The organism is Nocardia sp. NPDC059180 (assembly GCF_042754945.1).
In the GTDB taxonomy this organism is placed as follows: Bacteria; Actinomycetota; Actinomycetes; order Mycobacteriales; family Mycobacteriaceae; genus Nocardia.
Window position 1 is genome coordinate 85,213 of the sequence record NZ_JBHZBU010000012.1, and the last position, 113,059, is coordinate 198,271.

Genomic DNA, 113,059 nt, shown 5'->3' on the forward strand with positions numbered 1-113,059 from the left:
CTCACCCGCCCCCCGCAGCGGCTCCCCGTCCTGCACAGCTAGCATCTGCCCGATGGGCTGCGTTCACTGCGGGCGTGAGGTACCACGCTGGCGGGGTCGCCGCCGATCCGGCGGCGACCACGGGCGTGAATCAGCGAACGGTGTGCACGATGAGAACGTCGGAACGCGACTTGCGTGCGACATCCGAGGGCACCGAACCGAGCAGCCGTCCGGTCAAGGTGTTGAGGCCCCGGTTACCGACGACGAGCAGATCGGCCTGGGTCTCCTTGACCAGATCGAGCAGCGATTCGACGGGCTCGCCCACGATGGCGCGCTCGACGATCTCCTTGGCGCCCGCGGCGGTGGCCCGATCACGGGCGGTGCGCAGGATCTCGTTGGTCGGCGCGGAACCGCGCACCTGGTAGGCCTCATCCTTGAGCACATCGGCCGCCGCGGCGACGTCGCGGTCATCGGTCGGGTAGTAGGCGCAGGCCAAGACCAGGGTCGAGCCTGCGGCCCCGGCCAGTGCGGCGGCCTTGTCGACGGCGACATACGACGAGTCCGAGCCATCGGTACCGACGACAATGGTCCGGTAGGCGGTCATCTCTCCTCCAACTGTGCGGGTCGGACGCCTGCGTCAGGGTTTCGTCCCGGCGTGTCGGGGCTTCGGCGCGGCGACTGGGTCGACCATAGCGGCAATACGCCCGGAATTATCAGAATTCGCAACACATCACATTCGGAGTGTTCGCAGCGGCGGCGGTCGCCCGGCCTGGGCGAATACCGCACACCATGACCTACCAGGGCGGACCCAAACCGGCGGGCTCCAGTCTGTGATCTACCACAACATCGGTGAACGGTGTTGCCGCCCTGGGACATTCATCACAAATATCGGCGGCGGAACCACTTCCGGCCCGTCCGCGATGGCGAACGGGCCGGAGGGCGCAGGGTACGACGGGCTCAGGGCCACTGCCGGTAGTCGGCCCAGAAAATACCCAGAATCGCTCCGATGATGTCCATGCGTTCCCTTTCACTACGGATGCGGAGGGCAATATTAGCGCGTGCACCGGTCACATACTGAAAAGCGGCCCGGTGATGGTCAATCCCAGTTCCTCGGTGCGGGCGAAGAACGCGAACAGCATGAGCGAGGCGCCCGCCAGTGACAGATCCTTGTTGAACTGGACCATCTCGGTCTGCTTGGCCTGCGGGTCGTTCTCGGTCCAGAACTGGTGCATCAGAAAGGCTGTGGGCGCCAGCATGAGGAACAGCAGCAGCGCGCCGAGGTCGGCCCACACTCCGAGCAGCACGCTCACCCCACCGAGCACCATCAGCACCGCCGAGGCGAGGACACCCGCTTTGGGCGAGGGCACGCCCCGGCTCTGCGCGTAGGCGGTCATCGCTTCGGTCTGCGTGAAGTGACCGAAGGCCGAACCGAAGAAAAGCACGACGAACAACACCCGGCCGATCAACACCACGACATCCATATCCAGCTCCTCATTCGCCGGTGGGTAGATAGTGCGGTATTCAACCACTCCGCAGAGCCACCCTCCGGCGAAAACGAACTATCGGAACTGTTCCGGTATCCGCTCGGCGCCGGGGAGCAGTTTTGCGGTGACCTCGTTGCGTGAGCGTATCGACTGTTTGGCGTATTCCAGGGGTGCCATTCCGATTTCCGCGGTGAATTCCCGGGTGAAATGTGCTTGATCGTAATAACCGAGTTCGGCCGACAGCGCGGCGAGATCGTCGATGCGGCCGTGGGCGAGTAGATCCGCCGCATCCTGTAACCGGTAGCGGCGCAGTACCCATTTCGGGCCCGCACCGACATAGCGGCGGAACAGCCGTTGCAGCGTACGGGTCGTTACCGCGAACCGTTCGGTGACCTGGTCGACGCGGGTGAGCGCCTGATCGGTGGCCATGGCGTCGATGATGCTCCGGACCAGGGCATAGTTCGGATCGGGATCCATTGTCACGCGGGCAAAATACGATTCGACGATGTCGCGGCGGCCGGCATCCGAGGATTCGGCCAGCACCGCGTCGGTCAGCCGGTCGGCATCGGGCAGCACTTCGGCCAGTGCGACAGCGCGGTCGCGGAATTCGCCGACGTCGAGCCCGGTGTAGGCGCCGAACCCGCCCGCGCGGAACCGGATCCCGAATGTGTGTCCGACGCCGGATAATTCGCGGACGAACTTGGTGGTGCAGACACCGTTGACGAAGCCGCCGGTCTTGGCCTCGCTGTGTTCGAAGGTGACGTTGACGCACGGAAACGGCAGCACCTCGGCCACATACGGCGGCCGGCCCCGCAGATCCCAGCGCACCGACCAGTACCAGTCGATGACATGGGCCACCGCGGGACCGGCAGGCAGCCGGTGCAGCGTCCGATGCCTGGCCTGCTCGTCCGGATGCAGGATCCCTTTCCGGCCGGTGAGTGCGGGCACTGCGGGATCGCGGTCACCGCGGTGGGGCATGGTGTCGCTTTCTTACAAGATCGCCGCGGTCGCGACGACGAGGATTGCCGATATGAACAGCACCGTGAACCCGATTCCCGATGGCTACCACTCCATCACCTGTTTCCTGGCCGTCGGCGACGGCAACAAGGCGATCGATTTCTACACCGCCGTCTTCGGCGCCGAGGTGATCACTCGCAACGACCTGCCCGACGGGCAGCCCGCGCACGCGGAGCTGAAGATCGGCGATTCCACGCTGCAGTTGGGTATGCCGATCCCGGCCAACGGCGTGCTCGCCCCGAACGGCGACTGGGTGCACACCTCCATCGTGCACTACTGCCCCGACGTCGACGCCGTCATCTCCCGGGCGATCGAGCACGGCGCCCGCAGCGCCGAAGAACCACAGACCTTCGTCACCGGTGACCGCTTCGGCGTGGTCATCGATCCGTTCGGGCACCGCTGGGCGGTGATGACCAAGGTCGAGGACGTCTCCCGCGAGGAGGCCGAGCGCCGGGTCAACGACTGGATGGCCACCCAGGGCTAGCTGGAACGGACGAGCGTTGCTGCCCCGGCAATCACCGCATGGTGATCGCCGGGCCGGTGAGCGTCGACCTCGGGGGCGTCCTCTCGCCAGTGACGCCTCGATCGCAATTCCGGGCTCAGCTCAGCCCGGCCGCGTCCATTCCGCGCAGTTCCTTCTTCAAGTCCGCGATCTCGTCGCGCAGGCGACCCGCCAGCTCGAATTGCAGTTCGCGGGCGGCGTTCATCATCTGGTCGGTCAGCTCCTTCACCAGATCGGCCAGTTCGGCGCGCGGCATGGACTTGACGTCACGGCCCTCGATGACGCCGGCGCTCACCGCCCGGCCCGGTTCGCCCTGGGCGCGGCGGCCGCGGCTGACATTGCGACCGGAACCACCGACGGCCACTTCGTCGTCGGCCTCCTGGTACACCTGGTCGAGGATGTCGGCGATCTTCTTGCGCAGCGGCTGCGGATCAATGCCCATTTCCTCGTTGTAGGCGACCTGTTTGGCGCGGCGGCGTTCGGTCTCCTCGATAGCGTGGCGCATCGAGTCGGTGACCTTGTCCGCGTACATGTGCACCTCGCCGGACACGTTGCGGGCCGCGCGGCCGATGGTCTGGATCAGGCTGGTGCTGCTGCGCAGGAAGCCCTCTTTGTCCGCGTCGAGGATGGCGACCAGCGACACCTCGGGCAGGTCGAGGCCCTCACGCAGCAGGTTGATGCCGACCAGCACGTCGTACTCGCCGAGGCGCAATTGCCGCAGCAACTCCACCCGGCGCAGCGTGTCGATCTCCGAATGCAGATACCGCACCCGCACACCGAGCCCGAGCAGATAGTCGGTGAGGTCCTCGGCCATCTTCTTGGTGAGCGTGGTGACCAGCACCCGTTCGTCGCGGTCGGTGCGCTGACCGATCTCGTGCACCAGATCATCGATCTGCCCCTTGGTGGGTTTGACGACCACCTGCGGATCCACCAGACCGGTCGGACGGATGACCTGCTCGACCACCTCACCGCCGACCTGGCCCAACTCGTAATTGCCGGGGGTGGCCGACAGGTACACCGTCTGCCCGATCCGCTCGGCGAACTCCTCCCAGGTGAGCGGCCGATTGTCGATGGCCGACGGTAGCCGGAAGCCGAATTCGACGAGGTTGCGCTTGCGCGACATATCGCCTTCGTACATGCCACCGATCTGCGGCACCGTCACATGCGACTCATCGATGACGAGCAGAAAATCCTCGGGGAAGTAGTCGAGCAGCGTCGCGGGGGCGGAGCCGGCCGGGCGTCCATCGATATGGCGCGAATAGTTCTCGATTCCGGAGCAGAACCCGACCTGACGGATCATTTCCAGGTCGTATTGGGTGCGCATGCGCAGTCGCTGCGCCTCGAGCAGTTTGCCCTGGCGTTCGAATTCGGCCAGGCGGACTTCGAGCTCGGCTTCGATATCGTGGACCGCGCGTTCCATCCGGTCCGGGCCGGCCACGTAATGGGTGGCCGGGAAGATGCGCACCATATCGACCTGGCGCACCACATCGCCGGTCAGCGGATGCAGGTAATACAGCGCCTCCACCTCGTCGCCGAAGAATTCGATGCGGACCGCGAGCTCCTCATAGGACGGTATGATCTCGACGGTGTCGCCGCGCACCCGGAAGGATCCGCGAGTGAAGGCCATGTCGTTGCGGGTGTACTGCACATCGACGAGCAGCCGCAGCAGCGCGTCACGGTCGACTTCGGTGCCCACCTCCAGCTGCACCGATCGGTCGAGATAGGACTGTGGCGTACCAAGGCCGTAGATGCAGGAGACCGACGCGACCACCACCACATCGCGGCGCGAGAGCAGGCTCGATGTGGCCGAATGGCGCAGCCGCTCGACGTCGTCGTTGATCGAGCTGTCCTTCTCGATATACGTATCGGTCTGCGCGATATAAGCCTCGGGCTGGTAATAGTCGTAGTACGAGACGAAGTACTCGACCGAATTGTTCGGCAGCATTTCGCGCAGCTCGTTGGCCAGCTGCGCCGCGAGGGTCTTGTTCGGTGCCATCACCAATGTGGGCCGTTGCAACCGTTCGATCAGCCACGCGGTGGTGGCGGATTTACCGGTACCGGTGGCACCGAGCAGCACCACATCACGCTCGCCCGCGGTGATGCGGCGTTGCAGTTCGTCGATGGCGGCGGGCTGGTCGCCTGCGGGCTGATGCGGGCTGACGACCTCGAACCGCCCGCCTACCCGTTCGATCTCGCCGACCGGGCGGAACTCCGAATGCGCCAGCGGCGTCCGGCCCTGTTCGTCGGCCGGGATCTCGGTTGCGAATGCCATGCTCACCAGGGTAGGCCCAGCCACCGACAGGTTTGCCGCGTCCGCGACGGCTGCACTGCCCGCCTGGACAACACCCGCGTCGACGGTAGATTCTCGAGACATGACACAGGCACCATCCGTGGACGTGCACCGGCCGAAGGTGGAGTACTTCAACGTGGCCGACCTCACCAATACCGACCCGAAGGGCTTCGTCCGGCCGGTCGAGAGTTATCGCGTCGAGCCGTGGGGCCTGTACATGGCGCGTACCGCCGACCATCCGTCCTTCCACTACATGGAGTCGTGGCTGCTGCCGGAGCTGTCGCTGCGTGCGACGGTGTTCCACTACACCGCGGCGCACCTGCGCAACCAGGACTACTACATCGATATCGGCGAATTCGCCGAGGTCGAACCCAAGAAGTGGCGGTCGGTGGACCACTATCTGGATCTGTTGGTGCGCACCGGTCGCGATACCCGTCTGCTCGATGTCGACGAGCTGCTGGCCGCGCTGTCGGCGGGCCTGGTCGACGCGGCCACCGCCGAAAAGGCGATCACCACCGCCACAGCCGCCATCGACGGTATCGCCGCCAACGATCACGACTTCCTGAGCTGGACCGCCTCACGCGGAATGCCGCTGACCTGGCTGTAGATCCGCTACCGCCCCAGGCGTTGTCCATCGCGCCCGAGCCGGAGGCCCTGCGTGGTTACGCTCAGCTACCGCCTCCGGGCAATGACCGCCTCAGGCGTCCGGCTCATTCGCCGCACGCCACTGCATGACCCGCGGGTACGCCTCGTCGAACCAGGGCTCCTTCACCGCCAGATACGCCACCATCGCGGCATCACCGGTCGAGCCCGCGGCCTTCGCCTCCCCCTCCTGCTTCACCCGCGCGTACTCCTCGCGAGCGGAAGGATCGGCGCGTAGCCAGTCGCGGAAGGCCAGCGCGAACTGCTGGCCGGGCGAACCGGCGACCCGGACGTGCACATTGGCCGGACGGCCGGGGTCGGCGCTACCGTGGAATCGTTTGGCCCACAGCGCAGTATCGATGCCCTTGGGATCGGCCTCGGTCGGTTTCGGGTTGTCGCCGGTGATATGTGGCTCGGCCGGGAATCCCGCCGTGGCCAGCACATCGCGCAGCCCATCGGCGGCGGCGATATCGGCCACCGTGATCTGGATATCGATGACGTCCTTGGCAGACAGACCCGGCACCGAGGTCGACCCGATGTGATCGATCCGCGAGGCCGCCGCCCCCGCGGCCACCCACAGTCGAGCGATCAGCCGCTGCGCCTGGGCGGCCCAGTCCGGATCCGGCGCCACCAGCCGCAGATCGTATCCGGCCACTTCGGCGGTGCGCATATTATGCTCGAACGGCACCAGACGTTCATCCCAGAGCCGGTGCACCACCGATTCGATCGCCTCGGCCGGGCCATTGTTGTCCAGCAGCACGTCGGCCACCGCCCGGCGCTGTTCATCGGTGGCCTGAGCCGAAATTCGGGCACGCGCATCGGCTTCCGGCACGCCACGCAATTCCACCAGCCGCTGAATGCGGGTCTCCGCGGCGACATCGACCACGAGCACCAGGTTCATCAGCGGCGCCAAACCGCCTTCGACCAGCAGCGGAATATCTTGTACGACAATCGCATCCGCCGGGGCAGCGGCGAGCAGTTCCCCGGTGCGCTGACCGACCAGCGGGTGGGTGATCGCGTTCAACCGCGCCCGCGCCTGGTCGTCCCCGAATGCTTTGGCGGCAAGAGCGGGCCGATCCAAACTGCCGTCGGCGGCGAGGATATCGGCGCCGAACGCCTCGACCAACGCGGCCAGCCCCTCGGTACCCGGTGCGACGACCTCGCGTGCGATCACGTCCGCGTCGATCACCACCGCACCGCGTTCGGCGAGGATCCGCGCCACGGTCGACTTGCCAGCGCCCATACCTCCGGTGAGGCCGATTCGTAACATCGGACCAGTCTCGCATTCGGTCGGCGGCCGCCGCGGACCACCCGTCACCCATCCACCGGCGCCGCAGCCACGAACCATTGGAGGCGGGTCGACGACGCCCCGTGTGAATCGGGTTCCGGGAATCCTCCGGCGGCCGCGGGAATCTGCACTCACTTTCCGCGGACAATTCCCGACCCTGTCGGATACCCACTCCCGCAGCTATTTTCACCACCCCGCGCGGCTATTGCCCGTTCCGTGACGCGGCCGAGACCATCTCGCAACATTTCCTGCCGAATACGGTTTCCAAGCGATAACTTTCCGACACGCCGAGCAATTACTTCGGCAAAATACGCTGCGGACGACTTCGGGTCCGCTAACCTTCGCCGTGGCGATCCAGGCCAGAACAGCACAAGCAAAGGAAGAGCATTGGGCACCAGTACTAACCAGGCGGGTCGCCACCGCCTGGGAATGGCGGGAGGCGTGCACTGCATCCACATCCCCGCCGTCGCGGCTGCGCTCGCCGAGCACCGTCGCACATGGTTCACTTCGTTGATCAGCCCGGCCCGGCATAGTTTCGCCGCCATGCGGCGCCGCTCGGCCGCCCCCTCGGTGCGCTGGGTCCCCGCCACCGCAGGCTGACGCCCACTTCCCGACAGTGGCCCGGTCCTCGCGACCGGGCCACTGTCGTACGCGTCGGCGGCTACAGCCCGAGCGAACGCACCAGGTCGAGCATTTCGGCACGGAACAGCTTCGCCGGATCCTGCGCCTGCGGCCGCAGGTGCCCGTACACCTCGAGCGCGACCGGACCGTGCATCCGGCCCCACATGCGCAGCGCCAGCGCCAATCCCGCTGGCGGAAGATCGGGGAAGTCGGCGCGCACGTGCGCGGCGAGATCGGCATCGAAGTCCGACCACTCGAACACCGGAGGCTCGATCTGGCCCATATGTGGCCAGGCCGCCGCGGTCAGTGCGACCAATCCGGTGCACGCCCGTAGCTGGGCAGCAGCGGCCGGCCCGCCCGGCGGCGGCTGATAGCCAGGCACCGGATCGCCGTAGATGAGCCGGAATTCCGCAGGACTGCGCACCGCCCACTCCCGCACCGCCTCACCCCACGCGATGATGCGACCACCCGGATCGTCGCCGGGGACAGCGTCGCGCGCGGCCTCCACCTGGTCGAGCAGCGCCGTGTAGACATCGGAGATCAGGGTCGAGATGAGCTCGTCGCGAGTGGCGTAGTAGCCGTAGATGGCCCCCGCTGTCATACCCATCTCGCGGGCGATGGCCCGCAACGCAATCGCATCGGGGCCGCCCTCGTCGAGCAGCCGCAAGGCGATCACCTTGATTTCCTGCGCGGTTTCCGCGCGCAACCGCTCCCTGCGACTCTTCACCGGCTCGACCACGGTTGACACTCTACAGCGTGCGAGTACTATCTGGCGTGCATTTACTAAACGCCGTGTAGTAACTGCACGGCATACACTTTGTGGGAGAGTCATGGATATCGGAGTCTTCGGCGCGACAGGCGTTATCGGTTCGCGGATGGTCGAGGAGGCACGGCAGCGCGGGCATGCGGTGCGGGCGTTCACCGGCGATGCGGCACGTATCCCCGCGGTGGGTGACGGCATTTCATGGCAGGTGGCCGATTGGCGCGATGCCGATAGTGTCGCGGACGCGATCTCGGGGCTGGATGTGGTGATCAGTGCGGTGAATGCCGGGCACGGGATCGAGGACACCATCGCCAACGCGAGCGATTTCGTGGTCGGCGCGCGGGCGATGATCGAGGCGCTGACTCGTCATCCGGAGATCCGGGTGATCGCAGTGGGTGGCGGCGGGAGCTTGGAAGTCGCTCCTGGCCTGCAATTGGTGGATCAGCCAGGTTTCGCCGAGGGGCTCCCGGAGAATCTCGGCGTGCCGGTGGAGTATCACCGGGTGATCCTCGCGCTGCGGGAGGCGTTGAACGTGTACCGGCTCTCGGACCGACTGTGGACCTACCTGAGTCCCTCGTCGGGACGGATCGATCCGGGCGAGCGCACTGGGCGCTTCCGGATAGGGGGAGATCAGCTCCTCGATGCCGGCGCCGACATCTCTGCCGAGGATCTCGCCGCTGCGCTCATCGACGAAGCCGAGAGCGGACGATTCGTCCAACGCCGATTCACTGTCGCCGCCGCATAGGGCACGCTTCTACCGCCGCGTCACCCAGCCCACAGCCTCACCCTTCGCGAGGCTGTGGGCCGATCGTGGACAGACCATCCACCAGGAGCGGGCCATTTCCACAGTGAACAGCCCGAAGGCCCCGGTCCGTATCGGACCGGGGCCTTCGGTGTTGCTCTACCTGTATCAGGCGTTGCCGGAGAGCTTCTCCCGCAGAGCCGCGAGCTGGGCGTCGCTGGCGAGCGAACCGCCGGCGGACTCGGGCTGGCTGGAGGTGGACTGCGAACCGCTCTCGGAGGAGTAGTTCGACGAGCCGCCACCGTTGGCCGCCTCGGCCGCGGCGTCGGCTGCCATCTTCTCCATCTGCGCGGTGTGCATCTTGTGGCGACGCTCCGCCTCGGCGTAGCGGCCTTCCCACTCCTCGCGCTGCTTGTCGAAGCCCTCGAGCCATTCGTTGGTCTCGGGATCGAAGCCCTCGGGGAAGATGTAGTTGCCCTGCTCGTCGTAGCTGTCGGCCATGCCGTACTTCGACGGGTCGAACTCGGCGTGGTAGTCCTCGTTGGCCTGCTTCAGCGACAGCGAGATCCGGCGACGCTCCAGGTCGATGTCGATGACCTTGACCATCGCGTCGTCGCCGACGGCAACGACCTGGTCCGGGACCTCGACGTGGCGCTCGGCCAGCTCGGAGATGTGCACCAGGCCCTCGATGCCCTCTTCGACGCGCACGAACGCACCGAACGGAACCAGCTTGGTGACCTTGCCCGGCACGATCTGGCCGATGGCGTGGGTGCGGGCGAACTGACGCCACGGGTCTTCCTGGGTGGCCTTGAGCGAGAGGGAGACGCGCTCGCGGTCCAGATCGACGTCGAGAACCTCGACGGTGACCTCGGTGCCGACCTCGACGACCTCGGACGGGTGGTCGATGTGCTTCCAGGACAGCTCGGACACGTGCACCAGGCCGTCGACGCCGCCCAGGTCCACGAAGGCACCGAAGTTGACGATCGAGGAGACCACACCCTTGCGGACCTGGCCCTTCTGCAGCTGGTGCAGGAACTCGCTGCGCACCTCGGACTGGGTCTGCTCCAGCCAGGCGCGACGCGAGAGAACCACGTTGTTGCGGTTCTTGTCGAGCTCGATGATCTTGGCCTCGATCTCCTTGCCGACGTACGGCTGGAGGTCGCGGACGCGACGCATCTCGACGAGGGAGGCGGGCAGGAAGCCACGCAGGCCGATGTCGAGGATCAGGCCGCCCTTGACGACCTCGATGACGGTGCCCTTGACGGCCTCGTCCTTCTCCTTGAGCTCCTCGATCGTGCCCCACGCGCGCTCGTACTGCGCCCGCTTCTTCGACAGGATCAGGCGGCCTTCCTTGTCCTCCTTGGTGAGAACCAGGGCCTCGACCTCATCACCCACGGAAACGACCTCATTGGGATCGACATCGTGTTTGATGGAGAGTTCGCGGGAGGGGATGACGCCTTCGGTCTTGTAACCGATGTCGAGCAGAACCTCATCGCGATCGACCTTGACGATGGTTCCTTCGACGATGTCGCCATCGTTGAAGTACTTGATCGTGGCGTCGATGGCGGCGAGGAAGTCCTCGGCGGAGCCGATGTCGTTGACGGCTACCTGCGGCGAGGTGACGGTGGTGGGCATATGTCGGTGTGCTCCGGACGGATTGTGGTCGGTTGCGGACATTGGTTCTTTCGGTACTCTGCGACACACCGAAATTGGGCGCGGTGTGATCACTCGCGCGTTCAGCGTACGCGACCTGCATCGAGCCGGGCAAACCGGTCCCGTCGCCACGCCGATACTCTTACGGCGTGTCGGACGATCGCCATGCGCAAGCAAACGAACTGCTCGGAACCGTCGGGCCTGCACGTGCCCGAATCGATTCCACGGACAGTGAACGTGCCAGCCGGCGCTGGTGGGATGCCGACGCCGGCCAGTACCACGATACCCATGCCGAATTCCTCGGTGCCGATTCCCCCGCCGGTGAATTCGTCTGGTGCCCCGAGGGAATGCACGAAGGCGATTGGCATCTGCTCGGCGACATCGCCGGTCGGCGCATCCTCGAGATCGGCTGCGGCTCGGCGCCGTGCTCGCGCTGGCTGGCGAGCAACGGAGCGCATCCGGTGGGCCTGGACCTGTCGGCGGGCATGCTCGCGCACGGGCTGGCGGCGATGGCGCGCGGCGGGCCGCGAGTTCCGCTGATCCAGGCCAACGCCGAGGCGCTGCCCTTCGCCGACGAGTCCTTCGATGCGGCCTGTTCGGCGTTCGGCGCGATCCCCTTCGTCGCCGATTCGGCGCAGGTCATGCGTGAGGTCGAACGGGTGCTGCGCCCCGGTGGCCGCTGGGTGTTCTCGGTGAATCATCCGATGCGCTGGATCTTTCGCGACGATCCCGGACCGGACGGACTCGAGGTCGTCACCTCGTACTTCGACCGCACCCCCTATATAGAGGTCGACGCCGACGGTGAGCCCACCTATGTCGAGCACCATCGCACCGTCGGCGACCGAGTCCGCGAGATCGTCGCCGCCGGCCTGATCGTGGAGGACATCATCGAACCGGACTGGCCGGAGTGGCTCGACCGGGAGTGGGGCCAGTGGAGCCCGCTGCGTGGCGCGCTGTTCCCCGGCACCGCGATCTTCGTGGCCAGCAAACCGGACTGAACGAGCCGAACCACACGCTCGTCGCGGTGGGCATGCGGTTCGGTGCCGGCGCCGCGTCACCTCCGTTCGGCGACCTGTCGCCGCTGGCGGTAGGACAGTGCCGCGAGCAGCAGCGCGCCGCCCCACAGCGGCCACAGCGTCTCGGGCATGTGCGTGATCCATTTGCCGTCGACCCCGATCACCGTCGCGAGCCTGATGTACATCAACCCGGCGGTGGTGACCGTCATCGCCACAAGCACCGCGGGGACCACTGCCACCATCGGCGGGATTCGCTTGTCCGCCAGACCGAGCATCCACCGTGGGTAACGCTCACCCCAGGGACGGATGAGGCCGACGGTGGCGACAGCGCCGAGCGCGCCGAAACTCGCGAGTCCAGCACCGGCCAGCCACAGACCGGCCTCCTTACCTTCCTCGAACTCCTGCGGGTCGAGGCCGAACCCGAATCCGAGCGCCCACATCCAGCGGGTGGCGCAGTAGATCAGCGGGACGATCACGGCCACGACGACGGCGGGCTTGCCGTAGCGGATCAGACCGGTTCCGGCGTCGGGGGCGTGTTCGGCGCCCTGCCTGCGGTAGAGCATCGCAAGCAAAGCCCACGCGATCCCGGCGAGAAGCAGGATCAGCAGGTTCGTCTTCGGCCAGTCGTACAGCTGGGCCCAGCCCACCCCGGCGGGCCAGCCGAACAGTGTCTTCCCGACCAGGAAGATCGGGGTGTAGCCGACCACGATCAGTGGGCGATAGTCCTGGATGCCGAAGACCAGCCCGGCCGCCAGCACCCACGCGGCGGTGAGCAGGGCGTATCGCATCCCGCCACGGCCGAGGCCGCGTGCCATCAGAAAGGCGACCACGGCGCCGAGCAGTCCGAGGGCGGCGATGATCGGTCCGGCGATCTCCGGTGTCGCCCAGCCGGTGAGGTTGGTGGCCAGGACCTCGCGGCCGCCGCCGGCCATCATCGGATCGCTCGGGCCGAACGGGAAGGCGGTCCCGTCGAAACTCCAGTGGATACCGGCCGCGCCGTAGAGCAAGGAGACGGCGCAGAGGGTATAGCCGATGCGGGCTTGCCAGTTCTTTCGCATACCTCCAGCCTTGTCACGGCCGGTCGATCGCGGAATGTGCCGACCGGCCCCTCCCGATAGGCCCTTACCGGCAGAAATAGGCCGATCGGCACATCGCTCGCGGTCGGTCCCCGCATAGGCTCATGATCATCATGAACATCCGGCAGCTACTCCTCGCGGCGACCGGCATCCTGGTCCCGCTCGCGGGTGTGGTGCTGGTGCCCGCGCCCGCCCTCGACACCATCGCGCCCGTCGTGGCCTCCATGACCCTCGGTCTCGTCCTGGCCACCTGGCCGCGCTCACGGTCCCTGCTGCCGCCGGCCGCGATCGCGACCGGATCGTGTTCCCTCGTGATCACCGCCGTGTCGCTGGTGGCCGGGCGCGCGTCGGGCGAGCCGACACCGGAACAGGTGCTGTGGATTCTGCTCGAGCCGCCCGTCCTCATGGTCTTCGTGTATCTGCCGGTGCGGTGGTCGCCGCCGCGCGCGGCCTTGGGCGCCTGCGTCCCCGGGCTGGCCATCGCCTTGTCGGTACAGCGGTACCTGCCCGAGGGCGAGACGGTGTGGTCGGCGATCGCGAGCAGTCTGCTGTGGCTGCTGCCCGGTCTCGCGGCCGCAGGCGTCGGCCTCTACCAGCGCTATCGCGAGGACGAGCGGCGCCGCGCGATCGCCGAGGCCCGGCACGAACAGCGCTTGGACCTGGCCGCCGATCTGCACGATTTCGTCGCCCACGACGTCAGCGAGATCGTGGCGCAGGCCCAGGCCGCGCGCATGGTCCTCGCCGCCGGTGACCCGAGACTCGACGCCGCGCTGGACCGGATCGAGAACGCCGGGCTGCGCGCCCTCGCCTCCATGGACCACACGGTCCACATGCTGCGCGACTCCGGTGAGGCCGCGCGCACCCCGGTCGGCGGCCTCGCCGATCTACCCGAATTGGCCGAACGCTTCGGTGGCGGGCATCTGGACGTCCGGCTCGAGCTGGGCGAGGTCGCCGGTGTCCCCCGCGAACCCGCCGCGGTGGCCTACCGGGTGGTGGTCGAGGCGCTGACCAATGTCCGCAGACACGCCGCGAGCGCGTCCACGGTCGACATCCACGTCGCGATCCACGACGGCGGCCTGCGCGTCATCGTCGCCGACGACGGCGCCGGTGACGGCGAATCACGCAGGCCCAACCGCAAACACAGTGGTCTCGGACTGCCGGGACTCACCCAGCGGGTGCAATCACTGCGCGGCACCCTCACCGCCGGACCGCGCCGGCCACGGGGCTGGTGTCTCACCGCCCACATCCCTCTCGAAGGCAGGCATCCATGAGCACGCGCGTCCTGATCGCCGATGACCAGGAGGGCATCCGCGACGCCTTTCGGATGGTTGTCGACGCCCAACCGGATATGACGGTGGTCGCCGAGGCCGCCGATGGCGCATCGGCCCTGTCGCAGGCCCGGCATCTGCGCCCCGACGTGGTGCTCGCCGATATCAGGATGCCCGGACTCGACGGCCTCGAACTCACCCGTCGCCTCGCCGGACCTGGCGTGCCAGACCCGATGCGCGTCATCGTGGTGACCACCTTCGACCTGGACGAGTACGTGCACACCGCGCTCCGCGACGGCGCCTGCGGCTATCTGCTCAAACGCTCGGGTCCCACTCTGCTCATCGAGGCGATTCGCGCCGCCATGGCGGGTGACACGCTGATCAGCCCGCAGATCACCGTCCGGCTGCTGCGGCGCATGATCCCACCGGTACCCGAACACCGGCCCGCCACCGAGGCCCTCAGCGAGCGCGAAATCGAGGTGGTGCGCCTGGTCGCGCAGGGGCGCACCAATGCCGAGATCGCCACCGAGCTGTTCATCAGTGGCGGGACTGTGAAGAACCATCTGGCCAACATCCAGCGCAAACTCGCCGTCGCGAATCGAGTTGGGATCGCCGCCTGGGCCTGGGCGTCAGGTCACGTTTCCCCGTAACGATGGCACCGCTGCCGATCGATGCCAATTGATGCCCCCGCCTGGATCAATCGGATCCAGACGGGGCAACTGTTCATGATTGTGGAGGCACCCGTGGAAATGCGGGATATCGAGATCTTTCTGACCTTGGCCGAGGAGCTGCATTTCGGCCGGACCGCGCAGCGGCTGCACATCGGTCAATCCCGGGTCAGCCATGCGATCAAGAAACAGGAACGCCGCATCGGTGCGCCGCTGTTCACGCGAAACAGCCGCAGTGTCGCGCTGACTCCGATCGGTGCGCAGCTACGGGATGACCTGCGCCGGGGCAGTCAGCTGATCGAGACGGCAGTGGCCAGGGCCCAAGCGAGCGCCAAGGGCATCGGCGACAAGTTGACCGTCGGCATCATGGGTGCGCTCGGCCACGTCATCGACCCGGTACTGCGTGCGTTCACCGACGCCTACCCGGGCGTGGATCTGGTAGTGCGCGAGGCACATTTCTCCGACCCCTTCGGGCCCTTGCGGGCCTGCGACGTCGACATCCAGCTGCTGTGGTTGCCGGTCGAGGAGCCCGACATCACCGTCGGCCCGACGGTACTGATCGAGCCCATGCGGCTCGCGGTGTCGACCGACAGCGAATTGGCCGGTCGCACAGCGGTTGCGGTGGAAGAGCTGGGCGATCACACCCTGTGCGATATCGGCACCGCTGCCCCCGGTTATTGGGCGGATGAGCTGATTCCACCGCGTACACCGTCCGGTCGCCCGATTCGGCGCGGCCCACGGGTGCACACCTTCCAGGAGATGCTCGCGACCATCGCCGCGGGCCGTGCCGTAGCCCTGGCGCAGGAGCATTGCGTGGAGTACTACGCCCGGCCTGGGATCACCTATGTTCCGATGCCGGATGGTCCGCGCTGCCGCTGGACCTTCGTCTGGCGCACCGGCACCGAAACCGCGATGATCCGGGCATTCGCCGCCGTCACCGCGAGCGCAGCGGAAACGGATCGACACGGCTGAGCCGCCGTCGGGTGTGCACGAGATGTCCGGCCGCACCGGCGAATACGCGGAACCGGGCGCGGCTGGTGCCGCGCCCGGTGCTCATTCGCCGTCGTCTGCATCGGATCTGCCTGACCGCGGTTTCCGTCCGGCATTGTCGAGCGCCAGCCGGAGGGCGTATTCGATCTGCGCGTTGACGCTGCGCAGGTCGTCGGAGGCCCAGCGAGCCACCGCCTCGTACACCGCCGGATCGAGGCGGAGCAGGATCTTCTTGCGTTCGGCCATCGGCTCGCCGGTCAGGAGTAGAGCGATCCGGCGTTGACCACGGGCTGGGTCGGTCGATCACCGCACAGGACCACCAGCAGGTTCGAGACCATGCTCGCTTTGCGTTCCTCGTCGAGTTCCACCATGCCCTCCGCGGTGAGCCGCTGCAGCGCCAACCCGACCATGCCGACCGCCCCCTCCACAATGTGGGTGCGGGCCGCGACCACCTGCGCCGCCTGCTGACGGACCAGCATGGCCTGGGCGATCTCGGGTGCGTAGGCCAGGTGGGTGATTCGGGCTTCGAGCACCTCGATGCCTGCGAGTTCGGTGCGCTCGCGCAGTTCGACGGTCAGTTCCTCGGCGACCTCGCTGCCGTCGCGCAGGCTGGTGCGCTCGTCGTCGTGGGCGTCGTAGGGATGCGTGGTGGCCAGATGCCGGACCGCGGCCTCGGACTGGGTCTCCACGTACTCCTCGTAGTCGTCGACGGAGAACGCGGCCTTATAGCTGTCGACCACCCGGTAGACGACCACCGCGGCGATCTCGACCGGGTTGCCGTCGGCATCGTTGACCTTGAGCTTCTGGGTTTCGAAGTTACGCACCCGCAGCGAGATGCTGCGCCGGTCGGTCAGCGGCAATACCGAGTAGAAGCCGGGCTCGCTCACCGAGCCGACGTAGCGGCCGAAGAACTGCACCACCTTGGCCTCGTTCGGGTTGACCACGATCAACCCGGTGACTCCGAGCAGCAGCACGACAAGCACGACCGATCCGGCGATACCGATGCCGATCGCGGCACCGTTGCCGTCCTTGGCCCCGACGACGAAGGCGAGCGCGGTGGCGCCGCCGATGGCGATCGTCAGCACCAGCCAGGTCAGTAGCACCACGAACCCGTTGGCGTGGACAGCGGCACGAAGCTTCATGACATCCTCCCGGTATCAAAGTGATATCACGACAATATCATGAAGCCGCCGTACCTCGCCGGGCTGGTACGCCGGTCAGCGCCCGGGACGGATATTGCGGTTGAAGCGGAACATGTTGTGCGGGTCGTACTTCGACTTCAGCGCGGACAACCGGGCGTAGGTATCGGCTCGGTACCCGGCCCTGGTCTGCGCTTCACCGGCCACGTCGCCGGCGCCGTAGAGGAAATTGAGACTGTGGCCGACAGTCCACGGCGCCAGTGCGGCGCGAACCGAGGCGGCGGGCTCGACGGGTTCGGCCCCGGGCTCCGGCAGGGTGATGGCCCGCACCACGTAGCCGGCCTCGCGATAGTCGAGTGCGAGATCGTCGTGCCCGGGAGTGCGCAGGGCGCCACCCAGGTGCCGGATATCGATCACCGCACCGAGGCCGGAATCCGGGCCCGCCACCGCGAGCAGCGCCTCGATGGCCTCCGAGGTGAGGTCGTCGAGCATGGCATTGGTCGCGGCGTAGGCGTGCGGATCGGCCGGGTCGGAGTGGATGGTGTGCGATTCGGTATAGGGCATGGCACGCAGATCGTCTTTCATCGCGGCACCGATCGCGCGCAGTGGCGCGACCAGGCGTTCACCTTCCTCAGCGCTGCCGTCGAAGGCCACCCGGATCGAGGCGACGAAGCGGCCGCGCAGCGGTGGTGGTACCTGCGCAATGTCCGGGAAGGCGAGCATGGCGACGGTCGAGGTCACCGCATCGGGCACGGTCGCGGTCCATTCCCGCCACACCTCGAGCGCGTGCGGTACCAGCGCGGTTTCGAACATGAGCTGACCGCCGTACACGGTGGTCACCGGGATCAGACCCAGTTCCAGCGCTGTCACCACGCCGAAGTTGCCGCCGCTGCCGAGGGCGGCGCCGAACAGTTCGTCGCCGGGCCGCAGCGTGCGCATCCGGCCGTCGGCGGTGACCAGTTCGATCGCGCGGACGTGGTCGGCGGCGTAGCCGAACTTTCGGCCGAGCAATCCGAGTCCACCGCCGAGGACGTAGCCGACCACGCCCACCGACGGCGACGACCCGTTCAACGGCGCCAGCCCGTGCCGTGCCGCGGCCTCGATCAGCGCACCGGCCTGTACCCCGGCACCCACCCGTGCGGTCGCGGCGGCGGCATCGATGTCGATGCCGGTCATCCGCCGGGTGCTGATCAGCACGCCGCCGTCGGCAGCGACCGAAAGTCCGTGCCCGGTGGCCTGCACCGCCACCGGCAATCGGTGCCGTGCGGCGAATTCGACGGCCGCACGCACGTCCTCGGCGTGCCGCGCGGCGACGACCACGGCCGGACTGTGCTGGTAGGCGGTCTGGAAGCCGGCGATTTCCGCGGCGTAGCCTTCGTCGCCCGGTCGGAATACCGGCGCGGCGAAGGTCGGCAACTCCGCTTCGGCGGCGGCGGTGAATTCAATGGCGAAGTCGGCGTTTTCGGCTGCGATGTTTCCCATGTCTTCGACGATGCCGTGCACGCGTCGATAAGGGAAACAGCTAGTTTGTCTCGGTGCCATAATTGATAGTTATGGAGCTTCGGCAACTGCGCTACTTCGTCACCGTCGTCGACGAGGGCGGCTTCACCCGTGCCGCGCAACGACTGCATCTGACCCAGCCCGGGCTCAGCGCGCAGATCCGGCAGCTGGAACGCGAGCTGGGCCAGCCATTGCTCGAGCGTGGCACACGCCAGGTCACGCCGACCGAGGTGGGGGCCGCCGTGCTCGCGGATGCGCGCGCCGCGCTGGCCGCAGCCGAACGGATCGCCCATACCGTCGACGAGTTCACCGGGCTGCTGCGCGGACAGGTCCGCGTCGGCCTCATCTCCGGCGCGGCGGTGGAGGAGTTCGATGTGCCCGCCGCGCTCGCCGCCTTCCACGACGACCACCCACAGGTCGGCATCGTGCTCACCGAGGACACCTCGGAAAACATGCTGGCAGCGGTGACCCGCGGCGAACTCGATATCGCCGTGATCGGGCTGACCGGCGCGGACCTCGATCCGGGCATCGCCATCGACGTCATCCTCGACACCGGCGTGGTCGTCGCCGTCGCGGCAGGCGACGACACCGAGGCCGAGGTCATGCCGCTGCGCGATCTACAGCACCGGCAGTTGATCTGCCTCCCGCCTGGCACGGGCATTCACGGTGTCTTCCGGCGCGCCTGCGCGGCAGCGGGTTTCACCCCGAACATCGCCTTCGAAGCCGCGTCACCGCCGCTACTGCTGCGACTGGCGGCCCATGGACTCGGCGTCGCGGTGGTTCCCGAACTGACCCCGGCGGAGGCCGCCGCGTTCGGGGTCCGGACCCTGCCGATCGTAGGGCCCGAACTGCGCGGCCAACTGGCCATCGCCTGGCGCACCGACCGTCCGAGCACACCCGCGGCGAAAGTGCTTCTCGGCCAGCTACGCATCGCCTTGGCAAGGCCGACGGCGGACACTCGTTGACGCCACGCCGGTCGCCGGACGCGGCCGAAGCAGCGGACCGCGGTGGCTACAGCAATCGCGACAGGAACGTCTTGGTGCGCTCATGTTTCGGCTGCGCGAGCACCTCGCGCGGCGGTCCCGCTTCGACCACCACTCCCCCGTCCATGAACACCAGCTGGTCGGCGACCTCGCGGGCGAACCCCATCTCGTGGGTGACCACCACCATCGTCATCCCGGAATCGGCGAGTTCGCGCATGACGGTGAGGACCTCGCCGACCAGTTCCGGGTCCAGTGCGGAGGTCGGCTCGTCGAACAGCATCAGTTTCGGGTCCATCGCCAGCGCGCGGGCAATCGCCACCCGCTGCTGCTGACCGCCGGACAACTGCGCGGGATAGGCATTGGCCTTGTCGGCCAGCCCGACCCGATCCAGTAGCTCCTTGGCCCTGGTCACCGCCTGAGATTTGCGGACCTTCTTGACCTGGGTCGGCGCCTCGATGATGTTGGCGAGCGCGGTGCGATGCGGAAACAGATTGAAATGCTGGAAGACCATGCCGATCTCGCGCCGCTGCCTGGCCGCCTCCCGTGGATGCAGCTCGTAGAGCTTGTCGCCCTTCTCGCGGTAGCCGACCAGTTCGCCGTCGACGTAGAGCCGCCCGGCATTGACCTGCTCGAGATGGTTGATGCAGCGCAGGAAGGTGGACTTGCCCGATCCCGACGGGCCGACCAGGCACAGCACCTGACCACGTGCCACCTCGAGCGAGATGCCCTTGAGTACCTGCAACGCGCCGAAGGACTTACACACCCGGTCGGCACGGATCATCGGCGTCGTCCCGGACTCGGACGCGCCGTCGTGCACCGCTTCACTCATTTCGCCTTCACCACATTCTGCGCATCGGCCAGTTCCTGCAACTGTTTCGCGGTCAGCTGCCGTGACACCCCGCGCGAGAAATAGCGCTCCAGGTAGAACTGGCCGACCATGAGCACGCTGGTGATGGCGAGGTACCAGGTCGCGATGACCAGCAGCAGCGGAATCGGCAGGAAGTTCACGCCGTAGATATCGCGGGCCCGGCCGAACAGATCGGTGCTGAGCGGGATCGCGGTCACCAGCGAGGTGGTCTTGAGCATGCCGATCAGCTCGTTACCGGTCGGCGGGATGATCACCCGCATGGCCTGCGGCAATACCGTGCGGCGCATGGTCTGCGACCAGGACATGCCGAGCGCGGTCGACGCCTCGCGCTGCCCCTCACCGACCGAATTGATGCCCGCGCGCACGATTTCGGCCATATAGGCGGCCTCGTTGAGACCCAGGCCGATCACCGCGAACGCGAACGCCGCCTGCAAACCCTGCACATCCAGTTCGACCAGCTGCGGGCCGAACGGAACACCGAGGGAGATCTGCTTGTACAGCGACGGCACCAGACCCCAGAACACCAACTGCACGAATACCGGTGTGCCGCGGAAGATCCACAGATACACCCATGCCGTGGACCGCAGCACCGGATTGGGCGAGAGCCGCATCACCGCGAGCAGCGCACCGAGTACCACCGCGATCGCCATGGACAGCACGGTCAGCTCCAGCGTGACGACGGCGCCCTCGGCGATGCGGCTATCGCGCAGATACCGCCAGTAGACGTCCCAGTGGTAAGCCGGGTTGGTCGCGGCGCCGTAGACGAACAGTCCGACGAGCACCAGGATGACGGTCGCGGCGATCCAGCGCCCCGGCCTGCGCAGCGGGACGGCCTTGATCGGCTCCGGCTCTGCCGTGATCGATTCCGGCTCGGTCTGTGATTCGCTCATGTCATCCCTTCGGCGCGCCATTGATGACGGACCTGGTGATCGCGCCCTCCTGCACACCCCAGTTCTCGGTGATCTGGCGGTACTTGCCGTTATCGATCAGATGCTGCAACGCCTGCTGCAGGACCGGACCGAGCGGCGAACCCTTGGCCACCGCCCAGCCGTAGGGTGCGGCGTCGACGACCGGACCGGCGGGTTCGATCTTGCCGTCGGTGAGCTTGATGGCGTACGCGGTGACCGGCGAGTCCGCGGACATGGCGTCCACCTGGCCGAGGACCAGCGCATTGGTCGCCGCACTCTGCTCGTCGAAGCTCTGGATGATGATCGGGTCCTTACCCGCGTCCTCGCAGGCCTGGCTCTTGGCGGGCAGCTCTTCCAGGTGTTCGAAGGTGGTCGCCTGGACCGCGACGCGCTTACCGCAGGCATTGTTCGGATCGACCGGATGGTCGGCCCGCTGGGCCCATTGCACGCCGGCGTTGAAGTAGGTGACGAAATCGACCTGCTTCTCCCGCTCGGCGGAGTCGGTGATCGAGGACATGCCCACGTGATAGGTGCCGGCCTGCACGGCCGGGATGATCTTCTCGAAGGCCGATTCGATGTATTCGGCGCGTAGACCGAGCACTGTGGTCACCGCGTCCATCAGGTCGACGTCGAATCCGGCGATATTGCCGTCGCTGTCGCGGTACTCGTTCGGCTGATAGGGCACATTGACCCCGACCTTCAGCACGCCGGACTGCCGGATCTCCGCGGGCACCGTCGCCGCGAGTTCGGGTACTTCGGTCACCGGCACCTTCGCGACATCGGGCAGATCCTCGGTGTTGTGTGTGCAGCCTGCCACCGCGAGCACGATCGCAGCGAGCACGCCGACGATCAGCACCGCCCAGTGTCCGCGCGTGCCGGATTCGGGTCGATCAGCCACCGCAGCCTCCACCTTCCGGTCCGGGGAACCCGACCTCACCTTCTCGCAATGTAGGCGATGCGAGCCCTCGCGTACCGGACAGTATCGGAGAATCGCGCCGCCGCGGCCGAGTACACACCGATCCACCACGCGCGCTCACCGGCGGTGCACCCTGGCGCTCACCTGCTCGGTGAACTCACTGGTCGAGGCCAGCCCGCCAAGGTCGGCGGTGGCGATCCCGGCTTCCAGGGTGGTCGCGACGGCGCGCTCGATCCGTTCGGCGGCCTGGGTCAGTGTGGGCGTCGCGTGCCGGATTCCCAGCCACTGCAACAACATTGCCGACGACAGCTGCAAGGCCGCCGGGTTGGCGCGATTGCGTCCGGCCAGTGTCGGCGCCGCGCCGTGCACCGCCTGGGCCATCGCTCGATCGCCCGAACAGTTCAGCGAGGCCGCGAGTCCCAGCGACCCGCTCAGTTCGGCGGCCAGATCGGAGAGGATGTCGCCGAAGAGGTTCTCGGTGACCAGGACATCGAAGTCGCCGGGTGCGCGGACCAGGTGCGCGGCGGTGGCGTCGACGTGCTCATCGTCGACCTGCACACCGGGGTATTGCCGCGCCACCTCGTAACAGACATCGCGGAACAGGCCCATCGTCATCGGCAGCACATTCGCCTTGTGCACGATCGTCACCCGCTTTCGCCGGGTGCTCGCCAGCCGCAGCGCCTCGTGCGCGATCAACTCGCAGGCACGGCGGGTGACCACACCGACCGACATGGCGATATCTTCGGTCGGCCGGAACTCACCCGACCCGGCGAACATATTGCGGTCGGCGTAGAAGCCTTCGCTGTTCTCCCGCACGATCACCAGATCGATATCGGGCGCGGCGGCGCGCACCCCGGGAAACGCACGGGCCGGCCGGATGTTGGCGTACAGACCGAAATGCTTGCGGATCGCACCGCCCGGAGCTACCCGATGCTCGGCCGGATACGAGGCGTTGTCGTGTGGGCCGAGAATCCATCCGTCCAGCTCGGCCAGCGCGTCGAGGGTCTGCCGCGGCAGCGGAGTCCCGAACTCGTCGAGAGCGCGATGCCCGATGGACAGCGGCAACCATTCCACCGGATCGGCGCCCGCGGCCGCCAGCGCCTCGTCCACCACCGCACGCGCCGAGCCCACCACTTCGGGGCCGATACCGTCACCGTCGATCAGGCCCAGTCGCAGACGTCCAGCGTCCGTTCGTCTCGCCTCGCTCACTCCGACATCCTCCCGTCGCGGTCGAACGCACCCGCGCGCGGGGCCGCGGCGGCTACGTTCTGCAGATCATGGTGCAGTCGGTGGAACTGGTGCTCGACGACACGGCCGAGGAGCATATCCGCGAGCAATGGGCACTGCTCGCCGCGGCAGGGCTACCCGGTGTGATCCGCAGGCCCGCGGCGGACGACCCGCCGAAACGCCCGCACATCACCGTCGCCGTGGCCAAGCAGATCTGGCCACGCATCGACCACGACCTGGAGAAACTGCCGTTCCATCCGTTTCCGGTGCGGCTGGGCGGGGTCCTTGTATTCGGGGCTCGCAGGCCGATCCTGGTGCGCATGGTGGTGCCGACAGAACAGCTGCTGACCTGGCAGCGTCGGGTGTACGCGCTGGTGGCGCCCTGCCCGGGGGTTCCGGCGAATATGCACCCGGACCAGTGGACCCCACATGTCACACTGGCCAGACGCGTGCCACCACCGCAGCTCGGCGAGGCAGTTCTCGCGGTTGCCTCGGATCGTGATTTCACCGCGACCGTGGTGGGTATCCGGAGGTGGGACGGCGACGAACGGCGGGCCTGGCCGGTCGCCGGTGGAAGATAACACCGGTGCCCGGCGTTGGACCCGGCATACCGATACGAGAGGACGCCCATGGCAACGCAGACGCTGACCCAGCAGAACTTCGATGAGATCGTCACCGGAAACGACGTGGTACTCGTCGATTTCTGGGCTGAGTGGTGCGGACCGTGCAAGAGCTTCGGCCCCACGTTCGAGAAGTCGTCGGAGCAGCACCCCGATGTGGTGCACGGCAAGGTGGACACCGAGGCCGAGCAGGGTCTCGCGGCGGCCGCCAATATCCGGTCGATTCCGACGATCATGGCCTTCCGCGAGGGCGTGCTGGTGTTCGCTCAGCCCGGCGCACTGCCCCCCGCCGCACTCGAGGACCTGGTCACCCAGGTGAAGGGCCTCGATATGGACGAGGTGCGCAAGCAGCTGGCCGAGCAGCAGGCTTCGGCGGAGTAGATCAGCCCGCATAGACCGCGACGACGGGCCCCGCCCTCCCGATCAGGGAAGGGCAGGGCCCGTCTGCCGTATCAGGCGCCGAGCCGGTTGAGCGCGGCGATCATGGCGCGGACCGTGGATTCAGCGCCGTCACCGGTCAGCGCGGCACCCCAACCACAGCGGCCGTTGAATTCGCATCGGACGAAGGTCGCGGTGGCCTCGCCGGTACTGCGTTGATGGAATTGCAGGATTTCGACCGGATAGCCCTCGTCGTAGAGGGCCGAGGTCATGGCCGCGACCGGATTACCGGTGGCGACCACGGTGCGCAGGTGGCCGGCGAATTCGAGGGTCGCGGTGAAATTCGCGTTCCGGTTCCCGGCGGGTGACCAGTCGCCGAGCCGGATCGGCCCGGTGCGTTCGCCGTAGCGATCGCGGAACTGGTCGGGGGTCAGGCCGGCGCTTTCGGAGCGCAGGCTCCGTGGTGCGGCGGCGATCAGGTCATGGCTGTCCAGGAGCATGGTCATGTGCACGTAGGTCTTCCCGAGAATGCTTGCAGGCGGCAGAGGGGACCAGCAACAAAACGTCAAAACGGCCCGCAGCGAGGGGGCCGGTCCGAATCAGACCCCGCTGCGGCGGGTTACTACGAGCAGTAGCCGACGCGCCACCATCGCGGTGTGCGGATTCAGCACAGCGCTGTCGCGGTCGGCGACATGCAGCGCGGCGCTGTGGCGGTCGGAGGGATTCGGCACGCGTCCGAGGATAGAGAGTCCCCGCGGGGAAGGCAACCACATTTGCTTGCTGTTTTCTTTCGCGCCGGACAGTGTTCGCCCAGGTCATGGGGTTCGCGGTGGATACCGGCGAGTAGGGGCCGAGTCGCCGGGATCACCTTGCCGCCGGGGAGCGCGAACGGGGTGCCGGGCGCGACGCCCGGGTGACCGGGCGCCCACGGCATGTCGATGACGACCTCATCGACCTGGAACGGCAGAGTGACGGCGGCGCCGGTGGAGTCACTGGGCGCGCTACCGATCCACTGTCGCCGCAGCTGGCCACCGGAGAACCGAATATGCTGCGCGACATGGGGTGTCGCGCAGCATTCGCAGGACCGGCTCGGAGGCCCGCGCCGACTACGCGATCAGTGCGCGGCTGAATCCCAGCTGCGCCCGGTACCTACCGATACGTCGAGCGGGACCGAAAGGTCGATGGCGGCGGCCATCTCTCGCCGAGCCAGCGCTTCGAGTGCCTCCCGTTCACCCGCGGCGACCTCGAAGAGCAGTTCGTCGTGGATCTGCAGCAGCATCCGCGACTTCAACCCCGCATCCTGAATCGCCTTGTGCACATTGATCATCGCGACCTTGATGATGTCGGCAGCGGTGCCCTGGATGGGGGCGTTCAACGCCATCCGCTCGGCGGCCTCACGGCGCTGACGGTTGCTGGAATCCAGATCGGGCAGATAGCGGCGGCGGCCGAACAGGGTCTGGGTGTAGCCGACCTTGCGTGCCTGCTCCACGACCTCGTGCAGGTAATCACGAATACCGCCGAATCGGGCGAAGTAGACCTCCATCTGGTCCTTGGCCTCCTGCGTGCTGATCTTCAGCTGCGCGGACAGACCGTAGGAACTCAAACCGTAGGCCAGACCGTAGGACATTGCCTTGATCCGGCGTCGCATCTCCGGGTTCACCTCGGAGATCGGGATGTCGAAAGCCTTGGACGCGACGAAGGTGTGCAGATCTTCGCCGGAGTTGAACGCCTCGATCAGGCCCGCGTCGCCGGACAGATGCGCCATGATCCGCATCTCGATCTGGCTGTAGTCGGCGGTCATCAGCGATTCGTAGCCCGCGCCGACGACGAAGGTGTCGCGGATCTGCCTGCCGGTGTCGGTGCGGATGGGAATGTTCTGCAGGTTCGGCTCGGTGGAGGACAACCGGCCGGTGGCGGCGATGGTCTGGTTGAACGTGGTGTGGATACGGCCGTCGGCGGCGACGGATTTGAGCAGGCCGTCCACGGTGACCTTGAGCCGGGTGGCGTCGCGGTGGGCGAGCAGATGCGCGAGGAACGGATGCTCGGTCTTCTCGTAGAGCGATTCGAGCGCGTCGGCGTCGGTGGTGTAGCCGGTTTTGGTGCGCTTGGTCTTGGGCATATCGAGCTCGTCGAACAGCACCACCTGCAACTGCTTGGGCGAGCCGAGGTTGATCTGCTTACCGATCACCTCGTAGGCCGCGTTGGCCGCCTCGCTCACCTTGTCGGCGAATTGGCGCTGCAGCGACTCCAGCTGGGCGACGTCGACGGCGATGCCCGCGTCCTCGAGCGTGGCGAGGACCTCGAGCAGCGGCAGCTCCATCTCGCCGAGCAGGGCGGTGGATTCGATACCGGCCAGCTCACCGTCGAGAGATTCGGCGAGGTCGGCGACGGCGCGGGCACGCAGCATCTCGGTCTGGGCGACCTCGGTGTCGACGGCGTCCTCGGCGTCGAGCAGTGACAGCTGCGGGGTCTCGTCGGTTTCGGCGCGCAGCTCACGGTGCAGGTAGCGCAGCGACAGATCGTCGAGATTGAAGCTGCGCTGCCCGGGGCGGACCAGGTAGGCGGCCAGCGCGGTGTCGCTGGTGAGCCCGGCCAGAGACCAGGCGCGCCCGCGCAGCGCGTGGATCGCGGACTTGGCCTCGTGCAGCGCCTTGGGGCGCGCCGGGTCGGCCAGCCAGGCACCGAGGCGGGCCTCATCCTCGGGTGTCATCCCGGTGACGTCGATATAGGCGCCCTCACCGTCGGCGGCCGCGATGGCGATCGCCTTGACGTCGCCGTTCGCGGGCGCACCGGAGCCGACCACCGACACACCGTGGCGCACGCCGACCGGCGCGTGATCGGTCAGCCAGTCACCGACGCTGCCCGGCGCCAGCGCCGAACCGCTGATCTCGAACCCGGATTCGGCCTCTGGGCTCGGCGGGGCGAGGGTTTCGAACAGCCGGTCGCGCAGCACCCGGAATTCCAGGTCGTCGAAGAGCCCGTGGATGCGTTCGCGATCCCACGGCGCCTGGGCGAGCTGATCGGGGGCGTACGGCAATGGCACGTCGCGCACCATTTCGGTGAGCTGCCGGTTGAGCACCACGCTGCTCAGGTTGGTGCGCAGCGCGTCGCCGACCTTGCCGCGCACCTCGTCGACCTTGTCGACCAGTGTGGCCAGGTCGCCGTACTCGCGGATCCACTTGGCGGCCGTCTTCTCTCCGACGCCGGGGATGCCGGGCAGGTTGTCGCTCGGGTCGCCGCGCAGCGCCGCGTAGTCGGGGTACTGCGCCGGAGTGAGGCCGTATTTGGCCTGCACCTCCTCGGGGGTGAAGCGGGTGAGATCGGAGACGCCCTTGCGCGGATAGAGCACGGTGACGTCGTCGTTGACCAGCTGGATGGCATCGCGGTCGCCGGTGACGATGAGCACCCGGTAGCCCTGTGGCACCGCCTGGGTGGTGATGGTGGCGATGACGTCGTCGGCCTCGTAACCCTCGATCGCCATCACCGGGATACCCAGCGCACCGAGCACATCCTTGGTGAGTTCGACCTGGCCACGGAACTCGTCGGGGGTGGCGCTGCGGTTGGCCTTGTATTCCGGGTAGGCCTCGGTGCGGAAGGTCTGGCGCGAGACGTCGAACGCCGCGGCGATATGGGTGGGCTTCTCATCGCGCAGCAGATTGATCAGCATGGCGGTGAAGCCGTACACCGCGTTGGTGGTCTGGCCGGTGACGGTTTTGAAGTTCTCCGCCGGTAGCGCGTAGAAGGCGCGATAGGCCACCGAGTGACCATCGATCAGCAGCAGCGTCGGCCGCTCCCCCGCGGCCGTCGCGGCGGCTGCGGCACTCGACGTGGTGCTCGGTGCCGTGCCTGGTCCGGAAGAGGCAGAACGCTGGGCTGTCGTCGGTGAACTCACCCCCCAGAGTCTAGGGACAGCCACCGACAAGTCGAACGGCCGACACCCGGGCGGGCTCGCTCATCCCACACCCAGGTACGCCGACTTCACCGCCGGGTCGTCGAGCAGGTCCGCGCCGGTGCCGGTTTTGGTCACCTCACCGGTCTCCAGGATGTAGCCGCGGTCGCTGCGTTTGAGCGCCTGCCTCGCGTTCTGCTCGACCAGCAGCACGGTGGTGCCCTGCTCGTTGATCTCGCTGACGATGCGGAAGATCTGCTGGATCACCATGGGCGCCAACCCCATCGAGGGCTCGTCGAGCAGCAGCAGCCGTGGCCGCGCCATGAGCGAGCGGCCGATGGCAAGCATCTGCTGTTCGCCGCCGGACAGGGTGCCACCGATCTGTTTGCGCCGTTCCTGCAATCGAGGAAACAGGTCGAAGACGCGGTCGAGGGTCGCGGCGTATTCGGGTTTCTGCTTGAACGGCCGTGCGTAACAACCCATATCGAGGTTCTCCTGCACGGTCATACCGGGAAAGATGCCCCGCCCTTCCGGAGCCTGGATCAAACCGGCCACCACCCGTTCGTGCGCCTTCATCCGGCTGATGTCACGGCCTTCGAAGAGGATGCGGCCCTTGGTCAGCGGCAGTAGCCCCGACAGCGCGCGCATGGTGGTGGTCTTGCCCGCGCCGTTGGCGCCGAGCAGGGTGACCAGTTCCCCTTCGGCCACGCGTAGCGAAATGCCGTGCAGCGCCTGGATTCTGCCGTAGTTGACGAAGATCTCGTCGACTTCGAGCATCGGTTCAGCTGTGCTCATGATCGTCCTGTCCGTCCTCGTCGTCGGGCACGCCGAGATAGGCGGCGATCACCGCAGGATCGGCCCGGATGGCGGCGGGCAGGCCGTCGGCGATCTTGCGGCCGAACTCGAGCACGACGATGCGGTCGGTCACCCCCATCACCAGGCGCATATCGTGCTCGATGAGCAGCACCGTGTAGCCGTCGTCGCGGATCTTGCGGATCAGATCCATCAGCGCCGACTTCTCGCTCGGATTGAAGCCGGCGGCCGGTTCGTCCAGGCAGAGCAGTTTCGGTTCGGTGGCCAGCGCGCGAGCGATCTCGAGCCTGCGCTGATCGCCGTAGGACAGATTGCGCGCCTTCTCCACCGCCCGCGGTGCGATACCGACGAATTCCAGCAACGCCATACCGCGTTCGATGGCGTCGCGTTCCTCGCGCCGGTGCCTGGCCGTGCGGAAGATGGCGCCCGGCACCGAGGTCCTGTGCCTGGCGTCGGTGCCGACCACCACGTTCTCCAGCGCCGTCATCTCGCCGAAGAGCCGCACGTTCTGGAAGGTGCGGGCGATACCGAGGCGGGTGATGGCATTGCGTTTGGTCTTGGTCAGCGGTTTGCCGTCGAAATACACCGTGCCCGCCGACGGCCGGTACACGCCGGTGATGGCGTTGAAGCAGGTGGTCTTGCCCGCACCGTTGGGGCCGATCAGGCCGAGGATCTCGCCGCGGCGGATCTCGAAACTGACGGCATCGAGGGCGGTGAGACCTCCGAAGCGCACCGTCAGCTCGTCGGTGCGCAGCAGCGGGGCGCCGACCTCGGTCTCGATCTCGCGGTGCGGTGCGACGACCTCGGCGACCGCGGCCGCATCGGCAAGCGTCGGATCGACCGCGGCGACGTCGACCGTGCCCGCCGACTCCACCTCGGGCTCCGGCGCGTACCCGGCGGCCATGTCCTCGTTGTCGAACAGCGCGTCGCCCGCGCCCGGCCCGGTCATCGGTTCGCTCCCACCGGCTCGCGGCGCAACGGTCTACGCACCGCCAGGTAGATCTGCCTGCCATAGGCCAGCAGTTTCTGCCGGGCCGGGAACAGACCCTGTGGCCGCAGGATCATCATCACCACCAGCGCGATGCCGAAGTACAGGTATTTGAGGTCGCCGAGGGTCTGCGCGCCCTGTGGCCGGAACAGCAACACCGCACCGAGCAGGATCACCCAGTACACCCCGAGGACGACGGTGACCGTGACGAACAGCCTGCGCACCCAGATGCCGAACCGGCGCGACCACAGCGTCCAGGCCACCGCCAGCCCGGCGAACACCGCCGCGAGGACTCCGAGCTGGATGTAGCCCGCGGTCTCGTCGGTGACCAGCTGCACCGACATCAACCGGTTGGGCAGGTACACGATGAGAAACGCACCAACGATGACGCCGAGTTTGTTGCCCTGGCCGCCGATCACCACCGCGCACAGGAACAGCATGGAGTTGATGATGTTGAAGCCGGTCGGGTTGATGAACTGGACCTGACCCGCGTACAGCGCACCGGACAGGCCGCCGACCGCCGCGCCGATCATGAACGCCCACAGTTTGAATTTGAACGCGGGCACGCCCATGATCTCGGCGGCGTCCTCGTCCTCGCGGATGGCGACCCAAGCGCGCCCGACCCGGCTGCGTTCCAGATTGCCGACGATCAGCAGCACAACGATCACGAAGAACATGCCGAGCCAGTACCACCAGGTGCCGGAGTTGGCGCGGTCGAGCAGGTTCGCGCTGTCGGCGTCGCCGACGTTGCCCGCCGAGAACACTCCGTTGGGGCGCTCCTCGGATTCACCGACGTGCGGGTAGGCGATGCCGGACAGGCCGAGGCTGCCGTTGGTCAGCTCGCCCAGATTGTCCGCGAGCAGCCGCACGATCTCACCGAAGCCGAGGGTGACGATCGCCAGATAGTCCCCGCGCAAGCGCAGCGTCGGCGAACCGAGGATCAGACCCGATACCGCGGTGACCGCGATCGCCAGCGGCACACACGCCAGCCAGGCCCAATCGGAGTCGAGCCAGCCGCCGTCGGTCTGGTTCCATGGGCTGTTCGGGCTGGTCAACAGGCCGACGGTGTAGGCGCCGACCGCGTAGAAACCGACGTAACCGAGATCGAGCAGCCCCGCCTGCCCGACCACCACATTGAGGCCGATCGCGATCAGCGCGTACATCGCGAACTGCGCCATCACACCACCGAAGCTGGTGCCCGGGGTGTCCAGCAGTGGTGGCGGGAACAGTGGAAGCAGCGCGAGCGCGATGATCGCGGGGATCCCGCATGCCCATTGCGCCGGTCTGCTCAGACCTTCCCACCAGCCGCGCAACGCATCGCCCGCGCCGTGCATGGGCCGTGGCGGCGGCTTCGGCGCCTCGATCGTCGTGGACTTCTCGCTCATGCGCGGGCCCTCCCGAGACTCTCACCGAGGATGCCCGTCGGGCGGAACATCAGCACCAGCACCAGCACCACGAACGCGACGACATCGCGCCATTCGGTGCCGAACAGGATCTGCCCGTAGTTCTCGGCCAGCCCGAGCAGCAATCCACCGAGCAGCGCGCCGCGCAGATTGCCGATACCGCCGAGGACCGCGGCGCTGAAGGCCTTGATGCCGAGGACGAAACCGCCGGAGTAGATGATGCCGTTGGGGATCTTCAGCGCGTACAGCAATGCCGCCGCACCGGCCAGCACACCGCCGATGAGGAAGGTCAGCATGATGACCCGCTCACGCGAGACTCCCATCAGCGTGGCGGTATCGGGATCCTGGGCCACCGCGCGGATACCGCGCCCGAACTTGGTCCGGTTGATCAGCATTTCGGCGGCGCCGGCCAGCACCACCGCCGACACCACGATCACGATCGTCACATTGGTGATGTCGGCGCCGCCGATACTGAACTGCACCGTCGGCTCGACCAGGATGATCGGCTGCTGCGCGTTGGTGCCACCGAGATCCGGCCACAGCTTCGGCAGGATGAAATGCACGAATTCCTGTAGCACGAACGACATACCGATCGCGGTGATCAGGAATATCAATGGTTTGGCGCCGCGACGGCGCAGCGGCCGATACGCGACCCGCTCCAATCCCACCGCCGCCGCACCGGACACCGCCATACCCATCAGCATGGCCAAACCCAGATAGGTGACGGTCAGGATGACGCCCTCGGAATAGGCGTCACCGCTGGGCGCGAACCCGAGCAACATCAATCCGATGTACTGCCCGAACAAGCCGAGCATGAACACTTCCGAATGCGCGAAGTTGATCAGTCGCAGCACGCCGTACACCAGCGTGTAGCCGACGGCCACCAGCGCGTAGATCGCGCCATAGGACAGTCCGTCGACGGTCAGCCGCCAGAACTGATCGATCACCCCTTCGTAGTTGAAGTCGATCGAACCGTCGGCGAGCGGTAACGCACCGACGTAAACAGTAGGAGTCATCCGTGCCAAGCCCTCATCGCTGTCGCCCCTGATGGATCGGCGCGTACCCCGACCACCGGCAGGTCGGAGTACGCGCCGTCGCTACTGCGCTATTTGACCTCGTACACCCAGATCAGTGCGTTGGACAGCTCACCGTCGGGGTTCCACTTGTACTGACGGGCCAGCCCGGCACCGTCGTAGCCGCGCACGAACGCGAGCAGGTCCGGACGGGTCAGCTTCCCGTCGTCGATGCCGGTGGCCAGGATGGTGGCCAGGTCATAGGCCTCGACCGAGTAGACGCCGGGGGCCTGGCCGTTGAGCGCCTCGTATTCGGTGGTGAATTCCTTCGGCGCCGGACCACATGGGCACGACAGCACCGCACCCGTGGCCGAGCTTCCGGCCTGGGCGACGAACTGCGGATCGTTGCTACCGTCGGCGGAGACGAAGGTCGCCTCCACGCCGCCCGACTTCAGCTGCTGGGCCAGTGGTGCGGCCTCGGCGTAATAGCCGGAGTAGAAGATCGCGTCCGGGTTCACGCTCGAGATCTTGGTGACGGTGGCGGAGAAGTCCTTGTCACCTTCTTTGATGCTGGCCGCGCACGCCGGATCGGCCACCGGGCCGAGCGCCGCGGTGACGCTGGCGGCGAGGCCGGTGCCGTAATCGGTGTTGTCCTGGACGACGCACACCTTCTTGTAGCCGGCGGTGTTGATCATGTAGTTGGCCACCGACGGGCCCTGCACGTCGTCGTTGGCCAGGCCGCGGAAGAAGCTCTGCCAGCCGTTCTGGGTGAGCGAGGCATTGGTGGCCGACGACGACACCGCAACCAGGCCCGCGTCGCTGAGGATCTGGCCGGTGGCCTTGGTCTCGCCGGAGAAGGCCGGGCCGACCAGACCGAGGACGGTCGGATCATTGATGATCTGCGGGATGACCTGCGTGGCCTTTTGCGGATTGCCCTCGGTGTCGAATGGTTTCAGCTCGATCTGGCAGCCCGGGTTCGCCGTGTTGTGCTGGTCGATCGCCAGTTTCGCCCCGTTGAGGATATTGATGCCGAGCGCGGCGTTCGGTCCGGTCAGCGCGCCCGCCATCGCGATCGAGGTGCCCGCCGGGCAGGTCGCCGAACCGTCGCCCGCGGGATCGGCGGCCGAGGTGGTGTCGGTGGCGGGCACTTCCTTGCCCTCGGCGTCGATCTGCATCACCGGCTGAATGGACAGGCCCCCGGCGCCGTCGGTCCCGGTGGCCTCCGAATCGCCCGTAGATTTCTCACTGCACCCGGCCAGAACCAGGGCTGCGGCCGCGCCGACCCCCAGCACTCGTATCGTACGGTTTCGCCATGTCGAACTAAGCACGATTCACCTCATACGTTCCTGTGCTCCCCCGGCCAACCGAGGAGGCCGACCACTCAGCCTGCGCAGAAACATAGCCTCGGCACGTTAGATCCGCACCACATTCGGATCATGCAGATGACATCGTGTCGAATTCTTTTTCGCGATCATGTTTCGTGGAGGTAAATCGCGTCGTGAATGCCGTCCGGCGGACGGTCACTGCGGCGTCAGGTTCTCCAGCACCACTTCCGCAACCGCCTTCATGGTGGTCCGGCGATCCATCGCGGTGCGCTGAATCCATTTGAAGGCCTGCGGCTCCGACAGCCCCTGGGTCTGCATGAGCACGCCCTTGGCCCGCTCGACCAGCTTGCGCGTCTCCAGCCGCTCCGACAGGCTCGCGACCTCGCCTTCCAGCGCGGTGATCTCGTGGAACCGGCTCGCGGCCAATTCGATGGCAGGCACCAGATCCGATTTGGTGAACGGTTTCACCAGATAAGCCATGGCGCCGGCGTCGCGGGCGCGCTCGACCAGGTCACGCTGGCTGAACGCGGTCAGGATCACCACCGGCGCAACGCGTTTCGAGGCGATCTCGGCGGCGGCGTCGATACCGTCGCGGCGCGGCATCTTCACATCCATGATCACCAGATCCGGACGGTGCTCCACCGCGAGGTCGACCGCCTGCTGGCCATCGCCCGCCTCACCGACCACCTGATAACCCTCTTCGGTGAGCATCTCGACCAGATCCATCCGAATCAAGGCCTCGTCCTCGGCGACGACGACACGCTTCGCCACGGCGCCGGCCTTGGCGTCCGCGCCCGCAGTAGTGCTCATAGAAGACCCCTCTGGTTCGATGCTCGAGCCCCGACACGATCGAGGGCAGCCACGGCCGGACATATCCGGCCGAAGCGCCACCGTCACGCCATCGAGTGATGTAAAGAGTACCTTTCACTTCGGCATAGAACGCATATACCCAGGGCAAACCTCCCCCAGGTCACAGCAAGGGGTGACCGGTTCGTCGATTTCGCCACCGACCCGCTATCATTCCCTCCGGTGCGCCGAGTTGGCGGAACTGGCAGACGCGACGGTCTCAAAAACCGTTGTCCGAAAGGGCGTGTGGGTTCGAGTCCCACACTCGGCACCAGGTCAGACGGTATTTTTGCCGTCGCTTTCGACGTCGTCATCTCACCCGGTCCGCAGTCGGTCCGCAGCAGTCCTGGCGCCGACGTCCATTCCGACCGCCACGGCGTCGAGATCGTCCGGGAACAGGTGCCCATACAGGTCCAGAGTCAGCGTGGCCGTCTTGTGGCCGAGCATCCGCTGAACAACCTTGATGTTCGCCCCGGCACTGATCGCGAGCGAAGCTGCCGTGTGGCGAAGTCCGTGCGGAGCCACAGGACTCAACCCCGCCGCTTCGACAGCCTGATCGAACACCCACCGGAACTCTGTCGACTCCAGGTAGCCACCCTTCCGGCTCGGGAACACCAGCGCGTCGAGTCGACGCCCCTTCATGAGGTTGGCGAGCTCTTTCGCCAGGATCTCCGGGATCGGGACAGCACGAGCCGTGTGATTCTTCGTGTCGGTCAGGATCGTGCCCGCACCCCGGACATAGGTTGCCGAACGCGCCACCCGGATGCGACGAGCTTCCAGATCAACGTCCATCACCCGAAGCGCCGTCGCCTCACCGAACCGGATTCCGGTGTACGCCAGCGTCAGCACCAACGGCCGGAAGCGACCGGCCGCCATCGCCACCTGCAACACCTGGAGGTGAGTCAGGTACGGCCGCTCCCCCGCCATCATCGACGGCAGCTCGATATCCTCCGCGGGATTGGAGGCCAACCGTTTCGACTTCACCGCGAACCGGAGAATCTGCCCCAGCACCTGATACGACTGGATGACCCGCGACGCAGACAGGCCGCGACCCTCGAATCGCGTGCTGCCCGAATCCGACAAGCTGACGACCCATTCTTGGATGTCCTCGAATTCGATGTCACGCAGTGGGACCGACTCCCATCGCGGGAGCACAACCGTGTCCAGTAGCGATCGGTAACCTGCCACCGTCTTCGGTTTCCGAAACTTCTTTGTGGCGAACCATTTCTCGGCGGCCACGCCGAATAAGACTCCACTGCGATCGGGGTCAACCCACGCGCCCGTCGTGACCTTCGTCGTCACTTCGGAATCGAGATAGTTCTGCGCCGCGACCTTGGTATCGAACGATCGCGACCGCTCGACGCCATTCGGATCGACGTACCGGGCCCGCCACCGCTTTCTTGTACTGAAACGCTCCTCGGACTTGACCTTCTTCTTGGTCACCTTCCCGGTCTCCGGATCCACTTCGACCACAGTGGGGTACCAGCGATCCTCGATGCCCGACCGCGGGCTACGAGTCACCGCCATCACGCCGCCTCACCGCGTCGATCCATCTGCTCTTCTTCCTGCTCTTGGATCCAGGCCAGTACCGCAGATTTGCGCCATACCCGGCGCCGTGGCCCCAATTTGAAGCTGACCGGGCCGTAGCCGATATGCGCCCACCATCTCCAGGTCGCCTCCGGAATCCCTGTCAACCTCTCGCAGTCCTTCGCCCGCAAATACTCTTCGTTGTCGTTCATATGTTCCTCCTGCTCTACTTCTTCTCATTTGTGTTGCCGAAAGCTGCTCCATCCCAGTCGGTTACGATCTGGGATGACCAGAGCAATTCGGGTCGTCAATCAACGCTCCATAGGACCGGAGTCGTCAAGCGATCGTTCCCACCTATTCCCGTTCGCCAGGATTCGAGCGGAAGCGGTTGAGCAGGTTCGGGTATTCAATCGGTCGGCCTGCGGCACGGTGTACGAGAGTGGGCCGACGAGGGACATCGAGAATGCTCCTGGCATCAAGGAATCGGGTTCATTCCCTCAACTCCGTCGGCAAGGAGGATTTTCAACACCGCATGACAGCGATGGGCACTTGGCAGCGGGATAGCTCGACAGTCCTGAACGCAGGCAACCGGCAGCCGAATCGCATGGTTGTGCGGGAGACTCAGGCCGACCCGACCCTGTTGCTATCGCGGATTCTTCATGACTGCAATCGCCATGGTGATGCCACCAGGTCGACACAAGCGCGGGTAGAGGTCATGGACGTCGGAGGCGCGGAGCGCCGATAGGTGGGCGCTAGGTGAGCGGGGCCGCCAGCTGGCATTCGACGTCGAACGCCCGAATCCCTGTACCAGACTGCGGGTGACCAGTACCAGCTTCCGACCCTGTCACAACGGGGTCCAGCGGCCCACCCGCCCACCGGTGCCGCCGCCACACAGCCCGAGATCGCGCTGCCCGTCACGCGGTGGAAAAGGATGCCCAGGCCAAAGCCAGGCACTTCCTCTCCACTACCGACCCCGGCCACGAAGCGACGCCGGAGTAGTCGCCGCTTCAGGCCGAGTTGCGTGTGGTCAAGGGTTGCGGGTTACCTGCCAGGCGCGGCCGTCGAAGGAGGCATCCGTACAGCCCGGCCCGATAGGTGGCCAGAAGATCATCGCCTCGCAGGTGCGACAGCAGTAGGTGCGGTGCCCGCGGCCACAGGTGCACGGTCGATGGCCGACGAGGACGCGGCCGGCTCCGAGCTCGTGCCCTGCCGGGCAGGCGACCGGCGCTGGGGCCTCCCACCGTTCGCGGTCGTTCTCGTAGAGCGCATCGGGGTCGACGTCGGTTCGACCGTTGCTGATCGTCCACACCGGCCTCCAAGCACCTGACGCATCATTCGCACTCATGTTCGAATACTGGCATATGATCCGTGCAAGGAGAACGTGCACGTCGGAGACCGGGTACGGCTGGTGGCCGGCGGGGCGAGCGTGTTCGAGGTACGCGACGTGCTGGACCCGCAGCACGCCCTCGTCGAGTCCGTCGACGAGAACGCTCCCGGTCGGTACCCGTTCCTGGCGCGCATCGTCTATCTCGTGCCCGCAGACCCCGAATAGCACGCAGCAGCCCATCCATACACGGGCCCCTTTGAGGCCTGTCCGTGACCGCATCCGCGGCAGCGCGCGCCCGGCCGAGTGGGTCTGCGTCCGGATCTCGCCGCCGCCCCGGTGGATGCAAACCGGGCAACTCCGGAGGGCATACGAGGGGGACGTACGCAGATGAGTGTCCGGAGCCTACGGCTCTTTTATCGCGTGTCGGCCGGTTCGCGGAAGTGAGCTGGGGTTACCGTTCGTTTGGACAGGTGTTATCCGTTCTTTAGCAGAAGACGAGGTGGTCACATGGCCGGAACGTTCGAGCTGTACACGGATTCTGCGGGCAAGTTCAGGTTCCGGCTCAAGGCCGGTAACGGCGAGATCATCGCTCAGGGTCAGGCGTACACGAGCAAGGCCTCCGCGCTGGCCGGCATCGAGTCGATCAAACGCAACGCCCCCGGTGCTGGCACCGACGACCAGACCTGACACCCAGCCGCTCAACAGCCGCACCCGAAAAGGCTCTGGCGCGGGCTGGCAACGGGATAGCCTGTACGCCATGACTTCGGGGGAACTCGACGCGTTGGCTATCGCTCGGCGCCAGCTGCAGTTGGCGATGGCTGACGAACTCTACTCACCGGCCTCGGTGGAAACCCGGGTGCAGCTAGGCCTTCTGGCCTCCAACATCGCCCTGGCCGAACGGCTCGGCCCTGCAGGGTTGCGCGAGCCGGAACCATTCCGGTGGGAGCTTCCTCTACTGGAAACCTTTGTGCGCGAGCTCGCCCCGAAGGCCCGCGGCACCCTGCGACTGCTCTGCGACGAGGGCGGGTCGGCCACTCCTGCGCGGCTGATGGAACTGACCGGCGCCAAAAGCCTGGCCGGCCTGACCAACGCCATCCGCCGAGCCACACACGATGCGACACGCGACCACCCGCACTCCGGCCTCCCGGCAGAGCGGGCGTTGCTTCACGTCGAGTACTCCGGTCGCCCGAATCAGGTCGTGGTGCGCTACTACGTCGACCCTGACGTGCTGCCCCTGCTCAAAGAGGCGATCAACCGCGTCGAGCCCAGCGAATAAGCCCTGCTGCGTGCGACTACGCAGCAGAGACATCGACCATCGCAGTCAATGTGACCGGAGCTGTCGACGCACCCGGCGGCGTAGCTGGGGTCAGTGGAGTCAGTTCGTGACGCGGTAGTCGGTGACGCGGGGGCCGGTGTGGGCCAGGCCGGAGTCCAGAACATTGGCGCGGTAGGTCTGCCAGTCGGCGAGCTTGGGCCGATCGCGCTCGGCACCTCGGAGAGCCATTCGCTCCCGGATCTGCGTGGTGTCGGTCTCGACCCACACCGTCCGGATCACGGCGTCGTCACCGGCGATGGTGCGGATGTAGTCACTGAGCCGCCGCTCCTGTTCGCCGGCGGCGGTGATGTAGCCGAGGAACGGGGCGTCGACCACGACGGGGCATCGACGGGCGATCGTGACGGCCTGTTGAACCAGGGCAGCGTAGAGGTGCGGGGAGACGACACGGCGGTAGAGGTCGCTGTCGCGGTCGTGTGGGTTGCCGTTGAGCTCGGCCATGACCGATTCCTCGAGCCGCGGGGCGAAGGTGTCTTTGTCGAGCACGACCGGGTCCACCAGCTCGGCCAGCAACCGTGTGGCGGTGGTTTTTCCTGCGGCCGGGAACCCGCACACGATGGTCACCCCGCTACTCGCGTGGGCGGCCAGGTCGCGCAGTGTCTGGTGCGCGGTTGGCGAGAATGGCTGGGGTGGTTCGGGATTCCCGGCAGCGGTCATCTGTTCATCTTGCCCAGTCGTGCCCCGCACGACTCAGGTGTGGTGGACTTAACCGGATTACGCTCGCACACTGATGCTTCGGCTGGAGTGGCTGGGAGAGTGGAGGCGAGAAACATCCGCCCGAACGTACTGCTTGCTGTGGCATCTAACTTGAGCCCTGCTTCTTGCGCCAGACTGACGATGTCGAGGTTGCCAGAAGACCGCAGCGGCGTTCCGGCGAACAGGCGGTCCATGGCAGCGTTGATGGCGTCGCGTTCTTCCTGGTCGGTCACGACTGCTAAGGCTCCTAGCTTGTGGTCTTGGTGGCTTCGTGCCGGTCAGCGACACGTTGCAGGGCGGCGATGCGCTGTTTGAGGCTTTCTTTCTAGCGAGGACTACGCAACGACAAAACACCCGACCAGATCGATCTGCCCGCCTAGACCCTCACCTAGTTCGCGGCCACGCTCCGGACCCGACCACTGGGACCGAGCCGAAACGTGGTCGACACGACGACACGTATGGCGAATCCGCCCAGTTTTCGGGTGTGCCCCGAAGTACGCGAATTCGCACAGTTGCCGAGTTTCGCAGGTGTGGCCGCGTACCTATGTGTGCGAGTTGAAGCAGATGCGCCAGTGGAGAATAGAACCCGCATTATGTCGACAAGTGTGACAGTGTCACGAAATCCCATCCGGCGCCGTACGTGGCACCTTCGGCGCCGGATGGCGTTGACCAGCGCAAACGGTGGGGGTTGATCGAAGTTTCCTGTGGCGCTACACTTCTCGATTGTTAGGGCAGCTCTGTGCCCAGTGGCTCCGGCAGTGCTCTGCTGGAGCTTTTTTCGTTAGTGGATCAGGCCTCCGACGCCATGTCGGGGGCCTATTTGTCGTCTCTGGAGGTGTGTGTGTCGACTGCTGTTGTCGCGTCCGGGATTCAGATCACCGCGTGGTCGGTGTTCTGGATGCAGCTGCCGGTCCTTGTCCTGGTCGTTGCGGTGATCGTGGTGGCGATCACCGCGTTGCGGCGGGCCCGGGCCGAGGATGTGCCGAGGGTGTTTGAAGCGTTCGCGATCGGCTTCGGCCGGCGCCTCGATCCCGCTGGCTCGTTGGGTCGGCGCCCGGCGCCGGAGGTAGACGGAAGTGAGGAGGGGATTCGATGAGCCGTCGTAGATATCGGCGTGATCCGGTGGGCGATCACGTTGCCGACAAGTCCTTGGCCGTCGATCTGGAGGCGGCGTGGGCCGCCCTGCCCGAGGATGACCGCGAGTTCGTCTTCGACCTGCTCGAAGAACTCGAACACACTCCCGCGGCCGCGGAGAAGAACTACAAGATGATCGGCTGGGTCTCCGGCGCGATCCGGGTGAACCCTGTGCACCAGGTTCGACTGCTGGCCTACCTGGGGCGTATGCCGAAAGGCCGGTGCTGGTGGTGTATCCGCGAGCTCAAACCTCGCGAGCCCGGCAAGGCCGGGCGTCCTGCCAGGTACTGCAGTCCGAATCATCGTCAGCAGGGGTGCCGGTCTCGCCGACGGCTGGACAACCTCGCCCGTGCCCGGAAAGCGCGGGACTGGTGATGGTCAGCGTCCGACGTTGCAGGCGGGCCCCTTAGGCTGCGTGTCCAGATTCCGGGCGAGGGTCACTGCGCAGCGCGACGTAGCAGCTCATCGATCATTTCTCGTTCCGCTATACGTCCGGTGCGCTCGTAGGAGCACACCCAGCAATGACCGATCCCGACCTCGGACCGCAGGCCATCGTGAGCGCGGGCGACGAATGCACAAGCGCCGCAGACCGGGCAGCCCTCGATGGCGATCGCGTCGTCAAGCATCGTGGGCTGTGCCAATGTGGTGTAGTCGAGGGCGCGGCGGCGCTCGATCTCCATGTCGTCCAGAGCATCGTAGTAACGCTGAGCCCTATCGGTCTCGGCGTCGTCGCTGCGACCGTCGCGTTCCCAGTCCCTATCCATATGGACGTCACGTACGCTGCGCAACGCAGGATGCCAGTCGAGCGCCATCAGCGCTTTGACGTGGTCCTCGGTGAGGGCCGCAGTGGGATCGTCGTCGACGTCACGGGCATGGCGGATGACCTGTGTCGCAGTCAACGAATCACGCAGCGTCGCGATGTCCACGACGGTGTAAGGAGGCAAATCGAACGGGTCGCGGGATGCAGCGTCATCGTCGACCGGGGCGTCGTGGTCGTGGGGTATGCGTCCAGTCTTGTCGGTGTTGTTTTCGATTACGTCAAGCAACTGGCTGGCCGACCGCACGCGCGGACCCTGCTTATCCTTCTCCTGCCCTGGCCACGTGTGAGCCACAATCGCTGCCAACCCGTTGGTCAGTGCCTGATCGAAGACACCCTCCGCGCCATCGGTAGCCCGGTCATAGGCCAGCGCGAATGTGCACAACGCAAATTGGTGTGCTCGCCTGGTCTGCACCGACTCTCTGTCGTTCAACTCGTCGCCTCCTTGCTCGAACTTCAGCGGCTCGCGCTGCTCTCTGGACATACCAGAGCCGACCGCTTCTTACAGATCCTTGCTGGTAGATACGGGATGGGCGAAGCCGTCGACTTGCTTCAAGCAGCGCTCTAAGCACCCTGATCATCAGGCAACTCGCACGGAGCAGGCACTGTGCATCCGAACGCGGCTCCGGTTCGGCGGGGTATCCGTTGCAGCGGATACCCCGCACCCCATCTCAGCGCCGGCCCTCCCGAGCCGCAACCGATTCCGAGGCTGGAAGTGCCTTTGCTTCAGTCGGTCAGATAGTCGAATCCCTTTCGTTTTAGGGAGTCGGTGGTTTGGGCAGTGGGGTGAGGTTGTCTGGAGGCGTAGGGCGCTCTGGCTCGCAGGTTCGTCCATGCGGTTTCTTCGGCGGGAGTACGGATGCAGAGCACGGTGAGTGCTGTTGCTGTGCCGAGGGCGCCAACCAGGATGGCCCCGGCGATGTGCAGCCCGATGTAGAAGGCGGCTGCGCTCATCGTGAATCCGAACCAGAGCGCGGCGATCAATGCGAAAGCGCCGCGCGCGGTGGCGATGTCGGTCCAATCTGTGACGGTGCACCATGTCGGGGCTACGACGAATACAGCGAAGCCGGTGAGCGCAGCGGTGGGCAGTGCCGGCATCGCTGCCCAGGAAAGCAGTGCCGAAGAGATTCCGCTGATTGACGACCAGAACAGCCTGTTCGGGGTCAGGCTGGGGCGTCGGCCCCCCGGGCGGGCGGCGCTCAGGAACATCACCACCAACGCAGCCGAGGCGATTCCGATAGATTCGTCGGCGCCCTGGCGACCGAACCATACAGCCGCGGCGAGCGGGTAGAGCATGCAGACGAACAGCCCCATCGGACCGCAAAACTCGAGTACGAACTCCCACAGCGACTTCGGCGCCTGCGATTCGTTGATATCCGGCAAGGGGCGCTTGAGGGCCTGGCAGACAATACAGGGATCGTCGTGGGGGTGCATCGGGAACGGCTGCCCGATCCCTTCGGTCGGCTCATCCTCGTGTGACGGTAGAGACTGTGCGGCTGGTACAGGAGTGGAGCGCCGGCGTGCGGGGCGGATATTGGTCCGGTAGTACTGCTCTTCGTCCCACTCCTGCCTTCTGGCGGCGGCGGTCTTCGTTTTCGGCGTCAGCGGGTAGTTGGTGATTGCGATGTCGGGTAGAAGGCCATCGACCGCCGGCGTTGCCTTTGGGCGTGAGACACCGTGAAGGTCATCCCATAGCTCCAGCATGCGGTCCACGCTGCTCTGCGGAGTGCGGCAACCACGGAGGAATGCCTCCACCTGGTCTCGGTTCTTGGGCACCACAGTGTTCTTGACATCGACGAACCGGTACGCGGTGGACCGGGGCAGGCCGCCGTACATTGCGATCTGTCCTGCGGTCAATCCGGACATCTCGTGGATACGGCGCAGCATCGCCATGTACGCCGCGCCGGCCTCGTCGAGGTTCGCGATTTCGCCGGTTGCGGTGCCGGTCGGATCGGTCACCGCGTCCCGCCGTTTCCGAGGTTGCTGAATACGGCGCCGAGCGCTCGGCACACGGCGCGGGTCGCCCCGCCGAGCACGGTGCTCGGCAGGACCAACGCAACCAACGGGACCGCGATCGCGATCAGGTACCGGACAGCCTGCGCCGGATCGGTGCCCTGCCTGACGGACAGATAGTGATAGGTGAAGCCCGCCAAAACGATAACCGCGGCCAGGAACGCCTCGGGCCACGACAGAGAGCCCGGCGCCGCCGGCCCCGCCGGACTCGTGGAGATGGATGGGTCAGGAGAATACTGATCAGGGCGTTCCCGCCGGGATGTGGACACGAGTCACTTCCTGTTGTCGTGTCGGCAGCCGACGCAGACGACCCCCGATCGAATACCCGTGCGGGGCATCGAGCGCGTGAAGACCGCTGTTGAACTGCGGCCGGCTACCAACATGCGTGAGAGAGCCGAGACTTAGACGAACAGCCACGACACCCCGGTCACCGAGTTCCCGCTCTATGACCGGAGACCGGGCCGAGTCCTACGGTCCGGTAGTTCCGAATTCTGCCCCATCACAAGAAGATCACGAAACCGCAAACAAACCATGCACTGTAAAAAAGGAAAAGTTCTGTCCAATTAGGCGACCGACCAGTGTCAAACGTGTGTTCGCGGTCCTATCTCGCCCGTGTCCAACGGAATCGAGCAGTGTCCAACGCCGTTCTTGTCAAGCTTTTACGGTCTCGCCGATGGGCAGTTTCGTCGCAGATTCACCACGCTCGCCCAGGTGTTCGGGCTTTCCCCCTGCTTTGACGTCCAGTTGGGCTGTCTACCGCTTCGTTGGACGGCCCCCACTGCCTTACCGTAGGTGTAAGCCCTAACGCTACCGGCCAGTAACTATTGCGGTAGCGTTCAGAGGCCCCGGATGGTCGAGTGAGAGAGCCGAGCACCCGGGTACAGCGTCGCTTGTTCCCGCAAGCCCGCTGAGATATCGGCCCCAGGAGCCGACAAGCCCCTGGGGCCTTTCTCGTCTCAAGGAGAGGGAGTTACTGGCTGAAACCGTGCCAATGCCCGTGGTCGCATCCCACCCGGCCAGCGCATCGAACGCGTGGCTGGGGATCGATGTGCGATCCAGCATGGCGGGGTGGTAGCGGTGGAAGGGATGTTCCTTCGCGACGTCGAGGAAGTCCTCGCCGATCTGCCGAGACCATCACGGTGCTGCTGGCCGCACTCAACCGCCGCCGACACCAAGGACAACCACTTAGGCACTGCTGGGCGACGATCTCGATCAGGGAGTCTGCAGCACAACCGGGATCACGGCGAGTGAGATCCGGCGACCCTCATCATCAGCAGTGAATATGTAGTCGACCTGTTTCGTCCGGTCGGAACTGGGCTTTGTAAGTGCGTGCTTCGGATGCGCTTCGACGTGGTCGTGCAACTTCTCGATAGCCGCTGAAGGATCCGTGTTCTTGATGAACATGACGATGGCTGCTTTGCTGTCTCGCCACACCAGGTAGCTCAGGATCTGATCGATTGTTTTGGCAACGACCATAGGCCCGCGCCAGATCTTGAGTTCGCCGATGAAGACGTTGCGGTCGTTATGGCGTACGAGGATGTCGGTCTTGCCGGCGCCATTGAACAGCTCGCCGCCAGCAGCACCTTCCCAGTACCCATTTAGCGCGCCGAGCAGCAGGTCCCGCAGTTCTTCTTCCCCCAGCTTGACGCTCGTCCCCCGCGCTCGTTCCATGGTCCTGGCCCACCCGTGCACCTGCTGAAGCACTTCCTGGTAGAGGGCTTCATCCAAGACGGGCTCTGGCACGAAGGAGGCTGAACTAGCACGGCGCTGCTCCAGCGATACTTGCTTTCGCCGCGCAGGAACTGGCTGTCGAGGGGCGCCCCTCGACACGACCGGGATCCCCAACGCATCTTCGACTGCTCGATCGTTGAGAAGGCGTTGTTTGCGATTGGAGTACGCGGTGCGGATCGCGCGCTCCGCGGTTGGAACGTACTCGTTCAGGTCTTTATTGGCCCACCCCGCACGTTTGTTCAGGTCAGCCTTCACCCCAGCGATGCGTCCCTGAACCACCTCCGGCGTCAGGTTGCGCTCAACGATCTCCAGAGTGATCGAGGAGTTCTGTATCTTCGCGTCGGAGGTGCTGCCCATGCTGTAGGTAGAAGCTTGGTGCTCGAGGAGGGCCTTGGTGCCCGTGAAGGGGAAATGCAGCGACAGCTTGCTCGCGGGAACCTCGTGACTCTGGCTGCGGTCGAAGTGGTCCCAGGACTGCGTCGTCGTCTCCGACACTGCGCTTCGCTCCACTCCCGCCCAGTCGATCTCGATCGGTTTCGGCATGTGCCTTTGGAGTAGAGCAGCCACCAGGATGTCTTCGTTTTCGCTCAAGAGGTAGTCAGCCGGGAGCGCCTCAAGATCGGCCAGAGCTGCTCGCGAGCGTTGGCCGAGGTAGTCAGCGAGGCTGGGTTTGTTTCCCCACATCCGGATGACGCTACAGGCCGCCTTGTTCGTCCCGGCGAGAGCTGGGGCGCCCACCTCACCAGCCGAAGTAGCGGTCGACGGACAAGACCACTCTCGCGCGGAGCCAGCCGAGGGCGATCCGTGCCAGTGACACAAGGGCGACGCCGACGGCCAAGAGGGTTGCCCGGCGACCGCCGCACCTGGGCCTCCCCTCACGGGGTAAAGCTAGGTGTAGACACTGAATAGTGTCGAGAAACGATCGTTTGCCGACACCCCGGCAGTCCGGCGCGAACGCCCAGGAGCCGATAGTCGATAACTCGTGTCGAGAATCAATGTCGGATGTCGGTGCCATCGCGTAGTTTTCGACACCATGCTGATCGGATACGTGCGAGTCTCCACCGCGGAGCAGAACCCGGCCCACCAGATCGACGCCCTCGCCCGCGCCGGCGTCGCCGAAGCCGACATCCACATCGATACGACATCCGGAGCGAAGGCCTCACGGCCACAGCTGGATCTGGTGCTCAAGATCGCGCGCAGCGGCGACACCGTCGTCACCACCCGGCTCGACCGACTGGGCCGATCGGTACTGCACCTGGTGACCCTTGGATCCGAGCTGCGCGAACGCGGAATCGGACTGAAAGTGATCGAGCAAGGCATCGACACCGATACCGCCGAAGGACGAGCGATGTTCGGGATGCTGTCGGTGCTCGCAGAATTCCAGCGCGAGCTGATCGTCGCGAACACCGGCGACGGACTGAGCTCGGCGCGGGCCCGCGGCCGGGTCGGTGGTCGGCGCCCCAAGCTCACCACAGACCAAGCCGCCACAGCCCAACGGCTCTACGACGAGCGCCAACACACCGTCCAGCAGATCGCCGACATCCTCGGTGTGAAGCGCTCAACCCTGTTCGGGCACCTCACCAAGGCTCGCCCGTAGACTCCAGCCGCCGGTGAGGGTCACTTCCTTTGCGCTTCTCGTGGGTTAACTCCGACCTCACTCCGGTTACGCCAAAGGCGATGTGGTGGAGCTTGCGCTCCACCACATCGCCTGGTGGTCTTCTGCGTTGCCGACGCTCGGCATGAATTTGTGCGCCCGCGGTTCGGGCCTCAGTCGATTAGGACCACTTCGCGGATCCGCTGCTTGCCTCCTGGCAGGTTCTCCACGACGGCAAGCGAGTTGCCCTTGTCCTTCTCGGTCTCAATAAAATTCCAAACGGCAATCGCGCGCCGAACCGCCTCGGTCGCGCTGATTCGCTTTCTCTCAGCCCAGCCTCGAAGCACGGCGGCGACATCTGGGGCCAAGTTGATCGACAGTCGCACCACATCCGCTCTGCCCTGAGCGGCGGTCCCCGCTGGATCGTGGGTTCGGTCCTGAACAGACATCGCTACTGATCTCCTCACGCTCCGTCGCCGCTCCATATCCCCTGACCGCACGGCGACGCCCTAGTTGCATCCGATAGTTGTCGATTCAGGTTCGCGCACGGGCGCGGTCCCTGCCTGCCTTCGTCACTCTCATCGGCGCTGATATGTCGGTGACGGCCATCACTGTGCACCTCCAAAGTCCCAGCTAGATGACCTGGTTTGCGCACATTTTGTGTGCAAACCATGTAACGAAAGTATGCGTTTGTTCGTTGACTGTCAAGCCAGTTTACGTAAACAGTATGTATTCTGTGCGCATTGGTTATGCAACTGATACGCGACTACGTGCTACAGTTTGCGCATACCGAACGTCAGTGCGATCGGGCCGGGGAGTCGGCCGAACGCCGCGAAGGGATGAGCGAAGACCTTGGCATTCAGGCGGTTTGACGTCCAGTGGGCGTCACAGGCAGTTATCGTGTTTCACGACAGGGGGTGTGCGCGCCCAGTGACAGACGGAAGACGTTCGCGCGAGACTGCGGACGACATCATCGAGAACGAAGAACCGCTAAGCGGGGTCGACAGCGTCATCGGGACCTCATACGGGTGCCCGTGCCCTCGGTGTGGCAATGACCTGGTCTCGGTCTGTGGCGAGTGCGGGCGGGCTGACGCCTTCGAATGACCGAAACGCCACATCCCGCAAACGATCCGGATCCAGATCCGGATGATGAGATCCACGCCCCTTTCGTGGCGGACCTCGGATCTGCTTCGCTCTCCCCGATCGAGGAGGACGAAACGCCTACATCCGGTACCCACGCGGTGACGATGAGCAATGTGGTGTCGGTGTCACAGCACCGGTTCACCCTCGCTCGTGGTCTGCTCGCACTGGTGGCCGCGACGTCGCTGTTCCTGCTTGCCGCTTCGGTGTTCGCGCCTGTTGACAAGCTCGAGGCAGTCAAATCGATGGGCAGCATCGTCTTTGGGCCCCTCGTGACACTGCTTGGCACCAGCTTCGCCTGGTACTACGCCACCCGGAGGTCGGGCTAGACCGTTGCCGTTAGGGGCTCCATGTGTTCGCCGCGCTCGCGGAGTTCGTCCGCGAGCTGATCGTGGCCGGCACCAACGAGGGCCTGGCCGCCGCGCGCGCCCGCGGCCAACGACTCGGCCGACCACCAGCGATGAATGCCGAGCAGATCCGCCAGGCCCGAGCGATGCTCACCCAACCCGAGGAATCGGTGTCCTCGATCGCTCGACTGCTCGGCGTCTCCCGATCCACGCTCTACAAGCACCTGCCCGAGATCGGCGGGACCCGAGCGGCCGACTAACGTCGGTTACCGCATGCGGGATCCTGGAGGAGCAATCCGGTACAGCCAGACGATAGCCTTGGTCAGGGCGTACATGGCGAGCATCAAGTGCTCGTCGCGACCAACCCATGCCGCCCCTGCCTGGGGCTAGTGCCCACGACGTGCCTTCGTACCGCGCCATACCGATCGGCAGCGGCCCCTCCAGGGGTTCCGGTAGCAGTCGCGCGAAAAACAACACATATGGCTGGACCAGCAGCGATGGCGGGGAGATGCCCTCCACAACCACCACCACGCCGACCCGGTAACCCAGATATAGGGGAGTCCTGGGCCCTCCCCTATATCGCCGGATGGTGGTCAGCCTGCGTCGATGGCGGTGATGAGAGGGGCACCAGTACCGGTGGCGGCGATGATGATCATGATGATGACGAGCTAGACGTCGACGACCGGCTGCTGGTCCGGGCGTTGCTCGGCGAGCTCGCCGAGCCGCTGTCGACACAGGCAGTCCGGCCGATTTCTGGGGATTGCCGATCTGAGCGCCAGGTCACGGACCTACCGGCGGTGCCAGAAAGTCGGCCGCCGAGAGCGGATATGTGGCTCAATACGTTCCGTGTCTCGCCATGACTAGACTTAGAACCGGCAAACACCCTGGAAAGGGGTGGGGGCCCCGTCTTATTGGCGTTCGACGGGACCCCTCATTGCTATGGCAACAGCACGCTGGTCGCCAGCTCAACGAAAGTTGGGCTGGCACCACACCCTTCCAAGCACCACCTCGCAACTCCCGCTAGCGTGACCGCAGTGCGTAACCACGGCACCAACGGCCGGACTCGTTTGAGCCTGCGGATCGTGGACCGGCGCAGCGCCGGCCACGAAGAATTCCGTGGTGGTAGCGGCTCTGACATGGGCATCTGCCTTCCTTCTCGGCGTGGGTGGATCGGCAAGACCCCCACCGGATGCGATGAGGCTCTTGCCAACCCACCCACGCCATCGAAGACGTGGGCCGGTTGCTATCGGAGCTGCCATTGAAAAGCGTAGCGGCTGCGGCCGATCCAGGGTCCAGCGCTACCGCCTTGTCCTCTTTGAAGCCGGTTGTGGCCCGGTCGGGTCGGCCGAACGCCGCTGCGAACGCTTCGAACACCCGCGGTACGTCCTCAGGTCGAGCCCGCCCTAATGCAGTAGTCGCCACAATAATGACGGCTACCGCGAGGACGAGCAGGGGAAGTTGGGCCCAGAACACAGTTCACACACTGACTTCGGCTCCGATTGGCATAGCAGTGATCGACACGAACCCTCCATAGACGACGAATGGCCCCCGGCGCAGCGCCGGAGGCCTGAACGAAAAAGAGCCCCAACCAGATTGGTTGAGGCTCGATAGGCGCACGTGCACCCAATGAGGCGAGGCTATCTCAATGCCCGCCAGCTGGCAATACGCGACGTTGGCCGGCGTTATTTCGTAACGGAGCCACATCAACGTTCGGCGCTTCTCGGCGGAGCGGGCGTTGCTGCACGTCGAGTACTTCAGTCGCCCGAATCAAATCGTGGTGCGCTACTACATCACCCTGGCGTGTTGCCCCTGCTCAAAGAGGCGCTCAACCACATCGAGCCCAGCGAGCTGGACCTTGCTGTCGTAGAACGGGATCGGCGAGCACAGCGGTTCGTTATGTGGCGTCATCGGCTCTCTGTGGCGAGGTAGCGGTGCAGCGATGTCTTCGGAATGCCAGTCTTGGCGGCAATCTGGGCGAGGCTGTCGCCCTGCTCGCGCAGCAGCCGGGCGTAGTCGATGCGGTCGGTGGTATGCGCGATCGGTCGGCCGACGTGGCGCCCGGCCGCTTCGGCGACGCTGCGGGCGTGCGCGGCCCGTTCGGCGGTGAAGGTGCGTTCCATCTCAGCGAACAGAGCCAGCAGCAAGAACGCGATCCGACCTATGCCCTACTTGGAGGTATTGATCGGCAACGGGTCGGCCAGCGACCGAACGCCGATCCCACGGTCGGACAGCTCGTGTACCAGGTTCAGCACCTCGCGCAGGTTGCGCCCGACCCGGTCCAGAGTGTGCACCACGATCGTGTCGTCCTCCCGGGCATAGGCCAGCAGCTCAGCCAGGCCCGGTCGGTCGACCGTGGCGCCAGTCTTCCTGTCGATATAGACCCGGGATTCGGGGACCCCCGCGCCCGCCAGTGCGGCGAGCTGCCGTTCGAGGCTCTGCTTCACCGACCTTGGTCGCCAGTACGTCCAGCAGCGCCACGCCGAACTCGTCACTGGCCCGGACGCCGCCGACGATCTCCGCCGCGCCTTACGTACGAACGGGTTCCTCGACATCGAGGAGCCTGCCCCGCAACCGGACCGAACGTACCCGCCGCGGCGGCGCCGGATCGGCGCAGTCCGCCCAGATAAACAACCGGCACACCAGGCCGAGCCTGCCGCGCCCCAGAACCAAGACCTGGGGCTAGATGAAGTGATCAGCCAACTCGTCGCCGAAGGCTTCCCCCCGATGAGATCCGGACGGTCGTTCGCGCGTGGTAGGGGTTCCGGTAGTAACTGCCGAAAAAACACCACATTTGGGCTTGCCCCAGACAGCGGGCGACGTCGCACATGGCTGGAGCGGTATCGCGACAGGTCGTAGGTGCGTTGTCCGAATATCGGCCTGTGGTGCGGGTTTCCCTCGGACACAGCCAATAGCCCTCTGACCAGCTGATACGTCATATTCGCCCGAAATTCGGCTGATACTACGGCGACCCGCACTCAGACAAGGCTCGCCGACGCGATGCGTTGCTGGTGCTCGAGCCGACGAGGCACCTCCGGGCCCGCCGCGATGGACGATGAACCGCACTGGTCAACCTCATCGCCTGGGTGCGGGTGGTCAGACGCGGGTCCGTCGCCGTCGCGCTGCGCGGATCTCGGCGTCGGCGACTTTGTCGGCGAGCAGGGTGTAGATCTGGGTGGTTTCGGTGGAGGCGTGGCCGAGGCGTTTGCGCACGACCTCGATCGAGACGCCGGAGTTGATGAGTTCGGTGGCGTGGGAGTGGCGCAGCTGGTGGATGTCGATGTCGACTCCGGCTGCGGTGCAGTACTTCACCCACCGGTGGTGGGCGGCCGAATAGGACAGCGGGCCACCGCGGCCGTTGATGCTGGCCCGAAACATCGGCCCGGACGTGTAGCCAGTGCGGGCGAGGTAGAGGCGCAGCAGGGCGACGTAGCCGCGGTCGTCGAGCAGCACGGTGCGCACCGATCCGCCCTTGCCATGGATCCGCACGTGCTCGTCGTCGAGGACCAGGTCGAAATCCTCCACATACAGCCCGCACACCTCACTCGCGCGGGCCCCGGCGACGTAGGCGGTCTCGAACAGCACCCGATCCCGCAGCACGTCGAGCGGGATATCCTTGCGCGGCCGCCGCGCACAGATCCGGTCGAGCACCCGCGCGACCTCGGCCGCCGGGGCCGGGCGCGGCAACGACTTGGGAACGGTGATGGTGTCGACGCGGTCCATCGGGTTCGCGTCGAGCAGCTCGTGCCGGACCGCCCACCGGCAGAATGCCGACACCGCGGCCCGCTTGCGCTTGCGGGTGGCCGGCGCCTGATCGGAGATCTCGGACAGAAACGACCGCACCGCACCCACATCCACGGCATCGACACCGCCGTCGACGTGCTCGGCGAAGGTACTCAAGTCGCCGCGGTAGGCGCGGATGGTGTTGGCCGGCCGGTTGGCGTTGGCCAGATCGATGAGGAAAGCCTCGATCTGGACCGTGATCGCGGTGCCGTCGTCGATCAAAACAACGTTCCCTGCTCGGCGACTCCCGGGGCGAGGTAGCGCCACTCGATGCGCGTGACCTCGCTGGCGGGCGCGCAGCCGGTGTGGCTGTCGCAGAAGAAGTCCACGAACTGATCGGGCGTCATCTCCGGGAACCCCTCGGCGACCACCTCATCCGGGGTGATCGCGTCGAGCGGCTCGCGCCGTACCGCGAGGACCTCCACGTCGACGATGCGCACCAGTGGCTTACCCCGGCGGCGGCCCATGACCTTGCGGCACAGCGTCAACCGCTCACCTTGGCGCACATTGCGCCACCCCATCCGGCGGGTCACGGTCTTGGCGCGCTCGCGCACCTGCCGCTCGGTCAACGACACCGACATCAGCCGCGGCATGACCGACCTCCCTGCTTCCGTGTAGCGCTGGCCTGGACTACTTGGGCGATGTGGTCGAGTTGGGCCTGGGTGCGGAACTCCCCGGTGCGAACCCACCGCCGCATCGACAGCTCGCAGCCGTTGACCAACGTCACCCCGTTGGCCGCGCCGCCGTGCGAGGTCTTTCCTTGGCAACCGCAGAAGCAGCGGCTCCGGTTCCAGTTCCGGTACCGGCCGGGCAACAGGAACATGTACCGCTGGTGATCTTCGCTGGATCCAATTCGGCCCCACCCGGACTGTCCTGCCGCCGACGCTTCGATGCGTCGCTTCTCGTGTTCGCGCTCGAACTCCACCCCAACCTCCAGAGTTGCCCGATAACCAGGAATCGAACTGCCATGCCCGTGTGTGGAATCGACAGGTCGGTAGACCCCGATTCTATCAAACTTGCCCGATAACCTTAGTTATCTGGCAACACCTGGCCCGGGTGGTTGGCGGCGCTCAGGGGCGCGTTGAGCACCGCCGGGATTCCTGTCGTCGTGGTGATCCAGGCCGCGGCGGTCGGGCCGATCCATTCGACGACCTGTGCGTTTCGTTCCAGGCTCACGCAATGAGCTGGTTCCACTCGTATAGCCGCTCCCCCAGCAGCGTCCGAGCCAGCCACTTGTGTGTAGCGGACGGCGCGGGCCTGATCAATCACGCAATAGCCCAAGCGCTGACCTCCGCACCGACCGACCAGGAGTAAGCCGAACCACCAGGTCATTCGGTGGGGCGATTAAGACGCCTGATCGTTGAGGTAACGAACCATCAGGTATGGCCCGGTTTCTTGCTTCGGATTCTTTCCAGGCTCCCTACATAATTCGACTCATCCACTCCGCCCGCCGACGCACATCGGCGAATTCCGCCGCCACCCTTTGCCGTCCAGGCACCGCCGCTACGGCACGTCGTCGCTGGTCAAGCCATTGTCATTGTTTTCCGCGCGATTACTGCCGGAACCCCGGGTAGCTGCAGGGCACTGCGGTACCTGGCGATCCATGTGCCCCTGTTGGGCGACTGCGGGCTGCCGAAGTAGCTCGTCGGGTTGGATGTCACCTCCGTCGGTACCTACTGCTGCGAATGCAAGGTAGCTGAGGATGATGAGCCCGATGCGTCTGGACAGCTTCTTCAATGCTCTCCGGCTGACTGGGACCTTGATGGTGATCCCGTCGGGACTCTTCTTACTCAAATGCGACTTCCGCCGCGTAGTCTTGCCCATGGCACACCCCTCGGTTAGGAAAGCGGGCTTGGTGTGTCTACGGTGGCGCCCCCGTTGCAATGGGCCCCCACTGCAATGGTGGGGCGTCACTTCTTCTGCGCCGTCCGCGGATCGTGTCCGATTGGGCGAAGACGGCTCCCGACCCGGCTGGCTGTCTCGGAACGTTCGCCTATCTCCGGAGGATAAGCGTGGATGAGGGATCCCACTACAGTCGCCCGAGCAATTGCGCATACTGATCCCTTTGGGCTCAATCAGGATCACTCTCATTGCGCATATTGACCGGGCGTGAGGAGCAGTAGCGCCGAATCCGGCGGTAGCGCGAGTCGAACTGGACGTTTGCCGCCGGGCGGGCATTCGAGTTCGCCGGTACCGCACGTAGCTTCCCGATCCGCCCCGCCGCTGACCGGTCAAAACACCAGGTCGCCATGTGCACTACTGCGCATAGGCAGCAGCTATGTGCGGTAACTCCTTAGCGCCGGATCGGGCGGATTTGCTCCTCGCCCCGTAACCCCAGACAGGATCGGCACCGATGGTGCGCCGTCAGTGCCGATCCTGTCTGAGCCGAGTGATGGGTGTGGCTACCACCCGGAGCCACACGGCTCGAGATGTTCACGGGAAGTGAACGAAGGCGACGTAGGCGGCGAGCATCAGGGTGCTCGTCGCGACGAATCCGGTCGCGCCCTGTTTGAGGGCTCGTGTCCACGAGGTGCCTTCGTGCCGTGCCATGCCGACGGCGATGGCAGCCACCAGGAGCCCGAGCAAGATGATGATCAGGACGACGAAGACTCGAAGAACGATCGAGTTGAGGGTGTTCATGGTGTTCCGTTCGGGTTTGTGGTTGACCGAACAGGTAGCCCGCATGATGGGCTGCGCCCGGACCTGTTCGAGGGGAACGATCGGGGCGCTACGGGCGGGAAGATTCGCTGTTGCAGTCGGAAAACCGCAGGTGGTGGAGCTGTTTGGTTGCTTGGGTGGTTGCCGTCGTCGGCTGCGGCGGGTTATTCACTGGATCCGTCGATTGCCCGGGCCCAGTCGCCGAGGGAGGTGTTCTCGGGCAGGACGACCACGCCCGCGAAGTGCATCCGCGCGAGCTTTTTCCTGTGGCGGAGCAGCTTCGAGCGGATCGTGGCCGGTTTCGACCCCGTGCGGATGGCTGCGTCCTTGAGGGTGATGCCTTCCTCGATGTGCAGCAGCAGGGCGGCTCGCAGGTCATGCGGAGCTTTGATCAGCATGCGCTGGGCCAGGTCGACGTCGTCGAATCGGTCGTAGTCGAGGTTGGAGTGGAAGCGGATGTCGTCGCGCAGGTGCTCGAGCAGGGCGCTGGTTTCTTGCTGGCGCTCCATGGCGAGTCGTGGCTGGTGCGCTCGGATTACATCACCGAGGCGGTTGCGGCAGGCGCCGAGGAAGTAGGTCGTGATCGTCGTGCCGCGTGTGGAGTCGTAGCCGCCGGCGTCGAGTGCGCGCAGAAAGGGTTGAAGGACGGTGCAGAAGGTTTCCAGGGCGATGTCCTCGCGGAGGTCGCGGTCGATCTGGGCGCGGTCGAGCACCACAGCGGGAGATGGCCGTAGCGGACTTGGCCGGCGGCCTCGCCTCTTGTCAGCCACCCGACGATCGTTCCGACGGCAGGGTTGTAGAGCTCGGCAGCGAGATCCTGACCAGCAGAAGTCAGCTTCCCGGAAGTATTCAGGTATTTCGGCATAAACATCCTCGATCACGCGATTATGGATTTGGCGGGGTGTCCCCGTTAACCGGTTGTACGGGGGTGTGCGCGCGGGGCGTTGCACCTTCTTCCGAGGGTTTGGCCGGGCCACTCAATTGGCCGCGGCTAGCTGGCAACTGGTCGTCCCGGCGGTTCTCGGTTGTCGGTGCTCCCCGATACACTGCTGGCACTGCGAAGGTCACGGGTTCGAGGCCCGTCCGCTCCATTCACGCTTGGGGCGGTAGCTCAGCTGGCAGAGCAGCGCATTGATCGAAGGGCCTATGCCCGAGGACGAAGAAGGTCCCGCCAGCTCTGGCGGGACCTTCTTTTTCTGGCACCTGGCCGGTAGCCAGGGTGGAGCCTCCTACCTACCGAGGTGCTTCGGGCTCCGGTAAGGCATGGGACTGGTTCTGGGACTAGTCACCCCTGATCGACACGCGGTGGCCGCGGTACCGAATTGGGTGCCGGGGGCCACTGCCGTTGTCGGCTCGGTTCAGCGGCGCCGCCAGAAGCGTCGCGGCCGCGGCTTAGGCCGGGCGCTCGCGGCCACGCCGATCGCGTCGAGATCGACCACCTCCGTCGTCGGTGTGTGCTCTTCGAGGAGCGCGTCGAGGTCGACCACCGGCACCAGAGCTTGTCCAGTCGCCTCCGCCGCAGCAGATAGTTCGTCGCCGGTGGCGAAGATAGACTTGCCGATGTGGCGGTCACCGGCGGTGCGCTCGACGATCGCGGTGGTCAGATCCTGCACCCGCCCGCCGGCGCGCAGGTGGTCGGCGACCACTTCGCTCAGTTCGCGTGCGGCACGGTCGGCGTCGGCGTGGACCGACACATACCGTTTCGCCGGGCCCGCCTCACCGAACATGGTCGGGTGGCCGCCGGCGGCGACGTTGTCGACGATCAAGACCCACACCGCGGCCGCTTCCCGATCAGCGGCGACGCGCAGGCGCCCGGACAGGGTGTCGTCCTCGCCGAACCCGAGCCGGTCGACGACCTCGGTCATGGTCTCGGCCAACCCGAATCCGATCAGCCGACGCCCGATCTCGATCTCCGAAGCCCCGAGCTCGACGGCCAGCTCCTCGAGCGGGACCGCGTCGGCCCAGCCCTGCCGCAGCGTGGCGTCCATGTCTGGGTCCCAGTAGATGCTGCGGGTCGCCCGGCGCAGCTCACGCAACGGCTCGCGCCAGTCGTAGTTCGGGTCCGCGAGCAACACCGGCAAGAACTCGAACGCCCTCTTGGCGGTGACGCCGCTGTAGCTCGCCGGGATCATCTCCATGCAGTGCTGGCCGATCGCGTTCGGACTACCGCCGGTGCGCTCACAGATCTCCTCGAGCGGCACCTGCGCCCGTAGCATCTCGACCAGTTCGGTGTTCTTCTCGTCAGTCCACAGCGCATACGCCCGTCGCCGTGCCTTGGTCTTCTCGGCCATTCCGCCTCCCTACGCCAGTTCCCCTGCCGCGCACCGGATTCGGTGGTGCGCCACGAGCCATGGTGAGCCCGGGGTCCGACAAGTTCGGGCGGATCGGCCCAAACAGGGGTCTGGGTGCTGGGCATGAGGAAGGGCCCCAGATGTTCCCTGGGCCCTTCGGTTGGTGATGGGGTCGCCGTAGTAGGCGCCGAAAAATCAACGGATATGGCGCGTTTCTCCTGATCACGGCAGCGTTAGCGACTGCGTTCGGAGCACGAGACGATACCCGCCGATGCCGCTCCGGGCCTGCGCGAAGCGGCCACCCGGTTATCTGGGCCAAGCCCAAATGTGGTGTTTTTCGTCGGTTGCTACCGGAACCCCTCATCTGATGCGCCGGCTCGACCTGGCCGGGAGCCGCTTGTCGTCGTAAGGCCCGGGGGCATCAGGGCGAGAGCGTCGACCAACGGGAGGTCAGCTGGCAGCGGCCTGGTTACCGAGCTTGTCGTCCAGCACGATCGGAGGGATGGGCTGGCCGGGGTCCGAATCGGGATCTACCGCGTCGATCATTTTTCGCGACCTGGTCGTAGATTCGCCGAGCAACTGCCCGACCCTCAGGGTCGGGGGTGATGGTGGAGTCCTGCTTGTGCGCGTAGGTCAGTAAGCCAACCAGGCTCATCCCCGATAGCGTAGCCTCGACTGCGTCACCACCGTGAGCCTTGATGCGTTCTTTCGGTACCCGCCCCCTCCTGTCGTGCCCGTACGGTGTGACAAACCACTCGTCGATTGTTGCCCAAGTGTCCTGGTGGCAGACCAGCTGAACGCTGTGAACGCAAGCTGCCCGCCGCATTCGTTCCGGGTGGGCCTTTCTCCGGCGCAACCATCCCCAAATCCCCTTGTCCGATCCCATGGCTCCATATTGCCGGTTGCCTCCGACATCGCGGCGCCAAATCCACGGCACCGCAAGACTTCACGTCGATATCTGCCCGCCCTCCGACCAGTGGAAGCAGCAGCCGGTGGCGGCTGGTTTCGCGTAGGGTGACGGGATAGTCAATGCTGGGCGGATCGGGGTGAGGCACGTTGACGGTCACGGTGAAAGATCTGTTCCTGGATGCGATCGAGGACGCCAAGCGCGTCCAGAGTTGGCCAGAAGCGGTTGCCCTGCATGAGCACGTCAAGTTCTTGGTTAGCGAGTTCGGCAAGCGGCAGCACCAGTTCCCCCCCGGCCGCCGGCACACCCTCATCAAACTGCGCGACGAGACCATGACCAGAGTCCGCAACGCGCTGCACCACGCTCGCATCGATCGCGATATCGCCGAGCACACTGCGAACCGGGAACGGTGGGAAGCCGAACGGACCGCCCGCCTGGCCGAGATCGACCGTGACCTCGCCGTCTACGAGCGAGAACGCGAAATCCCAAACGCTCCGCGTGGTCTGTCGGAGAACTCGCTGCCAGACCGGGAGTGGCCCGGGTTTGAACGCGAACGGTAGCCCCACCAATTTGTCCGTGCGTCGTGCCACACTCCCGAGCGACGCCGTTGCTTGGCAAAGGGCAGAACCGGCGTCCCGGCCTCGGCCCCGCGCATGCGGGGATGGTCCTATCGGCGTCATCGGCGATGGTCAGCTGATTTGGTCGGCCCCCGCACACGCGGGGATGGCCCGTGGGCTTCGGCGAACAACGCCCTCGTGGCGAACCCGCGCGGCGAGCTTCCGGTTGATCGTCGATGCAACACATCCGCTCCGCCCGTCAAGGCCGTGACCTTTGCTGATTGCCCACCCGGATACAGCCTCAACCATCCGACGAATCGGCCGCGGTGTTCCAAAAGGACCGCATTCCAAAAGATCCCGTGTCTGCCCAGGAACAGGAAGTAGTCACGCAGATCGAACGCGTAGGACCGAACTGTGCCCGACGACCGGCCGATACCTGTCAGACACTCCAGAAACAGCTCGACCGGCTCGACCACCGAGAACTGTGCGTCCAGCACGGTCCACTACTCGACGGCGTCACTGGGCGTCAAGACTCGCTGTACTCGCAAACCACACTCCTTCGCACCCCCGCTACATGTGATCCAGGCGGCGAAAGGACGACCGAAGGAGACCGCGAACCCAACCGCTCTCGCCGCGTCGTGGACAGCCTAGATAATCGCGTCGTCTCCACATAACTCCAGGTAAAGAGCTTGTGTCAGCTGCATCGAAGACACGATTTGCGAACCCACGGGAACACATATTCGAAGATGTCATACCGTACGGTCTGTTAGGAATAGGCATAGGCCCTTATGGCGAGCCCGCCCATCTGTCACCTCAGCAGGGTTCCGTCGCCGCCTCATGGCCGACATCCATAAAGCGACCGTCTCCGCGGAATAGGCTGACTACGTGTACGTTCCGAGTTCCACATTTCTACGTACCCCGCTCGAACGTGCGGACCCGCACCTATCATGGCATCGGGTCGACCAGTGGTTCTTCGCTGCCGGCGCCTGCCACATCCTGGCTTATGCGTTCATCGAAGCTCATTCGAGTGGGTGGACGCTAATGGGGTTATGGCCGTGGAATGCGCCCGACCCTGGTCACGTGTACGTCACCGACGGGACGTGGGCTTTCGATCACTGCGGTTGGACCTACGAAGCTGAGGTGCTCGATGCTCACAAGGCTGCCGAACCCGATGCGGGCTATCGGCAGCAGCGGATAGACATGGATCTGGATGAGTTCTGCGCTCGGCACTGGCATCGAACGCGCGCTGAGTTCGCCTACGACCCCTGGCGCCGAGCGCATAACTACATTGCGCGTCACGCCGAACCGGGTGCGCTCCGATAGGACCTACCTGGTCCCGAAGCATCTTGCGACGACCAGTGCCAGCCATGTGATGGTTACCACGATTCAGCGTGGTGTGGAGCGTGTATCCGGTAATCGCGGCGCCCCGTCGCACGATCGACCCGCCTGGATCGTGAAGGAGACCAATCCTTATGCCCGCCGATCGACGTTCTACGAATTCCCCGGCCACCGATAACAAGTTGCGGGCCGCGCTGCGCCGTTTCATCCGCGCCCGGGGCGCGAGCTACCTCGACGATCCGAATGTCACCTCGATCGGCGTCGGGTACAAGATCACCAACGGGATACAGACGGACACTCTGTCAGTCCAGTTCACGGTCGGTCGAAAGATTGCGTTGGAGGGCTTGGAAGCGCTCGGCACCACCGCGATTCCGGAATCAATCAATGTAGTTGGGGTCGCGGTCCCGACCGATGTGCTCGAGCGCCGCTACGAGCCATCGTTCCGCGTGGTTGCTGAGGCCGAGCCGGCGGAGACCAAGGTTCGGCGTGACCCTGTCCTGCCTGGCGTAAGCATCGCTAACACCAAGGAGACCGCTGGCACCCTCGGTTGCATCGTCTACGACGCGACCGACGGCACTCCTTTGGTGCTGAGCAACTGGCACGTCCTGCACGGACCTGACGGAGCGATCGGTGATGTGGTCGTCCAGCCCGGCCCCCACGACGACAACCGGACCCAACGCAACCGCCTGGGGGTCCTGAAACGCTCACACCTCGGGGTGGCAGGTGACTGCGCGGTCGCCACGATCGAGGACCGGCGGTTCGAGACCGGCATCCTCGGAATCGATGTCACGCCGGAAGAACTCGGTGACCCCGAACTCGGCGACACGATACTCAAGAGCGGCCGCACCACCTCGGTCACCCACGGCGTGGTGCGCCGTGTCGATGTCATCGTCAAGATCAGCTACGGGGCCGCAGGCGAACAGCGGATCGGTTGTTTCGAGATCGGCGCCGACCCGGCGCACCCGGCGACCGATGACGAGATCAGCCGCGGTGGCGACTCCGGCGCCGTATGGATGTTCAAGACCGCCAACGGCACAACCGACAAGGTGATGGCAGGACTGCACTTCGGCGGAGAAACTGACGCCAGCCCTGACGAACACGCCCTCGCCTGCCTGCCGAGGTCGGTGTTCGAAAAGCTCGAGATCACCCTGAATCCGTCGGCCGCCGCGCAAACCAGCGCAGATAAGCCGACCGGATACAACGCGGATTTCCTCGGCGCCCGCGTCGATCTGCCCGAGATGGATCCAGGTCTCAGTGATGACACCTTCACACTCGACGGCTCCGCGGTGATCGCCTACACCCATTTCTCGCTCGCGCTGAGCACCTCGAGGCGCTTTGCCCGATGGGTCGCCTGGAACATCGATGGCGGCGACCTGAAGAGGATCAGTCGAGATGGCGTCGAGTTCGCCATGGATCCGCGGATTCCAGCAGAGTTTCAGGTCGGCAATGAGTTGTACACCGGCAACCGCGTCGATCGCGGGCATATCGCGCGCCGCGTCGATCTGTTGTGGGGGTCGCTGCCCGAGGCCGAACAGGCGAACCAGGACTCGTTCTACTACACGAACATCACCCCGCAGCTCGATGATTTCAATCAGAGCAGCCGCAACGGCGTCTGGGGACAGATCGAGGACGCGGTGTTCGCCGATGTCGAAGTCGAGAACCTGCGCGTGAGCGTGATCGCCGGCCCGGTCTTCCAAGACGACGACCGTGTTTACCGAGGCGTTCAGATCCCGCGTGAGTTTTTCAAGATCGTCGTCTACGTTGAACGAGGCGAACTGAAGAGCCGGGCGTTCCTGCTCACCCAGCACGCCGACCAACTCGAAGCGCTCGAGCTTGACGAGTTCCGCACCTACCAGGTCGCGATTCCGGAGATCGAGAAACGCACAGGACTCCGATTCCCCGTAGCCATCCCCAACGGAGACGGCGTGTCCGCGGCCGAGTCGACTGAGCAGCCCGCACCTCTCGAGACTCCCGAAGCGATCCGCTGGTAACCGGCGCCGCGGATAGAACTCTCCATCGCTGGAGGGTTCTATCGGTCACGGTCTGCGCGGTGGCCCAGACACGATGGCTCGGTGATTACGGAGTGGTTGACTTCAGATCATCGACGTATTCGCGGTATTCGGTGTCGGCGTGGTCGAGCAGGTGTGCGACGGATGCGCACAGGAGCGCGGTGGATCCTGGGCGGACAGTGCGGGTTCGGTGGCCGGTCTCGAGGTAGCGGCCATCGCCTGCGATATCGAACCAGCGGATGGTGCCGACTGTGCGGTCCGGAGTGTGGCCGTTGTTGCGGGGGCCGCGGAAGACGGTGATGAGGCCGGCCCCGGTGGCGGGTCGGCGCAGCAGGTGGTTGTAGCGCTCGAGCGCCGTGGATTCCAGGTGGTGCACGCCGAGGCAGGAAGCCTGTCGGCGCGGGTACGCGAAACCCGTCTGGCGCCATACCAGTTCATCCTCGGCCAGGCCGAAGCCGCCAACGGCGAGGTGGCGATACGACTGCGAGACGGGCGTCGCCTACCCGTCCACACCGCTGGTGACGCTATCGCCCGAGTCCGGGCGCTGATCCAGTCCCACGACACCCGTTTGTGGGCTGACTGATCTGCTGCCATCGCGGCCGCCGTCGACGAGGGCATCCTGGAGCGGCTCGACGGTCTGCGACCAGCGGCGGGAGCGGGCACATCGAGTCGTGTGGCCCGCGATAACGCTCACGGCATCCCGTAGCAGGTGGCGATAGCGGTGGCGCGGTTGTGCAGGGAGGTGCGCAACCATGGCGGGGCCAGGGCTTCCGCGTGCGTGGCGAGCTGCCACAGCGCCCATTCGGCGTGTCTGGGATCCTGGAAGGTCACTTCCAGCCGTAGCCGGCCGTCGGCGTCGGTTTCTTCGGCGCGGACGGCCAGCGCGGTGTCCACCAGTTCTTCGCGCCGTGCCGGGTCCACCCGGACCAGCACGGTGACTTGGTCGCCGCCCGTGCGGAACCGCGTGCTGCGTTCCTGCCACGCCTTGCCCAGATCGACCCGGTCCGGTCGCTGGGCCGGTTCGGCGAGTTGCTCGGCGGCCGAGATCCGCGACAGCCGGTAGGTGCGGTCGGCGCCGGATCTCGTGGCCAGCAGATAGCCAAGACCACGGACGGTGACCAGGCCGATCGGGTCCACCGTGCGCCACGTCGGGGTCTGGTCCACGGCCGCGTAGTGGATGCGCAGCTTGTGTCCGGCGAATACCGCGCGCCGGACCTCGGCCACCACGGTGTCGGGCACTTCCTCGGCAACCAGTCTGCGCGAGAGCAGGTCGATCTCGGGGTCGATGAGTAATCGCTCGGCCACCCCTGCCGCGGTGGCCCGATAGCTTTCGGGCAGCGCGTCGACCACTTTGAGCATCGCCGAAGCGAGCGCCGAGCCGAGGCCGAATGCCTGTGCGCCGCTCCGTGATCCGGCGACGAGCAAGGCGATCGCCTCGTCATGGTTGAGTCCGGTGAGTTCGGTCTGGAAACCGGGCAGCAAGGCGAAACCGCCGTGCCTGCCGCGCTCGGCGTAGACCGGGACGCCTGCTGCCGAGAGTGCCTCGATATCGCGCAGCACGGTGCGGGTGGAGACCTCCAGCTCGCGCGCCAGCGCTGTCGCGGACAGGCGACCGTGCCGGCGCAACAGCAGCACCAGCGAGACCAACCGGTCGGCGCGCATACGAAGAACTTAACAGGAATACATGACACAGGATGTCGTGATTCGCTGGGAGGCTTACCACCACGGCGTCACGGGCAGCGGCTACCGAGCCGATGGGCGTACGTAGATCAACGAATCGAATGGAGCTGACGTGGCAGTGGAACGAACGGCGGTCAATCCGTGGCCGTGGTCGGTAGAGATGGGGTTCAACCAGGGTGAGATCGTCTCCGGGCACACTCGGACCCTGTACTGCGCCGGGCAGACCGCGATGAGCAGCGACGGAAACCCCCAGCATGCCGGTGACATGGCGGCGCAATTGGCGCTGAGCCTCGACAACATGGAGGTCGTTCTCAGCGAGGCAGGTATGTCGCTGGCGAACCTCGTCAGGCTCAATGTCTACACCACCGATGTCGACCTGCTGTTCCAGCACTACGGCGTGCTGGCGTCGCGGTTGGGGGCCGCCGGGGTGGCACCCGCCACCACGATGCTCGGGGTGACCCGGCTGGCGATTCCCGTGCTGATGGTCGAGCTCGAGGCAACCGCAGTCGGGTAATGCCACCTCGCCACCTCCGGCAGGCCTGCCGGAGGTGGCGACAGCAAGGAAAGCGGGTGATTCCCGGTGGTCCGAATTCTGACAATCGGCGTCTACGGTTTCACGGACGGCACCTTCCTCGACGAGCTCACCGGCGCGAACGTGGGGTTGCTGCTCGACCTGCGTCAGCGCCGCGGCGTGCGGGGCGCCGACTACTGCTGGGCGAACTCGGAGCGGCTGCAACGTGCGCTCGCCGCAGCCGACATCGGGTACCGGCACATACAGGGGCTGGCGCCGACGACCGAGCTACGCCGGCTCCAGTACCGCGAGGACGACCGCCAGGGTGTGGGCAAGCGCAACCGCCGCGCACTGGCGCCCGAGTACGTCGAGCGCTACACCCACGAGATCCTCGACCCGTTCGACCTCGGCGCGCTGGTCACCGAGCTGCCGAGCGACTCGGTGACCGCCCTGTTCTGTGTCGAGCGCGATCCGCAGGCTTGCCACCGCGGGCTCGTGGCCGCCCGCCTGCGCGTTGCGCACGGTCTGCCGGTCACGCACCTGCGCCCGGGCTGAGCCCTACCCGCCACGCATTCGACTCCCACCGACGTGGGCGGAATGCGTCGGATTGATTCGCTGCTCCCCAACCCGTGATGGAGACGATCGTCTCCCGCGAAATGGATGTGTGGTCCGGGCCTCACAACATGGGCGGTTAGCGTGTGAGGTTCGGCCGGTGAACTTCCGGTCGGCCGGCACCCCATGGTGTGCCGGCCGGTGCCGAGTGACCGCGTGCGGTCCGGCCGTGGATGCAACGACGACGACAAGGAGTCCGCGGGTGGCTGTCCTGGACGCGAAGCTGAGCGACATCTACGACGAGGTGTTGCGCCGCAACCCCGGCGAAACCGAGTTCCACCAGGCCGTGCACGAGGTGCTCGACAGCCTCGGCCCGGTGGTCGCCAAGCACCCGCACTACGCCGACGCGGCGGTGATCCGCAGGTTGTGCGAGCCCGAACGCCAGATCATCTTCCGGGTGCCGTGGGTCGACGATTCCGGGGCCGTGCAGATCAATCGCGGGTTCCGGGTCGAGTTCAACTCCGCGCTCGGCCCGTACAAGGGTGGGCTGCGGTTTCATCCCTCGGTGTATCTGGGCATCGTCAAATTCCTCGGCTTCGAGCAGATCTTCAAGAATTCGCTGACCGGGCTGCCCATCGGTGGCGGCAAGGGCGGCTCGGATTTCGACCCCAAGGGCCGTTCCGAGGGTGAGGTGATGCGTTTCTGTCAGGCATTCATGACCGAGCTCTATCGCCATCTCGGCGAACACACCGATGTCCCGGCCGGCGATACCGGTGTCGGTGGCCGCGAGATCGGCTACCTGTTCGGCCAGTACAAGCGCATCACCAACCGCTACGAGTCCGGCGTGCTCACCGGCAAGGGACTCACCTGGGGCGGCTCCCAGGTCCGCAAGGAGGCCACCGGGTACGGCGCGGTCTACTTCGTCAACGAGATCCTCGGCGCGGCGGGCCGGTCGCTGGAGGGACAGCGGGTGGTGGTGTCGGGCTCGGGCAACGTCGCCATTTACGCCATCGAGAAGATCCATGAGCTCGGCGGCACCGTGGTGGCGTGCTCGGATTCGGGCGGTTATGTCGTCGACGAGCAGGGCATCGACCTGGAACTGCTCAAGGACATCAAAGAGGTGCGGCGGGCGCGGATCGCCGACTACGCCGAGACCCGCTCGGGCTCTGCGCGATTCGTGGCGGGCGGTTCACTGTGGGAGGTGCCCTGCGATATCGCGCTGCCGTGTGCCACCCAGAACGAGCTCGACGGCGCCGCGGCGGGCAAGCTCATCGCCAATGGCTGCCATATCGTCGCCGAGGGCGCGAACATGCCGTGCACACCGGAGGCAGTACGACTGTTCGCCGAAGCGGGGGTGATCTTCGCGCCCGGGAAAGCCGCCAATGCCGGTGGCGTGGCGACCAGCGCGCTGGAGATGCAGCAGAACGCTTCCCGCGATTCGTGGAGTTTCGAACACACCGAGGAGCGCCTCGCCGAGATCATGCGCGGCATCCATGACCGCTGCCTGGCCACCGCCGACGAGTACGGCATGCCGGGCAATTATGTGGCGGGTGCGAATATCGGCGGGTTCATCCAGGTCGCCGACGCGATGCTCGCCCTCGGCGTCATCTGAGCGGACCGGAGCAGAACACTGCTGGCGGGAGGTGTGGGGCCGTGCACCGGTTCGGCGCCTCCCGCTCGAACTGCCCCAGCGATCAGAAGCTCAGTCGCGGTCGCCGGTCGTGGGTTGGCGTTCGAACACCAGGTAATGCGTCTTTCCCGGCATCGAGGTCGCGAAGAAGTCCCCGAGGAAAGCGAATCCACGTCGTGCGAAGAAGTCGACGGCGAACCGCTCGGACATCATGCTGGTGACGTATCCGGCACCGGAATCGAGCCAGCGGCGCAGCGTTGCCTCGTCCAGCGACCGTTCGGTCAGGACATCGAAGACAACGGCACCACCCGGTGCGGCGACCCGGGCAATCTCGTCGAGGTAGCGGCATGTGTCGAGGATCTTCAAACCGTTCAACACCTTGTGGGAGTGCACGAGATCGACCGACCTGTCCGCGGTTGCCGCCAGGGTGTGACCATCGGTCGGCTGGGCCGTCACGTGGTAGGTGTCGACCAGCCAGTCCCGCCACGGGGCCGCGGTCTCGTAGATCTCGTAGGAACGCGGCGAGCATGTGGCGATCACCTTCTCGAGGTAGCGTCCCGAGCCGGGGCCGAGCTCGCACACTCGCGCGATCGGCCGGTCGAACACCCCGAGCGCGGCCATCCGGTCGATGGTGTCCTGCGTTGATCCCGGCACGTTGAACTCTCGATCGATGTACTCGCCCACGGGCAACCCAGCAGCCAGCGCGGCCGCTTGCGTCCGCTCGAAGGGAATGTAATCAGCGAAGTCGTCGACCGGCCTGACCACCTGGAACCCCACCGGTCTCAGCACCGCGTTGACCCGCGCAAGGGCCTTCTTCCTGAACCTCGACCTCGGGAGCGCCACCACCCACCTGCTTTCGCCTGTCGACAGCTGCGCGCACCAGGGTAAACCAGATCCGATGCCATCACAGCCATCCCCCATACAACAGGCAACCTGTTGTGCGTAGGGCCGATGTCCGGATTCGTCGGTCCGCACCGACCGTCAGTTCGTCACGGTCGCCGCCGGCCCCGAGGGCGTCGATATCACCGCCACCGGACCGCCACCCGACCGGTCGGCGCGCCTCCGTACCCTGGGTTCATGCCCGATCACAGCGCCGACGCGGATCGGCTCGCACAGCTGATCACGGGGCGCACGGTCGCGGTGCTCACCGGTGCCGGTGTGTCCACCGACAGCGGGATCCCCGACTACCGCAGCCCCGATGCCCCGCCGCGGACGCCGATGACCTTCCAGCAGTTCATCGGCGACGACGCGTTCCGGCAGCGTTACTGGGCGCGCAATCACGTGGGGTGGCGGCAACTGGATGCCTCGCGCCCCAATCCCGGCCACCGCGCCCTTGCCCGGCTGGAACGGCTCGGCGTCGTGACCGGGCTCATCACCCAGAACGTCGACCTGCTGCACACGAAAGCGGGCCATCGCCGGGTGATCGACCTGCACGGCACCTACGCGCGGGTGCGTTGCCTCGGCTGCGGTGATCTGGTCTCGCGTATGGCGCTGGCCGAGCGGCTCGAGGCAGCCAATCCGGGTTTCGCCGACATGGTCACCGTCACGGGTGTGAAGGTGGCGCCCGACGCCGACGCCGTCGTCACCGAGACCGACAGTTTCCGGATGCTCGGGTGTCTGCGCTGCGGCGGAATCCTCAAACCCGACATCGTCTATTTCGGGGAGAACGTGCCCAAGGATCGGGTGCGCGCGGCCTATGACCTCGTCGACGAAGCGCAGGTGCTGCTGGTGGCCGGTTCGTCGCTGACGGTCATGTCCGGGCTGCGGTTCGTCCGTCACGCCGCCAAGACCGGGCGGCCCGTCGTGATCGTCAACCGTGGCCGTACCCGCGGACATGAGCTCGCCACTCTCACCATCGACGCGGGCTGTTCCCCCGTGCTCACCACCCTCGCCGATCATCTCGCGGCGAGTGTGCCCGTGTCCTGACCGCTGCGTCACGGCCTCCCCGGCGGGTATGTGCCAGGTGTGACGTTGTTGGTGGGTACCTCCGGTTGGCAGTACCGGGATTGGCGCGGTGTGCTGTATCCGCAGGGGGTGCCACAGCGGCTGTGGCTCGAGCAGTATGCCGCCGAGTTCGCCACCGTCGAGATCAACAACGCCTTCTATCGTTTACCCAGTGCCGAGAATTTCGCCGCATGGCGGACCCGCACACCTGCCGGATTCCGGATCGCGGTCAAGGCCAGCCGTTTCCTCACCCACATCAAACGTCTGCGCGACCCCGAGGAGCCGGTGCAGCGGCTGATGGGCCGGGCCGCGAGCCTCGGTGACCGGTTGGGGCCGATTCTGCTGCAACTGCCGCCGACGCTGCGCGCCGATCCGCCGTTGCTCGACGAGTGTCTGCACTGCTTTCCTGCCGATACCCGTGTGGCGGTCGAGGCTAGGCACGAGTCCTGGTGGACCGACGACACGCGCGCGGTGCTCGAACGCAACGGTGCGGCGCTGTGCTGGGCCGATGCCGACGAACGTCCGGTGACGCCGTTGTGGCGCACCACCGACTGGGGTTATCTGCGCCTGCACCACGGGACCGCCGAGCCGTGGCCGCGCTACCACCGCCCGGTCCTGACCGAATGGGCACACCGCGTGAGCGAGACGTGGCCCGAATCATGTGAGGTCGACATCTATTTCAACAACGATCCTGGTGGGGCGGCGATCTATGACGCGGCGGTATTCGCCCGTGCGGCGGCGGTACTGGGGGTGAGCGTCACACGCACACCGGATATTCGATCGTGATCACGGCGCCAGATGGCGGGCGAGGAACCGCTCGGCCGCACGATACATGTCGATGTTGTTGTCCGGGTTCACGAATCCGTGGCCCCTCGTTGTCTATGACCATGTATTTCGACGTCGAAGCTCCGGTCCCGCAGTGCGTCGACGATGCGGTCGGACTCGGCCTGCACGACACGGATGTCGTTGGCGCCTTGGACAACCATCACTAGTGACAAACAACGGAGGGGGGCTTGGAGTTCTCGAGGCTCGCGCTCGAGGGACTTCCTTGACGCCGCTGTGACAAGATCGCGTTCGTGTCGAACTCTTCATTGATGAACTACACGCGTGTCGGCACGGTCTTGCATGAGATCGGCATGGTGTCGGAGGCGACGCTGCGCGGCGTCCTCGATGACCTCGCGGATGAGGCGAACACCGCAGTGGACCACTACTCGGCGGCGTGCGCCCTCGAATCGTTCGGTGTGGCGGTCCGGGTCCACGCCGACGACGTCGACTGCCTCGACCGCGGCTATGAGAGCCTGCTGGTAACGGCCGCCGAGATCGCCGGTGACACAGTGATCATCAGCAACGTTCGGCTCGTCGAGGGCGACGACGATGTCGAGGAGAGCCGCCTCGATCGTCTGGAATTCGAACGGAACGGCATACGGGTATCCATCGTGGCCGAGCACTACGCGGACGACTACTTCGACCATGCCGCGGCCTGCGAAGCCATCGCCGCAACCACCCATGACGACGATTCTCGCTCGTGGCGCATCGTCGACTTCGAACGTGCACCGAACCGCGGCTACGACACGGTCATGGCGCTCGCCACGCCCGAGCAGGCCCAGGCGCTACAGGAGCACCTGGGCTTCACGTTGACCTGAGTCGCGACGATCTCGCCGGCTAGGACGAACGGCTCAGGACACCGTCGATCGCTGCACCGCGGGTTGCCCGGCACCGGCGAATCGGTTCCACGGCGCCCGGTCGGCCAGCATCCGGTCCACGCTCAGCGCGCCGGCGCCGACTGCGGCCAGCAGCAATGCGCCCGCACCGAGTGCCAGCACCAATTCGGCGCCGCCTTCGGCGACGAACAGGCCTTTACCGGCGTGGGCGATGAAGTAGGCGCCGACCATATCGGCAACCAGCAGCAGGGCCCAGATCGGTGTCGCGAGGCCGATGACCAGGCCGATACCGCCCGCCAGTTCGATCAGCGCCGCCGCCGGCGCCGAGATCTCCGGCAGTGGGGCGCCCATGCCGCGGAAACCCGATTCGGTCGCCGACAGGCCGTTGGTGAAGAACTTCTGCCAGCCGTGGGCGATGAACACCACGCCGAGACCGACGCGGGCAATGAGGATGGCGATACTTCGCAGCATCATCGGTGGGGGGTTTCCCTTCTCAGATGGTTTGTGTGGCCTCAGCCGGCGGCCCGGATGAGGGCCGCGATCTCGGACTGGCCGCGCTGGACGGCGTTGTCCAGTGCGGTGTTTCCGTCGCTGTCGCGGATGCCCGGATCGGCGCCCGCGTCGAGCAGAGCCGTGACGACCTGCTGGTAGCGCTGACTGCCGTCGCCGTAGACGATCGCTTCGTGCAGTGCGGTCCAGCCGGGGGTGTTGACGTGGTTGACATCAACCCCGGCTTCGATCAGGCGGCGTACCGTGCTGATCGATCCGTGTTCGGCTGCCGGGATCAGCGCGGTGCCGCCGTAGCGGTTGACGCTGGTCAGGTCGGCGCCGTGGGTCAGGGTCAGCTCCAGGATGCTGTCGAGGCCTTCGGCGCCTGCGTACAGGTAGGCCGAATCCTGTAGTGCGTCTTTGGCGTTGACGTCGGCGCCGGCTTCCACCAGTGCGCGTGCGGCTTCGGTGGCGCGGTTCTTGGTGGCTTCGATGAGCGGGGTGCGTTCATGCTGCCCGCGGGCTTCGATATCGGCGCCGCGGGCCAGCAGATCCCGCACGCGGGTGGCGTCATCGGCGGCAGCCGCAGCGAGCAGATCGTCGTCCAGGGCGGGGTCGCGTGGTGTCTCGGCGGCGGTCGCCGGTGCGGCACCCGGGGCCGGCGTCGAGGCCGGGACCGGAGTGGGTGCGGTGGCGGGCGCGGGATCGGCGGTGCATGCCGCGAGTGCCGTCAGCACCGCCGCCGAGGCGATGACTGTGCCGCCGGTGCGCAGCGTCCGCGCGCTGCCCAGGTTCCTTCGGCCGAACCTCATCGAGACCTCCTAGATTTGGTATACCAAACATCCTGGCGCTCGAACTGGGGTTTGTCCAAGTCTTTGGGCAGATAGTGGCTATCGACACCACCAATGACTGATTGCGGTATACCAAAATGGGTATCGTGGGGTCATGAGCGAATCAGGCGACCGCTATGTCATCACCGACCGGGACCGGGAGTATCTACGCCGGTGTGTGGAGCTGGCCCGCGCCGCCCTCGATGACGGTGACGAGCCCTTCGGCTCGATTCTGGTCGACGCCGAGCAGACGATCCGGTTCGAGGCGCGCAACCGCATCGTCTCCGGCGATCCGACCCAGCATCCGGAATTCGAGATCGCCCGCTGGGCCGGCATTCACCTCACCCCCGAGCAGCGCGCGGCCGGCGTCGTCTACACCTCGGGCGAGCACTGCCCGATGTGCAGCGCCGCCCATGCGTGGGCTGGGCTGGGACGCATCATTTATGCCGTCGGCTCGGACCAACTCGGGCAGTGGCAGCGCGAATGGGGACTTGCTCCCGGACCGGTAGCCGCGCTGCCCATCACGCAGGTCGCGCCGTCGGTGCCGGTCGCGGGACCCGAACCGGCGCTGGAGGCCGAGATCAAAGCGCTGCACGCGGAACTGGCAGCCCGGCGCCGCGACTGAATTCGCCGGTCAACGGTCGCCCAGCCTGCGGCGCTGCGCTCGGCCGGGGACCGGGGGCCAGGCCGCAACTCTCGGGTCAGGCGGCCTGACTCCGATGGTGGGTCGAGTCGACGGCCCGGCTCAGCCCGCGGCGCTGCGGTCGAGTGCCTCCGCGCCGGCGCGCTGGGCGGCCTGGGCACGGCTGGTTTCGATGTGGGCGGCGGCCAATGTCTCCACCCGCGCGATATCGCGGTTGGCGATGGCCTGATAGAGCTGCTCGTGCTCGCGGGCGACGGTGGTGAGGTCGTCGTGGCGGCCCAGCAGCCACCGCATGCGGCTGCGCAGGGTGCGTTCGAGTTCGCCGAGTAGGTCGTTGCCCGCCAGCCGGGTCACCGTCTCATGGAAGTCGGCAGCCGCCCGGCGCGCGCCGACGGCGTCGCCCGCGCGGGCGGCATCCCATTCGGTGTCCAGGTCGCGGCGCAGCTCGTCGAGTCCGGTGCGGGTGGCGCGTTGTGCGGCGAGCCGGAATGCCAGCACTTCGAACGCGGAGCGTACTTCGATCAGGTCGGCGATATCGGTGGCGGTGAATTCCCGCACGACGGCCCAGGAGCGTGGTCGCGGCGTCACCAATCCCTCTGCTACCAGGGTTTTCAACGCGTCGCGGACCGGCAGCCTCGACACGCCGAGTTCGGTAGCAAGATCGCGTTCGACCAATTTGCTGCCGGGCTCACGCACCCCGTCGACGATCTGGTCGCGCAGTAGCCGGGTGACCCGTTCGGATTCGGACAGGAATCCCTCCGACGCATTCATAACGTGCATTCTCCCACCACCGGCGGCCCATTTGGTATCCCAATTGTGGTGGGTCAGACGCCGGGGCGGCCCAGTTGCTGTAGCAGCGCTTCGTCGAGGTCGAGCATGTGCTGGACTCGTCCGAGAGCCTTGGCGCCGAAGGTTTCCCGGTCCCGTGCGCGCAGCAGTTCGGCGCGTTGCGCGGCCAGTACCTGCAACCGCAGTTGCCGGTACTGCTCGCGCGGGTCGGGGCCGTCGGCGGGCAGATCACGCAGCGCGGCCGAGCCTTTGCGCACGGTGTTGTCGCGGACCATTCCCACCAGCTCGGGCGGGTACGGGTTGCCGTGGTCATCGACGAGGTCGGGGGTGTCGAGTACGTGTTCGGCGGCGTCGGACAGCAGTGTCATCAACTCGACAGCGTCGTCGTGCAGCCGCGCGGGGTCATCGCCGGGAACGCGGACGACGCGGATGACGGTGGGCAGGCTCAGTCCCTGCACCAGCAGGGTGGTCACCGCGACGACGAACGCGATGAGCACCAGTTCCGAGCGCATCGGTGTCTCGGCGGGCAGTGTTTGTGCGGCCGCGACGGTCACCGCGCCACGCATCCCCGACCACGCCAGCACCACTCCGCCGCGGGCGCCGACGGTTTCGTTGAGTTGGAATTCGATCTTGGCCGACATTTTGCCGAGGCGGCGGGTGATCATCCGGACCCGTTTGCTGTCTTGCGGTAGGTCGGTGCGGTCGGCCATGCGTGCATTGATGTCGTCCAGGCGTGGTTTGGCCTCCGCGGCGCGGCGCTGATCCAGGCGCAGGAACGCCACCAGCGGGGCGACGAACACCGCACGGATCACCATCACCACCACCGCGGCCAACAGTCCGATACCGAATGCTTGTGCGGCGCTGAGCTGTTCGCCGCGCACATCGTCGATCAACCCGGACAGGCTCAATCCCATGAGCAGGAATATCCCGCTCTCGAGAAGGAAAGCCACCGTGCGCCAGTTGGTGGCGTCGACGAGACGATCTTGGGCGCTGAGGTGGCGTGGGCTCAGGTGGCCGCTGATCAGCCCGGCGATCACTACCGCCAGCACGCCGGAGCCGTGGAATTCTTCGGCGGGCAGGTAAGCCAGGAACGGGATCACGAACGACACCGCAGTTTTGGCGACCGAATCATCGAGCATGGCGCGCGCCCGCACCCCCAGCCAGCCGACCAGCAGTCCGGCGATCACCGCGACCACCACCGCCACCAAGAAATCGCCGAGCACATGCCACAGCGACACCGTCGCCGCCAGGGCCGCGACCGCAGAACGCAGCAGCACCAGTGCGGTAGCGTCGTTGACCAGCCCCTCCCCCTCCAACATCGTCAGCAGCCGCGAGGGCAGCCCGAGTTTCTTGCCGACCGCGGTCGCGGCGATCGGGTCGGTCGGGCTGATCACCGCGCCGAGCGCGAACGCCGCGGGCCAGCCGATATCGGGTAGCAGTGCGTGAAACAGCCAGCCGGTGCCGAGGGTGGTGACCACGACAAGCAGCACCGCGAGTCCGGTGATCGGCTCGAGATTGCGCCGGAAATCCACCGCGGGCATGTTCACCGCCGCCGAATACAGCAGCGGCGGCAGCACCACCGTGAGAATCAATTCCGGTTCGACCTCGGGGTGCGGGATGCCGGGAACGAAGCTGAGCGCGATGCCGACCACGGCCAAGCTCAGCGGCGCGGCCACACCGAGGGTGTCGGAGAAGGCCGCCACCACCACGATGGCGATGATGCCGACGACCACGACCAGGGTGATCTCCACGACCCCTCCTCCGCTGCGACGGCGTTTCCGGTAGCACCGTACGACGAACACCCCTGCCGTGTTTCCATGTGCGGACGGTGTTTCCTCAGAAGGCGACCGATTGGAGCTGACGATGACGGCCTCCCCCGCGATCACCGAGCTTTCGCTCACCGACAAGGCTGCCCTCGGCAGCGGCGCCGATTTCTGGACCACCAAGGCCCTCGGGCCGGTGGCATCGATCCTGCTGACCGACGGCCCGCATGGGGTGCGCAGGCAAACCGGAGCCACCGACCATCTCGGGCTCGCCGGTAGCGCGCCCGCCACGTGTTTTCCGCCCGCGGTCGGGTTGGGGCAGAGCTGGGACACCGCGTTGGTGCGCCGCGTCGGGGAGGCGCTCGGTCGTGAGGCTCGCGCTCTCGGCGTGGATGTGCTGCTGGGTCCGGGGATCAATATCAAACGGGATCCGCGGTGCGGGCGGGTCTTCGAGTACTACTCCGAGGATCCGTTTCTCACCGGCGTGCTGGGTGCGGTGTGGGTGCAGGGTGTGCAGGGCACCGGTGTGGGTGCCTCGCTCAAGCATTTCGCCGTGAACAATGCCGAACACGATCGTATGCGGGCGAGCTCCGATGTCGATGAGCGTCCGTTGCGCGAGATCTACCTGCGAGCGTTCGCCCATATCGTGCGTACCGCGCAGCCGTGGACGGTGATGTGCTCCTACAACCGCATCAACGGGGTGTATGCCTCGGAAAATCAGTGGCTGCTCACCGAACTGTTGCGCGGGGAATGGGGTTTCGACGGTCTGGTGGTCAGCGACTGGGGCGCGGTCGCGAACCGGGTCGACGCGGTCGAGGCGGGCCTGGATCTGGAGATGCCCGGCGGAAGCGGCGCCTCCGATGCGGCGGTTGTGGCGGCGGTCGAATCCGGTGCGCTCGAGACGGCTGCGGTCGAGCGGGCCGCGCAGAAGGTGGCCGCGCTGGCGGCGAAGGTCGTCGACGGGCGTGCGGCGGCCGGCGCGGCGCCGGATCTGGACGCCCATCATCGGCTGGCTCGTGAGGTCGCGGCGCGCTGTGTGGTGTTGCTGCGCAACGAGGGTGAGTTGTTGCCGTTGTCGGCGGGGCAGTCGCTGGCGGTGATCGGCGAGTTCGCGCAGACTCCGCGATACCAGGGCGGGGGCAGCTCGCACGTGAACCCGACTCGGCTGGATGTGGCGCTCACCGAGATCGCCGCAGCGGCCGAACCCGGCCAGGTCCGCTACGCGCGCGGCTTCTCCACCGATGACACCTCCGACGACGACACCCTGCGCTCCGAAGCGGTCGCCGTCGCGCGTGACGCCGAGGTGGCGGTGGTATTTCTGGGCCTGGGAGCCGGGCAGGAATCGGAGGGCTTCGACCGAGACGACATCGAGGTGCCCGCCGATCAGCTGGCCCTGCTCGCCGAGATCGTGGCGGTGCAGCCCAATACCGTGGTCGTGCTGTCACACGGTGGGGTGCTGCGGCTGGCGCCGGTGGCCGATCTCGCACCCGCCATCGTCGACGGCGCATTGCTCGGCCAAGCAGGCGGCGGTGCGCTCGCCGATGTCCTGTTCGGGCGGGTCAACCCGTCGGGGCGGCTCACCGAGACAGTGCCGATGCGCCTGCAGGACGTCCCCGCCTACCTGAACTTCCCCGGCGAGAACTCCCATATCCGCTACGGCGAGGGCATCTATATCGGCTACCGCTGGTACGACGCCCGCGATATCGAGGTGTGCTACCCGTTCGGACATGGCCTGTCCTACACCACCTTCGACTACTCGGATCTATCGGTCGATTCCGGCGCGCAGCAGCTCACGGTGCGGGTCACCGTCACCAATACCGGCAGTCGTCGCGGACGTGAGGTCGTGCAGATCTACACCGCATTGCCCGATTCGGCGGTCAGCCGCCCGCCTCGGGAGCTGAAGGGCCACGCGGTCACTGCGGAGTTGGAACCCGGTGCGAGCGAACTGGTTTCGATCGTCATCGACCGCGCCGACCTCGCCTACTGGGAGACCCGCACCGATCAATGGATCGTCGAGGGCGGCACCTATCAGGTGATGGCAGGTGCTTCCAGCCGCGACATCCGCACCACCGGCACCGTCGAGGTCGCAGGAGACGAGCTGCGGATTCCGATCACCGCGCAGTCCACGCTCGGTGAGACGCTGTCCAACCCCGCGGCGGCGGCCGTGCTGGGCGAGATGTTCGCCGGGATGACCGGCGGCGGCGACGGGCGGGTGCTCGGGGTCGACATGATGCGCATGCTCGCCTCGATTCCGTTGGACCGGTTGACCGGATTCGGTATGGCACCCGCCGACCTGGACAAGCTGCTCTCCGCGACCGGCGAGGACACCTGATTCGTCAGAACTGTTGGCCGGAATTCTCGATTTTCTGGCCGACAGTCCTTGCTGTCAGCGTCGCACCCCGCCCTACGCTCGAATGATTCGACAATGGTGACGGAGGCAGGATGGCGTTCGACTACGACGTGCTGGTGATCGGTTCGGGCTTCGGCGGCAGCGTCACCGCGCTACGCCTGACCGAGAAGGGCTATCGGGTGGGTGTGCTCGAGGCCGGGCGCCGCTTCGCCGACCACGAATTCGCCAAGACGTCGTGGCGGGCGCGGGAGTTCCTGTGGGCGCCCCGGTTCGGCTGCTTCGGCATTCAACGGCTGACGCTGTTGAAGAACACCTTCATCATGAGCGGTGCCGGCGTGGGCGGCGGATCGCTGGTCTACGCCAACACCCTGTACGAGCCGCCCGCAGCGTTCTACGCCGACAAACAGTGGGCCGCGATCACCGACTGGCGTACCGAGCTGGCCCCGCACTACGACCAGGCCAAACGCATGCTCGGCGTCACCACCAATCCGGCGACCACACCCAGCGACCGGATCCTGCGGGAAGTGGCCGAAGAACTCGGCGTCGCCGACACCTACCGCCAGACGCCGGTCGGGGTGTTGTTCGGCGGTGCGGGAGTGCGCCCGGGCGAGGATGTGCCCGACCCGTTCTTCGGCGGTGTCGGCCCGTCGCGTCGCACCTGCACGCACTGCGGTGAATGCATGACCGGATGCCGCCACAACGCCAAGAACACCCTCGTCAAGAACTACCTGTATCTGGCCGAGCAGGCGGGAGCGACCGTGCACCCGATGACGACGGTGACCGATGTGCGGCCGCGACCCGACGGCGGCTACACCGTGCGCACCCGTGGCACCGGCCGCTGGCTCCGCAAGAACGAGCGCGTGTTCACCGCTGAACAGGTGGTGTTCTCCGCGGCCTCACTCGGCACCCAGAAACTGCTGCACAAGCTTCGCGATGGTGGCTCCCTGCCGCATATCTCGGCACGGCTGGGTTATCTGTCGCGCACGAACTCCGAGGAACTGCTGTCGGTGCGCAGCCGCCGCGCCGACGCCGATTTCACCAAGGGCGTGGCCATCACCTCCTCCATCCACCCCGACGACCACACCCATATCGAGCCGGTGCGTTACGGCAAGGGCAGCAATGCGCTCGCCCTGATCACCACGGCGATGGTCGGCGATGACGGCGTCAGCCCGCGGTGGCGGCAATGGGGGCGCCAGATGCGCCGCAACCGCCGCGATCTGCTCGCCATGCACAACCCGCACCGGTGGTCCGAGCAGATGATCGGGCTGCTGGTGATGCAGTCGGTGGACAATTCCATCACCACCTACACCACGCGTGGCCTGTTCGGCCGCAAGATGACCACCAAACAGGGCGAGGGCACACCCAATCCCACCTGGATCCCGGTCGGGCACGAGGTCGCCGACCGGGTCGCCGACAAGATCGACGGCTTCCCCACCGGCGCCACCAGCAGCATCGTCAATATTCCGGCGACCGGGCATTTCATCGGCGGCTGCGCCATCGGCGACTCCCCCGCCACCGGCGTCGTCGACCCCTATCACCGCCTCTACGGACATCCCGGCCTACATGTCATCGACGGCTCGACGATCTCGGCCAATCTCGGGGTCAACCCGTCGCTGACCATCACCGCCCAGGCCGAACGCGCGACCGCCCTGTGGCCCAACAAGGGCGAGACCGATCCGCGTCCGGCGCTGGGCGAGACGTATCGGCGGCTGACACCGGTGGCCCCGGTCGCGCCGGTGGTGCCTGCGCAAGCACCTGCCGCGCTGCGGTTGCCGATTGTCGAGATTTCCAGCGGGGAAGCGCTGGTCGAGAACGACAACTGACCGTCGGTGGCGTTCCCGCGCCGCCCGGCATCGCAGATATCGTTCCGGCCCGGCTTCAGCCTCGGCGACCATGCGGCTGTCGTCGCGCCGCGCGCGCACGGCGGATTGCGGGCATTCCGGCTCTACCGTCGCCGCGCGTCGGTCTCGCCCGAGCGTCGACCTGGCGGCAGACTGGTCCGGGTGAGCAATGTCCCGGTGGCCGCGGTGGTGTGTGCGTTCATCGCCGCGCTCGGGTTCGCGGTGGCGGCGGTCGCTCAGCAGCGGGCGGCCGCACAGGTGCCTGCCGGCGAGGCCTTCCTCGCCGGCTTGATACGTAGTCCTCGGTGGTGGGCGGGCATCATCGGTGACGGCGGCGCGTTCGTCTTCCAGATCGTGGCGCTGGCATTGGGTTCGGTGCTGATCGTGCAGCCCATCCTGGTGACCTCGCTGATCTTCGCGCTCCCGCTGGCCGCGCGCTATAACAACGTGCCGGTCACGCGCGCGGCCTGGGCGCATGCGGTCGCGCTGTCGCTCGCGCTGGCCTGTTTCCTGGTGGTCGGCGACCCGTCCGAAGGGGTGCGCGACGCGCCGTGGGCGCACTGGGTGGGCCCGTTGTCGCTGGTACTCGGCCTCGTCGTCGCGGCGGTGGTGGCGGGCGTGCTGGTGCGGGCGACGGGACTGCGGGCAATGCTGCTCGGTGCGGCCGCGGGCTTGCTGTTCGGCGTGTCGGCCGCGCTCACCCAGCATGTGGTCGAGCTGTTCGGCAACGGGATAGGCGCGGCGCTGAGCAGCTGGGAGCCCTACACCATGGTCGGCTCGGGCCTGCTGGGGTTGTATCTGCAACAGCGCGCCTACCAGGTCGGCGCACTGTCGGCGTCGCTGCCCGCGTTCACCGTGGCCGAGCCGCTCGGCGCGATGTTCCTCGGCCTCACCGTGCTCGAGGAACGCCTCAACACCGGTCCCGTCGGGATCATTGTGGTGGGGGTGTCGGTGGTGGTGATGTGTGTTGCGGCGGTGCAGCTTTCCCGTGTTCAGGCCCAAGGCGCGCTGCCGGAGCCCGAGCGCGTCGGTTGAGGACTTCCTCGTCTGCACCCCTTCCGGATAGCCCATCGATTGCCGGATACGCGAACGGTCGCCGATGAATGGGGTGCTCATCTCGTTGTGAATCCGTTGTCGTGCTGGGGGCTGCCCTGTGAGTCCGGGCTGGTTAGAGTTTCCGGATGATTGCCAACGATGCGCGGATCCGGGTGGACAGCGAGTTCGCGGCATTGCGGACGGTGGTGGTGTCGCGATGTGAATTCCGGGCACCGGACAGCCCGGCGATCCTCGGCCATCAGATGCCGGTCGAGCCCGAAGCCGTCCGCGTCCTGGAGGGGACATGGGGTCGAGAATTCGGGGCGGTTTTCCCCGAGAGGCAACGTCTCTGGGAAGACGAACGCGACAACCTGGCCGAGGTATTGACCCGCTACGGCGTGCGAGTGCTGCGGCCGCGCCTGTTCACCGCAGCGGAGAAGGCGGCGGCCGGACCGCACGGATATGCGAATTTCTTCGTCCGCGACCCCTGGTTCACCATCGGTGAGCACGTCATCGAAGGGTCGCTACAGTTCCCGCACCGCCGCCTCGAGGTCCTGACCAGCCGCTCACTGCTGCTCGATCAGGTGATGCCCGCACCGGCGCGATACGTGTCGATTCCGATCCCAGAAGTCAGCGGCGATGGTGCCGCTGGGCCGGGACCATTCCTCGAAGGCGGTGACGTGCTGGTCCTCGGCAAGGACTTGTTCGTCGGCGAATCCGGAATGGCGACCGACCGCACCGGCACCGAATGGCTCGCGAAATACTTGCGAGCCGACGGATACACGGTGACACCGGTTCCGCTGAAATCACATGTGCTGCATCTTGATTGTGCGATCGGATTGGTGCGCGAGGGCCTGATGATCGTGTGTCCGGATCGCCTTCCCGACGGCGTGCCCGAGACATTGCGGGACTGGGAACGCATCGACGTCAGCGAAGAAGAAGCCGCCGCCATGGCCACCAACGGCTTGCCCATCGACGCCGAAACCTATATCACCGACCCGCAATTCGAGCGCGTCGGACACCAATTGCAAGCCCGTGGCATCACGGTCGAGTATGTCGATTTCTCGGTGTCGCGGATGTTCGGTGGCGCGTTCCGCTGCTCGACCCAGCCGCTGGGCCGATTCGACTGATCCCTACACCTCATCCGCCGGCACGATGTTCGCCGTCAATGCGGCGACGGTGATCTCGGCGATGGAGCGTGCGAGGTCCGGTGCGTGCGCGGGATTTTCGTCGAGCATGATCAGCCAGGCGAACAGTGGACCCAGCAGCAGCACATGCACCACTGCCGGGTTCGGTCGATGCGGCAGTTCGCCGCGGGCGACCGCGCGGTCGAGCAGGGTGGTGATGATGGAGCGCTCCACCGCAAGGTAGGTCGTGGCGAAGCGGTCACCGAGGGCGGCGTCGGCGCGGACGTCGGCGAGCAGGCCTGTCATCACATCCGAGCTCGAGCGGCTCAGTTGCTCACCGATCCGCTCGGCGAGTGCGCCGATGTCGCCGCGCAGCGAACCGGTGTCGCCGGGCGGGTCTTCGCGCAGGTCGTGCAGCAGGACCGCGAAGGTCATCTCTTGTTTGGTCGCGTAGCGCCGATAGATCGCCGCCTTGCTCACTCCGGCACGCGCCGCGACCGCGTCCACGGTCAACGATCCGTATCCGTGTTCTTCCAGCAGGCCGCGCACCGCCGCCGCGATCGCGTGATCAACCCGACTCTCACGTGGGCGGCCCCCCGCTTGTTTCGTCGTCGCCATGGTGGCATCATACGAAACCATCAGTTTCGATACCGCGAGTTTCGTAATTCGCGGACCGAGGAGGCAGTCATGATCAGCTGGGCCGGACGGATTCTCGCGTTCCTCGGTGCCGTTCACCTCACCGCGGCAACGTTGTTCAGCTACCGCCACTTCGCCGAATGGTTCTCGTTCGGATTGTGGACGCTCGGCGCCGATATCACCGAGCTGTCCCCTTCGATCGGGGGCTTCTGGTTCGGCCCGGGCAGCTTCGGCGCACCGTTGCTGCTACTGGGCCTGGTGGTCATCTGGATGGACCGCCGCGCCATCACCCCACCGGCGTTCCTGGCCTGGTCGCTGCTCGCCTGGACCGCGGTCTGCGCGCTGATCTTCGAACCCGCCCCGTGGGTGCTGGCCACGGCCGCCGTAGTCATGCTGTTGGTCGGTATCCGCCGTGCGGGCGGCCAGGCATCGCCGGCTATTCGTGAGGCCGCTGTCGCACAGCGGTGAATCGGCCGATGATCCGCCGCAGCCGCACCGTGGGCTGCGGCGGTCGGCGTCCTCAGAACGGTTTGGTCGGCAGGTACTTGCCGTCGAGGGTGATCACCGCGCGCTCACCGCCGTCGGGGTCGGCGACCTTGGCCACGTCCAGGCGGAAGTTGATGGCGCTGATGATGCCGTCACCGAACTGCTCGTGCACCAGCGCTTTGAGGGTGGTGCCGTAGACCTGCAGCATTTCGTAGAAGCGGTAGATGGTGGGGTCGGTGGGTATGCCGCCGGGGATGGAGCCGCGGGTCGGGATCGTCTGCAGCTGCACAGCCGCCTGATCGTCGAGGTCGAGCAACTGTGCGACTGCCTGCGCGGACTCGCGAGGCAGTGCGTGCTGACCGAGGACCGCCGCGGTGACGAACGCGACCGACAAGCCTGCGGCGTCGGCGATCTGCTGCCAGGTCAGGTCCTTGGCGATCTTCGCGGCGACCGCGTCCTCGGCCACCTGGTTGCGTGCGGTCTGGGTGAATTGTGCGTGCATCGAGTTTCCTTTCATATCAATGGGTGTCAGGTCATGCGGAGAGCGCGGAGGCGGGTTCGACCGGACGCACCGAGCCCGTGGCGATGTCATAGACCCAGCCGCGCAGCTCGACCGCGCTGTCGGCGACAGCGCGCGCCACACTCGGGTGGGTCAGCAAATTGTCCAGCTGTTCGGCCACGTTGCCACGCACGAGCGCGGCGACCGCGGCGTCGCGGGACTCGCCCTCGATGTTCGCGGCGTGGACATGCCCCAACCACGCCGCCACCGAGGGCATCGCGGCCAGATCGGCACCGGTGGCCACCGCTGTCATCGCCCCGCAGGCGGAGTGGCCACACACCACGATGGTGGACACGCCGAGAGCGGTGACGGCGTATTCGATACTCGCCGCGACCCCGTCGGCGTCACCGCGGTAGACCGGCACGATATTGCCCGCGGTCCGGATGACGAACAGCTCCCCCGGTTCGGACTGGGTGATCAGTTCCGGCACCACTCGCGCGTCCGAGCAGCCGATGAACAGGGTGTGCGGGGCGTGGTTGGTGGCCAGCCGCCGGAACAGGCCGGCTTTGCGTGGCAGCACGCGCTCACGGAACCGCGCGACTCCACCATCGAGATCCTGCATGGCCATCCTTTCGGGAGCTGTTTATCCGACAGCTCCACGATGCGCCAGCTGGGCTTATAGAGTCCAAGACTTGCTGACTCATGTCAGCATTGGCCTCGCCTATAGTGGTCGTGCAGGAGGCTGGGCACGGCCCACATCCACGTGGCGAGGTCGAAACCTCGCGCCCGGCAGACTTCGCGACGAGGACAGCGGTCTTACTCGCAGTGTCGACCGACTTGATGAGACCGGTCGCACACTACGTAGCAACATGCCGACGAGAGCGGACGTTCGTTGACCTCTATGTCTTCGGGATCAACCCGTGCAGACGCAGGTCGGAGACATATTTGGCGATCAAATCTGCTGTGAGGTGGGGAATGTCGGCGTCGAGGCCGAGTTCGGCGGCGCGGACCGCGGCCTGGAATTCGGCGGCCGGAATCGCCGATCCGGGGTGCGGTGGCCCCGGCCGGGTGAATGCGTGCAGCAGCGGCAGGACCGAGGCCTGGCGCTGCTGTTCGGGTAGCGCACGCAGCGCCGCATCGAAGCGGGTCAGCCAGGCGTCGTAATCGTCGATGCGCTCGATCCGGATTCCGGCCTCGATCATCCAATCGACCACGACGTCCAGTGAGATCCCGTCGTCGTGTGGGTTGACCACATCGAAGCTGACGTGCCCCGCCTCGACCGACGCGCCGAGCACCGTGATCGCCTCGGCGGTGAAATCGGCGGGTAGACCGTCGTAGTGGGCCCGCGCCCGCCCACCGTCGGGGCCCGCGCGGTAGAACGACGCGGGTGCGATACCGGTGGCGACCAGCCCGATCAGTAGCCGCGTGAACATGTCCGGGACGTTGAGCTGCCCGGCATAGCGCGGATGGGCCAGGATCATGTCCGACCGGAACACCGCCACCGGCAACCCACACAGTTCGTGCACCTCACGCAACAGCACTTCACCGGCCCATTTGCTGTTGCCGTAACCGGTGGCGTAGCCGTCGCCGTTGCGGCGCACGGGACTACCGGCCCGGATGTCACCACCCTCGGTGAACACCGCGCGATCGACGTCTGCGGCCACCGCAACCGTCGACAGATAAGTAAATGGTTTGAGCCGCCCGGTGATCGCCAATCTGATCAACTCCGCGGTGCCGACCACGTTGGGCCCGAACAACTGCGCATAGGGCAGGACATGATTCACCAGTGCCGCGCAGTGCACGATCCGGTCGACTCGCCGCGCCAGCCCATCCCACGCCTCGGCATCCAGACCCAACCGCGGTGAGCTGAGGTCACCGACGACCACTTCGAGATGCTCGACGGCCAGTTCCCGATACCGCCGCAACAGATCCGGATCGCCGGAGTCGAAGGCCGCGTCCAGCCTGCGCCGGGCGGACTCGGCATCCTTGGCGCGCACCAGACACACCACGCGACCCCCGACGGCCCGCATCCGCTGCAGCCATTGCAGACACAACCAGCGCCCGAGGTAGCCGTTGGCTCCGGTGATCAGCACCGTTTCGGTCGTGGTAGCCACCGCCAGTCCCGACGCCGCCGCCAAGGTTTCGGCGTCGATGAACCGCTCGGCAGTCAGATCCTGAGCCTTGACCTGCCGCGATCCCGCGCCGTGCACGCTGTCGAAACAGACCACCTCGGCACCGGATTCTCGTGTGGTGCGGATGTATTCGGCCAGATCGCCCAGGGATGTCGCCGGGCTGGTCACCACGCTCACCGGCACCTCGACGCCGAAGATATCCTTCAGCACGTTCGCGAACGACAACGCCGACAACGAGTCGCCACCGAGGTCGGCGAAATGTGCCTGTGGCGTCGATTGCGCTGCCGTGCAATCCAACAGGGCACGGGCTGCCCGCAGCACCGTCTCCACAATCGGCGCCTCGGCCGCGGCGGTGTGCAGGGCGAGCAGCTCAGCCGATCGCCCGTCGGCACGGTCGCGATACATCTGTTCCAGGCGCGGACCGTACCGCTGCTCGAGCGCGGGACGCAGCAGTTTCCCGATCCCGGACAACAACCCGTTCTCGATCGTGAACGGCTCGGTCTCGATGACGAATTCCCGAGGAATCTCGTAGGGCTCCAGCCCCGCCTCGGCAGCCATACTGCGCACCGACGCGGCGATCGACGCCTCGACGGCCTCAGCACCCGCGGCGAGCGCGTCGTCGGTCGGCACCACGACCGCGAGCAGGTAGGCGCGCACGCTGCTGCCGTAGACGAAGATCTGCCGGATCAACGGGCTGCCCGCATACACCGCCTCCAACTGCGAGATCGCGACGAACTCACCCTGCGACAGCTTCAGCACGTTATTGCGCCGGTCGAGGTAGCGCAGCTGATCCGGGCCGAGCTCGGCGACGATGTCACCGGTGCGGTAGAAGCCGTCGGCGTCGAAGACCTGCGCGGTGATATCCGGGCGCCGATAGTAGCCGGGGATCATCGCCGCGGTCTTCAACAGCAGCTCGCCGCGCGGATGGGGCTGATCGGACGAGAAGTAGCCGAGTTCGGGGACGTCGCACAGCTTGTAGTCGATGACGATGGGTCTGCGGACCCGGTTGTCGACCACCAGCCCGCCACCCGCCTCGGTGGAGCCGTAGGCATCATGCAGCTCGATCTGGAGCAGCGACTCCATGAACGTCTTCAATTCCGGTGCCAGCGGCGCACTGCCGGTAGAGGCGGAGATGAGCCTGCCGCCGAGGATGTCACCGCGCAGCTCTGCCCGCACCTGCTCCTCGCTGCGTCCGCCCGCCGCCAGTTCGCTCTGAAACCGCTGGAAGATCATGTCGCTGACCCGCGGAACGAATACCATCTCCGTGGGCCGCACCAACGCGATGTCATCGAACAGCGTCGACATATCCGCGGCTGCGGTGAAGTAGGCGGTCCCGCCGCGAACCAGGACACCGGTCAACGCCAGCCGCCCGGCGAGATGGCTCATCGGCATGTAGTTCACGCTGATCGCCGGCGGATTCGATCCCGCCTTGCGCGCCAAGCCCTGCAACCAGATCCCGGCAGCCAGCCGATCGGTATACATCGCACCCTTGGGTGTTCCGGTACTTCCCGAGGTATAGATGAGCATCGCCAGCGGATCGGCCCGTGTATCCGCGAAATACGTTGTGGCCCTAGGGCTCTGGCGGCCGATCTCGATGACGTCGGCCAAGGTGTCGACGGTGGCCGACGGGGCGGTCGTGGCCAGTCGCTCGCGCGCCGCCGCCAGCACCGCACGGTGTGCGTCCACTTCCGGGACATGATCGAATACGACCAGACGCCGGATCGCCGGTGCCGCCACCACACACTCGACGGCGACCTCGAGCAACTCCGGCGTCGTCGCCAGAATCCGCGGCTCGGTCTCGGCGGCGATCAGACGCAGCGCGGCGGCCGTCGCACCGGCTTGCAACGGCACCGCGACCGCGCCGATCCGGGCGCAAGCGAGGTCGATGACGGTCAGATCGACGCCGGCCACGCCGAGGATGCCGATCATCTCCCCCGGCCGGATCGGATCCGCGCTCGCATGCTGCCAAGCCGCGGCGAGTGCCTCGACCCGGTCGCCGACCTCGCCGTAGGTGAGGGTCTCGAATCGGTCCAGCCAGCGGCGCTCGCAGCGGCCGGTCGCCGGATCGATCACGGTCTCGAAGGCTCGTTGCCCGAGCGCGGGCCGGTCGGCATAGCCGGTCAACACGCTGGCCACGATCTGGGCGACACCGACCCCCGGGGTCCGCACGGCATCGAGAACCGCCTCGTCGGGCGCGGCGGCGCGCGCCTGGTGATCGTCGGCGTAGAGCTGGGCAATCCGCTGTTTACGCCGCCCCGCGGGCGTCGTCTCGATCGACATGGTTGGAGCCTCCCTGCCCGTCGAGCAACGCCCGAAAAGTTACTGTTACTTCGACTAACAACATGCCAGCAGGGCGACGGCTCTACAGGCCGAAGCCGCCTGTGATCCCGACCACATCTCGGGGAGGGGCACGGTGCGCGTCCGCGCAGGGCTGTCAGAAGCCGCAAGTCAACCCCGCAACCTGGAGGAGACCTCTACATCACAAACCCCGGCGGGTAGGCAACAGCACTACCTAGCCGGGGTGAGGATCACGCGGCCGCCGGTTCGGCCAGCGCCTGCTCACGCAGGGAAGCGAGCGTGCGCGAAAGGATACGCGAAACCTGCATCTGGGAGACGCCCAGACGTTCGGCGATCTGATTCTGGGTCATCGATCCGTAGAACCGCCACACCAGCACCTGCCGTTCACGGCGCGGCAACTCCGCGATGAGCGGCCGCACCGCCATCGCATCCTCGAGCAGCCCGTAGCACGGCTCCTCGCTGCCGAGCCTGCGCTGCACCGCACTGCCCGCATCATCATCGTCACGGGCGATCGACTCCAGCGAATTACTGGTGTGCCCGTTGGCTGCAACCATCGCCTGCGTCAGCTGAGGCAGATCGACCTCGAGTTCGGCGGCTACCTCACGCGCGGTCGGCACCCGCCCCAAACGCTGAGACAGCGCCTCAGTGGCCGGGCCGATGCGCAACTGGATGTCTTTCATCGTGCGCGGCACTCGCACCGCCCAGGTGCGGTCACGGAAGTGGCGGCGCACCTCGCCCATGATGGTGGGCACTGCGTAGGCCAGGAATGTGCTGCCGCGCGAGAGGTCGAAGCGATCCACCGCCTGGATCAACCCGATGCGCGCGACCTGCTGCAGGTCGTCGAACGATTCACCGCGTCCACCGAAACGGCGCGCGATGTGCTCGGCCAACGGTAGGCACAGTTCGATGATGTCGTCGCGGATATGGGACCGGTGCGGATCGTCGGCGTCCAATGCCTCGAGCTTCTCGAACCAGGGCTCGATGTTTTCGTAACTGTCCGAAGAATCTCCGTATTTCCCCGCCCGGCTCTCACGCGATCGGGACACCGGTGCGGATCCGATGGTCTGAGCGTGTTTCGACTCATTCATTGGGCCTCCTCGGTCCCGAATCGGCTGACTCTCGGCTCGACCTGAATAAGGGGTACCCACTGTGACGTAATCGAAAAGTGACTGATCCAGATCGACGGACACACCGGCCCTGACCTGGAGTGTCGGTGCCACGTACCTGGGTATGCCCGGCTACGAGTCGCATATCGACGACAGTGTGTGCGAAAAGCCTGCTGAAACGGACATATCGAGAGGAAGGAACGTGCGCATGACCGACACCGACCTCACCGGGCGCCGAATTCTGGCGATTGTCACCAATTACGGCGTGGAACAGGATGAACTCGTCGTCCCCGCCCAGCATTTACGTGACGCGGGCGCCCGCGTCGATATCGCCGCCGAAACCGGCGATTCGATCCAGACCCTGGTCCACGACAAGAACTCCGGAGCCACCGTCGAACCGGACCTCACCCTCGACGCCGCCGACCCGGCCGACTACGACCTGCTGCTCATCCCCGGCGGCACCCTCAACGCCGACTCACTACGCCTCAACGAGGCCGCCGTCGGCCTCACCCGCCGCACTGCCACCGCAGGCACGGCCATTGCCGCGATCTGCCACGGCCCATGGCTGCTGGTCGAAGCCGACATCGTCCGAGGCAAGAACCTGACCTCCTACCCCTCCCTGACAACCGACATCCGCAACGCGGGCGCCGCCGACTGGGTCGACCGTTCCGTCGCCGTCGACGACACCCACGGATACCCGCTGATCACCTCCCGCTCCCCCAAAGACCTCGACGACTTCCTCGACCGCATCGACACCGCCCTCACCCGCTGACCTGACTGCTACCCGAGTTCGGCCGCAAGCCGCGCACAGGTGGGCGCGAGGTGGCTCTTCAGGTCCGGCGACGGACCGGACATCAGAAGGTCCGCCAGCCCGAACGCTGCCGCAGGGGCGCCGAGCCCGTGTAGAACTGTTCGGTCACACCGCTCTTCGATCGTAATTAATTGCACACCAATCAATTTCGCGCGAACAGTGACCACGGTAGTGGATTTCGGCGTCAATGTCGGCTCTCACGCCGCGCCATTGTGGACCGCCGGATCGCGTGCCAGGCACCGAGCAATCTCAGCGCCTACGCGCCACAGGCCACATCAAGAAGCCGGCTCTTCTCTAAGCAAACCCGTGAGCGGCTAACAACCGTTCCCGTTTACGTGGTGCCATATTCGTCAGCGTCACATCACCCGCGTAGTGCTCGAGGACCCGCGGATCCATCATCCGCCGCCACAAGGGCGGGATAGCGGCCAGCAGAATCATGGTGGCGTAGCCGGCGGGCAGCTGCGGAGCCTCGCTGGTGCTGCGCAGGGTTTGGTAGCGGCGGCCGGGGTTGGCGTGATGGTCGCTGTGGCGCTGCAGATGGAACAGGAAGATGTTGGTGACCAGCCGGTCACTGTTCCAGCTGTCGCGGGGCGAGCAGCGTTCGTAGCGACCGTTCGGACGACGCCTACGCAGTAACCCGTAATGCTCGACGTAGTTGACGGTCTCGAGCAATGCGGCACCGATGACCGCCTGCAGCAGCAACCACGGCAGCACCGCAAAGCCGAACACCGCGGTCAACGTACCGAACAGCACCACCGTCATCGCCCAAGCCTGCAGGATGTGGTTGTGCGGCGACCACCACCGGCGCCCCTGTCGCTGCAACCGATCACCTTCGAGGGCGAGAGCCGAACGAAACCCACCCGCCACCGTCCGCGGCAGAAACTCATACAGCGACTCACCCAGCCGCGCACTTGCCGGATCCTCCGGGGTCGCCACCCGCACATGATGTCCGCGATTGTGCTCGACGAAGAAATGCCCGTATCCGGATTGGGCCAGCGCGATCTTGGCCAGCCACCGTTCCAGATGTTCCACCCGATGCCCCAGCTCATGAGCGGCATTGATGCCGATCCCGCTGACGAACCCCAGAGTGACCCCCAAGCCGAGCTTGTCCACGAAACTCAGCTCATCACCCGCCCACATCGATGCCGCGATCACCAGACCCAGCAGCTGGAGCGGCAGGAACATGTAGGTGCACCACCGGTAGTAGTGGTTGTTCGACAGAGCCTCGTAATCCTCATCGCGCGGGTTGCTGCCGTCCTCGCCCACGAGCAGATCCAGCACCGGGATCGCGATCAGCACGATGATCGGCCCGATCCACCAGAACACCTCGAATCCGGTGTGCAACACCAACTGTGATGGCAGCAGCGCACACGCCGGGGCGATCAGCCCCAAGACCCAGAGATATTGTTTCCGGTCCCGAGAACCGTGTGATTCGCCCGCTTGCACTGAGACCAACTCCGAGTGTCGCGTAGTGGAACCCGACAACGAATTAATACAGTTGTCCACTCGACCCGTTACAGCAGAAGCAAATATCCAGCATACGCCCCGGATGGCTGCCAGGAACACCGATAGATGCGGTGCAATCTCAGCGCACAGAGTCAACCAAGCGACCATTCAACAAGCAGATTGCAATCTTTCGGATTACCCGCGAAACAGTCGTACGCGAGCTACCAGGCGCTCAGCTCACCTCTCGTCGGGAACCTCAATCGCGCTGACACGCATCGAGATCCGATACGACAGCACCGCCATTGCGAAAAGCCCGAACCCCACATTCACAAGCGCGCCGAACCCCTCAGTCGCGAAATCGACCAATGCGTTGAGCACCGTGAACACCAACGCCGCGATCCGTAACGCCTGCAACGGCCACAACGGCCCATCACTGCGCAGATTGATCATGGCCGGAACCGCCAGCAACAACGTGATCGAAGCACTCACGAACAGAATCGCCCCGGAGATCCCCATCCGCTCGATCACGATCGACGTATCGGAGGTGTCGATATCCAGCCCACCGGTGACGAGCTGAACCACACCCACAACCACACCCGCCGCCGACGCCAGCACCAACAACCACCCGACTACCGGCACCCATCGCGGACTCCGGAAGAACCCGGGAATCAACCGTGGCAGGAATCGACGCACCGCATACAGCCGGTCCTCGCGATGGCCGGCCGCCTCGAGCAACAACCGCACCCCCTGCACGGCCGCCACATCCGCGCCGCCACCTTCGGCCCGATCCAGCATCCGCGCAGCGGCGTCGCGACGATGCGGCGCCAATCCACCCGCCACACCGTTCGCCGCTATCGCCGCGGCATTGGCCAGGTATTCATCCGTGGTCGGCGCACGGAACACCCGCATCGCCCGATTCGCCAGCAGCACCACCAACACCAGCACGTACATGATCTCCGCGGACGGCCCGTAGAAGTAGTCGTTATCCGCGGTGACGAACTTGCCGACCTCATCGAGGAACAGGCCGAACCCGATACCGCCGACAACCACCGATACGACCCGCGCACCGAATCCGAGCACCATCCACCCGATGAGCAGCGCCACCATCATCGCCGCGCCCCCGTACAGCGCATGCGCGATATGCAGCGTCCCACCACCGACCTGCGGATAGTCGGTGATCACCAGATACAGCCGGGTCAACAGAATCGTCGCGATCGCGACGATCAGGAAGGATTCGGCGCTCGCACTGCCGTAGGCACTGCGCACCAACCGGGTGCGGCGCCGGCCGGACGCCGGGTCCACCGCCGTATCGCGATCGATCGGCACATGCACACGCACCACCTCGCGAAGATCTCGAGCATCAGGTCAGCTCATATGCTCGCACAGCGGCAACCCCTCGTTCCCGCAGACGAACGGCACACACAGCAGGATCCGCACATCACCGGCAATCAAGTCGATTCACTCCAGCCCACCCGAGATCCACCCGGATAGCACCCGCCCCGAATCAGCCCATCGAAGCCCGCACACCTACTACAGTCCAATTGGGCACACTGTGAGCGAACGACAACCAGGGGCGCGCGGCGGATCGCCCACTCAGCAGATCGGCTGTCACCACCCCTCGGGGAAGGGACCGCGCCCATGTCCTGCGGCCACACCGGTCAGCGAACGCGGGAACCGGGAGCCCTACGGTGACACGCTGGTTCACCGACACCATCGTCGACAACGGACGCCTGCCGCTGTTCTTCCTCATGCTGGCGTTCCTCCTGACATTTCTGTTCATCCGGATCAGCACCAGGATGATCCGCGCCGAAGTGTCCTGGTGGCCCGGCAACGTCACTCCCGGTGGCCTGCACATCCACCACGTGGTCTTCGGCCTCGTCACCATGCTCGTGTCGGGGCTGCTGCTGGTCGCCCTCGCCGCGCACGAGACCCCGGTCCTCAACTGCGTGCTCGCCACATTCTTCGGCATCGGGTCAGCACTGGTGCTCGACGAGTTCGCACTGGTTCTGCACCTGCGTGACGTCTACTGGGCCGAGGAGGGCCGCAGCAGCATCGACGCGGTCATGGTGGCGTTCGCGATCTCCATGCTGTTTCTGCTCGGCATCCACCCGCTCGGGCTCGCCCACGACTTCGACGAGTACACCGATGACGGCGCCATCGCGACCCTCATGGCCTCGATTGCCGGATTGATCGTCCAATACGGCCTCGCGGTATTGACGTTGCTCAAAGGCAAGTTCTGGACCGGGTTCCTCGGACTCTTCTTCCCCATCCTGCTGATCGTCGGCGCGATCAGACTCAGCCGCCCCACCGCGCCATGGTCGCGGTGGCGATACCAGCCCGGCTCACCCAAACTCGCCAAAGCCACCGCGCGCGAAGCCCGATACCGCGAACCGGTCATCCGCGCGAAGATCGCCGCCCAAGAGTTCGTCTCGGGCCGGTTCACCCCACGCGTACCGGGCACCGGCCCAGACGAAACCTGAGTTCCGATCTCCGCCTCGTTGAGTTTTTGAAGGTGTGTGCGTGCTCTGCGTTCGATTAGGCATTAATGGCACACATGTTTAAATGCGCATATCTACGTATCGCCAAGTAATGTATCAACAGGAAGCCACCATCAATAGCCAACATGAGGACCCGGTCAGGGCTCGCGGTCGAACGTCCCGAGCCCTTCCTTGTCGTAGTACTCGAGCGTGAGCTGGTCGCCTTCGAAGGTCGCCTTGGATACGGTCCCCTGCGTGGCGTTCTCCCCCGGCGGGGTGAAGACGAATGTGTCGCCGTCCCAGTGGGTCAGCGGGAAGGACATGTTGTCGGGACCGAGCGTCAGCGTCAATGCCCCGCCCACCTCGGTGATCGTCGCCGGGCCGTAGTAGGGGTTGGCGTAGGTACCCGCGTACGTCGGTAGCGGGCGGGCGGGAGCCGGGTCGGCGGGTGGTGTCGCGCCGGCGAGTTCGCCTATCGGGGCGCTCATCGGCGCGAATGCCTGCTGATAGAGCGCGCGCCAGTCCTGCCGGATCTCGCCGAACTGGACGAGGTCGGAGAACTCGGCATTGAGGGTCTCGGGGACACCGATCGGCGCCGAATTGGTCAAGGTCACGATACCGACGTCGGCGGAGGGGATCAGCGTGAACGCGGTGGCGGCCCCGAGGTCGAATCCGCCCGAATGACTGAGCATCACTCGTCCGGCGGCGGATTCGCTGACGTTGAAGCCGAAGCCGTAGAAGCCCGCCCGCGCGTCCGGCGCCTGCGGCGGGGACGACACCGACTGCGGCGAGATCGCTGGCAGCAGATCGTTCGGCGCGATGACGGCCCGCCCGTCCGCGGTTCCATCGCCAAGCACCATATTCATCCACTTCGCCATATCGGCCACCGAGGAGCTCACTCCCCCGGCCGGCGATTGCGCATCGGGCTGACGTCCGGGGTTCGCGACCCGGTATTCACCGTCGACGAGGACATGACCGTCGGCTCGATCGGTGCGGTCGGCGAAATCGCTGTACCGCGAGCTCGTCGCGTTCATGCCGAGCGGCTCGTACAGGGCCTGCTGCGACAGTGTCTCCCAATCGGTGCCACTCCCCTGCGCGACGGCGGACGCGGCGGCGGTCAATCCGAAGTTGGTGTACTCATACGAGTCTCGGAACGGCCCGAGCGGCAGCAGGCGCAGCCGTTCGAGCACCTGCGCACGGTCATATCCGAGGTCTTCGAGCAGGTCGCCGGCGTGATCGGGCAGGCCCGAGCGGTGTGCGTACAGGTCGCCGACGGTGACATGGTCGGTGACGTAGGCGTCACCGAGCGCGAACGAAGGCAACAGCTCGTTGATCGGCGTATCCCATTCGACCTCGCCGGCCGTCACCTGCTGCGCGACCACTGTCGCCCCGACCGATTTCGACACCGAGGCCAGCTGGAATACCGTGTCGGGCCCGATCTCGGTCTTGCTGTCGAGGTTGCCGACGCCGAACCCCTCGCTGTAGACCACCTTGCCGTCGTGCACCACGGCCACCGCCATACCGGGAATCCGCGACGATGCCATGAGTTCCTCGGCCAGTCCCCCGAGCCGATCGACAGCCTTATCGACCTGATCGGCCGGTATATCGATCCCCGCGGCCTGATTGGGCATGACCGAGGCGGTCTCCGAGGGTGTCGCACCGGCCTGCTCGCTCGCCGGATCCTCGTCACCGCAACCAGAGAAGGCCAGCCCCGCGGCCACGACCACCGCGATGGGCCCGAGCATTTTCCGCCGACGCGTCATGACGTCGCCTCCTGGGTGCCGTTGCCGACATGACCCCCGATCGACACTAATGCACACATCTACAGCGCGGAAGATGGCAGCACGGCCGTTATTCGGTGCGCCGGGTCGAATGCAGTGAGTCGGGTACGCACATCACGAAAGGAGTGTCGCCATGAGAACTTGCTCCTCCGGTCGCAGGCCACCCCTCGTCCGGTTCGTCGTCGTCATTGCCGCCGCCGCGCTGCTGGGCGCGTGTTCCGATGATTCCGGCGACGATAGCAACAATCGTTCACCCGATCCCCCGGTCCCCGGGGTCGAGCAGGTCAGCCCGACTGCCGCCGAGCAGCTCTGCGAGATGATCCTCGTCGACATCGACACCTGGCGCCAACACGGTCCCACCGTCGGCCGGATCACCTTCGAAGGCTATGTGCGCAGCTGGGCAGCCGAGTACGAACAGTTCGACGCCGCCATCATCCGGGACCGCTCCTTCGTCGACAGCGTCACGATCCGGTATTGCCCCGACGTGCGCGATCGGGCTCTGAAGGCACTCGACCTCGACAACTTCGCTTCCGGCCTGGTCGGCTACACGTAATCCTGCGCTACGCAGCGGTCCCCCGGCACCGTGTCACGCCGGCCGTTCACGCGTTGCTCGCCGCGTTCTCCTCGAGTGCCAGCGGCCATCGGTTGACGCCGGTGCGTGGCGCGATCCGGAACTGACTGATCGCCTGGAGCCGATAGTGGTTCGCAGTCTGCGCGTCGGGATTCAGTCGCAGGGCGTGCGCGAGCCATCCCATCGCCTCCCCCACCGCGTCGCGCGGCGATCGTCGCGGATCCGCACCCAGCACATCGTCGGCGCAGCGTGGATCGACGATCACGGCTGTCGCGAGATGTTGCAGACAACGGGCGATGCCATGGTCGTCACACAGCGAGATGTTCGCGGTGAGCGAGAGCCGCCAGCACCGCAAGGCACGGGTGCCTTCGCCGCGGGCCCACCAGACATGACCGAGAACCTCGTGCATATGCGCGCGGCCACCCGGATCACGGCCCTGCCCGGTCAGCGCCTCCGCCAGCTCCAAGCGGTCTTGCGCGTCATCGAGGCGGCCCTGGCGCAGCAGGACTATGCCCAGGTTGACCAGAGTGCACACCTCGCCGGGAATGTCCTCGCGCGGCAGCATCCACCAGACACGTTCGAGCACCTGGCGGGCTTGTTCGAAATGCTGCGGATCAGCGCCGGGCGACGAAGCGGGAAGCCGGCGAAGTGCCTTCGCGTGTTCGCGGCGCGCGGCCAGGTCGGCATAGCGACCACCCTCGCCGTTGCGCGGCGTCGATTCGGCACCGCGACCCGCGCGCAACCGCACCTGGGCGGCGGGTGCCCCGAATGCATCCAGCTCAGGCAGTAGCGCCAACGCCTCGGCGAGTTCGGTGTCGTGTCCGCCGGTGCGCGCATGCCAGACATCGAGGGCGTCGGTGATGCGGATCAGGCTGGGCGTCACAGGGCCCGGTAGCCCGTCGCCGAAGGACGCGCAGGTGGTCACCAACCGCCGCAGAAACGGTTCCTCGGCCTCGAACCAGCGGCGAGCCGCCGCCGCGAAGCGCGGGGTGCCGAGGCCGATGGCCCACCGTTCCGCCTGGTCGGCGTGGTGTCGGGCGAGGGCAGTGACCGCGGCCTTCCACTGCACCTGCCTACGCACGTCGACGGCGGTGCGCCGATCCGGCACCATGACGACGCGATACTGCTGCGCCCCGGCGACCGCGAGGCAACCCTGGTTCTCGAGCTCCACCAACAGCAGCGGCGCGGTCGGACCCGCAGCTTCAGCGCCGGACGGGACGCGGGTGGGTGCGTCGAGTATCGCGGTCAGCACGTCCAGCAGTGCGGCAGCGGTGTATTCGTGCACCGGCAGCGCGCCGAGGACCTTCGCCTCGACACACGCGGCGTCTTCCAGCTCTACCGCGGGTCGCGGCGCACACGTATGGGCACCGATCGGCATCCGAGCATCGTCGAAAAATGCGAGCAGCTCTAGTTCTCGTGCGGTGTAGGGGCTTTCGCGCAGTCTGCGTTGTTCGGCCACCACCCATCGGGCGACCAGGAATACGACGACGAGCACGCCGATCATGAGCAGCCCCACCGAGATCAGCAGGCCGACGCCGCGTTCGAGAAACAGGCTCGACACGATATTGATGACCAGCCCGAGCAAGACTGCCCCGGCCAGCGCACCGCCGCCGCCGAATCGAAGAAGGATCCCGCTCGAGGGCACCTCCCGCACCACGGGAGATCGGGGCGGACGCGCCCGATCGCTCACCGCAGCACTCCCCCGGTCAACGCAGGAACCAGGAACCGACGCCAGGTCGCCAGCAACAACGCGACCGGCACGATCGCGAATACCAGCGATCCGGCGGCCAGTTGCGGCAGGTTCTCTTCGAATTGGCGCGCCTCGCCCCACAGCAGCAGCGACCACGGACTCGCCCCCGCCCCGCTGATCATCAGGCTCACGAAGAAGTCGTTCCACACCTGGATGAACTCCAGTACCGCCGCCGCGACCACCGCACCGCCGGCTCCCGCCCACAATCGTCGCGCCACAGCCCCCGGCCGTGCCAGTCCGTGCATCGCGGCCGAGCGTGGATTCTCTTCGGCCGCTCGCAAGGCACCGCGCAGGATCAGCACGCTGACCGGCAGGCCCGCCGCACCGTGGACCAACATGAGCGGATACTGCGTCCCCGAGAGCCCAAGGGCGTCACTCGCCTGGTCGATCGGCCCGAGATACATCTGGGCGGGCAGCACGGCCAGCACCACCAGCCCGGTGATCGCGACACGAAAACGCCATGTGTTCGAAGGCGCGGTCGACAGCCACCGCGCGACGGGCAGCGCCGCCGATACCGCGAGCACGGTCGCGACGGTCGCGACCAGTGTCGTCACGCCGAGCGTCGAGGGCAGCCCGGCCTCCCAGACTCGACCGAGTGCGGGCCACCCATGGCCACCCGGCCTGCGGGTCGACACCCACAACAGCACGAGAATCGGTATCGCGAACGCCACCGCAACCACTCCCGCGAACACCGTGGCAGGCAATCCCGTTCGCGGCGCACCGTAGGGTTCGTGCGGGTTCGGACGCAGCGGCAATCGAATCTCCCTTGCACCGCCCGCCTTCCACAGCGCGAACGCGCATACGCCGACCAGCACAGCCAACGGCACCGAATACACCGCCCCCTCGGGGGGCGTGCCCCCATCGGTCACCAGCCGCCACCAACGCACAGTCGCACTGTCACGGTGGATTTGGTATGAGGCGGGCACGCCGATGAGAATCACATCGAAGACGCGCGCCGCGGCGACCACGACGGCGATCCCGGTGATCAACAGCACCGGCTGCAGCAGTCGAAGGCTGCGCCACACCAGTACCGCGGGCCGGGCGGAGCCGGCTTGCGCGGTGAGGTAGCCCCAGCGCACCGAGTCCGACTCGATGGCGCGCAGCGCCGCCGCGAATATGCCGGTGAGAAATCCGAACCAGGTCCACCAGAAGGCGAACAGCGGCATCCACCGGTATCCGGATTGGAAAGTCGCGACATCGCCCGCAGGTACTGCCTCTTCGAACATCACCCGAAACGCGAGACCCGAGACGAACGCGGCGACGCCGAATGGCACCACCAACGGCAGCCACAACCACCGCACCCCGCGGGCGAACCACGCGGTGATCAGCGCAAGAGCCATCAGCACCAGCCCGGCAGCCACGAACAGCAGTGTCCGCGCGTAGACGCCCAACTCGTCCGCACTCGCGTCGACGTAGAACAGCAGCGGAGCCGGTAGCAGCACAACGGCATACGCCGCCAGGGTGACGGCGCGCGACCTGAAGGGTCCGAACCTCCGTATCGCGAATACCGCGGCGACACCGCAGGCGAACAACAGCAGCGGCGTGGCCACCCGCACACCCGCGGTCGCCACCGTCCACGCCGAGGCCATGAGCAGCAGTCCCGCGAGAAGCCCGGCAGGTATCAGCTGGGCGCGCTCCCAGCCGCGCCACGGGTGACGGCCGCCGATCAGCGCCCCGCGCATCCGACGCGTCGCGAGCTCGAGCCGCAATCCGTTGCTCGGGAATCCGGGCAGTGCGCTCATCGTCGGCTCACCGCCCGGCGAGAGCTGAGACAGCGTCGTTCACCGCGCGCCCGACGTGCGAGCGGTCGGCGTCGACCGCGACGAGGAACTCGGTGAGTACCCGCCATAATTCGCTCCGCCCGCCCGCGGGCCCGGTCCGGTCGGACAGATCGAAGATCACCTCACCGCGCAACCGTTGCGCCGAAGGACGCAGAAACGGCGAGTAGGCCGCGTCGGTATGGAGATTCGGTGCGAGGAATCCGTGGAACATGTTGATCCACTGCAGCGGCGCCGAAGGCGCGGCCAACGTGACGAGGGCCCGTTCCGCGCGATCGCCAGCACCCCGAGTCAGCACGAGGACATCGCCGCCGACAATGCGCGGCGAGGGCCCCGCGGCCTCGACACCGGGAAAACCCGTCACGCCGACGACGTCGTACGGGTTGCGCCCTGACGCCGCTACCGCCTTGCGCACGATCGGCTCCGCGAAATCGGGAGCTACGACCAGCACGGCCCGCCGTCGCTCGAACACCTCACGGACCGCGTCGGAGAACTGCATGGTCAGCGCCGTTCCGACGCCACCGGGGTAGGCCGAGTCGTGTGCGGACCAGGCGCCGAGTCGGTGCAGAGCGGCACGCACCGCATCCCTTTCCCACTCGGCGTCGTTTCCGGAGTCGGCCAGCGTCGCATAGGTTTCCGGAGATTGTGCGTACAGCAGGTTTTCGAACAGGTCCGTCAGGACCCAGCCGTCCGCCGCGGCGAGCGCCAGCAACCGCATGTCCTTGTCCGCGAGGAACTCGATGCGCGTGAGCCAGTCCTCCAACGTCCACAAGGCCGGATTGCCGATCGCGGACTCCTCGGCCGATTCGCGGTCGAACCAGACCAGCGACTTGTCCGCCGCTTTGAACGGCACACCGTAGGGACGTCCATTGTGGTAGAGCAGTGCGCGCCACACCGGCGGATAGCACGGCCCCTGTGCCTCGTCCGCCCACAGCGACTCGGAGATGTCCCGGAGCGCGCCACGCTCGGCGAACTCGCGGACCCGCCCCGCCTGCGGCAACATGACCAGCTCCGGCGCCGAGCGTCCGCCGGTCAGCGCGGTGCCGATCTCGTCGCCGAGCGGGATCACCTCCACCGAGCCCGAAAGGCTCAGCGCGTCCAGCACCGTGCGAAACGCGGCCAACTCCGACCCGCTCCAGGACACCGCGATCTGGACCGTGCCGGGCGTACCGAGGACACCTTTGCCACACGCGGCCAGCGGCGCGACCAATGCCGCATGCAGAAGCGTCCTACGGGTCAGCATTGCCCCCCAGATCCAGGTGTCGTCGCCATACGAGCACCGCCTATTATGCTACGTAGCAGTCAATTTCGTCCCCATACCGCCTGATCGTCCCCCGCGTCGGCGCGGCCCGAAATCATCACGGTCCGCCAGGCGGCGCCGAAGCCTGCCCCGATATCGTCAAGAGGCGAGTCGGCAGCCTGATACACCAGTGAGATCGCAAGCGCCGACGCTTCGTCTGGTCGCCCGCAGTCTCGGTCACCGGGGTGCTGCTGTGCGCGTCCCACGCGGCCACCGTGTCGATCACAGCGTGCTGCTGCGCGCTCCCTCCGCCGCTACCATGCCCGACTGTTCCTCGTGTCGGGCTCCTGGCCGACGCGGTCGATCGCTACGCTGTCGCGTGACCTGCGAAAGGAGCGTTCATGAACGCCGCCACCGCCGTCGACCGGTTGGCAGAGATCGCATTTCCGCTGACGCCGTGCCCGGATGAGAACCGGGCATTCCATGAGCACTGGCCGGTGCGGCTCGGGGACACCGATGGTGACGAGCGACTGCGGCTCGACGCAGTGGCCCGATATCTCCAAGACATCGGCTACGACCATCTACAGGTGGTCGACGACGGGGATCTTCACCCGGGGTGGATCGTGCGCCGCACCGTGATCGATGTGCTGGCGCCCATCGAATTCGGTGATCGGGTGCATCTGCGTCGATGGCCCTCGGCACTGTCGAACCGGTGGTGCAACATGCGCATCCAGGTGCGCAGCGACAACGGTGGGCTGATCGAAACCGAGATGTTTCTCATCCACGTCGACATCGAGGCCGGTCGCCCAGCGCGGATGACCGACCGATTCATGGCGCCGATGCTCGCGGCGACCACCCAGCATCGGCTGAGCTGGCGGCCCGCGCTGCAGGAACACACCCACGTCGGCGCCGAGCCGCGGCCGTTTCCGCTGCGGGTCACCGACGTCGACCGCTACGGGCATGTCAACAACGCGGTGCATTGGGAAGCGGTGGAGGAGGCGCTCGCACGATTTCCCGATGCGCCGACATCGCCGTACCGGGTGATCCTCGAACACGCCGGGCCGGTGATGGCCGGTGACGATGTGCTGATACGAGCCTGGCGCAGCGAAAGCGCGCAGCATGTGCAGCTCGAAGTCGACGGCAGCGCCCGAACGTTGGCGCGTATCGAATCACTCACCGATACCTCTCGCTGAGAACTCCGCCGGGACGGCCGTTGACGGACGCCACCAGAAGTGTTGAGATACCTCGTCAGTGGACTGTGTCCAGTTCTCAGTCGAGGCCCTTACGGTCGCTGCGTGGGGTCTCGGTCGCTGTGTCGGACCTCGGTGGCGGCGGCACCGGCTCGGTATCGGTCAGCGCGGGCAACGCGGTGTCGGCGCCGAGTCCTTTCTCCTGCGCGGCGGCCCGGATCGCGTCCACGACGAGCAGCAGCGCCGCTCGTCGCGCGGTATTGGTGCGGTAGGCAAGCGATACGGTCCGGGTGAGGATGTCACCGAGCACGACGACGTCCACGCCCGGCGGGCGCAACGCCAGACCCAGGTCGGACACCAGTGTCACGCCCAGCCCTGCCGCGACCATCGCCATCGCGGTCGCCTGCTCTTCGACCTCATGGTCGATCCTTGGCTCGACGCCGACGGATTGAAACGCCAACCGGACCGCATGCCCGAAGTGCGATCGGGCCGGCGCGAGGATCCACGGATACTCGGCCAGCTCGGTGAGCCGCACACTTTCGGCGGGCACCGCACCGGCCGGGACGGCGGCATAGAGCCGCTCGACCGCGATGACGGCGCGCTCCAGGCCGCTGTCCCAGGCCATCGGGTAGTTCGAGTAGTCGAGCACGAAGGACAGGTCGAGTGCGCCGTCCCGCACGGCGGCGGCAGTCGACTCCGGTGCGAGTTCGCGTGTCCGCACCAGAATGCCCGGTTGGGTGCGCGCGAGGGTGGTGAGCGCGTCGGGGAGCAAACCGGAGGCCACCGACGCCCACACGCCGGCGGTGAGCTTCGCCGTCACCGATTCGCCGGCGTCCTCGAGCGCTTGGGTCGCGCGCTCGACCGAAGCGAGAATCTCCTCGGCGTGCTCGGCGAGCAGCACCCCGCGGTCGGTGAGCTGCACCCGCCGCCCCCGTCGCTCCAACAGCCGGGTGCCGACGTCGCGTTCCAGGTGGGCGAGCTGCTGGGACACCGCCGACGCGGTGTAGTGCAGCGCCGTCGCGGCGGCCGTGATGGTGCCGCGACGGTGCAGCTCACGCAGCATTCGCAGGCGGGCCAGCGACAGTTCCATGCCACCGAGGGTAAGCGTTGTGCAGCATCGCTGAACAACGCCGTGAACGAACCGTAAATGGACGCGCGAGCGGGTGCGAATGCACGCTTGGTGCACCGGACGCACAGCATCGGCCGGGAACGACAAAAGGGCCGGACAGGTGATTGCGCGACGCGGCATTTCCCTGCGGTGACCAGCATCAGCACGACCAGGGAGGTGTCCGCCATGACGATGATGCATGACCCGGCCAGCGGTACAGCGCAGGCGAGCGCTCCGGCCGTTCCTGCCGTCCCCGCGCCGGTACCCCTCTCCCCCTCGACCGGTCGGTGCGAGCCGTATATGCGTGTGCAGTGGACGGACTCACGCACCGGCGCGGTCGGTTATCTCGTCGTTCACACCTTGCGCGGCGGATTGGCCACCGGCGGCACCCGGATGCGCCCCGGGTGCACGTTGCTCGAGGTCGAAGATCTTGCCCGCGGCATGGCCGACAAAACGGCCACCTTCGATCTGCCGGTCGGCGGAGCCAAGGGCGGGATCGATTTCGACCCCAAGGATCCGCGGGCCGTGGATGTGCTGGAACGGTTCTGCGAGGCCATGCGTCCGTGGCTCGACTCGACTTGGGTGACCGCGGAGGACCTGGGCGTTCCGCAGCATCTGATCGACGAAGTTTTCGACAGGCTCGGGCTGGGGCAGAGCTACCACGCCGCGATCGGTCGCGCCGCCGACCCGGCCGCGACCCTGCAACGGGTCCGCGGCGGGCTCAACGCGGCGGTCGACGGCGGCTTCCTGCTCGGCGATGTGATCGGCGGCTACGGGGTCGCGCACGCCTGCCTCGCCGCAGCCGTCTGGTGGGGTCGGACGCCCGCCGACACGACCGTCGCGATCCAGGGCGTCGGCACCATGGGCGGGGCGGCGGCCTACTACCTGTACGAGGCCGGGATGAAGATCACCACCGTCGCCGACGCCGCAGGCACGCTGCACTGCGCCGACGGCCTCGACATCCCTGCGCTGCTGGATCTTCGCGACGGCTACGGCGAGGTCGACCGCTCCCGGCTCCCCGAGGGCATCGAGCAACTGCCGCGCACCGCGGTTCTGTCCGGCGACGTCGATATCCTTGTCCCGGCGGCGATTTCCTACGCGATCACGCCGGACAATTCGTTCGATGTCCGGGCCCGCATGGTCGTCGAGGCCGCGAACGCCGCCACTACCCCGGAGGCAGAGGCCATGCTCGCCGCCCGCGGCGTTCCGGTGGTACCGGACTTCGTCGCGAACGCCGGGGCCGTGGCCTGGGCCTGGTGGTTGCTGCTCGGCCAGGTCGACGACGTACCGGAGAACTCGTTCGACCGGCTCCGAACCATCATGCACAGCAAGGTCGCGCAGCTGCTGGCCGCCTGGTCGGACCACGGCGCCACCCCGCGCGAGACCGGCCACCGCTGGGCCGATGATCCGGCGCCGGTCGCGGGACGGGTCGTCATCCCCTGATCGCGAGCTTCTCGTGCCGATGCGACCTGCGCCGGCCAGGTCGTCCCGACGACGGCCGCACCGAGTAAAGCCACAGCGGGATCGTCCCTTGCCAGACAGCCCGCCGGTGCGGCTGCGGCGCGCCACCGAAACCGCCGATACCCGGTCGACACAGTTGCCGGTGGACTCGCGATACGGTGTGATCGTTTCACTATCGCGCATGGGAGGTTTCGGACGGTGGGGGCATTGGAGCCGGGGTCGGTATTCGCCGGATACAGCATCGAACGCATTCTCGGCGTCGGCGGCATGGGCGAGGTCTACATCGCCCGGCATCCACGGCTACCCCGCTCCGATGCGGTGAAGGTGCTCGCCGCGCAGTTCACCCGCGACGACTCCTACCGGCGCCGCTTCGAACGCGAAGCCGACCTCGCCGCATCCCTGTCGCATCCCGGCATCGTCAGCGTCCACGACCGCGGGGAATCCGACGGCCGGTTGTGGATCGCGTTGGAGCTCATCGACGGCATCGATCTTTCAGCGTTCCTTGCCACCTCGCCGGGCGGAATGCCCGGCACCGAGGTGGCACGTGCGATCACCGAGGTCGCCGACGCGCTCGACTATGCGGGTGCCCGCGGATTGATCCATCGAGACGTGAAACCCGCCAACATCCTGCTCGCCAGGACCGGTCACTACCTGCTGACCGATTTCGGTATCGCACGCATGGGACCCGAAAGCTCGGACCTCACCGGAACCGGCCTCACCATCGGCACCATTGCCTACGCCTCCCCCGAACAGATGCAGGGACTGACCGTCGAGCCGCGATCCGACCAGTACGCGCTGGCTGCCACCGCATTTCATCTGCTCACCGGCGCGCAGCCGTTCACCGGCACCAGCCCCGTCGCGGTGATCATGGCTCACGCCCAGCACCCCGTCCCGAGCGTGCGACAGCACCGCCCTGATCTCGCGCCACAGGTCGACGCGGTGTTCGCCCGGGCGATGGCGAAGAGCCCGGAGCATCGCTTTCCCACCAGTAGGGATTTCGCGGCTGCCCTCGGCCAGGCACTCTCGGTGTCCGCACCGCACTGGCAGCCGTCGATCGGCCGGGCCTCGACGCCAGATCGCTACGCACCGACCGTCGTTCGCCCGGACCCGATCGGACCCGGACCATATCCGGCCCCGCCTGGACAGCCGGGTGTCGCTCGACCACGAAACGCTCCGCGCCGCAACGTAGCCCTGGTTGCCGGAGCGCTGGTGGTCGCGTTGGCACTGATCGTCGCAGGAGTGCTGGGTGTGCGGGCATTCCGGAACAACGCGGGTGCGGAGGAAGCCGCTCAGCTGCCCCGCCGCCCTGTCACGCCGATTCTGCCGGCACTGGACAAACGGCCGGACACCCCGGTCTGGACGCTGCAGGATGTCTCTGGTCCTCCCGGCTCACAGACACTCGGTGCGTCGGCCCTCGGCGGGGATTCCGACCTCGTCCTCTTCGGCCGGGAGGTCCGCCTGGCCGACGCGAGCAGCATCGATTACATCGACATCATTGATGCGAACACCGGTCGCCTCCGAGCCGGCGCCGAGCCCATCATGGTCGACACGAGCGAGCGAAACCTCGACCGCTGTGTCGTCAATGCGAGTCGTTCGGCCGCCGCCTGCCACCTCGTCGCTTCGTCGGTGCTCTCCGATGCCGTGGTAGTCGTCGACCTCGCGGCGAGCCGGATCATCGACACCTTCACCGCGCCGTACACCCTCGACAGCTTGACCGCCGCGGGTGAGCGCTTCGTCTTCGTGGACAGGCCGGACCGGCCACAGTCGCCGTCATTGCGATCGCTCGGAGAAGACGGCCGCGAACTTCCGGCGATCGACTGGAGCGACGACCAGTCGCCTTCGCTGTCGGGGGATTCGCGCCATTCGATCGAAGTCTTCGGTGTGGCTGGGCTGGCTGTTGTGAAATCCGCACCGGATCCGTCGCAGCCGTTGTCGAAGTGGGAGTTCCGCATTATCCGTCTGGAAGACGGTACCGAGGTGTTCCGGCGCGAGACCGTCGAAGAGATCCGTGACATGGACTGGAATGTCTTCATCGACGGATTCGTCATCATCGACGGCGAGTCGAGGGCCGGAATCTACGACCGCAACGGCGCAAAGACAGCGGAGCTACCGTCGGGCTGGCGGCCGAGCGTGCACGCTTCGACGCTGTACGACACAGGGCCTGTCGAGACTTCGGTGCCGACCGCCATCCGGACAGACGGTAATAAAACAACCTACGCGGGCATCAGCCCGCGCAACGGAACCATCCTGTGGCAGCGGCAGTCCTACGGCGCCGACGACGAACCCGAGGTCCTCGAGCTGCGCGGCGTCGGAACCCTGATCACCACGGCGGACACCGGCCGCGTGGTGGACGCATATACCGGTGAGTATGTGATCTCCGGCGTCGTATCGGAGGGCACTCAGCTCGGCACCGACGGCAGCCGCATCGCCGTCGCCCTCGACTCGCCCTATTCGGGCAAGCTGCTCGAGGTGTGGGGCAGCGACGGTGAAGTCTGGGAGATCACGAGCGACTACATGGCGGTGTCGGTCGGCGGCAAGGTCTATCTCGGAAACCTGCGGCTCTTCTGAGCGTTATTCGGCAGGGACCAAGATCGTCCGCAGGACCGCCTCCCATTCCGTCGATGTCGGCGGCTCACCGGTGACCAGAGCTTGCATCAGCATGCCGTCGATCGTTCCCGCCAGGATGCGCAGACGGACCGGGTCGTCGGTGTAGTGGCGGCCGAAATGCTCGATCGCGGCCAGCCAGCGGCGCGGCGGATCCCGTAATTCGGGGCGGCAAGCAGCAAGCAGATAGAGCTCGAACTCGGCCTGCAAATGCGCGGCTTCGGCCACCGCCGCGACCATCCTCGCGGCCAGCGCCCGCACCCCCTGCGCGCCGCCGCCACTCGCGTCGGTCAACTGCCGAATCCCCTCGGCATCCTGATCCATACATGAGGTGAGGGCGGCGGTCAGCAGGTCGTCGATGGCTTTGAAGTGGTACGCGGCCGACGTCGGCGGCTGGCCCGCTTCCTTGGAGACGGCGCGGTGGCTGACCCCCGCGACGCCGTCGCGGGCGACCACCCGGATAGTGGCCTCGATCAGCTCCTTCTTGCGCCGTTCGCCCTTCAGCTTGCGGCCGTCAGTGCTAGCTTCGCCCAACCTCGACCTCCTCGCGCACAGCTCTCGACAGCGGCGCCCTGGCCAGCAATGTCACCATCAAAGCTACGGCGCCGGCCGCAACCGCCACGGCGAAGCCCGCGACATGACCCGACCGGTCGACGACCGTACCCGAGATCAGCGCGCCGAGTGCAATGCCCGCACTGAGGCCGGTCAGTACCCAGGTCATGCCCTCGGTGAGCCAGGCCGCAGGCACGGTTTGCTCGACCAGCCGCATGATCACGATCATCGTCGGTGCGAAGAATGCGCCGGAGACGAACATGGCCACGGCCAATACGGCGATACCGTCGACCAGTAGCAGCGGCAGTGTCGTCAGTACAGTGCCCGACACCGCAGACCCGCCGGCATAGGCGGCCACCACGATCCCGGCGCTTGCCGGTGAGCCGAGCCGCTCGGCGAAGGCCACGCTGACCACGTCCACAGTGCCGACGATCACGCCGCCCGCCGCGAGCAGCATTGCCAGCATCCACACCGTAGGGATCCTGATCGCCGAGCCCTTCTCCTGAGCCGGAACATTCTCTCGGACAGGAGGTTCGGTGCGCTTCTGCGGCACGAACAGCAGCACTCCCACCATCAGCAGAATGGCTGCGAGCAGCGGCCCGGCCTCGGGGAACAACGCGGTCGAGAGCACGACAGCCAGCGCGGGACCGGCGACGAAGGTCAGCTCGTCGACCACCGATTCCAGCGAGAACGCCGTATGCATCCGCGAGGAGCCTGCGTGTACGTGGGCCCAGCGGGCCCGCACCATCGCGGACATGTTCGGCAACGTCCCGGCCAGCGCGGCGGAGGCGAACAAGGTCCAGGTGGGCGCGTGGTAGCGGGCGCTGAGCAGTAGCGCGGCCGAGCCGATGACGCTGAGCCCCATCGCGGGGAGCAGGACCCGGCCCTGCCCGAGCCGGTCGACCAGCCGGGAGACCTGCGGCCCCCCGATGGCCGTACTCACCGTGAAAGTCGCCGAAACGGCTCCGGCCAGCGCGTATTCGCCACGCAGCTGCGACACCATCGTGATGATGCCGATCGCGGCCATGGCCAGTGGCATCCGGGCGATGAAGCCCGCGGCGGAAAAGGCCACGGCTCCAGGCACTTTGAACAGGGTGGCGTAGGGATTCGTCACCGAGCCGACCTCCAAAACAATTTGAACGACTGTTATATTTGTTGACGGTACACCATGCCGGAGCTACGGGCAGTGGCCGGAAGTTCGCGCCTGAGGCCCTGCCTAGACTGCGGGGAGTTCACATCGAGCTCGATCGAGAAGGAGAACAACTGATGACCTCTCCCACCGCGCGCGCACAGATCGGGGTCACCGGACTCGCGGTCATGGGCAGCAATATCGCACGCAACTTCGCCCGGCACGGCTACACCGTCGCCCTGCACAACCGCAGTATCGCGAAGGTCGACGCGTTGCTGGCCGAGCACGGCGACGACGGCGATTTCGTGCGTACGGAGACGATCGAGGATCTCATCGCCGCGCTGGAGAAGCCGCGCCGAGTGCTGATCATGGTCAAAGCGGGCGATGCCACCGACGCCGTCATCGAGGAACTGGCCTCCGCGATGGAGCCGGGCGACATCATCATCGACGGCGGCAACGCCCTCTACACCGACACCATCCGGCGCGAAGCCTCGTTGCGCGAGCGCGGGCTGAACTTCGTGGGTGCCGGCATCTCCGGCGGCGAGGAGGGTGCGCTGAACGGGCCCTCGATCATGCCGGGCGGCCCGGCCGAGTCCTACGAATCCCTCGGCCCGCTTCTGGAATCGGTCGCCGCGAAGGTCGACGGCACTCCGTGCTGCACGCACATCGGTCCCGACGGTTCCGGGCACTTCGTCAAGATGGTGCACAACGGCATCGAATACGCCGATATGCAGCTCATCGGCGAGGCCTACCACCTGTTCCGCGACGCGCTCGGATTCGACGCCAAGCAGATCGCCGATGTCTTCACCCAGTGGAACTCCGGTGACCTGGAGAGCTACCTGGTGGAGATCACCGCCGAGGTCCTCAACCAGGTCGACGCCAAGACCGGCAAGGCGCTGGTCGACGTCATCGTGGACGCCGCCGAGCAAAAGGGCACCGGACGCTGGACCGTGAAGTCGGCGCTCGACCTCGGCATTCCCGTCACCGGAATCGCCGAGGCCGTCTTCGCCCGCGCCCTGTCCGGTTCCCGCGCCCAGCGTGCCGCCGCCAAGGGCCTGGCCTCGGGCACGCTGGCCGAGAAGCCGACCGACGTGGAGACCTTCACCGAGGACATCCGGCGCGCTCTCTACGCCTCCAAGGTCGTCGCCTACGCGCAAGGATTCGACCAGATCGCCGCGGGCAGCGCCGAATACGGCTGGGGCCTGAAGCCCGGCGATCTGGCCACGATCTGGCGCGGCGGCTGCATCATCCGGGCCCGCTTCCTCAACCGGATCAAAGAGGCCTACGACGAGAACCCGGATCTGCCCAGCCTGATCCTGGCGCCCTACTTCCGCGACGCCATCGAAACCGGTATCGACAGCTGGCGCCGGGTGGTCTCCACCGCGACCCTGCTCGGCATCCCGGTCCCGGCCTTCGGCTCGTCACTGTCCTACTACGACGCACTGCGCGCCGAACGCCTGCCCGCCGCCCTCACCCAGGGCCAGCGCGACTTCTTCGGCGCGCACACCTACGAGCGCACCGACGGTGAAGGCAAGTTCCACACGCTGTGGAGCGGTGACCGTAGCGAGGTTCGGACGAGCTGAACAGGCAGCCGGGAGAGGAAGACATTCCAGTCGCCCTCTCCCGGGCGGGGAGGTCAGAGGGTGGAACGTCCCAGCCGCAGGCCGAGAGGGAGCGGCTCGATTCCCCATCTGCGATGGTCGCGCCGACGGCGCACCCTTGACACAACGCCGCTCACGTCTTTGACTGGCTGAAGCTTGTGTTACCTCATCCGACGGTGCTCTGAGAGGTCGACATATGCACAGCACATCGTCAGCGCGGCGCGGGCACAGGCGCACATCGGCCACCCGCCGCAGGATCATTTCGGTACTGGCACTGGTCGTCGCGGGCCTGCTCTCCTTGGCGGCTACCCAGACGGCACGCGGCGAGCCGGCAAACACCGCCGAAACGGGGTTCGCGATCCCCTTCGCCGGAGCACCCGCCTTCGAGCATGTGGCGCCCACAAAGATGACGGGTGCGGATCAGCTCAACCAGCCGCTCGGTCAGGCGCTGGCCGACACGATCGCCGCTCAGGTCGGCCTCAGCAGAGCCGACGCGCTGACCGAGCAGCAATATCGCGACCTCAGCACCGGCGGCGGGATCGGTGGCAGCCCCGAGGCGGCCGATGTGATCGATGCCTGCGTCGAGATCCTCACCAATACCGTCGGCCGTCCCGTCTATTCCCAGGTCAACGGGCAGAGCACACCATCGGTCCTGGCGAGCTACGGGCTGTATGTGAATCCCGGCGGAATGTTGGAGAGCCCCGCCAACGCCGACGCGCCGACCAGGCAAGTGAACACCTTGATCGCGCCCGGCGGTTATGTCGGGACATGGTTGCGCAACAACGATGCGATTCGCAGCCTGGTAGCGCTCTACCGGTCGGCCTACACGGTGCAAGCCGTCTACGGTTTCGCGGCACAACAGATGTCGGGCGCGGCCCAACTGGTGACCAACACCAAGGGTGGCGTGCACTCCGAGGTGGGCATGTCGATGGCGCCGCCGCTGTGGATAGTGAACTTCGCTCTGATCTACGTACTGAACCCGTCCCTGGCGGCGATGATGCCCGCCTACTGGGCTCCCATACCCGCGCAGGTCGCCGACGCCATCAAGGCGAGCCCTACCGGCCAGGTCCCATTCGGCGAGTACGCGTCCTATTTGCAGTGACCGGCGGGTGCGATCCCACCGGTCACCTCACCACCGCACGATCGTGGTGCCGAAGGTTCACGAGTTCGGCTGTGGCAGTACGGGCTTGTCGATCTGTTCGCGGAGGATGTCGCCGTGGCCTGCGTGCCTGGCGAATTCTTCGCTCATCATGAGCAGGGTCCATCGCATACTCACGGTTCCTTCGCGGGGGATGTCCAAGGTGTCGTCGAGGTCGAAGCGGGACGCGATCTCCCGTGATCGCCTGCTGGCCCGCTCGAACTCGGCGATGACGTCCTCCAGCGACTCGTCATCGGCGACGGCGAAGGTGCCCTCATCGCGGCGCGAGTATCCATCGCATTCGGATTCGTCGAGTCCCGCCCAGAACCGTTGGAACCAGATTCGTTCCGCGGCAGCGGCATGCTTGATCAATGAGATAGGGGTCGTCAGCGATGCGACGAGTCGGCGGCGGGCATCCGCCTCGGACAGACCGCGTGCGGTCTCGATGAGTGCTTCGCGGTTGCGGTCGAGTAGGTTCTCGATGATCGCTCGCTCTGTTCCGTTGGTAATTACGTTGGTACTCACGGTCTTTCACTCCATTCGGTTGGCGGTCGAGGCATGCGGTTCGTATCGCTCGGGGCTGAAATGGTGCGAGAAGGTGCGGCGATCAACGTCGGAGAGGACGTAGCGTCCGGAGTCGGAAACGCCCGGGAAGAAGATTCGATCCGCTGATCGCGCGAATTGCGCAGGGAGCGCGGAGAGGTGGGCCGACGTCGACACCGCAGTTCGGGTCTATCAGGAGTCGCTACCGCCTTGGTCAGGATATCGCAGAGCCTCGATCCGCGCTGCGCGTCGATGACGCAACCTTGTCGGATCGATAGTGTCGGCGAGGAATTGCCGGTCAGCCCGACACGGTGCCCCGAGTCTCGCCGACTCGAGACAGTCGTATGCCCTCAGGCCGAGGCAGTCGGCCTGAGGGCAGCTCGGCACCGCCGGCGGGAGCTGGGCCTACCGCACGGGGTCTCGGCTAGCTCAGCGTCTTCAGCGCCGCCGCGTCGTACGGCTTCAGCTCCTCGATCCGACCTGCCAGGACTTTGGATGCCCAGTCCGGGTCCTGGAGCAGGGCACGGCCAACAGCGACCAAGTCGAATTCGTCGCGCTCCATTCGATCGAGGAGGTTGTCGATGCTGCCCAATTCGGCGCCCTCGCCGGTGAACGCGCGGAGGAAGTCGCCGTCGAGGCCGACCGAACCGACGGTGATGGTGGGCCTGCCGGTGAGTTTCTTGGTCCAGCCTGCCAGGTTCAGGTCCGAGCCATCGAATTCCGGGCGCCAGTAGCGGCGGGTGGACGCGTGGAAGGCGTCTACGCCGGCCGCGACGAGCGGGGACAGGATCGCCTCGAGCTCCTGCGGGGTCTCGGCGAGCCGCGCGTCGTAGGCGTCTTGCTTCCACTGCGAGTAGCGGAAGATCACCGGGAAGCCGGGCGAGACGGCCGCCCGGACCGCGGCCACGATCTCGGCCGCGAACCTCGTCCGGGCCACCGAGTCACCGCCGTAGACGTCGCCGCGGCGGTTGGTCCGCTCCCATAGGAACTGGTCGATCAGATAGCCGTGGGCGCCGTGTAGTTCGACGCCGTCGAAGCCGATGCGCTCGGCGGCAGCGGCGGCCTCGGCAAATGCACCGATGACATCGTCCAGATCACGCTGGGTCATCGCCTTGCCGGTGCCCTCGGTGCCGTCGACGCGGATACCGGAGGGGCCGACGGCAGGGGCATCGGCATAGGGCGCCTCGCCCTGATTGCGGACCATGCCGATGTGCCACAGCTGCGGCACGATCGTGCCGCCGGCCGCGTGCACGTCCTCGGCGACCTTCGCCCATCCCGCCAACTGCTCCTCGCCGTGGAACCGCGGCACACGATCACTCTGCCCGGCCGAGTCGTGGCCGACGTAGGTTCCCTCGGTGACGATCAGGCCCACTCCGGCGGCGGCGCGCCGGGCGTAGTACGACCGCACGTCGTCTCCGGGGACGCCGCCGGGCGAGAACATGCGCGTCATCGGCGCCATCACGATGCGGTTCGGGACGGTCAGGCTGTTCAGCGTGACCGGTCGCGACAGGATCTCGGCCGTGCGGGAGGCGTCGGACGCGGTGACGATCAATGGATACTCCTCGTAGCTACTTGACAATGTCGATGGTTGAGAACTTCAAGCAATGCGGGCCACGGTAGAGCCAGATATTTGAGATAGTCAAGTTTCAGCAGATAAAGTGGATCTCATGCCAGAAGCCCCCCGCGTCGACACCGCCCAGCTCATGGAGCTGCTTTCGGTGTCACTCGGCACCTACTACGGTGACTTCACCGTCGCCGCGGCGAGTGAGAACCTCACCGCGAGCCAGGGCAAGGCGCTGACGGTGCTGCGCCGGGGACCCGTCGCGATGCGCGCCCTCGCCACAACCTTGGCCTGCGACGCTT

The 113,059-nt window shown here is 66.3% G+C and carries 109 protein-coding genes, 1 tRNA gene and 1 pseudogene (1 of these 111 cut by a window edge); 45 read left to right on the forward strand and 66 right to left on the reverse strand.

What is annotated here, in order from left to right:
• Positions 1 to 130 precede the first annotated feature (130 nt).
• From ACFXNW_RS28655 to ACFXNW_RS28665, 3 genes are all read right to left on the reverse strand, one after another.
• Entirely contained in the window at positions 131 to 583 is a 453-nt protein-coding gene (locus tag ACFXNW_RS28655; RefSeq protein ID WP_379420921.1) for a universal stress protein, read from the reverse strand.
• 463 nt (positions 584 to 1,046) lie between these two features.
• Positions 1,047 to 1,460 carry a DoxX family protein gene (locus ACFXNW_RS28660; protein WP_379420922.1) on the reverse strand — a complete coding sequence of 138 codons (414 nt, stop codon included), beginning with the start codon at positions 1,458 to 1,460 and terminating at the stop codon, positions 1,047 to 1,049.
• Between the two features lie 78 nt (positions 1,461 to 1,538).
• Positions 1,539 to 2,441, reverse strand: a complete 903-nt coding sequence (locus ACFXNW_RS28665) for a DUF6597 domain-containing transcriptional factor (RefSeq protein WP_379420923.1) — start codon at positions 2,439 to 2,441, stop codon at positions 1,539 to 1,541.
• 52 nt (positions 2,442 to 2,493) lie between these two features.
• Here ACFXNW_RS28665 and ACFXNW_RS28670 point away from each other — a divergent pair, with 52 nt between their 5' ends.
• Complete coding sequence (locus ACFXNW_RS28670) at positions 2,494 to 2,964, forward strand: VOC family protein (protein WP_379420924.1); 471 nt, start codon at positions 2,494 to 2,496, stop codon at positions 2,962 to 2,964.
• Positions 2,965 to 3,079: 115 nt separating this feature from the next.
• On the opposite strand, the gene uvrB is transcribed toward ACFXNW_RS28670, so the two are convergent.
• A complete protein-coding gene (gene uvrB / locus ACFXNW_RS28675; RefSeq protein ID WP_379420925.1) occupies positions 3,080 to 5,254 on the reverse strand; it encodes an excinuclease ABC subunit UvrB in 2,175 nt (724 codons plus the stop codon).
• 100 nt (positions 5,255 to 5,354) lie between these two features.
• On the opposite strand from uvrB, the gene ACFXNW_RS28680 reads away from it, so the two are divergent.
• A complete protein-coding gene (locus ACFXNW_RS28680; protein ID WP_379420926.1) occupies positions 5,355 to 5,879 on the forward strand; it encodes a DUF402 domain-containing protein in 525 nt (174 codons plus the stop codon).
• Positions 5,880 to 5,969: 90 nt separating this feature from the next.
• On the opposite strand, the gene coaE is transcribed toward ACFXNW_RS28680, so the two are convergent.
• Complete coding sequence (gene coaE, locus ACFXNW_RS28685) at positions 5,970 to 7,184, reverse strand: dephospho-CoA kinase (RefSeq protein WP_379420927.1); 1,215 nt, start codon at positions 7,182 to 7,184, stop codon at positions 5,970 to 5,972.
• Positions 7,185 to 7,589: 405 nt separating this feature from the next.
• Here coaE and ACFXNW_RS28690 point away from each other — a divergent pair, with 405 nt between their 5' ends.
• A complete protein-coding gene (locus ACFXNW_RS28690) occupies positions 7,590 to 7,802 on the forward strand; it encodes a hypothetical protein (protein ID WP_379421038.1) in 213 nt (70 codons plus the stop codon).
• Positions 7,803 to 7,863: 61 nt separating this feature from the next.
• Here ACFXNW_RS28690 and ACFXNW_RS28695 read toward each other — a convergent pair whose 3' ends face one another.
• Positions 7,864 to 8,562, reverse strand: coding sequence for a TetR/AcrR family transcriptional regulator (locus tag ACFXNW_RS28695; protein WP_379420928.1), 699 nt, complete (start codon positions 8,560 to 8,562; stop codon positions 7,864 to 7,866).
• Positions 8,563 to 8,653: 91 nt separating this feature from the next.
• Here ACFXNW_RS28695 and ACFXNW_RS28700 point away from each other — a divergent pair, with 91 nt between their 5' ends.
• A complete protein-coding gene (locus ACFXNW_RS28700; RefSeq protein WP_379420929.1) occupies positions 8,654 to 9,331 on the forward strand; it encodes an NAD(P)-dependent oxidoreductase in 678 nt (225 codons plus the stop codon).
• A gap of 165 nt (positions 9,332 to 9,496) precedes the next feature.
• Here ACFXNW_RS28700 and rpsA read toward each other — a convergent pair whose 3' ends face one another.
• Positions 9,497 to 10,963 (reverse strand): 30S ribosomal protein S1, encoded by a 1,467-nt coding sequence (rpsA, locus tag ACFXNW_RS28705; protein WP_014350347.1) that lies wholly within the window; start codon positions 10,961 to 10,963, stop codon positions 9,497 to 9,499.
• 167 nt (positions 10,964 to 11,130) lie between these two features.
• Between rpsA and ACFXNW_RS28710 the strand changes: the two genes are divergently transcribed.
• Positions 11,131 to 11,979: a class I SAM-dependent methyltransferase gene (locus tag ACFXNW_RS28710; protein WP_379420930.1), complete on the forward strand. Its 849-nt coding sequence runs from the start codon at positions 11,131 to 11,133 to the stop codon at positions 11,977 to 11,979.
• A 56-nt stretch (positions 11,980 to 12,035) separates the two neighbouring features.
• Here ACFXNW_RS28710 and ACFXNW_RS28715 read toward each other — a convergent pair whose 3' ends face one another.
• Positions 12,036 to 13,055 (reverse strand): hypothetical protein, encoded by a 1,020-nt coding sequence (locus ACFXNW_RS28715; protein ID WP_379420931.1) that lies wholly within the window; start codon positions 13,053 to 13,055, stop codon positions 12,036 to 12,038.
• 122 nt (positions 13,056 to 13,177) lie between these two features.
• Here ACFXNW_RS28715 and ACFXNW_RS28720 point away from each other — a divergent pair, with 122 nt between their 5' ends.
• The 3 genes from ACFXNW_RS28720 (at position 13,178) to ACFXNW_RS28730 (ending at position 15,981) form a co-directional block, all read left to right on the forward strand.
• A complete protein-coding gene (locus ACFXNW_RS28720; RefSeq protein ID WP_379420932.1) occupies positions 13,178 to 14,344 on the forward strand; it encodes a sensor histidine kinase in 1,167 nt (388 codons plus the stop codon).
• Complete coding sequence (locus tag ACFXNW_RS28725) at positions 14,341 to 14,991, forward strand: response regulator (protein ID WP_379420933.1); 651 nt, start codon at positions 14,341 to 14,343, stop codon at positions 14,989 to 14,991. The genes ACFXNW_RS28720 and ACFXNW_RS28725 overlap by 4 nt, the downstream gene beginning before the upstream one ends.
• Positions 14,992 to 15,090: 99 nt before the next feature.
• A complete protein-coding gene (locus ACFXNW_RS28730) occupies positions 15,091 to 15,981 on the forward strand; it encodes a LysR family transcriptional regulator (protein WP_379421029.1) in 891 nt (296 codons plus the stop codon).
• Between the two features lie 81 nt (positions 15,982 to 16,062).
• On the opposite strand, the gene ACFXNW_RS28735 is transcribed toward ACFXNW_RS28730, so the two are convergent.
• From ACFXNW_RS28735 to ACFXNW_RS28745, 3 genes are all read right to left on the reverse strand, one after another.
• Complete coding sequence (locus ACFXNW_RS28735) at positions 16,063 to 16,245, reverse strand: hypothetical protein (RefSeq protein WP_379420934.1); 183 nt, start codon at positions 16,243 to 16,245, stop codon at positions 16,063 to 16,065.
• Between the two features lie 11 nt (positions 16,246 to 16,256).
• A complete protein-coding gene (locus tag ACFXNW_RS28740; protein WP_379420935.1) occupies positions 16,257 to 17,141 on the reverse strand; it encodes an SPFH domain-containing protein in 885 nt (294 codons plus the stop codon).
• A 75-nt stretch (positions 17,142 to 17,216) separates the two neighbouring features.
• Positions 17,217 to 18,620, reverse strand: coding sequence for an FAD-binding oxidoreductase (locus tag ACFXNW_RS28745; RefSeq protein WP_379420936.1), 1,404 nt, complete (start codon positions 18,618 to 18,620; stop codon positions 17,217 to 17,219).
• Positions 18,621 to 18,691: 71 nt separating this feature from the next.
• On the opposite strand from ACFXNW_RS28745, the gene ACFXNW_RS28750 reads away from it, so the two are divergent.
• On the forward strand, positions 18,692 to 19,603 hold the full coding sequence (locus tag ACFXNW_RS28750; RefSeq protein WP_379420937.1) for a LysR family transcriptional regulator: 912 nt from the start codon (positions 18,692 to 18,694) through the stop codon (positions 19,601 to 19,603).
• 46 nt (positions 19,604 to 19,649) lie between these two features.
• Here the strand turns inward: ACFXNW_RS28750 and ACFXNW_RS28755 are convergent, their stop codons facing one another.
• The 4 genes from ACFXNW_RS28755 to ACFXNW_RS28770 all read right to left on the reverse strand — a co-directional run bounded on the left by ACFXNW_RS28755 (position 19,650) and on the right by ACFXNW_RS28770 (position 23,522).
• Positions 19,650 to 20,402 carry an amino acid ABC transporter ATP-binding protein gene (locus ACFXNW_RS28755; RefSeq protein WP_379421030.1) on the reverse strand — a complete coding sequence of 251 codons (753 nt, stop codon included), beginning with the start codon at positions 20,400 to 20,402 and terminating at the stop codon, positions 19,650 to 19,652.
• Positions 20,403 to 20,446: 44 nt separating this feature from the next.
• Positions 20,447 to 21,379: an amino acid ABC transporter permease gene (locus tag ACFXNW_RS28760; RefSeq protein ID WP_379420938.1), complete on the reverse strand. Its 933-nt coding sequence runs from the start codon at positions 21,377 to 21,379 to the stop codon at positions 20,447 to 20,449.
• Between the two features lies 1 nt (position 21,380).
• Positions 21,381 to 22,253 carry an ABC transporter substrate-binding protein gene (locus tag ACFXNW_RS28765; RefSeq protein ID WP_379421031.1) on the reverse strand — a complete coding sequence of 291 codons (873 nt, stop codon included), beginning with the start codon at positions 22,251 to 22,253 and terminating at the stop codon, positions 21,381 to 21,383.
• Between the two features lie 177 nt (positions 22,254 to 22,430).
• Entirely contained in the window at positions 22,431 to 23,522 is a 1,092-nt protein-coding gene (locus ACFXNW_RS28770) for an isocitrate/isopropylmalate dehydrogenase family protein (RefSeq protein ID WP_379420939.1), read from the reverse strand.
• A 68-nt stretch (positions 23,523 to 23,590) separates the two neighbouring features.
• Between ACFXNW_RS28770 and ACFXNW_RS28775 the strand changes: the two genes are divergently transcribed.
• Positions 23,591 to 24,121 (forward strand): 2'-5' RNA ligase family protein, encoded by a 531-nt coding sequence (locus ACFXNW_RS28775; RefSeq protein ID WP_379420940.1) that lies wholly within the window; start codon positions 23,591 to 23,593, stop codon positions 24,119 to 24,121.
• A gap of 48 nt (positions 24,122 to 24,169) precedes the next feature.
• Positions 24,170 to 24,541, forward strand: a complete 372-nt coding sequence (gene trxA, locus ACFXNW_RS28780; RefSeq protein ID WP_379420941.1) for a thioredoxin — start codon at positions 24,170 to 24,172, stop codon at positions 24,539 to 24,541.
• Between the two features lie 71 nt (positions 24,542 to 24,612).
• On the opposite strand, the gene ACFXNW_RS28785 is transcribed toward trxA, so the two are convergent.
• The 9 genes from ACFXNW_RS28785 to ACFXNW_RS28825 all read right to left on the reverse strand — a co-directional run bounded on the left by ACFXNW_RS28785 (position 24,613) and on the right by ACFXNW_RS28825 (position 34,779).
• On the reverse strand, positions 24,613 to 25,044 hold the full coding sequence (locus ACFXNW_RS28785) for an alpha-isopropylmalate synthase regulatory domain-containing protein (protein ID WP_379420942.1): 432 nt from the start codon (positions 25,042 to 25,044) through the stop codon (positions 24,613 to 24,615).
• A 93-nt stretch (positions 25,045 to 25,137) separates the two neighbouring features.
• Positions 25,138 to 25,269 (reverse strand): hypothetical protein, encoded by a 132-nt coding sequence (locus ACFXNW_RS28790; protein WP_379420943.1) that lies wholly within the window; start codon positions 25,267 to 25,269, stop codon positions 25,138 to 25,140.
• A gap of 383 nt (positions 25,270 to 25,652) precedes the next feature.
• Positions 25,653 to 28,430: a DNA polymerase I gene (gene polA, locus ACFXNW_RS28795; RefSeq protein ID WP_379420944.1), complete on the reverse strand. Its 2,778-nt coding sequence runs from the start codon at positions 28,428 to 28,430 to the stop codon at positions 25,653 to 25,655.
• Positions 28,431 to 28,490: 60 nt separating this feature from the next.
• On the reverse strand, positions 28,491 to 29,222 hold the full coding sequence (locus tag ACFXNW_RS28800) for an ABC transporter ATP-binding protein (RefSeq protein WP_379420945.1): 732 nt from the start codon (positions 29,220 to 29,222) through the stop codon (positions 28,491 to 28,493).
• A complete protein-coding gene (locus ACFXNW_RS28805; protein ID WP_379420946.1) occupies positions 29,209 to 30,189 on the reverse strand; it encodes an ABC transporter ATP-binding protein in 981 nt (326 codons plus the stop codon). The genes ACFXNW_RS28800 and ACFXNW_RS28805 overlap by 14 nt, the downstream gene beginning before the upstream one ends.
• Positions 30,186 to 31,613, reverse strand: coding sequence for a branched-chain amino acid ABC transporter permease (locus ACFXNW_RS28810; RefSeq protein ID WP_379420947.1), 1,428 nt, complete (start codon positions 31,611 to 31,613; stop codon positions 30,186 to 30,188). Before ACFXNW_RS28810 ends, ACFXNW_RS28805 begins: the two co-directional genes overlap by 4 nt.
• On the reverse strand, positions 31,610 to 32,647 hold the full coding sequence (locus ACFXNW_RS28815) for a branched-chain amino acid ABC transporter permease (RefSeq protein WP_379420948.1): 1,038 nt from the start codon (positions 32,645 to 32,647) through the stop codon (positions 31,610 to 31,612). The genes ACFXNW_RS28810 and ACFXNW_RS28815 overlap by 4 nt, the downstream gene beginning before the upstream one ends.
• Positions 32,648 to 32,736: 89 nt before the next feature.
• Positions 32,737 to 33,936, reverse strand: coding sequence for a branched-chain amino acid ABC transporter substrate-binding protein (locus ACFXNW_RS28820; RefSeq protein ID WP_379420949.1), 1,200 nt, complete (start codon positions 33,934 to 33,936; stop codon positions 32,737 to 32,739).
• A gap of 228 nt (positions 33,937 to 34,164) precedes the next feature.
• A complete protein-coding gene (locus ACFXNW_RS28825; RefSeq protein ID WP_163825809.1) occupies positions 34,165 to 34,779 on the reverse strand; it encodes an ANTAR domain-containing response regulator in 615 nt (204 codons plus the stop codon).
• Positions 34,780 to 35,002: 223 nt separating this feature from the next.
• Between ACFXNW_RS28825 and ACFXNW_RS28830 the strand changes: the two genes are divergently transcribed.
• Positions 35,003 to 35,089, forward strand: a tRNA-Leu gene (locus ACFXNW_RS28830).
• Between the two features lie 41 nt (positions 35,090 to 35,130).
• Here ACFXNW_RS28830 and ACFXNW_RS28835 read toward each other — a convergent pair.
• On the reverse strand, positions 35,131 to 36,342 hold the full coding sequence (locus tag ACFXNW_RS28835) for a tyrosine-type recombinase/integrase (RefSeq protein ID WP_379420950.1): 1,212 nt from the start codon (positions 36,340 to 36,342) through the stop codon (positions 35,131 to 35,133).
• Positions 36,342 to 36,554 carry a helix-turn-helix transcriptional regulator gene (locus ACFXNW_RS28840; protein WP_379420951.1) on the reverse strand — a complete coding sequence of 71 codons (213 nt, stop codon included), beginning with the start codon at positions 36,552 to 36,554 and terminating at the stop codon, positions 36,342 to 36,344. Before ACFXNW_RS28840 ends, ACFXNW_RS28835 begins: the two co-directional genes overlap by 1 nt.
• Before the next feature lie 1,169 nt (positions 36,555 to 37,723).
• Between ACFXNW_RS28840 and ACFXNW_RS28845 the strand changes: the two genes are divergently transcribed.
• The 3 genes from ACFXNW_RS28845 to ACFXNW_RS28855 all read left to right on the forward strand — a co-directional run bounded on the left by ACFXNW_RS28845 (position 37,724) and on the right by ACFXNW_RS28855 (position 38,945).
• Positions 37,724 to 37,894, forward strand: coding sequence for a hypothetical protein (locus ACFXNW_RS28845; RefSeq protein WP_379420952.1), 171 nt, complete (start codon positions 37,724 to 37,726; stop codon positions 37,892 to 37,894).
• 282 nt (positions 37,895 to 38,176) lie between these two features.
• On the forward strand, positions 38,177 to 38,356 hold the full coding sequence (locus ACFXNW_RS28850; protein ID WP_379420953.1) for a YegP family protein: 180 nt from the start codon (positions 38,177 to 38,179) through the stop codon (positions 38,354 to 38,356).
• 70 nt (positions 38,357 to 38,426) lie between these two features.
• Entirely contained in the window at positions 38,427 to 38,945 is a 519-nt protein-coding gene (locus tag ACFXNW_RS28855) for a hypothetical protein (RefSeq protein ID WP_379420954.1), read from the forward strand.
• A 99-nt stretch (positions 38,946 to 39,044) separates the two neighbouring features.
• Here ACFXNW_RS28855 and ACFXNW_RS28860 read toward each other — a convergent pair whose 3' ends face one another.
• Positions 39,045 to 39,659, reverse strand: coding sequence for an AAA family ATPase (locus tag ACFXNW_RS28860; RefSeq protein WP_379420955.1), 615 nt, complete (start codon positions 39,657 to 39,659; stop codon positions 39,045 to 39,047).
• Positions 39,656 to 39,931, reverse strand: coding sequence for a hypothetical protein (locus ACFXNW_RS28865; protein WP_379420956.1), 276 nt, complete (start codon positions 39,929 to 39,931; stop codon positions 39,656 to 39,658). Before ACFXNW_RS28865 ends, ACFXNW_RS28860 begins: the two co-directional genes overlap by 4 nt.
• Positions 39,932 to 40,437: 506 nt before the next feature.
• On the opposite strand from ACFXNW_RS28865, the gene ACFXNW_RS28870 reads away from it, so the two are divergent.
• Positions 40,438 to 40,794, forward strand: a complete 357-nt coding sequence (locus ACFXNW_RS28870) for a hypothetical protein (RefSeq protein ID WP_379420957.1) — start codon at positions 40,438 to 40,440, stop codon at positions 40,792 to 40,794.
• A complete protein-coding gene (locus ACFXNW_RS28875; protein WP_379420958.1) occupies positions 40,791 to 41,207 on the forward strand; it encodes a hypothetical protein in 417 nt (138 codons plus the stop codon). The genes ACFXNW_RS28870 and ACFXNW_RS28875 overlap by 4 nt, the downstream gene beginning before the upstream one ends.
• 62 nt (positions 41,208 to 41,269) lie before the next feature.
• Here the strand turns inward: ACFXNW_RS28875 and ACFXNW_RS28880 are convergent, their stop codons facing one another.
• The 4 genes from ACFXNW_RS28880 to ACFXNW_RS28895 form a co-directional block, all read right to left on the reverse strand.
• Entirely contained in the window at positions 41,270 to 42,133 is an 864-nt protein-coding gene (locus ACFXNW_RS28880) for a hypothetical protein (RefSeq protein ID WP_379420959.1), read from the reverse strand.
• Positions 42,134 to 42,375: 242 nt separating this feature from the next.
• On the reverse strand, positions 42,376 to 43,608 hold the full coding sequence (locus ACFXNW_RS28885; RefSeq protein ID WP_379420960.1) for a hypothetical protein: 1,233 nt from the start codon (positions 43,606 to 43,608) through the stop codon (positions 42,376 to 42,378).
• Complete coding sequence (locus tag ACFXNW_RS28890) at positions 43,605 to 43,931, reverse strand: hypothetical protein (protein ID WP_379420961.1); 327 nt, start codon at positions 43,929 to 43,931, stop codon at positions 43,605 to 43,607. Before ACFXNW_RS28890 ends, ACFXNW_RS28885 begins: the two co-directional genes overlap by 4 nt.
• 943 nt (positions 43,932 to 44,874) lie before the next feature.
• A complete protein-coding gene (locus ACFXNW_RS28895) occupies positions 44,875 to 46,077 on the reverse strand; it encodes a hypothetical protein (protein ID WP_379420962.1) in 1,203 nt (400 codons plus the stop codon).
• Between the two features lie 349 nt (positions 46,078 to 46,426).
• Here ACFXNW_RS28895 and ACFXNW_RS28900 point away from each other — a divergent pair, with 349 nt between their 5' ends.
• Positions 46,427 to 46,990 (forward strand): recombinase family protein, encoded by a 564-nt coding sequence (locus tag ACFXNW_RS28900; protein ID WP_379420963.1) that lies wholly within the window; start codon positions 46,427 to 46,429, stop codon positions 46,988 to 46,990.
• Between the two features lie 170 nt (positions 46,991 to 47,160).
• On the opposite strand, the gene ACFXNW_RS28905 is transcribed toward ACFXNW_RS28900, so the two are convergent.
• Positions 47,161 to 47,436: a hypothetical protein gene (locus ACFXNW_RS28905; protein ID WP_379420964.1), complete on the reverse strand. Its 276-nt coding sequence runs from the start codon at positions 47,434 to 47,436 to the stop codon at positions 47,161 to 47,163.
• 651 nt (positions 47,437 to 48,087) lie between these two features.
• Between ACFXNW_RS28905 and ACFXNW_RS28910 the strand changes: the two genes are divergently transcribed.
• Positions 48,088 to 48,456 (forward strand): hypothetical protein, encoded by a 369-nt coding sequence (locus ACFXNW_RS28910; protein WP_379420965.1) that lies wholly within the window; start codon positions 48,088 to 48,090, stop codon positions 48,454 to 48,456.
• 23 nt (positions 48,457 to 48,479) lie between these two features.
• Positions 48,480 to 48,734 (forward strand): recombinase family protein, encoded by a 255-nt coding sequence (locus ACFXNW_RS28915; protein WP_379420966.1) that lies wholly within the window; start codon positions 48,480 to 48,482, stop codon positions 48,732 to 48,734.
• 1,525 nt (positions 48,735 to 50,259) lie between these two features.
• On the opposite strand, the gene ACFXNW_RS28920 is transcribed toward ACFXNW_RS28915, so the two are convergent.
• The 9 genes from ACFXNW_RS28920 to ACFXNW_RS28960 all read right to left on the reverse strand — a co-directional run bounded on the left by ACFXNW_RS28920 (position 50,260) and on the right by ACFXNW_RS28960 (position 57,203).
• Positions 50,260 to 50,382, reverse strand: a complete 123-nt coding sequence (locus ACFXNW_RS28920; RefSeq protein WP_379420967.1) for a hypothetical protein — start codon at positions 50,380 to 50,382, stop codon at positions 50,260 to 50,262.
• Positions 50,379 to 50,594 carry a helix-turn-helix domain-containing protein gene (locus ACFXNW_RS28925; protein ID WP_379420968.1) on the reverse strand — a complete coding sequence of 72 codons (216 nt, stop codon included), beginning with the start codon at positions 50,592 to 50,594 and terminating at the stop codon, positions 50,379 to 50,381. Before ACFXNW_RS28925 ends, ACFXNW_RS28920 begins: the two co-directional genes overlap by 4 nt.
• A 45-nt stretch (positions 50,595 to 50,639) precedes the next feature.
• Positions 50,640 to 51,410 (reverse strand): recombinase family protein, encoded by a 771-nt coding sequence (locus ACFXNW_RS28930; RefSeq protein WP_379420969.1) that lies wholly within the window; start codon positions 51,408 to 51,410, stop codon positions 50,640 to 50,642.
• 157 nt (positions 51,411 to 51,567) lie between these two features.
• Positions 51,568 to 52,476, reverse strand: coding sequence for a tyrosine-type recombinase/integrase (locus ACFXNW_RS28935; RefSeq protein WP_379420970.1), 909 nt, complete (start codon positions 52,474 to 52,476; stop codon positions 51,568 to 51,570).
• Entirely contained in the window at positions 52,473 to 52,847 is a 375-nt protein-coding gene (locus ACFXNW_RS28940) for a hypothetical protein (RefSeq protein WP_379420971.1), read from the reverse strand. Before ACFXNW_RS28940 ends, ACFXNW_RS28935 begins: the two co-directional genes overlap by 4 nt.
• Before the next feature lie 436 nt (positions 52,848 to 53,283).
• Positions 53,284 to 53,430: a hypothetical protein gene (locus ACFXNW_RS28945; protein WP_379420972.1), complete on the reverse strand. Its 147-nt coding sequence runs from the start codon at positions 53,428 to 53,430 to the stop codon at positions 53,284 to 53,286.
• A 1,257-nt stretch (positions 53,431 to 54,687) separates the two neighbouring features.
• On the reverse strand, positions 54,688 to 54,894 hold the full coding sequence (locus tag ACFXNW_RS28950) for a hypothetical protein (protein WP_379420973.1): 207 nt from the start codon (positions 54,892 to 54,894) through the stop codon (positions 54,688 to 54,690).
• Positions 54,895 to 55,076: 182 nt separating this feature from the next.
• Positions 55,077 to 55,628, reverse strand: a complete 552-nt coding sequence (locus ACFXNW_RS28955) for an RNA polymerase sigma factor (protein ID WP_379420974.1) — start codon at positions 55,626 to 55,628, stop codon at positions 55,077 to 55,079.
• Between the two features lie 642 nt (positions 55,629 to 56,270).
• Positions 56,271 to 57,203 carry a hypothetical protein gene (locus tag ACFXNW_RS28960; RefSeq protein ID WP_379420975.1) on the reverse strand — a complete coding sequence of 311 codons (933 nt, stop codon included), beginning with the start codon at positions 57,201 to 57,203 and terminating at the stop codon, positions 56,271 to 56,273.
• 1,056 nt (positions 57,204 to 58,259) lie between these two features.
• On the opposite strand from ACFXNW_RS28960, the gene ACFXNW_RS28965 reads away from it, so the two are divergent.
• The 3 genes from ACFXNW_RS28965 (at position 58,260) to ACFXNW_RS28975 (ending at position 61,996) form a co-directional block, all read left to right on the forward strand.
• A complete protein-coding gene (locus tag ACFXNW_RS28965) occupies positions 58,260 to 58,670 on the forward strand; it encodes a hypothetical protein (protein WP_379420976.1) in 411 nt (136 codons plus the stop codon).
• Positions 58,671 to 59,747: 1,077 nt separating this feature from the next.
• Complete coding sequence (locus ACFXNW_RS28970) at positions 59,748 to 59,990, forward strand: hypothetical protein (protein ID WP_379420977.1); 243 nt, start codon at positions 59,748 to 59,750, stop codon at positions 59,988 to 59,990.
• A 149-nt stretch (positions 59,991 to 60,139) separates the two neighbouring features.
• A complete protein-coding gene (locus ACFXNW_RS28975) occupies positions 60,140 to 61,996 on the forward strand; it encodes a DNA/RNA non-specific endonuclease (protein ID WP_379420978.1) in 1,857 nt (618 codons plus the stop codon).
• 85 nt (positions 61,997 to 62,081) lie between these two features.
• On the opposite strand, the gene ACFXNW_RS28980 is transcribed toward ACFXNW_RS28975, so the two are convergent.
• The gene (locus tag ACFXNW_RS28980; protein WP_379420979.1) at positions 62,082 to 62,390 is read right to left on the reverse strand and encodes an ESX secretion-associated protein EspG; all 309 of its coding nucleotides are present in this window, start codon (positions 62,388 to 62,390) and stop codon (positions 62,082 to 62,084) included.
• Between ACFXNW_RS28980 and ACFXNW_RS28985 the strand changes: the two genes are divergently transcribed.
• A complete protein-coding gene (locus tag ACFXNW_RS28985; RefSeq protein WP_379420980.1) occupies positions 62,382 to 62,597 on the forward strand; it encodes a hypothetical protein in 216 nt (71 codons plus the stop codon). The two genes, ACFXNW_RS28980 and ACFXNW_RS28985, sit on opposite strands and share 9 nt — an antisense overlap.
• Positions 62,598 to 62,704: 107 nt before the next feature.
• Here ACFXNW_RS28985 and ACFXNW_RS28990 read toward each other — a convergent pair whose 3' ends face one another.
• Positions 62,705 to 63,676 carry a helix-turn-helix transcriptional regulator gene (locus ACFXNW_RS28990; protein ID WP_379420981.1) on the reverse strand — a complete coding sequence of 324 codons (972 nt, stop codon included), beginning with the start codon at positions 63,674 to 63,676 and terminating at the stop codon, positions 62,705 to 62,707.
• Positions 63,677 to 63,812: 136 nt separating this feature from the next.
• On the opposite strand from ACFXNW_RS28990, the gene ACFXNW_RS28995 reads away from it, so the two are divergent.
• From ACFXNW_RS28995 to gdhA, 3 genes are all read left to right on the forward strand, one after another.
• Positions 63,813 to 64,208 (forward strand): RidA family protein, encoded by a 396-nt coding sequence (locus ACFXNW_RS28995; protein WP_379421032.1) that lies wholly within the window; start codon positions 63,813 to 63,815, stop codon positions 64,206 to 64,208.
• A gap of 66 nt (positions 64,209 to 64,274) precedes the next feature.
• Entirely contained in the window at positions 64,275 to 64,760 is a 486-nt protein-coding gene (locus ACFXNW_RS29000) for a DUF488 domain-containing protein (RefSeq protein WP_379420982.1), read from the forward strand.
• 259 nt (positions 64,761 to 65,019) lie between these two features.
• Complete coding sequence (gdhA, locus tag ACFXNW_RS29005; protein ID WP_379420983.1) at positions 65,020 to 66,369, forward strand: NADP-specific glutamate dehydrogenase; 1,350 nt, start codon at positions 65,020 to 65,022, stop codon at positions 66,367 to 66,369.
• A 90-nt stretch (positions 66,370 to 66,459) separates the two neighbouring features.
• On the opposite strand, the gene ACFXNW_RS29010 is transcribed toward gdhA, so the two are convergent.
• Positions 66,460 to 67,176, reverse strand: coding sequence for a class I SAM-dependent methyltransferase (locus tag ACFXNW_RS29010; RefSeq protein ID WP_379420984.1), 717 nt, complete (start codon positions 67,174 to 67,176; stop codon positions 66,460 to 66,462).
• 288 nt (positions 67,177 to 67,464) lie between these two features.
• On the opposite strand from ACFXNW_RS29010, the gene ACFXNW_RS29015 reads away from it, so the two are divergent.
• The gene (locus ACFXNW_RS29015; RefSeq protein ID WP_379420985.1) at positions 67,465 to 68,313 is read left to right on the forward strand and encodes an NAD-dependent protein deacetylase; all 849 of its coding nucleotides are present in this window, start codon (positions 67,465 to 67,467) and stop codon (positions 68,311 to 68,313) included.
• Between the two features lie 39 nt (positions 68,314 to 68,352).
• Positions 68,353 to 69,117: a DUF72 domain-containing protein gene (locus tag ACFXNW_RS29020; protein WP_379420986.1), complete on the forward strand. Its 765-nt coding sequence runs from the start codon at positions 68,353 to 68,355 to the stop codon at positions 69,115 to 69,117.
• Here the strand turns inward: ACFXNW_RS29020 and ACFXNW_RS29025 are convergent.
• Positions 69,118 to 69,320: pseudogene (locus ACFXNW_RS29025) on the reverse strand (alpha/beta hydrolase family protein); the annotation flags it as partial.
• Positions 69,321 to 69,425: 105 nt separating this feature from the next.
• Here ACFXNW_RS29025 and ACFXNW_RS29030 point away from each other — a divergent pair.
• The gene (locus tag ACFXNW_RS29030; protein WP_379420987.1) at positions 69,426 to 69,974 is read left to right on the forward strand and encodes a hypothetical protein; all 549 of its coding nucleotides are present in this window, start codon (positions 69,426 to 69,428) and stop codon (positions 69,972 to 69,974) included.
• A 33-nt stretch (positions 69,975 to 70,007) separates the two neighbouring features.
• Here ACFXNW_RS29030 and ACFXNW_RS29035 read toward each other — a convergent pair whose 3' ends face one another.
• A complete protein-coding gene (locus ACFXNW_RS29035) occupies positions 70,008 to 70,466 on the reverse strand; it encodes a DoxX family protein (protein ID WP_379420988.1) in 459 nt (152 codons plus the stop codon).
• 38 nt (positions 70,467 to 70,504) lie between these two features.
• Positions 70,505 to 71,293 (reverse strand): ankyrin repeat domain-containing protein, encoded by a 789-nt coding sequence (locus ACFXNW_RS29040; protein WP_379420989.1) that lies wholly within the window; start codon positions 71,291 to 71,293, stop codon positions 70,505 to 70,507.
• 133 nt (positions 71,294 to 71,426) lie between these two features.
• Here ACFXNW_RS29040 and ACFXNW_RS29045 point away from each other — a divergent pair, with 133 nt between their 5' ends.
• Complete coding sequence (locus ACFXNW_RS29045; RefSeq protein WP_379420990.1) at positions 71,427 to 71,936, forward strand: nucleoside deaminase; 510 nt, start codon at positions 71,427 to 71,429, stop codon at positions 71,934 to 71,936.
• A 120-nt stretch (positions 71,937 to 72,056) separates the two neighbouring features.
• Here ACFXNW_RS29045 and ACFXNW_RS29050 read toward each other — a convergent pair whose 3' ends face one another.
• Together ACFXNW_RS29050 and ACFXNW_RS29055 are read right to left on the reverse strand one after the other, a co-directional pair.
• Entirely contained in the window at positions 72,057 to 72,725 is a 669-nt protein-coding gene (locus ACFXNW_RS29050; protein ID WP_379420991.1) for a GntR family transcriptional regulator, read from the reverse strand.
• A gap of 53 nt (positions 72,726 to 72,778) precedes the next feature.
• Positions 72,779 to 74,494 (reverse strand): cation:proton antiporter, encoded by a 1,716-nt coding sequence (locus tag ACFXNW_RS29055; RefSeq protein ID WP_379420992.1) that lies wholly within the window; start codon positions 74,492 to 74,494, stop codon positions 72,779 to 72,781.
• A gap of 112 nt (positions 74,495 to 74,606) precedes the next feature.
• Here ACFXNW_RS29055 and ACFXNW_RS29060 point away from each other — a divergent pair, with 112 nt between their 5' ends.
• From ACFXNW_RS29060 to ACFXNW_RS29075, 4 genes are all read left to right on the forward strand, one after another.
• A complete protein-coding gene (locus ACFXNW_RS29060; RefSeq protein ID WP_379420993.1) occupies positions 74,607 to 76,838 on the forward strand; it encodes a glycoside hydrolase family 3 C-terminal domain-containing protein in 2,232 nt (743 codons plus the stop codon).
• Positions 76,839 to 76,948: 110 nt separating this feature from the next.
• The gene (locus ACFXNW_RS29065; protein ID WP_379420994.1) at positions 76,949 to 78,679 is read left to right on the forward strand and encodes an FAD-dependent oxidoreductase; all 1,731 of its coding nucleotides are present in this window, start codon (positions 76,949 to 76,951) and stop codon (positions 78,677 to 78,679) included.
• Positions 78,680 to 78,859: 180 nt separating this feature from the next.
• Entirely contained in the window at positions 78,860 to 79,732 is an 873-nt protein-coding gene (locus ACFXNW_RS29070) for a DMT family transporter (RefSeq protein WP_379421033.1), read from the forward strand.
• Between the two features lie 146 nt (positions 79,733 to 79,878).
• The gene (locus ACFXNW_RS29075; protein ID WP_379420995.1) at positions 79,879 to 80,862 is read left to right on the forward strand and encodes a dimethylarginine dimethylaminohydrolase family protein; all 984 of its coding nucleotides are present in this window, start codon (positions 79,879 to 79,881) and stop codon (positions 80,860 to 80,862) included.
• A gap of 3 nt (positions 80,863 to 80,865) precedes the next feature.
• On the opposite strand, the gene ACFXNW_RS29080 is transcribed toward ACFXNW_RS29075, so the two are convergent.
• The gene (locus tag ACFXNW_RS29080; protein ID WP_379420996.1) at positions 80,866 to 81,477 is read right to left on the reverse strand and encodes a TetR/AcrR family transcriptional regulator; all 612 of its coding nucleotides are present in this window, start codon (positions 81,475 to 81,477) and stop codon (positions 80,866 to 80,868) included.
• Between the two features lie 69 nt (positions 81,478 to 81,546).
• On the opposite strand from ACFXNW_RS29080, the gene ACFXNW_RS29085 reads away from it, so the two are divergent.
• Complete coding sequence (locus tag ACFXNW_RS29085; RefSeq protein ID WP_379420997.1) at positions 81,547 to 81,963, forward strand: DUF6463 family protein; 417 nt, start codon at positions 81,547 to 81,549, stop codon at positions 81,961 to 81,963.
• Positions 81,964 to 82,015: 52 nt separating this feature from the next.
• Here ACFXNW_RS29085 and cynS read toward each other — a convergent pair whose 3' ends face one another.
• The 4 genes from cynS to ACFXNW_RS29105 all read right to left on the reverse strand — a co-directional run bounded on the left by cynS (position 82,016) and on the right by ACFXNW_RS29105 (position 87,998).
• Positions 82,016 to 82,483: a cyanase gene (cynS, locus tag ACFXNW_RS29090; RefSeq protein ID WP_379420998.1), complete on the reverse strand. Its 468-nt coding sequence runs from the start codon at positions 82,481 to 82,483 to the stop codon at positions 82,016 to 82,018.
• A gap of 31 nt (positions 82,484 to 82,514) precedes the next feature.
• A complete protein-coding gene (locus ACFXNW_RS29095) occupies positions 82,515 to 83,102 on the reverse strand; it encodes a carbonic anhydrase (protein WP_379420999.1) in 588 nt (195 codons plus the stop codon).
• A 277-nt stretch (positions 83,103 to 83,379) separates the two neighbouring features.
• The gene (gene car / locus ACFXNW_RS29100; protein ID WP_379421000.1) at positions 83,380 to 86,892 is read right to left on the reverse strand and encodes a carboxylic acid reductase; all 3,513 of its coding nucleotides are present in this window, start codon (positions 86,890 to 86,892) and stop codon (positions 83,380 to 83,382) included.
• A gap of 248 nt (positions 86,893 to 87,140) precedes the next feature.
• Positions 87,141 to 87,998, reverse strand: a complete 858-nt coding sequence (locus ACFXNW_RS29105; protein WP_379421001.1) for an RNA polymerase sigma factor SigF — start codon at positions 87,996 to 87,998, stop codon at positions 87,141 to 87,143.
• A gap of 226 nt (positions 87,999 to 88,224) precedes the next feature.
• Between ACFXNW_RS29105 and ACFXNW_RS29110 the strand changes: the two genes are divergently transcribed.
• Positions 88,225 to 88,788 (forward strand): DJ-1/PfpI/YhbO family deglycase/protease, encoded by a 564-nt coding sequence (locus tag ACFXNW_RS29110; protein WP_379421002.1) that lies wholly within the window; start codon positions 88,225 to 88,227, stop codon positions 88,786 to 88,788.
• Between the two features lie 333 nt (positions 88,789 to 89,121).
• Here the strand turns inward: ACFXNW_RS29110 and ACFXNW_RS29115 are convergent, their stop codons facing one another.
• A complete protein-coding gene (locus ACFXNW_RS29115) occupies positions 89,122 to 90,219 on the reverse strand; it encodes an alkane 1-monooxygenase (protein ID WP_379421003.1) in 1,098 nt (365 codons plus the stop codon).
• Positions 90,220 to 90,510: 291 nt separating this feature from the next.
• On the reverse strand, positions 90,511 to 91,599 hold the full coding sequence (locus ACFXNW_RS29120) for a hypothetical protein (RefSeq protein WP_379421034.1): 1,089 nt from the start codon (positions 91,597 to 91,599) through the stop codon (positions 90,511 to 90,513).
• 362 nt (positions 91,600 to 91,961) lie between these two features.
• On the opposite strand from ACFXNW_RS29120, the gene ACFXNW_RS29125 reads away from it, so the two are divergent.
• Positions 91,962 to 92,753: a hypothetical protein gene (locus ACFXNW_RS29125; RefSeq protein ID WP_379421004.1), complete on the forward strand. Its 792-nt coding sequence runs from the start codon at positions 91,962 to 91,964 to the stop codon at positions 92,751 to 92,753.
• Positions 92,754 to 92,908: 155 nt separating this feature from the next.
• Here ACFXNW_RS29125 and ACFXNW_RS29130 read toward each other — a convergent pair whose 3' ends face one another.
• Positions 92,909 to 94,513, reverse strand: a complete 1,605-nt coding sequence (locus ACFXNW_RS29130; RefSeq protein ID WP_379421005.1) for a serine hydrolase — start codon at positions 94,511 to 94,513, stop codon at positions 92,909 to 92,911.
• Between the two features lie 151 nt (positions 94,514 to 94,664).
• On the opposite strand from ACFXNW_RS29130, the gene ACFXNW_RS29135 reads away from it, so the two are divergent.
• Entirely contained in the window at positions 94,665 to 95,084 is a 420-nt protein-coding gene (locus ACFXNW_RS29135) for a hypothetical protein (RefSeq protein WP_379421006.1), read from the forward strand.
• A 46-nt stretch (positions 95,085 to 95,130) separates the two neighbouring features.
• Here the strand turns inward: ACFXNW_RS29135 and ACFXNW_RS29140 are convergent, their stop codons facing one another.
• From ACFXNW_RS29140 to ACFXNW_RS29150, 3 genes are read right to left on the reverse strand one after another with little or no spacing between them, the layout of a single operon-like run.
• Positions 95,131 to 96,792: a hypothetical protein gene (locus ACFXNW_RS29140; RefSeq protein ID WP_379421007.1), complete on the reverse strand. Its 1,662-nt coding sequence runs from the start codon at positions 96,790 to 96,792 to the stop codon at positions 95,131 to 95,133.
• Complete coding sequence (locus ACFXNW_RS29145) at positions 96,789 to 98,594, reverse strand: hypothetical protein (RefSeq protein ID WP_379421008.1); 1,806 nt, start codon at positions 98,592 to 98,594, stop codon at positions 96,789 to 96,791. The genes ACFXNW_RS29140 and ACFXNW_RS29145 overlap by 4 nt, the downstream gene beginning before the upstream one ends.
• A gap of 7 nt (positions 98,595 to 98,601) precedes the next feature.
• Positions 98,602 to 99,873: an ABC transporter substrate-binding protein gene (locus ACFXNW_RS29150; RefSeq protein ID WP_379421009.1), complete on the reverse strand. Its 1,272-nt coding sequence runs from the start codon at positions 99,871 to 99,873 to the stop codon at positions 98,602 to 98,604.
• A gap of 398 nt (positions 99,874 to 100,271) precedes the next feature.
• Between ACFXNW_RS29150 and ACFXNW_RS29155 the strand changes: the two genes are divergently transcribed.
• Positions 100,272 to 101,063, forward strand: a complete 792-nt coding sequence (locus tag ACFXNW_RS29155) for an acyl-[acyl-carrier-protein] thioesterase (RefSeq protein WP_379421010.1) — start codon at positions 100,272 to 100,274, stop codon at positions 101,061 to 101,063.
• A 76-nt stretch (positions 101,064 to 101,139) separates the two neighbouring features.
• Here ACFXNW_RS29155 and ACFXNW_RS29160 read toward each other — a convergent pair whose 3' ends face one another.
• Positions 101,140 to 102,150: a LysR substrate-binding domain-containing protein gene (locus tag ACFXNW_RS29160; protein ID WP_379421011.1), complete on the reverse strand. Its 1,011-nt coding sequence runs from the start codon at positions 102,148 to 102,150 to the stop codon at positions 101,140 to 101,142.
• A 318-nt stretch (positions 102,151 to 102,468) separates the two neighbouring features.
• Between ACFXNW_RS29160 and ACFXNW_RS29165 the strand changes: the two genes are divergently transcribed.
• Together ACFXNW_RS29165 and ACFXNW_RS29170 are read left to right on the forward strand one after the other, a co-directional pair.
• Complete coding sequence (locus ACFXNW_RS29165) at positions 102,469 to 103,611, forward strand: Glu/Leu/Phe/Val dehydrogenase dimerization domain-containing protein (protein ID WP_379421035.1); 1,143 nt, start codon at positions 102,469 to 102,471, stop codon at positions 103,609 to 103,611.
• 216 nt (positions 103,612 to 103,827) lie between these two features.
• A complete protein-coding gene (locus ACFXNW_RS29170; RefSeq protein ID WP_379421012.1) occupies positions 103,828 to 106,197 on the forward strand; it encodes a protein kinase in 2,370 nt (789 codons plus the stop codon).
• 3 nt (positions 106,198 to 106,200) lie between these two features.
• On the opposite strand, the gene ACFXNW_RS29175 is transcribed toward ACFXNW_RS29170, so the two are convergent.
• Together ACFXNW_RS29175 and ACFXNW_RS29180 are read right to left on the reverse strand one after the other, a co-directional pair.
• Positions 106,201 to 106,767, reverse strand: a complete 567-nt coding sequence (locus tag ACFXNW_RS29175; protein ID WP_379421013.1) for a TetR/AcrR family transcriptional regulator — start codon at positions 106,765 to 106,767, stop codon at positions 106,201 to 106,203.
• Entirely contained in the window at positions 106,754 to 107,899 is a 1,146-nt protein-coding gene (locus ACFXNW_RS29180; RefSeq protein ID WP_379421014.1) for an MFS transporter, read from the reverse strand. The genes ACFXNW_RS29175 and ACFXNW_RS29180 overlap by 14 nt, the downstream gene beginning before the upstream one ends.
• 152 nt (positions 107,900 to 108,051) lie before the next feature.
• On the opposite strand from ACFXNW_RS29180, the gene gndA reads away from it, so the two are divergent.
• Positions 108,052 to 109,497 carry an NADP-dependent phosphogluconate dehydrogenase gene (gndA, locus tag ACFXNW_RS29185; RefSeq protein ID WP_379421015.1) on the forward strand — a complete coding sequence of 482 codons (1,446 nt, stop codon included), beginning with the start codon at positions 108,052 to 108,054 and terminating at the stop codon, positions 109,495 to 109,497.
• A gap of 214 nt (positions 109,498 to 109,711) precedes the next feature.
• Positions 109,712 to 110,617: a hypothetical protein gene (locus ACFXNW_RS29190; RefSeq protein ID WP_379421016.1), complete on the forward strand. Its 906-nt coding sequence runs from the start codon at positions 109,712 to 109,714 to the stop codon at positions 110,615 to 110,617.
• 57 nt (positions 110,618 to 110,674) lie between these two features.
• Here the strand turns inward: ACFXNW_RS29190 and ACFXNW_RS29195 are convergent, their stop codons facing one another.
• Both ACFXNW_RS29195 and ACFXNW_RS29200 read right to left on the reverse strand, forming a co-directional pair.
• Positions 110,675 to 111,178: a DinB family protein gene (locus ACFXNW_RS29195; protein ID WP_379421017.1), complete on the reverse strand. Its 504-nt coding sequence runs from the start codon at positions 111,176 to 111,178 to the stop codon at positions 110,675 to 110,677.
• Positions 111,179 to 111,620: 442 nt separating this feature from the next.
• On the reverse strand, positions 111,621 to 112,748 hold the full coding sequence (locus ACFXNW_RS29200) for an NADH:flavin oxidoreductase (protein WP_379421018.1): 1,128 nt from the start codon (positions 112,746 to 112,748) through the stop codon (positions 111,621 to 111,623).
• Positions 112,749 to 112,863: 115 nt separating this feature from the next.
• Between ACFXNW_RS29200 and ACFXNW_RS29205 the strand changes: the two genes are divergently transcribed.
• Positions 112,864 to 113,059: the beginning of a MarR family winged helix-turn-helix transcriptional regulator gene (locus tag ACFXNW_RS29205; protein WP_379421019.1), read on the forward strand. Its footprint extends 272 nt past the window's final position; only the first 196 of its 468 coding nucleotides appear in the window; its start codon is at positions 112,864 to 112,866; the stop codon falls past the right edge of the window.

What these genes read in the sequence shown, in the direction of transcription:
- ACFXNW_RS28655 (WP_379420921.1), bottom strand. Translation starts at nt 583, where the DNA reads ATGACCGCCTACCGGACCATTGTCGTCGGTACCGATGGCTCGGACTCG.
- ACFXNW_RS29050 (WP_379420991.1), bottom strand. Translation starts at nt 72,725, where the DNA reads ATGAATGCGTCGGAGGGATTCCTGTCCGAATCCGAACGGGTCACCCGG.
- ACFXNW_RS28670 (WP_379420924.1), top strand. Translation starts at nt 2,494, where the DNA reads ATGAACAGCACCGTGAACCCGATTCCCGATGGCTACCACTCCATCACC.
- ACFXNW_RS28895 (WP_379420962.1), bottom strand. Translation starts at nt 46,077, where the DNA reads ATGTGGGGAAACAAACCCAGCCTCGCTGACTACCTCGGCCAACGCTCG.
- ACFXNW_RS28665 (WP_379420923.1), bottom strand. Translation starts at nt 2,441, where the DNA reads ATGCCCCACCGCGGTGACCGCGATCCCGCAGTGCCCGCACTCACCGGC.
- ACFXNW_RS29065 (WP_379420994.1), top strand. Translation starts at nt 76,949, where the DNA reads ATGGCGTTCGACTACGACGTGCTGGTGATCGGTTCGGGCTTCGGCGGC.
- ACFXNW_RS28805 (WP_379420946.1), bottom strand. Translation starts at nt 30,189, where the DNA reads ATGACCGGGCCGGGCGCGGGCGACGCGCTGTTCGACAACGAGGACATG.
- ACFXNW_RS28900 (WP_379420963.1), top strand. Translation starts at nt 46,427, where the DNA reads ATGCTGATCGGATACGTGCGAGTCTCCACCGCGGAGCAGAACCCGGCC.
- ACFXNW_RS29075 (WP_379420995.1), top strand. Translation starts at nt 79,879, where the DNA reads ATGATTGCCAACGATGCGCGGATCCGGGTGGACAGCGAGTTCGCGGCA.
- ACFXNW_RS29045 (WP_379420990.1), top strand. Translation starts at nt 71,427, where the DNA reads ATGAGCGAATCAGGCGACCGCTATGTCATCACCGACCGGGACCGGGAG.
- coaE (WP_379420927.1), bottom strand. Translation starts at nt 7,184, where the DNA reads ATGTTACGAATCGGCCTCACCGGAGGTATGGGCGCTGGCAAGTCGACC.
- ACFXNW_RS29150 (WP_379421009.1), bottom strand. Translation starts at nt 99,873, where the DNA reads ATGCTGACCCGTAGGACGCTTCTGCATGCGGCATTGGTCGCGCCGCTG.
- rpsA (WP_014350347.1), bottom strand. Translation starts at nt 10,963, where the DNA reads ATGCCCACCACCGTCACCTCGCCGCAGGTAGCCGTCAACGACATCGGC.
- ACFXNW_RS29040 (WP_379420989.1), bottom strand. Translation starts at nt 71,293, where the DNA reads ATGAGGTTCGGCCGAAGGAACCTGGGCAGCGCGCGGACGCTGCGCACC.
- ACFXNW_RS28740 (WP_379420935.1), bottom strand. Translation starts at nt 17,141, where the DNA reads ATGAAGCTTCGTGCCGCTGTCCACGCCAACGGGTTCGTGGTGCTACTG.
- ACFXNW_RS28990 (WP_379420981.1), bottom strand. Translation starts at nt 63,676, where the DNA reads ATGCGCGCCGACCGGTTGGTCTCGCTGGTGCTGCTGTTGCGCCGGCAC.
- ACFXNW_RS28875 (WP_379420958.1), top strand. Translation starts at nt 40,791, where the DNA reads ATGAGCCGTCGTAGATATCGGCGTGATCCGGTGGGCGATCACGTTGCC.
- ACFXNW_RS29165 (WP_379421035.1), top strand. Translation starts at nt 102,469, where the DNA reads ATGCGTGTGCAGTGGACGGACTCACGCACCGGCGCGGTCGGTTATCTC.
- ACFXNW_RS29145 (WP_379421008.1), bottom strand. Translation starts at nt 98,594, where the DNA reads ATGAGCGCACTGCCCGGATTCCCGAGCAACGGATTGCGGCTCGAGCTC.
- ACFXNW_RS28680 (WP_379420926.1), top strand. Translation starts at nt 5,355, where the DNA reads ATGACACAGGCACCATCCGTGGACGTGCACCGGCCGAAGGTGGAGTAC.
- ACFXNW_RS28810 (WP_379420947.1), bottom strand. Translation starts at nt 31,613, where the DNA reads ATGAGCGAGAAGTCCACGACGATCGAGGCGCCGAAGCCGCCGCCACGG.
- ACFXNW_RS28850 (WP_379420953.1), top strand. Translation starts at nt 38,177, where the DNA reads ATGGCCGGAACGTTCGAGCTGTACACGGATTCTGCGGGCAAGTTCAGG.
- ACFXNW_RS28960 (WP_379420975.1), bottom strand. Translation starts at nt 57,203, where the DNA reads ATGGCCGAGAAGACCAAGGCACGGCGACGGGCGTATGCGCTGTGGACT.
- ACFXNW_RS28950 (WP_379420973.1), bottom strand. Translation starts at nt 54,894, where the DNA reads ATGAACACCCTCAACTCGATCGTTCTTCGAGTCTTCGTCGTCCTGATC.
- ACFXNW_RS28905 (WP_379420964.1), bottom strand. Translation starts at nt 47,436, where the DNA reads ATGTCTGTTCAGGACCGAACCCACGATCCAGCGGGGACCGCCGCTCAG.
- ACFXNW_RS29015 (WP_379420985.1), top strand. Translation starts at nt 67,465, where the DNA reads ATGCCCGATCACAGCGCCGACGCGGATCGGCTCGCACAGCTGATCACG.
- ACFXNW_RS29190 (WP_379421016.1), top strand. Translation starts at nt 109,712, where the DNA reads ATGCACAGCACATCGTCAGCGCGGCGCGGGCACAGGCGCACATCGGCC.
- ACFXNW_RS28975 (WP_379420978.1), top strand. Translation starts at nt 60,140, where the DNA reads ATGCCCGCCGATCGACGTTCTACGAATTCCCCGGCCACCGATAACAAG.
- ACFXNW_RS28920 (WP_379420967.1), bottom strand. Translation starts at nt 50,382, where the DNA reads ATGACGCCACATAACGAACCGCTGTGCTCGCCGATCCCGTTCTACGAC.
- ACFXNW_RS28660 (WP_379420922.1), bottom strand. Translation starts at nt 1,460, where the DNA reads ATGGATGTCGTGGTGTTGATCGGCCGGGTGTTGTTCGTCGTGCTTTTC.
- ACFXNW_RS28925 (WP_379420968.1), bottom strand. Translation starts at nt 50,594, where the DNA reads ATGGAACGCACCTTCACCGCCGAACGGGCCGCGCACGCCCGCAGCGTC.
- ACFXNW_RS28880 (WP_379420959.1), bottom strand. Translation starts at nt 42,133, where the DNA reads ATGTCCAGAGAGCAGCGCGAGCCGCTGAAGTTCGAGCAAGGAGGCGAC.
- ACFXNW_RS28775 (WP_379420940.1), top strand. Translation starts at nt 23,591, where the DNA reads ATGGTGCAGTCGGTGGAACTGGTGCTCGACGACACGGCCGAGGAGCAT.
- ACFXNW_RS28760 (WP_379420938.1), bottom strand. Translation starts at nt 21,379, where the DNA reads ATGAGCGAATCACAGACCGAGCCGGAATCGATCACGGCAGAGCCGGAG.
- ACFXNW_RS28720 (WP_379420932.1), top strand. Translation starts at nt 13,178, where the DNA reads ATGATCATCATGAACATCCGGCAGCTACTCCTCGCGGCGACCGGCATC.
- ACFXNW_RS29110 (WP_379421002.1), top strand. Translation starts at nt 88,225, where the DNA reads ATGACCGACACCGACCTCACCGGGCGCCGAATTCTGGCGATTGTCACC.
- car (WP_379421000.1), bottom strand. Translation starts at nt 86,892, where the DNA reads ATGTCGATCGAGACGACGCCCGCGGGGCGGCGTAAACAGCGGATTGCC.
- ACFXNW_RS29085 (WP_379420997.1), top strand. Translation starts at nt 81,547, where the DNA reads ATGATCAGCTGGGCCGGACGGATTCTCGCGTTCCTCGGTGCCGTTCAC.
- ACFXNW_RS28840 (WP_379420951.1), bottom strand. Translation starts at nt 36,554, where the DNA reads ATGAACGACAACGAAGAGTATTTGCGGGCGAAGGACTGCGAGAGGTTG.
- ACFXNW_RS29035 (WP_379420988.1), bottom strand. Translation starts at nt 70,466, where the DNA reads ATGATGCTGCGAAGTATCGCCATCCTCATTGCCCGCGTCGGTCTCGGC.
- ACFXNW_RS29105 (WP_379421001.1), bottom strand. Translation starts at nt 87,998, where the DNA reads ATGAATGAGTCGAAACACGCTCAGACCATCGGATCCGCACCGGTGTCC.
- ACFXNW_RS28785 (WP_379420942.1), bottom strand. Translation starts at nt 25,044, where the DNA reads ATGACCATGCTCCTGGACAGCCATGACCTGATCGCCGCCGCACCACGG.
- ACFXNW_RS29060 (WP_379420993.1), top strand. Translation starts at nt 74,607, where the DNA reads ATGACGGCCTCCCCCGCGATCACCGAGCTTTCGCTCACCGACAAGGCT.
- ACFXNW_RS28910 (WP_379420965.1), top strand. Translation starts at nt 48,088, where the DNA reads ATGACCGAAACGCCACATCCCGCAAACGATCCGGATCCAGATCCGGAT.
- ACFXNW_RS28835 (WP_379420950.1), bottom strand. Translation starts at nt 36,342, where the DNA reads ATGGCGGTGACTCGTAGCCCGCGGTCGGGCATCGAGGATCGCTGGTAC.
- ACFXNW_RS28825 (WP_163825809.1), bottom strand. Translation starts at nt 34,779, where the DNA reads ATGAGCACTACTGCGGGCGCGGACGCCAAGGCCGGCGCCGTGGCGAAG.
- ACFXNW_RS29155 (WP_379421010.1), top strand. Translation starts at nt 100,272, where the DNA reads ATGAACGCCGCCACCGCCGTCGACCGGTTGGCAGAGATCGCATTTCCG.
- ACFXNW_RS28940 (WP_379420971.1), bottom strand. Translation starts at nt 52,847, where the DNA reads ATGCCGCGGCTGATGTCGGTGTCGTTGACCGAGCGGCAGGTGCGCGAG.
- ACFXNW_RS28860 (WP_379420955.1), bottom strand. Translation starts at nt 39,659, where the DNA reads ATGACCGCTGCCGGGAATCCCGAACCACCCCAGCCATTCTCGCCAACC.
- cynS (WP_379420998.1), bottom strand. Translation starts at nt 82,483, where the DNA reads ATGCACGCACAATTCACCCAGACCGCACGCAACCAGGTGGCCGAGGAC.
- ACFXNW_RS29030 (WP_379420987.1), top strand. Translation starts at nt 69,426, where the DNA reads ATGAACTACACGCGTGTCGGCACGGTCTTGCATGAGATCGGCATGGTG.
- ACFXNW_RS29130 (WP_379421005.1), bottom strand. Translation starts at nt 94,513, where the DNA reads ATGACGCGTCGGCGGAAAATGCTCGGGCCCATCGCGGTGGTCGTGGCC.
- ACFXNW_RS29160 (WP_379421011.1), bottom strand. Translation starts at nt 102,150, where the DNA reads ATGGAACTGTCGCTGGCCCGCCTGCGAATGCTGCGTGAGCTGCACCGT.
- ACFXNW_RS29095 (WP_379420999.1), bottom strand. Translation starts at nt 83,102, where the DNA reads ATGCAGGATCTCGATGGTGGAGTCGCGCGGTTCCGTGAGCGCGTGCTG.
- ACFXNW_RS28700 (WP_379420929.1), top strand. Translation starts at nt 8,654, where the DNA reads ATGGATATCGGAGTCTTCGGCGCGACAGGCGTTATCGGTTCGCGGATG.
- ACFXNW_RS28800 (WP_379420945.1), bottom strand. Translation starts at nt 29,222, where the DNA reads ATGAGCACAGCTGAACCGATGCTCGAAGTCGACGAGATCTTCGTCAAC.
- trxA (WP_379420941.1), top strand. Translation starts at nt 24,170, where the DNA reads ATGGCAACGCAGACGCTGACCCAGCAGAACTTCGATGAGATCGTCACC.
- ACFXNW_RS28730 (WP_379421029.1), top strand. Translation starts at nt 15,091, where the DNA reads ATGCGGGATATCGAGATCTTTCTGACCTTGGCCGAGGAGCTGCATTTC.
- ACFXNW_RS29080 (WP_379420996.1), bottom strand. Translation starts at nt 81,477, where the DNA reads ATGGCGACGACGAAACAAGCGGGGGGCCGCCCACGTGAGAGTCGGGTT.
- ACFXNW_RS28745 (WP_379420936.1), bottom strand. Translation starts at nt 18,620, where the DNA reads ATGGGAAACATCGCAGCCGAAAACGCCGACTTCGCCATTGAATTCACC.
- ACFXNW_RS28815 (WP_379420948.1), bottom strand. Translation starts at nt 32,647, where the DNA reads ATGACTCCTACTGTTTACGTCGGTGCGTTACCGCTCGCCGACGGTTCG.
- uvrB (WP_379420925.1), bottom strand. Translation starts at nt 5,254, where the DNA reads ATGGCATTCGCAACCGAGATCCCGGCCGACGAACAGGGCCGGACGCCG.
- ACFXNW_RS28750 (WP_379420937.1), top strand. Translation starts at nt 18,692, where the DNA reads ATGGAGCTTCGGCAACTGCGCTACTTCGTCACCGTCGTCGACGAGGGC.
- ACFXNW_RS28755 (WP_379421030.1), bottom strand. Translation starts at nt 20,402, where the DNA reads ATGATCCGTGCCGACCGGGTGTGTAAGTCCTTCGGCGCGTTGCAGGTA.
- ACFXNW_RS28855 (WP_379420954.1), top strand. Translation starts at nt 38,427, where the DNA reads ATGACTTCGGGGGAACTCGACGCGTTGGCTATCGCTCGGCGCCAGCTG.
- ACFXNW_RS28735 (WP_379420934.1), bottom strand. Translation starts at nt 16,245, where the DNA reads ATGGCCGAACGCAAGAAGATCCTGCTCCGCCTCGATCCGGCGGTGTAC.
- gndA (WP_379421015.1), top strand. Translation starts at nt 108,052, where the DNA reads ATGACCTCTCCCACCGCGCGCGCACAGATCGGGGTCACCGGACTCGCG.
- ACFXNW_RS28930 (WP_379420969.1), bottom strand. Translation starts at nt 51,410, where the DNA reads ATGACGTATCAGCTGGTCAGAGGGCTATTGGCTGTGTCCGAGGGAAAC.
- ACFXNW_RS28715 (WP_379420931.1), bottom strand. Translation starts at nt 13,055, where the DNA reads ATGCGAAAGAACTGGCAAGCCCGCATCGGCTATACCCTCTGCGCCGTC.
- ACFXNW_RS29135 (WP_379421006.1), top strand. Translation starts at nt 94,665, where the DNA reads ATGAGAACTTGCTCCTCCGGTCGCAGGCCACCCCTCGTCCGGTTCGTC.
- ACFXNW_RS28725 (WP_379420933.1), top strand. Translation starts at nt 14,341, where the DNA reads ATGAGCACGCGCGTCCTGATCGCCGATGACCAGGAGGGCATCCGCGAC.